This window comes from Neptunicoccus sediminis, assembly GCF_001719615.1.
Classification (GTDB): Bacteria; Pseudomonadota; Alphaproteobacteria; order Rhodobacterales; family Rhodobacteraceae; genus Amylibacter; species Amylibacter sediminis.
In genome coordinates, this window is sequence record NZ_MDVX01000013.1 from 57,672 (window position 1) to 165,277 (window position 107,606).

At 58.4% G+C, this 107,606-nt stretch carries 97 protein-coding genes and 1 tRNA gene (1 of these 98 only partly in view); 45 read left to right on the forward strand and 53 right to left on the reverse strand.

Going from position 1 to position 107,606, the window contains the following annotated elements:
* The 8 genes from BFV97_RS13695 to BFV97_RS13730 all read left to right on the forward strand — a co-directional run.
* Positions 1-1,429: the 3' portion of an AMP-binding protein gene (locus BFV97_RS13695; protein WP_069300957.1), read on the forward strand. It extends 194 nt beyond the left edge of the window; only the last 1,429 of its 1,623 coding nucleotides appear in the window; its start codon lies off the left edge, out of view; it ends in the stop codon at positions 1,427-1,429.
* A 46-nt stretch (positions 1,430-1,475) separates the two neighbouring features.
* Positions 1,476-2,612, forward strand: a complete 1,137-nt coding sequence (locus tag BFV97_RS13700) for an ABC transporter substrate-binding protein (protein WP_069300958.1) — start codon at positions 1,476-1,478, stop codon at positions 2,610-2,612.
* A 57-nt stretch (positions 2,613-2,669) separates the two neighbouring features.
* Positions 2,670-3,590, forward strand: coding sequence for a branched-chain amino acid ABC transporter permease (locus BFV97_RS13705; RefSeq protein WP_069300959.1), 921 nt, complete (start codon positions 2,670-2,672; stop codon positions 3,588-3,590).
* On the forward strand, positions 3,587-4,570 hold the full coding sequence (locus BFV97_RS13710) for a branched-chain amino acid ABC transporter permease (protein WP_069300960.1): 984 nt from the start codon (positions 3,587-3,589) through the stop codon (positions 4,568-4,570). The genes BFV97_RS13705 and BFV97_RS13710 overlap by 4 nt, the downstream gene beginning before the upstream one ends.
* Positions 4,563-5,321 (forward strand): ABC transporter ATP-binding protein, encoded by a 759-nt coding sequence (locus tag BFV97_RS13715; RefSeq protein ID WP_069300961.1) that lies wholly within the window; start codon positions 4,563-4,565, stop codon positions 5,319-5,321. The genes BFV97_RS13710 and BFV97_RS13715 overlap by 8 nt, the downstream gene beginning before the upstream one ends.
* Positions 5,318-6,007 carry an ABC transporter ATP-binding protein gene (locus tag BFV97_RS13720; protein WP_069300962.1) on the forward strand — a complete coding sequence of 230 codons (690 nt, stop codon included), beginning with the start codon at positions 5,318-5,320 and terminating at the stop codon, positions 6,005-6,007. Before BFV97_RS13715 ends, BFV97_RS13720 begins: the two co-directional genes overlap by 4 nt.
* Before the next feature lie 26 nt (positions 6,008-6,033).
* The gene (locus tag BFV97_RS13725) at positions 6,034-6,435 is read left to right on the forward strand and encodes a RidA family protein (RefSeq protein ID WP_069300963.1); all 402 of its coding nucleotides are present in this window, start codon (positions 6,034-6,036) and stop codon (positions 6,433-6,435) included.
* Positions 6,436-6,602: 167 nt separating this feature from the next.
* Complete coding sequence (locus tag BFV97_RS13730; RefSeq protein WP_069301050.1) at positions 6,603-7,037, forward strand: universal stress protein; 435 nt, start codon at positions 6,603-6,605, stop codon at positions 7,035-7,037.
* Between the two features lie 209 nt (positions 7,038-7,246).
* On the opposite strand, the gene BFV97_RS13735 is transcribed toward BFV97_RS13730, so the two are convergent.
* From BFV97_RS13735 to BFV97_RS13755, 5 genes are all read right to left on the reverse strand, one after another.
* The gene (locus BFV97_RS13735) at positions 7,247-7,987 is read right to left on the reverse strand and encodes an ABC transporter ATP-binding protein (RefSeq protein WP_069300964.1); all 741 of its coding nucleotides are present in this window, start codon (positions 7,985-7,987) and stop codon (positions 7,247-7,249) included.
* A 12-nt stretch (positions 7,988-7,999) separates the two neighbouring features.
* Positions 8,000-8,755: an ABC transporter ATP-binding protein gene (locus BFV97_RS13740; RefSeq protein WP_069300965.1), complete on the reverse strand. Its 756-nt coding sequence runs from the start codon at positions 8,753-8,755 to the stop codon at positions 8,000-8,002.
* Positions 8,756-8,769: 14 nt separating this feature from the next.
* The gene (locus BFV97_RS13745) at positions 8,770-9,957 is read right to left on the reverse strand and encodes a branched-chain amino acid ABC transporter permease (RefSeq protein WP_069300966.1); all 1,188 of its coding nucleotides are present in this window, start codon (positions 9,955-9,957) and stop codon (positions 8,770-8,772) included.
* 4 nt (positions 9,958-9,961) lie between these two features.
* A complete protein-coding gene (locus tag BFV97_RS13750; protein ID WP_069300967.1) occupies positions 9,962-11,008 on the reverse strand; it encodes a branched-chain amino acid ABC transporter permease in 1,047 nt (348 codons plus the stop codon).
* 88 nt (positions 11,009-11,096) lie between these two features.
* Positions 11,097-12,455 carry a substrate-binding protein gene (locus BFV97_RS13755; protein WP_069300968.1) on the reverse strand — a complete coding sequence of 453 codons (1,359 nt, stop codon included), beginning with the start codon at positions 12,453-12,455 and terminating at the stop codon, positions 11,097-11,099.
* A gap of 262 nt (positions 12,456-12,717) precedes the next feature.
* Here BFV97_RS13755 and BFV97_RS13760 point away from each other — a divergent pair, with 262 nt between their 5' ends.
* The 4 genes from BFV97_RS13760 to BFV97_RS13775 all read left to right on the forward strand — a co-directional run bounded on the left by BFV97_RS13760 (position 12,718) and on the right by BFV97_RS13775 (position 17,329).
* Complete coding sequence (locus BFV97_RS13760; protein ID WP_281200957.1) at positions 12,718-13,947, forward strand: short-chain fatty acyl-CoA regulator family protein; 1,230 nt, start codon at positions 12,718-12,720, stop codon at positions 13,945-13,947.
* Positions 13,948-14,018: 71 nt separating this feature from the next.
* Positions 14,019-14,384, forward strand: coding sequence for a response regulator (locus BFV97_RS13765; RefSeq protein ID WP_069300970.1), 366 nt, complete (start codon positions 14,019-14,021; stop codon positions 14,382-14,384).
* A gap of 9 nt (positions 14,385-14,393) precedes the next feature.
* Complete coding sequence (locus BFV97_RS13770; protein WP_216635966.1) at positions 14,394-14,642, forward strand: hypothetical protein; 249 nt, start codon at positions 14,394-14,396, stop codon at positions 14,640-14,642.
* On the forward strand, positions 14,639-17,329 hold the full coding sequence (locus BFV97_RS13775; protein ID WP_069300971.1) for a sensor histidine kinase: 2,691 nt from the start codon (positions 14,639-14,641) through the stop codon (positions 17,327-17,329). The genes BFV97_RS13770 and BFV97_RS13775 overlap by 4 nt, the downstream gene beginning before the upstream one ends.
* A 20-nt stretch (positions 17,330-17,349) precedes the next feature.
* On the opposite strand, the gene BFV97_RS13780 is transcribed toward BFV97_RS13775, so the two are convergent.
* Positions 17,350-18,354, reverse strand: a complete 1,005-nt coding sequence (locus tag BFV97_RS13780) for a hypothetical protein (protein ID WP_069300972.1) — start codon at positions 18,352-18,354, stop codon at positions 17,350-17,352.
* A 501-nt stretch (positions 18,355-18,855) separates the two neighbouring features.
* On the opposite strand from BFV97_RS13780, the gene BFV97_RS18875 reads away from it, so the two are divergent.
* Both BFV97_RS18875 and BFV97_RS13790 read left to right on the forward strand, forming a co-directional pair.
* Positions 18,856-19,455 carry a hypothetical protein gene (locus BFV97_RS18875; protein ID WP_069300973.1) on the forward strand — a complete coding sequence of 200 codons (600 nt, stop codon included), beginning with the start codon at positions 18,856-18,858 and terminating at the stop codon, positions 19,453-19,455.
* Positions 19,389-21,998, forward strand: coding sequence for a Hint domain-containing protein (locus BFV97_RS13790; protein ID WP_083225648.1), 2,610 nt, complete (start codon positions 19,389-19,391; stop codon positions 21,996-21,998). Before BFV97_RS18875 ends, BFV97_RS13790 begins: the two co-directional genes overlap by 67 nt.
* 153 nt (positions 21,999-22,151) lie before the next feature.
* Here BFV97_RS13790 and BFV97_RS13795 read toward each other — a convergent pair whose 3' ends face one another.
* A complete protein-coding gene (locus tag BFV97_RS13795) occupies positions 22,152-22,910 on the reverse strand; it encodes an enoyl-CoA hydratase (protein WP_069300974.1) in 759 nt (252 codons plus the stop codon).
* Between the two features lie 268 nt (positions 22,911-23,178).
* Here BFV97_RS13795 and BFV97_RS13800 point away from each other — a divergent pair, with 268 nt between their 5' ends.
* From BFV97_RS13800 to BFV97_RS13810, 3 genes are all read left to right on the forward strand, one after another.
* Positions 23,179-24,057 carry a TIGR01459 family HAD-type hydrolase gene (locus BFV97_RS13800; protein WP_069300975.1) on the forward strand — a complete coding sequence of 293 codons (879 nt, stop codon included), beginning with the start codon at positions 23,179-23,181 and terminating at the stop codon, positions 24,055-24,057.
* Between the two features lie 107 nt (positions 24,058-24,164).
* The gene (locus BFV97_RS13805; RefSeq protein ID WP_069300976.1) at positions 24,165-24,620 is read left to right on the forward strand and encodes a MaoC family dehydratase; all 456 of its coding nucleotides are present in this window, start codon (positions 24,165-24,167) and stop codon (positions 24,618-24,620) included.
* Positions 24,621-24,645: 25 nt separating this feature from the next.
* Positions 24,646-25,590: a bifunctional riboflavin kinase/FAD synthetase gene (locus tag BFV97_RS13810; RefSeq protein WP_069300977.1), complete on the forward strand. Its 945-nt coding sequence runs from the start codon at positions 24,646-24,648 to the stop codon at positions 25,588-25,590.
* A gap of 32 nt (positions 25,591-25,622) precedes the next feature.
* Here the strand turns inward: BFV97_RS13810 and BFV97_RS13815 are convergent, their stop codons facing one another.
* Complete coding sequence (locus BFV97_RS13815; RefSeq protein ID WP_069300978.1) at positions 25,623-26,294, reverse strand: DUF2161 domain-containing phosphodiesterase; 672 nt, start codon at positions 26,292-26,294, stop codon at positions 25,623-25,625.
* Positions 26,295-26,356: 62 nt separating this feature from the next.
* Here BFV97_RS13815 and BFV97_RS13820 point away from each other — a divergent pair, with 62 nt between their 5' ends.
* The gene (locus BFV97_RS13820) at positions 26,357-26,827 is read left to right on the forward strand and encodes a YcgN family cysteine cluster protein (RefSeq protein WP_069300979.1); all 471 of its coding nucleotides are present in this window, start codon (positions 26,357-26,359) and stop codon (positions 26,825-26,827) included.
* On the forward strand, positions 26,827-27,879 hold the full coding sequence (locus BFV97_RS13825; protein ID WP_069300980.1) for a threonine aldolase family protein: 1,053 nt from the start codon (positions 26,827-26,829) through the stop codon (positions 27,877-27,879). Before BFV97_RS13820 ends, BFV97_RS13825 begins: the two co-directional genes overlap by 1 nt.
* 73 nt (positions 27,880-27,952) lie before the next feature.
* Here BFV97_RS13825 and BFV97_RS13830 read toward each other — a convergent pair whose 3' ends face one another.
* Together BFV97_RS13830 and BFV97_RS13835 are read right to left on the reverse strand one after the other, a co-directional pair.
* Positions 27,953-28,744, reverse strand: a complete 792-nt coding sequence (locus BFV97_RS13830) for an alpha/beta fold hydrolase (RefSeq protein WP_157888329.1) — start codon at positions 28,742-28,744, stop codon at positions 27,953-27,955.
* 2 nt (positions 28,745-28,746) lie between these two features.
* Entirely contained in the window at positions 28,747-29,346 is a 600-nt protein-coding gene (locus BFV97_RS13835) for a 2-hydroxychromene-2-carboxylate isomerase (RefSeq protein WP_069300982.1), read from the reverse strand.
* Positions 29,347-29,493: 147 nt separating this feature from the next.
* Between BFV97_RS13835 and BFV97_RS13840 the strand changes: the two genes are divergently transcribed.
* The gene (locus BFV97_RS13840; protein WP_069300983.1) at positions 29,494-30,504 is read left to right on the forward strand and encodes a ribose-phosphate pyrophosphokinase; all 1,011 of its coding nucleotides are present in this window, start codon (positions 29,494-29,496) and stop codon (positions 30,502-30,504) included.
* A 76-nt stretch (positions 30,505-30,580) separates the two neighbouring features.
* Here BFV97_RS13840 and BFV97_RS13845 read toward each other — a convergent pair whose 3' ends face one another.
* The gene (locus BFV97_RS13845; RefSeq protein ID WP_069300984.1) at positions 30,581-30,814 is read right to left on the reverse strand and encodes a DUF1127 domain-containing protein; all 234 of its coding nucleotides are present in this window, start codon (positions 30,812-30,814) and stop codon (positions 30,581-30,583) included.
* A 93-nt stretch (positions 30,815-30,907) separates the two neighbouring features.
* On the opposite strand from BFV97_RS13845, the gene BFV97_RS13850 reads away from it, so the two are divergent.
* Positions 30,908-32,299 (forward strand): aminotransferase-like domain-containing protein, encoded by a 1,392-nt coding sequence (locus tag BFV97_RS13850; protein ID WP_069300985.1) that lies wholly within the window; start codon positions 30,908-30,910, stop codon positions 32,297-32,299.
* Between the two features lie 19 nt (positions 32,300-32,318).
* Here the strand turns inward: BFV97_RS13850 and BFV97_RS13855 are convergent, their stop codons facing one another.
* The 8 genes from BFV97_RS13855 to BFV97_RS13890 all read right to left on the reverse strand — a co-directional run bounded on the left by BFV97_RS13855 (position 32,319) and on the right by BFV97_RS13890 (position 40,176).
* Positions 32,319-32,678, reverse strand: coding sequence for an H-type lectin domain-containing protein (locus tag BFV97_RS13855; RefSeq protein ID WP_069300986.1), 360 nt, complete (start codon positions 32,676-32,678; stop codon positions 32,319-32,321).
* A gap of 99 nt (positions 32,679-32,777) precedes the next feature.
* Positions 32,778-33,167 carry a F0F1 ATP synthase subunit epsilon gene (locus BFV97_RS13860; RefSeq protein ID WP_069300987.1) on the reverse strand — a complete coding sequence of 130 codons (390 nt, stop codon included), beginning with the start codon at positions 33,165-33,167 and terminating at the stop codon, positions 32,778-32,780.
* A 67-nt stretch (positions 33,168-33,234) separates the two neighbouring features.
* Positions 33,235-34,659 (reverse strand): F0F1 ATP synthase subunit beta, encoded by a 1,425-nt coding sequence (gene atpD / locus BFV97_RS13865; protein ID WP_069300988.1) that lies wholly within the window; start codon positions 34,657-34,659, stop codon positions 33,235-33,237.
* A 17-nt stretch (positions 34,660-34,676) separates the two neighbouring features.
* Positions 34,677-35,549 carry a F0F1 ATP synthase subunit gamma gene (locus tag BFV97_RS13870; RefSeq protein ID WP_069300989.1) on the reverse strand — a complete coding sequence of 291 codons (873 nt, stop codon included), beginning with the start codon at positions 35,547-35,549 and terminating at the stop codon, positions 34,677-34,679.
* 32 nt (positions 35,550-35,581) lie between these two features.
* Complete coding sequence (atpA, locus tag BFV97_RS13875) at positions 35,582-37,117, reverse strand: F0F1 ATP synthase subunit alpha (protein ID WP_069300990.1); 1,536 nt, start codon at positions 37,115-37,117, stop codon at positions 35,582-35,584.
* Positions 37,117-37,677 (reverse strand): F0F1 ATP synthase subunit delta, encoded by a 561-nt coding sequence (locus BFV97_RS13880; protein WP_069301053.1) that lies wholly within the window; start codon positions 37,675-37,677, stop codon positions 37,117-37,119. The genes atpA and BFV97_RS13880 overlap by 1 nt, the downstream gene beginning before the upstream one ends.
* 430 nt (positions 37,678-38,107) lie before the next feature.
* Positions 38,108-39,292, reverse strand: a complete 1,185-nt coding sequence (locus BFV97_RS13885; protein ID WP_069300991.1) for a multidrug effflux MFS transporter — start codon at positions 39,290-39,292, stop codon at positions 38,108-38,110.
* 116 nt (positions 39,293-39,408) lie between these two features.
* Positions 39,409-40,176: a class I SAM-dependent methyltransferase gene (locus BFV97_RS13890; protein ID WP_069300992.1), complete on the reverse strand. Its 768-nt coding sequence runs from the start codon at positions 40,174-40,176 to the stop codon at positions 39,409-39,411.
* Positions 40,177-40,241: 65 nt separating this feature from the next.
* Here BFV97_RS13890 and gloB point away from each other — a divergent pair, with 65 nt between their 5' ends.
* From gloB to BFV97_RS13910, 4 genes are all read left to right on the forward strand, one after another.
* Positions 40,242-41,009 carry a hydroxyacylglutathione hydrolase gene (gloB, locus tag BFV97_RS13895; RefSeq protein ID WP_069300993.1) on the forward strand — a complete coding sequence of 256 codons (768 nt, stop codon included), beginning with the start codon at positions 40,242-40,244 and terminating at the stop codon, positions 41,007-41,009.
* A 28-nt stretch (positions 41,010-41,037) separates the two neighbouring features.
* Positions 41,038-41,814: a hypothetical protein gene (locus BFV97_RS13900; protein WP_069300994.1), complete on the forward strand. Its 777-nt coding sequence runs from the start codon at positions 41,038-41,040 to the stop codon at positions 41,812-41,814.
* Between the two features lie 260 nt (positions 41,815-42,074).
* A complete protein-coding gene (gene clpA, locus BFV97_RS13905) occupies positions 42,075-44,396 on the forward strand; it encodes an ATP-dependent Clp protease ATP-binding subunit ClpA (RefSeq protein WP_069300995.1) in 2,322 nt (773 codons plus the stop codon).
* Positions 44,397-44,534: 138 nt separating this feature from the next.
* Positions 44,535-45,770: an adenylate/guanylate cyclase domain-containing protein gene (locus BFV97_RS13910; protein ID WP_083225651.1), complete on the forward strand. Its 1,236-nt coding sequence runs from the start codon at positions 44,535-44,537 to the stop codon at positions 45,768-45,770.
* 15 nt (positions 45,771-45,785) lie between these two features.
* Here BFV97_RS13910 and BFV97_RS13915 read toward each other — a convergent pair whose 3' ends face one another.
* Positions 45,786-46,646, reverse strand: a complete 861-nt coding sequence (locus BFV97_RS13915) for an N-formylglutamate amidohydrolase (RefSeq protein WP_069300997.1) — start codon at positions 46,644-46,646, stop codon at positions 45,786-45,788.
* Positions 46,647-46,775: 129 nt separating this feature from the next.
* Here BFV97_RS13915 and BFV97_RS13920 point away from each other — a divergent pair.
* Positions 46,776-46,850 (forward strand) — tRNA-Val (locus tag BFV97_RS13920).
* 72 nt (positions 46,851-46,922) lie between these two features.
* Positions 46,923-47,048 carry a type B 50S ribosomal protein L36 gene (gene ykgO / locus BFV97_RS18455; protein WP_072746485.1) on the forward strand — a complete coding sequence of 42 codons (126 nt, stop codon included), beginning with the start codon at positions 46,923-46,925 and terminating at the stop codon, positions 47,046-47,048.
* A 92-nt stretch (positions 47,049-47,140) separates the two neighbouring features.
* On the opposite strand, the gene BFV97_RS13930 is transcribed toward ykgO, so the two are convergent.
* From BFV97_RS13930 to BFV97_RS13965, 8 genes are all read right to left on the reverse strand, one after another.
* A complete protein-coding gene (locus tag BFV97_RS13930; RefSeq protein ID WP_157888330.1) occupies positions 47,141-47,956 on the reverse strand; it encodes an acyl-CoA thioesterase in 816 nt (271 codons plus the stop codon).
* 121 nt (positions 47,957-48,077) lie between these two features.
* Positions 48,078-49,304: a phenylacetate--CoA ligase family protein gene (locus tag BFV97_RS13935; protein WP_069301000.1), complete on the reverse strand. Its 1,227-nt coding sequence runs from the start codon at positions 49,302-49,304 to the stop codon at positions 48,078-48,080.
* A 90-nt stretch (positions 49,305-49,394) separates the two neighbouring features.
* Positions 49,395-50,216 carry an ABC transporter ATP-binding protein gene (locus BFV97_RS13940; RefSeq protein WP_069301001.1) on the reverse strand — a complete coding sequence of 274 codons (822 nt, stop codon included), beginning with the start codon at positions 50,214-50,216 and terminating at the stop codon, positions 49,395-49,397.
* Positions 50,217-50,290: 74 nt separating this feature from the next.
* Positions 50,291-51,577, reverse strand: coding sequence for an ABC transporter substrate-binding protein (locus BFV97_RS13945; RefSeq protein WP_069301002.1), 1,287 nt, complete (start codon positions 51,575-51,577; stop codon positions 50,291-50,293).
* Between the two features lie 64 nt (positions 51,578-51,641).
* The gene (locus tag BFV97_RS13950; RefSeq protein ID WP_069301003.1) at positions 51,642-52,718 is read right to left on the reverse strand and encodes a branched-chain amino acid ABC transporter permease; all 1,077 of its coding nucleotides are present in this window, start codon (positions 52,716-52,718) and stop codon (positions 51,642-51,644) included.
* Between the two features lie 94 nt (positions 52,719-52,812).
* Complete coding sequence (locus BFV97_RS13955; protein ID WP_069301004.1) at positions 52,813-53,811, reverse strand: branched-chain amino acid ABC transporter permease; 999 nt, start codon at positions 53,809-53,811, stop codon at positions 52,813-52,815.
* A gap of 36 nt (positions 53,812-53,847) precedes the next feature.
* Positions 53,848-54,657 carry an ABC transporter ATP-binding protein gene (locus tag BFV97_RS13960; RefSeq protein WP_172827920.1) on the reverse strand — a complete coding sequence of 270 codons (810 nt, stop codon included), beginning with the start codon at positions 54,655-54,657 and terminating at the stop codon, positions 53,848-53,850.
* Positions 54,658-54,659: 2 nt separating this feature from the next.
* Complete coding sequence (locus BFV97_RS13965; protein ID WP_083225652.1) at positions 54,660-56,693, reverse strand: AMP-binding protein; 2,034 nt, start codon at positions 56,691-56,693, stop codon at positions 54,660-54,662.
* Positions 56,694-56,827: 134 nt separating this feature from the next.
* Here BFV97_RS13965 and BFV97_RS13970 point away from each other — a divergent pair, with 134 nt between their 5' ends.
* Both BFV97_RS13970 and BFV97_RS13975 read left to right on the forward strand, forming a co-directional pair.
* Complete coding sequence (locus BFV97_RS13970) at positions 56,828-58,759, forward strand: PAS-domain containing protein (protein WP_069301006.1); 1,932 nt, start codon at positions 56,828-56,830, stop codon at positions 58,757-58,759.
* Positions 58,756-59,472 (forward strand): response regulator transcription factor, encoded by a 717-nt coding sequence (locus BFV97_RS13975; protein ID WP_069301007.1) that lies wholly within the window; start codon positions 58,756-58,758, stop codon positions 59,470-59,472. Before BFV97_RS13970 ends, BFV97_RS13975 begins: the two co-directional genes overlap by 4 nt.
* On the opposite strand, the gene BFV97_RS13980 is transcribed toward BFV97_RS13975, so the two are convergent.
* Positions 59,473-60,369: a LysR family transcriptional regulator gene (locus BFV97_RS13980; protein WP_069301008.1), complete on the reverse strand. Its 897-nt coding sequence runs from the start codon at positions 60,367-60,369 to the stop codon at positions 59,473-59,475. It lies immediately after the preceding gene.
* 101 nt (positions 60,370-60,470) lie between these two features.
* Between BFV97_RS13980 and BFV97_RS13985 the strand changes: the two genes are divergently transcribed.
* Positions 60,471-61,796, forward strand: coding sequence for a serine hydroxymethyltransferase (locus BFV97_RS13985; protein ID WP_069301009.1), 1,326 nt, complete (start codon positions 60,471-60,473; stop codon positions 61,794-61,796).
* Between the two features lie 63 nt (positions 61,797-61,859).
* On the opposite strand, the gene BFV97_RS13990 is transcribed toward BFV97_RS13985, so the two are convergent.
* Both BFV97_RS13990 and fdhF read right to left on the reverse strand, forming a co-directional pair.
* Entirely contained in the window at positions 61,860-62,279 is a 420-nt protein-coding gene (locus BFV97_RS13990; protein ID WP_069301010.1) for a hypothetical protein, read from the reverse strand.
* A gap of 132 nt (positions 62,280-62,411) precedes the next feature.
* On the reverse strand, positions 62,412-65,192 hold the full coding sequence (gene fdhF / locus BFV97_RS13995) for a formate dehydrogenase subunit alpha (protein WP_069301011.1): 2,781 nt from the start codon (positions 65,190-65,192) through the stop codon (positions 62,412-62,414).
* A 184-nt stretch (positions 65,193-65,376) separates the two neighbouring features.
* On the opposite strand from fdhF, the gene BFV97_RS14000 reads away from it, so the two are divergent.
* Complete coding sequence (locus BFV97_RS14000; RefSeq protein ID WP_069301012.1) at positions 65,377-66,450, forward strand: saccharopine dehydrogenase; 1,074 nt, start codon at positions 65,377-65,379, stop codon at positions 66,448-66,450.
* On the opposite strand, the gene BFV97_RS14005 is transcribed toward BFV97_RS14000, so the two are convergent.
* Genes BFV97_RS14005 through BFV97_RS14030 form a run of 6 tightly spaced genes read right to left on the reverse strand, consistent with a single transcriptional unit; the run spans position 66,447 to position 71,565 of the window.
* A complete protein-coding gene (locus BFV97_RS14005; RefSeq protein ID WP_069301013.1) occupies positions 66,447-67,178 on the reverse strand; it encodes an SDR family NAD(P)-dependent oxidoreductase in 732 nt (243 codons plus the stop codon). The two genes, BFV97_RS14000 and BFV97_RS14005, sit on opposite strands and share 4 nt — an antisense overlap.
* On the reverse strand, positions 67,178-67,738 hold the full coding sequence (locus tag BFV97_RS14010) for a DUF3833 domain-containing protein (protein ID WP_069301014.1): 561 nt from the start codon (positions 67,736-67,738) through the stop codon (positions 67,178-67,180). Before BFV97_RS14010 ends, BFV97_RS14005 begins: the two co-directional genes overlap by 1 nt.
* Positions 67,731-68,978: an MFS transporter gene (locus BFV97_RS14015; RefSeq protein ID WP_069301015.1), complete on the reverse strand. Its 1,248-nt coding sequence runs from the start codon at positions 68,976-68,978 to the stop codon at positions 67,731-67,733. The genes BFV97_RS14010 and BFV97_RS14015 overlap by 8 nt, the downstream gene beginning before the upstream one ends.
* Complete coding sequence (locus BFV97_RS14020) at positions 68,979-69,527, reverse strand: hypothetical protein (protein ID WP_069301016.1); 549 nt, start codon at positions 69,525-69,527, stop codon at positions 68,979-68,981. It abuts the gene before it with no gap.
* Positions 69,524-70,288, reverse strand: a complete 765-nt coding sequence (locus tag BFV97_RS14025) for a DUF1365 domain-containing protein (protein ID WP_069301017.1) — start codon at positions 70,286-70,288, stop codon at positions 69,524-69,526. The genes BFV97_RS14020 and BFV97_RS14025 overlap by 4 nt, the downstream gene beginning before the upstream one ends.
* Positions 70,279-71,565 (reverse strand): NAD(P)/FAD-dependent oxidoreductase, encoded by a 1,287-nt coding sequence (locus BFV97_RS14030; RefSeq protein ID WP_069301018.1) that lies wholly within the window; start codon positions 71,563-71,565, stop codon positions 70,279-70,281. The genes BFV97_RS14025 and BFV97_RS14030 overlap by 10 nt, the downstream gene beginning before the upstream one ends.
* Before the next feature lie 219 nt (positions 71,566-71,784).
* Here BFV97_RS14030 and BFV97_RS14035 point away from each other — a divergent pair, with 219 nt between their 5' ends.
* Positions 71,785-72,354, forward strand: coding sequence for a sigma-70 family RNA polymerase sigma factor (locus BFV97_RS14035; protein ID WP_069301019.1), 570 nt, complete (start codon positions 71,785-71,787; stop codon positions 72,352-72,354).
* Positions 72,351-73,001, forward strand: a complete 651-nt coding sequence (locus BFV97_RS14040; RefSeq protein ID WP_069301020.1) for a ChrR family anti-sigma-E factor — start codon at positions 72,351-72,353, stop codon at positions 72,999-73,001. Before BFV97_RS14035 ends, BFV97_RS14040 begins: the two co-directional genes overlap by 4 nt.
* On the opposite strand, the gene BFV97_RS14045 is transcribed toward BFV97_RS14040, so the two are convergent.
* From BFV97_RS14045 to BFV97_RS14090, 10 genes are all read right to left on the reverse strand, one after another.
* Positions 72,998-74,314 (reverse strand): DUF3422 family protein, encoded by a 1,317-nt coding sequence (locus BFV97_RS14045; RefSeq protein ID WP_069301021.1) that lies wholly within the window; start codon positions 74,312-74,314, stop codon positions 72,998-73,000. The genes BFV97_RS14040 and BFV97_RS14045 overlap by 4 nt on opposite strands.
* Before the next feature lie 79 nt (positions 74,315-74,393).
* Positions 74,394-75,611: a DNA recombination protein RmuC gene (locus tag BFV97_RS14050; protein ID WP_069301022.1), complete on the reverse strand. Its 1,218-nt coding sequence runs from the start codon at positions 75,609-75,611 to the stop codon at positions 74,394-74,396.
* Positions 75,608-77,491: a DNA mismatch repair endonuclease MutL gene (mutL, locus tag BFV97_RS14055; protein ID WP_069301023.1), complete on the reverse strand. Its 1,884-nt coding sequence runs from the start codon at positions 77,489-77,491 to the stop codon at positions 75,608-75,610. The genes BFV97_RS14050 and mutL overlap by 4 nt, the downstream gene beginning before the upstream one ends.
* 98 nt (positions 77,492-77,589) lie before the next feature.
* Positions 77,590-78,906, reverse strand: a complete 1,317-nt coding sequence (locus BFV97_RS14060; RefSeq protein ID WP_172827921.1) for a M16 family metallopeptidase — start codon at positions 78,904-78,906, stop codon at positions 77,590-77,592.
* Positions 78,903-80,249: a M16 family metallopeptidase gene (locus BFV97_RS14065; RefSeq protein WP_069301024.1), complete on the reverse strand. Its 1,347-nt coding sequence runs from the start codon at positions 80,247-80,249 to the stop codon at positions 78,903-78,905. The genes BFV97_RS14060 and BFV97_RS14065 overlap by 4 nt, the downstream gene beginning before the upstream one ends.
* Positions 80,250-80,354: 105 nt before the next feature.
* Complete coding sequence (locus tag BFV97_RS14070; protein WP_083225654.1) at positions 80,355-80,912, reverse strand: DUF3035 domain-containing protein; 558 nt, start codon at positions 80,910-80,912, stop codon at positions 80,355-80,357.
* A 37-nt stretch (positions 80,913-80,949) separates the two neighbouring features.
* Positions 80,950-81,423: a signal peptidase II gene (gene lspA / locus BFV97_RS14075; protein ID WP_069301025.1), complete on the reverse strand. Its 474-nt coding sequence runs from the start codon at positions 81,421-81,423 to the stop codon at positions 80,950-80,952.
* 15 nt (positions 81,424-81,438) lie between these two features.
* Positions 81,439-83,031 carry a bifunctional phosphoribosylaminoimidazolecarboxamide formyltransferase/IMP cyclohydrolase gene (gene purH, locus BFV97_RS14080; RefSeq protein WP_069301026.1) on the reverse strand — a complete coding sequence of 531 codons (1,593 nt, stop codon included), beginning with the start codon at positions 83,029-83,031 and terminating at the stop codon, positions 81,439-81,441.
* A gap of 70 nt (positions 83,032-83,101) precedes the next feature.
* On the reverse strand, positions 83,102-84,829 hold the full coding sequence (locus BFV97_RS14085; protein WP_083225655.1) for a heparinase II/III family protein: 1,728 nt from the start codon (positions 84,827-84,829) through the stop codon (positions 83,102-83,104).
* Positions 84,830-84,885: 56 nt separating this feature from the next.
* Positions 84,886-86,172, reverse strand: a complete 1,287-nt coding sequence (locus BFV97_RS14090) for an RsmB/NOP family class I SAM-dependent RNA methyltransferase (protein ID WP_069301028.1) — start codon at positions 86,170-86,172, stop codon at positions 84,886-84,888.
* Between the two features lie 133 nt (positions 86,173-86,305).
* Between BFV97_RS14090 and BFV97_RS14095 the strand changes: the two genes are divergently transcribed.
* The gene (locus BFV97_RS14095) at positions 86,306-86,488 is read left to right on the forward strand and encodes a DUF1674 domain-containing protein (protein ID WP_069301029.1); all 183 of its coding nucleotides are present in this window, start codon (positions 86,306-86,308) and stop codon (positions 86,486-86,488) included.
* 28 nt (positions 86,489-86,516) lie between these two features.
* Here the strand turns inward: BFV97_RS14095 and dapB are convergent, their stop codons facing one another.
* A complete protein-coding gene (gene dapB, locus BFV97_RS14100; RefSeq protein ID WP_069301030.1) occupies positions 86,517-87,326 on the reverse strand; it encodes a 4-hydroxy-tetrahydrodipicolinate reductase in 810 nt (269 codons plus the stop codon).
* Positions 87,327-87,454: 128 nt separating this feature from the next.
* On the opposite strand from dapB, the gene rbfA reads away from it, so the two are divergent.
* From rbfA to BFV97_RS14120, 4 genes are read left to right on the forward strand one after another with little or no spacing between them, the layout of a single operon-like run.
* On the forward strand, positions 87,455-87,853 hold the full coding sequence (rbfA, locus tag BFV97_RS14105) for a 30S ribosome-binding factor RbfA (protein WP_069301031.1): 399 nt from the start codon (positions 87,455-87,457) through the stop codon (positions 87,851-87,853).
* 47 nt (positions 87,854-87,900) lie between these two features.
* Positions 87,901-88,656: a phosphodiester glycosidase family protein gene (locus BFV97_RS14110; protein ID WP_069301032.1), complete on the forward strand. Its 756-nt coding sequence runs from the start codon at positions 87,901-87,903 to the stop codon at positions 88,654-88,656.
* Between the two features lie 12 nt (positions 88,657-88,668).
* Positions 88,669-89,586: a tRNA pseudouridine(55) synthase TruB gene (gene truB / locus BFV97_RS14115; RefSeq protein ID WP_069301033.1), complete on the forward strand. Its 918-nt coding sequence runs from the start codon at positions 88,669-88,671 to the stop codon at positions 89,584-89,586.
* On the forward strand, positions 89,576-90,085 hold the full coding sequence (locus BFV97_RS14120; protein ID WP_069301034.1) for a DUF1643 domain-containing protein: 510 nt from the start codon (positions 89,576-89,578) through the stop codon (positions 90,083-90,085). Before truB ends, BFV97_RS14120 begins: the two co-directional genes overlap by 11 nt.
* An 84-nt stretch (positions 90,086-90,169) precedes the next feature.
* Here the strand turns inward: BFV97_RS14120 and ileS are convergent, their stop codons facing one another.
* Entirely contained in the window at positions 90,170-93,073 is a 2,904-nt protein-coding gene (gene ileS, locus BFV97_RS14125) for an isoleucine--tRNA ligase (RefSeq protein WP_069301035.1), read from the reverse strand.
* Positions 93,074-93,333: 260 nt separating this feature from the next.
* Positions 93,334-93,756: an RrF2 family transcriptional regulator gene (locus BFV97_RS14130; RefSeq protein WP_245667750.1), complete on the reverse strand. Its 423-nt coding sequence runs from the start codon at positions 93,754-93,756 to the stop codon at positions 93,334-93,336.
* Between the two features lie 86 nt (positions 93,757-93,842).
* Between BFV97_RS14130 and BFV97_RS18785 the strand changes: the two genes are divergently transcribed.
* Both BFV97_RS18785 and BFV97_RS14135 read left to right on the forward strand, forming a co-directional pair.
* Positions 93,843-93,998: a hypothetical protein gene (locus tag BFV97_RS18785; RefSeq protein ID WP_157888331.1), complete on the forward strand. Its 156-nt coding sequence runs from the start codon at positions 93,843-93,845 to the stop codon at positions 93,996-93,998.
* 5 nt (positions 93,999-94,003) lie between these two features.
* Complete coding sequence (locus tag BFV97_RS14135; protein WP_069301037.1) at positions 94,004-94,417, forward strand: group III truncated hemoglobin; 414 nt, start codon at positions 94,004-94,006, stop codon at positions 94,415-94,417.
* On the opposite strand, the gene BFV97_RS14140 is transcribed toward BFV97_RS14135, so the two are convergent.
* Together BFV97_RS14140 and BFV97_RS14145 are read right to left on the reverse strand one after the other, a co-directional pair.
* The gene (locus tag BFV97_RS14140; protein WP_069301038.1) at positions 94,418-95,419 is read right to left on the reverse strand and encodes a YcjF family protein; all 1,002 of its coding nucleotides are present in this window, start codon (positions 95,417-95,419) and stop codon (positions 94,418-94,420) included.
* Positions 95,416-96,837, reverse strand: coding sequence for a YcjX family GTP-binding protein (locus BFV97_RS14145; protein WP_069301039.1), 1,422 nt, complete (start codon positions 96,835-96,837; stop codon positions 95,416-95,418). Before BFV97_RS14145 ends, BFV97_RS14140 begins: the two co-directional genes overlap by 4 nt.
* 114 nt (positions 96,838-96,951) lie before the next feature.
* Between BFV97_RS14145 and truA the strand changes: the two genes are divergently transcribed.
* The 3 genes from truA (at position 96,952) to BFV97_RS14160 (ending at position 102,105) form a co-directional block, all read left to right on the forward strand.
* Complete coding sequence (gene truA, locus BFV97_RS14150; protein ID WP_069301040.1) at positions 96,952-97,728, forward strand: tRNA pseudouridine(38-40) synthase TruA; 777 nt, start codon at positions 96,952-96,954, stop codon at positions 97,726-97,728.
* 2 nt (positions 97,729-97,730) lie between these two features.
* Complete coding sequence (locus tag BFV97_RS14155) at positions 97,731-100,727, forward strand: aminotransferase class III-fold pyridoxal phosphate-dependent enzyme (protein ID WP_069301041.1); 2,997 nt, start codon at positions 97,731-97,733, stop codon at positions 100,725-100,727.
* 208 nt (positions 100,728-100,935) lie between these two features.
* Positions 100,936-102,105 carry a tyrosine-type recombinase/integrase gene (locus tag BFV97_RS14160; protein WP_069301042.1) on the forward strand — a complete coding sequence of 390 codons (1,170 nt, stop codon included), beginning with the start codon at positions 100,936-100,938 and terminating at the stop codon, positions 102,103-102,105.
* Positions 102,106-102,423: 318 nt separating this feature from the next.
* On the opposite strand, the gene BFV97_RS14165 is transcribed toward BFV97_RS14160, so the two are convergent.
* The gene (locus tag BFV97_RS14165) at positions 102,424-104,520 is read right to left on the reverse strand and encodes a YecA family protein (protein WP_069301043.1); all 2,097 of its coding nucleotides are present in this window, start codon (positions 104,518-104,520) and stop codon (positions 102,424-102,426) included.
* Positions 104,521-104,805: 285 nt separating this feature from the next.
* Between BFV97_RS14165 and BFV97_RS14170 the strand changes: the two genes are divergently transcribed.
* Both BFV97_RS14170 and BFV97_RS14175 read left to right on the forward strand, forming a co-directional pair.
* Positions 104,806-106,194, forward strand: a complete 1,389-nt coding sequence (locus BFV97_RS14170; protein WP_069301044.1) for an IS1182 family transposase — start codon at positions 104,806-104,808, stop codon at positions 106,192-106,194.
* Positions 106,195-106,449: 255 nt separating this feature from the next.
* Positions 106,450-107,532: an IS110 family RNA-guided transposase gene (locus BFV97_RS14175; protein WP_069301045.1), complete on the forward strand. Its 1,083-nt coding sequence runs from the start codon at positions 106,450-106,452 to the stop codon at positions 107,530-107,532.
* The last annotated feature ends 74 nt before the right edge of the window (positions 107,533-107,606 follow it).

The following is a 107,606-nucleotide window of genomic DNA, read 5'->3' on the forward strand; positions in this document are numbered from 1 at the left end:
CTACAAGGAACTGGCCGACTGGACCAACCGTCTGGCCCATGTGCTGGTGGAAGATTTCGGCGTGGAACCGGGCAACCGCGTGCTGATCCGCTCTGCCAACAACCCCGCGATGGTGGCCTGCTGGCTGGCAGCGACCAAGGCGGGGGCGGTGGTGGTCAACACCATGCCGATGCTGCGCAGCGCGGAACTGGCCAAAATCGTGGATAAGGCAGAGATCACCCATGCGCTGTGTGACACGCGGTTGATGGATGAAATGGTGGCCTGCGCCAAGGGCAACGCCACGCTGACCCATGTGATCGGCTTTGATGGAACATCCAACCACGATGCAGAACTGGACCGGCTCGCCCTGGAAAAATCCGTGCAGTTTGAAGCGGTGAAAACCGGACGAGACGATGTGGCGCTGCTCGGGTTTACATCGGGCACAACGGGCGCTCCTAAGGCGACGATGCATTTCCACCGCGACCTGCTGATCATCGCGGACGGCTACGCAAAGGAAGTCCTGAACGTCACGCCCGAGGATGTGTTCATCGGCTCGCCACCGCTGGCCTTTACCTTCGGGCTGGGCGGTCTGGCGATCTTTCCCTTGCGGTTCGGGGCGGCCGCAACCCTGCTGGAAACAGCCTCACCGCCCAATATGATCGAGATTATCGAGAAATACCGCGCCACCGTCTGTTTCACCGCGCCGACAGCATACCGCGCCATGCTGGCCGCGATGGAGGAAGGTGCTGACCTGACGAGCCTGCGCGCCGCCGTATCCGCAGGGGAAACCCTGCCCGCGCCGGTCTATCAGGCGTGGATCGAGAAAACCGGCAAACCCATGCTTGACGGAATCGGCGCAACAGAGATGCTGCATATCTTTGTCACCAACCGCTTTGACGATCACGCCCCCGCCTGCACCGGCAAGCCTGTCACCGGCTATGAGGCCAAGATCATCGACGAAACCGGTGCCGAAGTGCCGCGCGGCACCGTGGGCCGGTTGGCCGTGCGCGGCCCGACGGGCTGTCGCTATCTTGCGGATGACCGGCAGGCCAAATATGTACAGGACGGCTGGAACATCACGGGTGACGCTTTCTCTATGGATGAAAACGGCGCATTGCATTTTGCCGCCCGCAACGATGATATGATCGTATCTTCGGGCTATAACATTGCCGGCCCCGAGGTGGAGGCCGCACTTCTTGCCCATGAACTGGTTGCGGAATGCGCCGTGATCGGCGCACCGGACGAGGACCGCGGGTGCATCGTAGAGGCCCATGTGGTTCTGCAATCCGGCACACCGGACGCCGCCACCGCCAAACTGTTGCAGGATTTCGTCAAAGCACAGATCGCGCCGTACAAATATCCCAGACGGATCATTTTCACAGAAGGTTTGCCAAAAACCCAGACAGGGAAAATTCAGCGTTTCCTTTTGAAGCAGGATGTGGATTCATAACCCATCGACAATCTGCAAATAAAACAGACAACAAGGGAGAACTATAATGAAAATCAAGACACTGGCACTTGCCTCCGCGCTGGCGGCACTTGGCACGGCAGGACTGGCCGAACCTGTAAAAGTCGGCATGATCACCACGCTTTCGGGCGGCGGTGCAGGGCTTGGCATTGATGCACGCGACGGTTTTATGCTGGCGGTAAAACAATCCGGCAACACCGACATCGAAGTGGTGATCGAGGACGACCAACGCAAACCGGACATTGCTGTGCAACTGGCTGACAAGATGATCCAGTCGGAAAAAGTGGACGTTCTGACCGGCATCATCTGGTCCAACCTCGCGATGGCCGTGATCCCGAGCGCGACCGCACAGGGCAAGTTCTACCTGTCGCCAAATGCCGGACCTTCCGCGCTGGCTGGTAAGGGCTGTCACGAAAATTACTTCAACGTGGCATGGCAGAACGACAACCTGCACGAAGCCGCAGGCGCCCATGCAACCGCTGAAGGGTACAAAAGCACCTTCATCCTTGCCCCGAACTATCCCGCTGGTGTTGACGCGCTGACCGGTTTCAAAAGCCAGTACAAAGGCGAACTGTCGGGTGAGCTGCTGACCAAGCTCGGCCAGACAGATTACGCTTCTGAAATCGCACAGATCCGCGCCTCCGGTGCTGATAGCGTGTTTTTCTTCCTGCCGGGCGGCATGGGGATTTCCTTTCTGAAGCAATATGCCGACAGCGGTATCGACCTGCCGGTCGTTGGCCCTGCCTTCAGCTTTGATCAGGGCATCCTGCAAGCGGTGGGCGATGCGGCCCTTGGGGTGCGCAATACCTCCCAGTGGAGCAAGGACATCGACAACGCCACAAACAAGGCGTTTGTGGAGAGCTTTCAGGCCGAATACGGCCGCCTGCCGTCACTCTACGCCAGTCAGGGGTTCGACACCGCCAACCTGCTGCTGAGCGCGATGGGCAAGGCCAGCGTCAAGGATGCAGACGCCTTCCGCGCCGCGCTGAAAGAGGCGGATTTCTCCAGCACGCGGGGAGATTTCAAGTTTAATAACAACAACCACCCGATTCAGGACATCTATGTGCGCGAAGTCATCAAGGAAGGCGATGTGTACACCAACAAGATCGTTGGCGTTGCCCTTGAAGATCACGGTGACGTCTACGCCGCTGACTGTAAGATGTAAGCAAATCCGGCGGGCGCGGCCATTGCTGCGCCCGCCCCTTCGCGCAAGGCGTTTTTCATGTCCCTCCTTCTCTTGGCTGAACAGGTTCTGAACGGATTGCAGTTCGGGATCATGCTGTTCCTTATGGCTGCCGGTCTGACACTTGTGTTCGGGGTGATGGGGTTGATCAACCTCGCCCACGGCTCTTTGTTCATGATCGGTGCATTTGCCGCCGCTGCCGTTGCCGGTGCCACCGGATCTTTCCTGCTGGCCCTGATCGCTGCGCTGGCCGCCGCTGCTGCTGCCGGTGCGCTGGTAGAAGTGCTTGTGATCCGCAGGCTTTACGCCCGCGAACATCTGGATCAGGTTCTCGCCACTTTTGCGCTGATCCTGATCTTTTCGGAAAGCACGCGCTGGCTGTTCGGGTCTTTCCCGCTGTTTTTGAACATCCCCGAGGCCCTTTCCGGCCCTGTCACCCTGCCCGGTGGCATCCAGTATTCGCTCTACCGTCTGACCCTGATCGCCATCGGGCTGGTCGTGGCATTCGGCCTGTTCCTGCTGATTTCACGCACACGGCTTGGCATCCAGATCCGCGCCGGTGAAAGCGACCGCGAGATGATTGCCGCCCTTGGCGTCGATATTTCCAAACTCTACACCATCGTCTTCGCCCTTGGCGCCGCCCTTGCCGGGCTGGCCGGGGCACTGGTCGGCGCGATCCAGTCGGTGCAGGTGGGCATGGGCGAACCCGTTCTGATCCTTGCTTTCGTCGTCATCGTGATCGGCGGTATCGGGTCGATCAAAGGCGCATTGGTCGGGGCGATCCTTGTGGGGCTGACGGACACGCTGGGCGGGCTGCTGCTGCCCCTGTTCTTCGGCCTGTTCATGGACAATGCCTCTGCCACTTCCACCGGATCGGCGCTGGCCTCTATGTCGATTTACATCCTGATGGCCATCGTTCTGGTGGTGAAACCCTCCGGCCTGTACGGAGCCCGCGCATGACCCGTGAGACCCTGATAAATTCCGCGCTGGCGCTGGCACTGCTACTGGTGCCGCTTTGGGCTTATGCGATGGACGAACCGTTTATCATCACGCTGGCCACCAAGGTCGCAATCCTTGCGCTGGCGGGCGTGGGCCTGAACATTGCCCTTGGCCTTGGCGGGTTGGTCAGCCTTGGTCATGCCGCCTTCTTCGGGATCGGCGGCTATGCGATGGGTATCCTTGCCAGCCACGCCCAGAGCTATACCGCCATCACAGACTGGCCGGTCCTGATCGAAGGCACGAAATCCATGCCGGTGATCTGGCTTGTGGCGCTGCTCGCCTCCGGTTTGGCGGCGCTGCTGATCGGTGCGCTTAGCCTGCGCACCTCCGGTGTTTATTTCATCATGATCACCCTCGCCTTCGGGCAGATGTTCTATTACTTCGCCATAAGCTGGGCCGCCTACGGGGGCGAGGACGGTCTGTCCATCTACGTGCGAAACAGCTTTCCGGGGTTGAACACGCTCGACCCGATCCAGTTCTTCGCCATAACCTTTGTTTTGCTGCTGGCCGCCCTGCTTTTCTCGGCACGACTTGCGAAATCTCCCTTCGGACTGGCCCTGAATGCGGCGCGGCAATCCCCGCAACGGGTGGAAACCATCGGCCTGTCCCCCTACCGCTTGCGCCTTGTGGCCTTTGTGATCTCGGGCATGATCACCGGACTGGCAGGCGCGCTGTTTGCCGATCTTAACCGCTTTGTCAGCCCGACCATGTTCAGCTGGCAGACCAGCGGCGAAATCATGGTGTTCATCATCCTTGGCGGCACGGCGCGTCTGTTCGGCCCTGTCGCGGGTGCGGCGCTGTTTATCATCCTTGAACATATCCTCGGCGGGCTGAGCGAGTTCTGGCATATCTACCTCGGCCTGTTGCTGTTGCTGGTGGTACTGTTTGCAAAAGGCGGCGTGATCGGAACCCTTGCCGGACGGGAGAAAGCCCATGACTGACCCGCAGACCCCGATCCTTGAAACCCGCAACATCTGCAAAGCCTTTGGCGCGCTCAAAGCCAGTCAGGACATCTCGCTTGACCTGCGGGCGGGCGAAATCCACGCGCTGATCGGGCCGAACGGGGCGGGAAAATCCACCCTGATCGCCCAGATTGCAGGCGGTTTGAAACCCGATAGCGGCTCGGTCCATCTGAACGGGCGGGATGTCACTGCCCTGCCCACGGCAAAACGGGCGCAGCGGGGGCTTGGACGCACGTTTCAGGTCTCGGCCCTTGCGATGGAAGACACGGTTCTGCAGAACGCCGTGCTCGGTGCGCTTGGCGCACAGGGCCGCCCCTTTCGCCTGTTCCAATCCGCCCTAGGCAATGCCGGCCTGCGACAGGTGGCAGAACAGGCGCTGGAGCGTGTCGGCCTGCAGGATCACGCCCGCAGCCGCACCGCGGAGCTGTCCCACGGGCAGCGCCGCCAGCTAGAGGTCGCAGTGGCCCTGACCCTCAACCCCAAAGCCTTTGTGATGGATGAGCCAATGGCCGGACTGGGCGCAAGCGGCTCCAAAGCCCTGACAGGGTTTCTCGACAGCCTGCGTGAACAGGCCCCGATCCTGATGGTGGAACACGACATGGATGCAGTGTTTGCGCTGGCTGACCGGATCAGCGTGCTGGTCTACGGCCAGATCATCGCCACGGGCAGTGTCGCGGAAATCCGCGCCCATCCCGAAGTCCGCCGCGCCTATCTGGGAGAAGACGCATGAGCCTGCTTTCGATCCAGAATGTTGCGGCCTCCTACGGCGCCACCCAAGCCCTGTTCGATGTCTCGCTAGAGATTGCAGAGGGCGAGGTTCTTGCCCTCATGGGGCGCAACGGCATGGGCAAATCCACCACCGTCAAAACCATCTGCCGCCTGCTGCCAGCCAGCGCGGGGCAAATCACCTTTGACAAAACAGACCTGACCCGCCTGCCCGCCTTCAAAGCGGCGCGGCTCGGGCTGGGTCTGGTGCCTGAAGGCCGGCGCTGTTTTCCAAACCTCAGCGTTGAGGAGAACCTTACCGCTGCGGCCCGCGCGGGCCATTGGGATCTGACCCGCGTGGCAACCCTGTTTCCGCGCCTTAAAGAACGCCGCGACCAGTCTGCAGCCTCCCTGTCCGGGGGTGAGCAACAGATGCTCGCGATCGGGCGCGCCCTGATGACCAACCCGCGCCTGTTGATCCTTGATGAAGCCACCGAAGGGCTCGCGCCGCTGGTCAGACAGGAAATCTGGACCGCCATCGCCACGTTGAAACGGGATACAGGCCTGTCGATTCTGGTGGTGGATAAATCCCTTAAGGAACTGTCACAGGTGGCCGACCGCGCGACCATCCTTGAACGGGGCAGAACCGTCTGGACCGGTTCGATGGCAACGCTCAACGAAGACGTAACACAACAATTCCTCGGCGTCTGAACACGCCCTTTGCACGGAGAGAGACCATGACACAGACAACAATCCAACCCGATGGATGGGCCCCCGCCAAAGGCTATGCCAACGGCGTTCTCGGGGCGGACGGCACGCTGTATATCGGCGGTCAGATCGGCTGGACTGCCGAGCAAAAGTTTGAGACCAACGATTTCATCGGCCAGATGGAACAGGCGCTGCGCAACATTGTCGATGTGATAGAGGCCGCCGGCGGCAAGACATCGGACATCACCCGCCTGACGTGGTTCATTCTGGACAAGACGGAATATCTCGCCCGTCAGTCCGAAGTCGGCGCGGTCTATCGCAAGGTGCTGGGCCGGCATTTCCCCGCCATGTCCATGCTGGTGGTCGCGGGGCTGATCGAAGACGAAGCGCTGCTGGAAATCGAAGCCACCGCCTATCTCGGTCCGCGCTAACAGGCGCTGTCAATAGAACCGGTGGCACCGACTGTCACCGGTTAATTTGACATCCGGTCAATTCGCCCCAGTGAAATTCCGGCAAAACCGGCTTAAATTGATCCCTATCAAAGAAACCTTTGCGCGTTCATGCTATCATGGACACGTCGCAAAAACGGGAGAAAATCATGTTCACCACAATTGTCGCTGCTGTTGATGGGTCGGAACCATCCAAACACGCATTGAAAGCGGCTTGTGATATTGCCGGTCACTACGGCGCAGAACTGCATCTGGTCCACACCCCGCAAGTGGACACCACAGCCGTTGCTGTCGGGGCGGGAACCTATGTGCTCGAAGCCTCATTCGAGCAGATCGCAGAAGCGGGCCGCGCCGTCATGACCGAGGCAAAAAATGCCTGCACAGGCTATGGCATCGAACCCAAAAGCACCTATATCGGCAGCGGAATCCCTGCCGACGAAGTCCTGTCTGTCGCCACCGCCAAAGACGCCGACCTGATTGTCTGCGGCCGTCGCGGTCTTGGCAATCTCGCCGCCATTTTCCTTGGCAGCACCTCGTCCAAGATCACCCATGACGCCACCTGCGCGGTTCTGACGGTCAAATAACGGTTCTACCGCAGTAACACTGCCGGAAACCTGCTGACGCAGGGCAGGTTTCCGACACTGTTAGGGCGCCAAATGACCATGCCTCCAGCCCCTGCGCGGACCGGCCGGATCACCACAGCCTCGCGCCTTGCTTCAATGTTCCAAAAATACTCATAATGAAAGGGCGGCCCCGAAGACCGCCCTGACAGTAAAAATGACCGCCGTTCCGCCTAGATCGCCAGATATTCGTGGCGCAGTTGTTCGTTATCCAGAACCTCTTTGGCAGTGCCGTCAAACACCACCTGCCCCGTATCAAGGATCACCGCCCGATCCGCGAGGTTCAGCGCGGCGACCGCGTTCTGTTCTACGATGATCGTCGTCATCCCCTGTTCGCGAATGTGGTGCAGGGTCTTCTCGATCTCTTGCACAATCACCGGCGCCAGCCCCTCGTAGGGTTCATCCAGTAGCAACAGTTTTATGTCCCGCGCCAGCGCGCGTCCGATAGCCAGCATCTGCTGCTCACCGCCCGACAGGGTTGTACCCTCTTGCTTGCGCCGCTCCCCGAGACGGGGGAACAGGTCATAGATGCGGTCGATCGACCAGCCAATCGGCTTTTCGATCTGGGCCAACTGGATATTTTCCTCCACCGTCAGCCCCTGAATAATCCGCCGGTCCTCGGGCACCAGACCGATACCCGCCTGCGCCGCCTGCCATGCTTTCATCTGGTGCAGGGGTTGGCGGTCCAGCCAGACTTCGCCGTGGGTCAGCATCGGATCATCCAGACGTGCCAGCGCCCGCAGGGTAGAGGTTTTCCCCGCCCCGTTGCGCCCCAGCAGCGCGAGGATTTCGCCTTCGTGGATATTCAGCGACACGCCCTGCACGATATAACTCTCACCGTAATAGGCGTGAATATCATAGGCCGAGAAATAGGCCGGCGCGGTGGCAGCGTGATTTGCGTTCTTTTCCATCATGTCATGCACCCCTTAATGCGCCGTACCAAGATAGGCTTCCTGAACTTTCGGATGGCCTTTGATGTTTTCGGGCAGGTCTTCGACGATCACCGTCCCCTGTGCGAGCACCGAAATCTTCTGCGCCAGCGAGAAGACCACATGCATATCATGCTCGATAACAGCCATCGTAATATGTCGTTTGTCCTGTATCTGGGCCAGCAGTTCGATGGTGTTGTTGGTATCCGCCCGCGCCATCCCCGCTGTGGGTTCATCAAGCAGCAGCAGCTTGGGGTCTTGCGCCAGACACATGGCCATTTCCAACCGCCGTTTGTCACCGCGCGACATGGATGAGGCGATCATGTCCCGCTTGTCGATCATATTCACGTCGATCAGCATCTGTTCGGCCTTGTCACGAATATCGCTCTGCCCCTGCACCCGCGCCAGTGCATTCAATTCAAACGCACCGTCCCGTTTGGCAAAACAGGGGATCATCACGTTCTCAAACACGCTGAGATCGGCAAATATCTCCGGTGTCTGGAACACACGGCTAACGCCGATCTGGTTTATTTCATGGGGTTTCTTCCCCAACAGCGAATGCCCGTCGAAGGTCACAGCGCCGGTATCAGGCAGCAGTTTTCCAACAAAGCAGTTCAGCAGCGTGGATTTCCCCGCCCCGTTCGGGCCGATAATTGCGTGAATGGTGCCTTCTTCCACGTTCAGGTTGACGTTTTGCAACGCTTTCAACCCGCCAAAAGACTTGTTCACATTCTGGACTTCAAGGATTCCCATTAATCCACCCTTCCCTATTCACCGGCCGGGGCATATTTGCCCTCGGTGTCTTTTTTGTTCTTGTCGCCACTGAACCGGTCGCGAATGCGGGTCGCCCCTTCCATCAGGCCACCGGGCAGGAAGATCACAATCAGCATGAACAAAAGGCCCAGTGTCAGGTGCCAGCCGGAGCCGACGAAATGCTCTGCCACCCAGATCAGACCGTTCTCGATCCCGTCCGGCAGAAAACCGAACCACCCGTGCAACACGCTTTCGTTGATCTTGGAAAAGATGTTCTCAAAGTATTTGATGAAACCCGCGCCCAGCAGCGGCCCCAGCAAGGTGCCCGCACCGCCAAGGATGGTCATCAGAACCACCTCGCCCGAAGCGGTCCACTGCATCCGCTCTGCCCCGGCCAGCGGGTCCATAGAGGCCATAAGACCACCCGCAAGCCCTGCATACATCCCCGAGATCACAAAAGCGGCGAGCGTATAGGGGCGCGAGTTGAGACCTGTATAGTTCAGCCGTGTCTGGTTGGTCTTGATCGCCCGCAGCATCAGCCCGAACGGAGAGCGGAAAATCCGCATGGACAGGTAGAACGCCACCAGCATCAGCACCGCGCAGAAATAGTAGCCGACGTTAAAGGAAAACGACCAAGCGCCAAGGTCCAGCTCAAAGGTCGAACGCATCTCCAGCCCGAAGAAATGGGTGGCATCCGGCCCGTCCCCCTTGAGCCATTGCGGATCGTCGTTATAGACCTGCAAACCGGTTTCCCCGTTTGTCAGCGGTGTCAGGACCGAATAGGCCATCGCAAAGGACATCTGCGCAAAGGCCAGTGTCAGGATCGAAAAGTAGATCCCCGACCGACGTAGGGAGATAAATCCGATAATCACCGAAAACAGCCCCGCCACAATCACCGACAGGATGATCGCCGGCACGATGTTATAGCTAAGCAGTTTGAACATCCAAACCGCCGCATAAGACCCTGCCCCCAAAAAGGCCGCATGACCAAAGGACAGGTATCCGGTCAGGCCGAACAGGATGTTAAAACCGATGGCAAAGATTCCGAAGATCACAAACCGCTGCATCAGGTCGGGATACCCCGCATTGAACTGCGCCATCGCACTGTCTGCGGGAAACGGGTTCATGATGAACGGGGCGAGTGCCGTAACACAGATCACGAAGATGAATAGGCCGGTGTCTTTTTTGTTCAGTCCAAGCATGGGATTATTCCTCCATCACGCCTCTGCGTCCCATCAGACCGCGCGGTCGGGTCAACAGAACGATAATTGCAACTAGGTAGATGATGATCTGGTCAATGGAGGGCAGGTAGATCGCCTCAAAGAAGCTTTTGACCTCGTTCATTGCGGCAAAGCTTTCAAGGATACCCAGAAGGAACCCTGCCAGCACCGCACCAGGCAGGCTGCCCATGCCACCAACCACAACAACCACAAAGCTCAGCACCAGAAAATCCATACCCATGTGATAGTTCGGGCTGTTGATCGGCGTATACATCACCCCGGCCAGACCGGCCACGGCTGCCGCAATTCCGAATGTCAGTGTAAAGCGGCGGTCGATGTTGATACCAAGCAGACCGACAGTCTCGCGGTCGGCCATGCCAGCGCGCACCACCATGCCGAAGGTCGTGAATTGCAGGAAGGCAAAGACCCCGCCGATGACCAATGCGGAAAATGCAAAATAAACCAGACGCCACAGCGGATAGATCACCGCGTTTGGATCAAAACCAAGCAGCACGCCGAAATCGAAAGAGCCGCGCAGCGCATCGGGTGCCGGTGTCGGGATCGGGTTCGCACCATAATAGTGTTTTACGATCTCTTGAATCACAATCGCCAGACCGAATGTCACAAGGATCTGATCCGCGTGGGGACGCTTGTAGAAGTGTTTGATCAACCCGCGTTCCATGATGTAGCCAACCGCCAGCATCACCGGAATCGCAAACAGGATGGCCAGCGGGACGGACCAGTTGATAATCAACTGTCCGGTGGCCTCTCCGAACCAGGATTCCACATAAGGGGTCTTTACCTCCATCGGGTTGCCCAGAAAATCCTTCTTTTCCGGATCAATACTGACGGAGCTGATCGTGAGAATTTTTTGCAAGGTGACGGCGCAGAAGGCACCGATCATGAACAGCGCACCGTGGGCGAAGTTCACCACGCCCAGTGTGCCGAAAATCAACGTCAGGCCAAGGGCGATCAACGCATAGGCGGAGCCTTTGTCCAGTCCGTTCAGAATTTGCAGGAGGATTGCGTCCATAGTCCCGCCCTTCTTTTATGTCGAGGGATGTATTGTAAAAGACCACGGCAAGCGGCTTGCCGTGGTCCTGTTTTGCGTCAGGCTACACTTACGCGCCCGGATTGCATTGACCCAGATCGCCACCGGCAAACATCGGGTGATCGGGGGCGTATTCCACCTGCGCACGCGGGGTGACTTCGACCACTTCCAGAAGGTCGAACTCCGATGTGGGGTTGTCTTTCCCTTTCACAACCAGAACATCCTTAAAGCACTGGTGATCATCGGCGCGATATTCGGTCGGGCCGTTGCCCATGCCGTCAAACTGCAAGCCCTCGAGCACTTCAGCGATCCCACAAGGATTGAACGTACCTGCGGTTTCTGCTGCGTTGGCATAAAGCAGGGTCTGCACGTAACATGTGTGCGCAGCCTGGCTTGGCGGGAAGCCGTATTTGGTGCCAAAGGATTTAACAAACGCTTTGGAGGCTTCGTCCTGCAAGGACCAGTGCCAGTTGGTAGAGCCGAAGATGCCTTTCACGTTTTCACCCGCACCCCGGGCCATAAGACGGGAATACAGCGGCACAACGATTTCAAAGTTCTTGCCGTTCACCTGCTTGTCGCGCAGACCGAACTGCACAGCAGACGTCAGCGAGTTCACCATGTTGCCGCCGTAGTGGTTCAGAACCAGCACATCCGCGCCAGAGTTCAGAACAGGTGCCACATAGGAAGAGAAATCCGTCGTCGCCAGCGGTGTCAGAACGTTCTTGACGGTCTCCCAGCCTTTGGCTTCGGTTGCAGCAGCGATGGATTCCTGTTGCGTCCAACCCCAAGTGTAATCGGCTGTCAGGTGATATGCCTTACGGTCCTTGCCGTACATTTTCTCAAGCACAGGTGCCAGCGCAGCGGCGGACATATAGCCGTTGAAGAAGTGACGGAAACCGTTGGCTTTCTTGTCTTTGCCAGTCGTATCGTTGGAGTGGGTCAGACCGGCCATAAAGATCACGCCGGCTTCCTGACACAGCCCCTGAACCGCAACAGCCACGCCCGAGGACGAACCGCCGGTGATCATGATTGCGCCGTCTTTTTCGATCATGGACTTGGCAGACGCCCGCGCCGCATCGGATTTGGTCTGTGTATCGCCGGTGACAAATTCCACCTTTTTACCCAGAATACCGTTGCCCTTCAGCGCAGCCTTGCTGCCGTTTGCCATGAAGGTATTCATCATGCCACCGTCGCCTTCACCGTTCAGGTGCTCGACCGCCAGCTCGTAGGCGCGCAATTCGTCCGCGCCTTCATCCGCGTAAGGACCGGACTGGGGCACGTTAAAGCCCAGCGTTACCGAACTGCCTTGCGGTGCGTTACGATACCCGGCATGGCTCTCGGCGGTCAGGATCGTCGGCATCGCAATACCGGCCCCGGCCAAAGCGCCGGCCTGAATGACACCACGCCGTGTTGGTTTAATCAGAGTCATAGATTTCCTCCCAATGAACTCAATTTTTTGACCGACCCGTGCATCCTCCCATGGACACGCGCCCGGACACGAAGTCAAATAATTGACATTGGCATCTTCCTGCCGATCCGTTAAAAAAACAATAAACAGTTGCTTTGGCTTGATTTTTTTGTAAACTTTTTCTCAATGCAGCGCAGCAATCTGTAAATTAAATTACCAGACTTCCCGCAACGTAAAGCAAACAAAGGAAAAACATCTGCCCCGAACTCTCATTGGAACCCGCATTCGGGAACGGCGCCAGACCCGCAAGCTGACCCAGACGGCACTGGCCCGTGCTGTCGGAATTTCCGCAAGCTATCTCAACCTGATCGAACACAACCGGCGGGGAATCGCGGGACGCACCTTGTTGTCCATTGCACGAGAGCTGGATTTACAGCCCTCCGAATTGACCGAAGGCGCGGATGCCTCGCTGATTAATGCGCTGACAGAAACCGCCAAGTCCCACAGCACCGCACGGCCCGAAGTGGACCGGATCGAAGAATTTGTCGGGCGCTATCCCGGTTGGGCAAAACTGCTGGGTGAACTGTCCCGCATCACCCGCGAACAGCGCGAGACGCTGACGGCGATGACCGACCAGATGGCCCATGATCCGTTCATCTCGGAGACCATGCACCAGATCCTGTCCAACATCACCGCGATCCGCTCCACCGCCAGCATTCTGGCCACGGCGGGCGATATTCCGGCGGATATGCAGGCGCGGTTTCTGGCCAACCTGCACAGCGACAGCCAACGCCTGTCCGAAACCGCGCAGAAGATGGTGGATTTCTTTGACCATGACAATGAAACCGACACCAGCGGTCCGGCCACCGCTGCCGCCCATGAATTCTGGGCCAGCCACGACCATGTGCCGCCCCCCGATGCGCAACCGGCCCTCAAAAGCGGCCCCCATGATGCGCCGGTTCTTCACAGCACGCTGGAACGGTATCAATCCATCCAAAGCGCCCTTCCCGCCGAGACCTTTGCAGGCACCGCTGCCAGCCACGGGTTCGATCCCCTCAGTCTTGCGCGGCATTACGACACCAGCGTCATGGCGATTCTGTTTCGCATGGCACAGATGCCCGCTGATATGGGGTTTCCGGTCTTTGGTTTGATCGAAGTGGATATGTCCGGCGCGGTTCTGATGCGTAAACCTACCCCCGAACTGGCGCTGCCGCTGTATTCTTCGGCCTGTCCGCTCTGGCCGATCTACCGCGCCTTTGCCCAGCCGGGGCAGGTTTTGCGGGCCACGCTGGAAATGCCTTCGGGCGACCGTGTCCTGACCTATGCGCTTTCCGAACCCACCGGCGCGGGCAGTTACGATCTGCCTGCCCTGCTGCGGTCCACGATGATATTCAGTGCCGACAACAGGGTCATGTCACAGGCTTTGGCAACGCCGGTACTGGCGGGGCTACACTGTAGCGTTTGCCCGCGAAAACACTGTGAGGCACGGCGGGTCGATTACATCCTTGCCTAAAACCGCAGGCTTGCCGTAGTTTCTCCAAGCTGGCGGCCGGGAGGCAGCCTGCAATCAGTTGGGAGGCTGGAATGCACGAACGGGTGTTATTGATCGAGGACGAACCCCATATAGTAGAGGCGCTGAGCTTTCTTCTTACGCGGGAAGGTTTGTCTGTCAGCACCCATTCCGATGGCAGCAATGCTGCGGAAACCGCCGCGCGGCTGACGCCGGATCTGGTGATCCTTGATGTCATGCTGCCGGGCAAAAGCGGCTTTGACATCCTGAGCGAAATTCGCGGCACCGAGGGCATGGCCGAAACGCCGGTGCTGATGCTGACCGCCAAGGGGCAATCCCGCGACCGTGCGGCCGCACAGGCTGCGGGTGCGTCCATGTTTATGACCAAACCTTTTTCCAACCGCGAAATTGTCGCCAATATCAAGGCTTTGCTGGCATGATCCCGACCGATGCCTGACCGGACCAAACGCCCCACCCTGCCCAGCCGTCCGGGTCGGCGGTTCCGAGATGCAGCCACCTTGCTGCCCGTTACGGGATTGTTGCTGCTGCTAACGCCATTGATGTCGATCTTTACCCGCGCCCAAAGCCTGTTCGGTCTGCCGGTTTCCTTCTTTTACGTGTTCAGCGTCTGGGCCGGACTGATCCTGCTGGCGTTTTTTCTGGCCCGCCGTGCGCTGCGCATCAACGTTTCAAAATGATCAGCTTCAATATTCTTGTCTCCATCTGCCTGCTGTATGTGCTGGGGCTGTTTGCGGTGGCCTATGCCGCCGAACGCTGGGCGGAAACGGGGCGGTTTGCGATCCTGCGCTCTCCGCTGGTCTATACGCTGTCGATTTCGGTCTATTGCACCGCATGGACGTTTTATGGCGCTGTCGGCTCGGCGGCGCGGAACGGGCTGGAGTTTGTGGCGATCTACCTTGGCCCCACCCTTGTTTTTGTCGGCTGGTGGTGGCTGCTGCATAAACTGGTGCGGATCGGGCGGGTGCAGCGCATTACCTCCATCGCGGATCTTCTGTCCTCGCGCTATGGTAAAAGCGGCGGTCTGGCGGTGCTGGTCACGGTGCTGGCGGTGGTGGGCACCACGCCCTATATCGCGCTGCAACTGCAATCCATGACGCTCAGCTTTGCGGTGTTTACCACGGCCACAGGTGCGCCTGCGCCGTCCCCGACTGTAACCGCCTTTTATGTAGCGGCGGGACTGGCGGTGTTCACTATCATTTTTGGCACCCGAAATCTGGATGCGAACGAGCGTCACCACGGCGTTGTCACAGCCATCGCGGTTGAGGCGGTGGTAAAGCTGGCCGCCCTGCTGTCGGTGGGGATTTTTGTTGTCTGGGGCGTGGCGAGCGGACCGGCAGATATATTCGCGCGGATGGACCCCGAGCTGCTGCAAAGCAGTCAGGTGTTCAATACCCGCTGGGTCATGCTCAACTTTCTGTCGGCCTGTGCCATCATCTGTCTGCCCCGCATGTTTCAGGTGATCGTGGTGGAGAACTCCAACGAACGACATCTGGCCACGGCAAGCTGGGCTTTCCCGCTCTACCTGTTTTTGATGAGCCTGTTCGTCTTGCCCATCGCCATAGCCGGACAGTCCATTCTGGCACCCGACGCCAATCCCGACCTTTTCGTTCTGACGGTGCCGCTGGATCAGGGCCAGCAAACGCTGGCTACTCTGGCGTTTCTGGGCGGGTTTTCCTCGGCCACTTCGATGGTCATCGTTGCCTCGATCGCGCTGTCTACGATGATGTCAAACCACATCGTCCTGCCGCTCTGGCTGCGTATGAATGCCAGTCGCAACCCTGCAAGCGACGATGTGCGCGATCTATTGCTGCGCTCCCGCAGGGCAAGCATCGCGGTGGTTGTGGCCCTTGGCTATGTGTATTTCCAGTTTAACGGCGGCACGGGGGCGCTGGCCTCTATCGGCTTGATCGCCTTTCTTGGCGTCGCGCAGGTGCTGCCCGCGCTCTTGGGCGGATTGTTCTGGCACAGCGCCACCCGCCCTGCCGCCATCGCCAGCATCTGCACCGGCTTTTTCATCTGGGCCTACACCCTGTTTGTCCCAAGCTTTAGTGGCGCGGCGCTGATGGGGCCGGAAGCACTGGCATCCGGTCCGTTTGGCATTTCGTGGCTGGCACCGCAAAACCTGCTCGGGGTCGGCATCACCGACCCGCTGGTCCATGCGGTGTTTTGGTCCTTGGGGCTGAACACGGTGGTGTTCGTCGTCGTATCCCTGCTGACAACGCCCAGCGCCATCGAACGCCTGCAATCGGTCCAGTTCATCAATGTTTTCGGTCAGGTCTCCCCCCGTCGCGGCATCACCCGCAGCACCGCAATCGAAGACCTGCTGGTTCTGGCACAGCGCATTCTGGGGCGCGAAGAGGCAATGGCCCTGTTCCGCGCACAGGCCCGGCATCAGGGCAAGGATTCCCCTCTGCCGGACGCCACAAACGAACTGATCGCCACATTAGAGCGCGAGATCGCCGGTTCGGTGGGGGCTGCCGCCGCCCATGCGATGATGGCACAGGTGACAGGCGGTTCGGAGATTTCCTTTGAAGACATGATCGCCGTGGCCGATGAAACGGCCCAGATTATGGAGTATTCCGCACGGCTTGAAACCCAGTCAAAAGAGCTGGAACAGGCCGCCGCACAACTACGTGATGCCAATGCGAAACTGACAGAGCTCGGGGCGCAGAAGGATACGTTTCTCAGTCAGGTCAGCCACGAGTTGCGCACGCCGATGACCTCTATCCGCACATTTTCGGAAATCCTGCAGGACGGCGACACGCTTGCGCCGGAACAGCTGAACCATTTTGCTACGATCATTCACAGCGAAAGCATCCGGTTGACGCGGCTGCTCGACGATATTCTGGATCTCAGCTTTATGGAAAACGGGCGGGTGCAGTTGAACCTTGAAACCGTGCCGGTCCAAAGCATCATCGACCGCGCCCTTGCCACCACGCAAGCACAAGCCAACGAGTTAGGCGCTGTGATCCGGCGCGACACCACCGCCGAACAGATCACGCTTTATACCGATGCGGACAGGCTGTCCCAAGTGCTGATCAATCTCGTGACAAACGCGCTGAAACATTGCGGCACCACCCCGCCCGAGGTCAGCGTTCTCAGCGGACTGCATGATGGCAAGCTGCTTATAACGGTGGCAGATAACGGCAGGGGTATCAGCGAGGATGACATCGACCTGATCTTTGAGAAATTCTCTAAACTGTCAAAGAAATTCACCTCCGGCAGTGCCGGACTGGGCCTGCCGATCAGCCGCGAAATTGTGAAAAACCTTGGCGGAACGCTGGTTTATGCGGGCAGCAGCATGGGGGCGGTGTTTCGGATCACCCTGCCGCTGCGTACCACTGAAACGCCTGAAAGCGCCTGACACACCCTGCCACGGGCGCCCTAGTTCATCGTTTCTGCAAAGGCTTTGCGCGCCGCCTCGAACACAGGTACAATCGGTCGGGTCACGGCGTTGCGATCCGCCAGTATCCGTCCGTTGTCACACAGATGGATGGCAAGGCGCGGGTTGATCCCTACGTCATCGTAATGCAGCGCACGTTGCTCGCTGATCCAGCCCTTGCGCTTTACGCCGCGAAACACCTGCAAAATGCGGTTGATGGCCTGAAGCGTTGCGAAAACCTCCAGATAGCTGCGATAGGACTCCCAGCTTCGGGACTCGCCACGGCCGTATTCCTGTTCGATCACCGACAACATTGTATCTGCGGGCAGCGGCCAGTTTTCATCCGCCACAAGCCATGCGAAATCCTCGGCTCCATGGCGCAATCCGGCATATTCAAAGTCGAACCAGCGGATTTTTCCAGCCTCATCCGTTGCTGCGTTGCCAGCCCTGCAATCCCACTTGATAAAGCGCCGCTCGGGGGTTTTCACGATCTCGGCCAGTGCGTTCTTGTCATATTCCGGCACCGGTTGGCCCAGCTTTTTAGCCACCCGGCCGGGGTCATTCACAAACATCTTGATCCACGCCGAGCGCATAAAACAGGATTTAAGATCTTGCGGCAGGCTTGACGCATTGCCTGCTACATGCACGTCAAACAGGGACCGCACGGTATTAACGGCCACATCTTCCCAGTCAGAAGGATCTTGCAGGCGGATGTATTGCCCCAAACGGTGCTGCCCCACATCAGTCTGGAACATGACATCGCCGTCCATTGCCAGAAAACCCGCGCAAGACCCGGTATGTTGTGTCAGCTGTTCAAGGATATGCGCCTCTGCCTTGGTTTCCTCAAGACTGTCCCGCCGCGTGGCAATAATCGTTCTATCGGCAAAAACGATCCGGATGCTGCCGCGTTTGCGCCCGCCCGGTGCAATGACTTTCAGGACACGTTGGTCAAACAGGCGTTCCGCCCGCTGCGCAATGTCTACCCCGTTCCAAATTTGCTCTACCATGATGACTCTGTCGAATAAGTTTGTCCCGCGCTATATGCGCATGGTTTAAGTCGAAATTGTGGCAAATACCGCCATAATTCGATGCAAAACGAGTCGGAAAAGGCGAATCGCACCATGCTTTTACGTTTTGCAATACCCTTATGCCCTTGGCTTTCCGCATTATTGTGCACGATTTAGGAACAAAGAACCGCCTTCCGGTCCAATGTCGCCAAAAAAGGCAAAAAATATCGAAATATGGCAAAATTTGTTCAAAATTGGGCAAAATTGGACGGTTTTCCTTGAATTTTGATCCCAGTGCTGTGTAACTACGAATGAGAATTTGCGTCACTTTGAGAGTCCATCGGTTCGGAATCGCTGCCGCAAATAGTTTAGTTTCAGTTTTCGCCGGGTTTGATCCGGTCGAACCAGCATGATGAGTGGAGTTTGTAATGAGTGATGTAACGGGCGCAACCAGAGACGACACAGCATATTCGGCTGCTGGCACGGGCGGCACTGGAACTGGTGGAACCGGAACTGGTGGAACCGGAACTGGCGGAACAGGAACAGGTGGAACCGGAACTGGCGGCACTGGTACAGGTGGAACCGGAACTGGTGGCACTGGTACAGGCGGCACAGGAACAGGTGGAACCGGAACTGGTGGCACTGGTACAGGCGGCACAGGAACCGGTGGCACTGGAACTGGTGGAACCGGTACAGGTGGCACTGGCACAGGCGGCACTGGAACTGGTGGAACCGGAACTGGTGGCACTGGTACAGGCGGCACTGGAACTGGTGGAACCGGAACTGGCGGCACTGGTACAGGCGGAACAGGAACTGGTGGCACTGGTACAGGCGGCACTGGTACTGGCGGAACAGGAACAGGTGGCACTGGCACAGGCGGAACAGGAACTGGCGGAACCGGAACTGGCGGCACTGGCACAGGTACAGGTGGTACAGGCACTGGCGGTACTGGCACAGGCGCTGGCACTGGCGGTACTGGCACGGGTGGAACGAAAACGGCGGCTCCGGTTGATGGCACCAGCGGTGATGACATCATGCTGCCCGGCTATGTTGACGAACAATGCGACACAATTGACGGTGCGGATGGGGACAACGATGTAATCTACGCCTACGCAGGCGACGATTTCGTTGATGCCGGCAAAGGTGACGACACTGTTTTTGGCGGTCACGGCAATGACATTCTGGCGGGTGGCACCGGAACCAACCTGCTCTACGGTGGCAAGGGCGACGATGTTTTTGTTGGCGGCTCCGGCAAGGATATTTTCGACGGCGGCCAGGGTCAGGACAACCTCGATTATTCCAGCAGCGGTTCGGCGGTTACGGTCGATCTGTCTACGAAATCCCTCTCTGGCGGTGACGCAGATAACGATTGCATCATCGGCGGTATCGACGGTGCGATCGGCTCTGACTTTGACGACACGCTGATCGGCTTTGACCATGAGGGCAATTCTGCCGCGGATACTTTCACCAACGAGTTCTTTGGCGGCAAGGGTGACGACTACATCGAAGGCAAAGGCGGCGACGACCGTCTGTTTGGCGGCGATGACAACGACGAAATCCTCGGCGGCAGCGGTGCGGACATCATTGATGGCGGCGCAGGCAAGGACGAGATTTACGGCGGCGCGGATGCGGACCGCATCAACGTGATGAGCGCGGCTGACGGCATTGGTGACATCGTGGACGGTGGCACTGACGGCGACGACAATGACGTTCTGGACCTGACAAATGCAGGCCCGTTCCGTGTCACAAACGAAACGGTTGATGCGGACGGAAATTCCACCTCCGGCACGATCGAATTCCTTGACCCATCGGATATGTCGGTTCTCGGCACGATGGAATTCTCGGAAATCGAGACCATTCTGGGTGATCGGATGACACCGGATGGCACAGTCCACGGCACAGCCGGTGACGATGTGATGAACCCGGGGTATGTGGATGCGCAGGGCGATACCATTGACGGCGCAGATGGCGACGACGACATCATCGAAGCCGGTGACGGTGACGACGAAGTGCGCGCGGGCGAAGGCGACGATCTGGTCTATGCCGGTGCAGGCGACGACAGTGTTGACGGCGGCAACGGCGACGACACGCTTCACGGCGAAGACGGCGACGACATCCTGCGCGGCCGCGCTGGTAACGACACTCTCTTTGGTGGCGACGGCGACGACCAACTGTTTGGCGGCGGCGACGGCGACACGCTGTACGGTGGTGACGGTTCTGACACGGCAACCGGCAGTGCGGGCGATGACTACATCGACACGTCCGGTCCGGTTGACGTTGCAAACGACATCGGCACACCGGATCGCGGTTATCCCGGACTCTATGATAGTGACGCCGATCCCACCAACGACATGGACACCGTCTATGGCGGTGGCGGTAACGACATCATCTACACCGGCGACGATGCGGACAGCATTTCGGGCGGCGATGGCGATGACTCCATCTACTCCGGCATTGACGATGACACTGTAGATGGCGGCAGAGGCGACGATCTGATCGTCGGCGGCGAAGGCAATGACATCATCGAAGCCGGCGCAGGCGACGATGTGGTCTACGGCGGTCTGGAAACAACCGACATCCTTGATATTCCGGATGACATCGACCGGCGTCCCGACAACGGCATGGACACGATCTATGGCGGAGATGGCAATGACATCCTCTACGGTCGCGACGATGACGACCTGATTTACGGCGGCGCAGATGACGACGAAATCTACGGCGGTATCGACGACGACATCATGCACGGTGACAGAGGCAACGACATCTTTGGCGGTGGCCACGGTAACGACACAGCATATGGCGGCGCGGATCGGGACACCTTCACCTATGACTCTGCCGAGGATGCGATTGGCGACCACGTAGACGGTGGCAGCGGCGGCGATGATTACGACACGCTCGACCTGTCGAACGTGGGTCACTACAAGATCATCAACGAAACTGTTGATCCGGATGGCGACTCCACCTCGGGGACCGTCCAGTTCATCGACCGTCCGGGCGGCTCTGTCACCGGTGAGATGACCTTCACCGAGATCGAGAATATTCTCGACACGACACCTCCGCCCTGCTTCACACCGGGCACGCTGATTGCAACCATGCAAGGCGAAAAGCCGGTTGAGATGCTTAAGGTCGGGGATCGGGTGATCACGCGGGACAACGGCGCACAGGAAATCCGCTGGATCGGTGCCAAGCCGATGACTGGGATGGAACTGCAAGCCAACCCACACCTGCAACCGGTTCTGATCCGCAAAGGCGCGCTTGGAAACGGTCTGCCGGAACGGGACATGCTGGTCAGCCAGAACCACCGCCTGCTGGTAAACAACGCCGAAGTCGGCCTGCTGTTCAACGAACCGGAAGTACTGGTCGCCGCCAAGCATATGGTGAATGACGACAAGAGCATTTCGCTGGTCAGTGCATCGCAAGCCACTTATGTGCACTTCATGTTCGACCACCACGAGGTCGTTCTGTCCGATGGCGCATGGACCGAAAGCTTCCAGCCGGGTGATCAGGCTATGGCCAGCGTAACCGCAGAGCAACGCGACGAGATCACGGAACTTTTCCCTGAACTCGCCTGCGCACAGGGCCGCGAAGCCTATACCTCTTCGCGCCTGTCGCTAAAGGCTTTTGAAGCCAAGATGTTCAAATAATCAGAGATCGCCCACCCTGCATGAAAATGCGGGGCGGGTTTTAAGTGACAAGCCGTTCCGGCCCACCGGAGCGGCTTATTTGACTCACTTACGCGTAGGCCCGCCCGGTTGATCCGTGCGGGCCGTCGGCATTGTCAGAGACCGTCTGGGCGATCAGGAATAATTGGGCGCACGCTTTTGCATGATCGCGGCCACCGTTTCGGCAAACTCGGGCGAGCGGAGCTGTTCGACAAAAACCTTGCCCTCTGCCGCCATCTGCGCCGCGACCTGTTCCCGCTGGTTGCGGATCAGGGCTTTGGACCGTTTCAGCGCCACAGGTGCGCTTGCCGCGATGTGTTGCGCAATCTTGCGGGTTTCCGCCATCAGATCACCGTCAGCAAACACACGGGATACCAGCCCGTAGTCATGGGCTTCCTGCGCGTCCAGCTTGCGCCCTGCCAGCAGGATGTCATTGGCCACCGCCATCCCGACCGAAGCCGACAGCAACATCGAAGACGCCGCCTCCGGCACCAGCCCGAGTTTGACAAAGGGCGCATCGAAAGTGGCTGATTGCGCCGCGTAGACCAGATCACAGTGCAACAGCATCGTGAGACCAACCCCGATGGCCGGCCCGTTCACTGCGGCGATCACCGGCTTGGGGCAGGTGGATATCCCGTTGAGGAACCGTCCAACCGGCGGAATGTCATCGGCGCGATCCGACATGGAGAAATCCTTAAGATCGTTTCCGGCGGTGAAATAATCCTCCGCGCCGGTCAGGATCAACGCCCGCGCCGTGTCCTGCGTGGCGTATTCTTCCAGCGCATCTGCAATTGCGCCGTACATGGCCTGCGTAATGGCATTGCGCTTGTCCGGCCGCGCGATGGTCACGGTGGTCACACGGTCCTCGGTGTGAACGGTGATATGGTCTGTCATGGCGTTATCCTGTCTTTACGCGCCCTGAATAGGGCGGGAATGGCAACCGGCCACACCAGCGGGACAACCCCGCTGCTCTGGGCGCTGAAACCCTAGTCCGGTTCATTTTTTCCCACAACCCGCCTGACTGCACGTCAATCCACGCTTCGGTGCAGTTTTTCTGCGAATTACTGGTCAATTTCTTGCGCAGCCCCCACATCTAGGGGGAATTGACCTTGCCAAGACTGACAATCTCGCAATGATCGCGCCAAACAGTGAAGAGGCTAACATGACACGTATCATCGAAAATCTTTCGGAAATCTCCGCCAACTACGACGCGGTGTTTTGCGACCTTTGGGGGTGTCTGCACAACGGCCACCGCCCCTTTGCCGAGGCCGTACGTGCCCTTGAAACCTTTCGCGACGGCGGCGGCATAGTCTTGCTGCTCACCAATTCCCCCCGTCCCGCACCTGCGGTCGAAGTCCAGCTTGACGGGATCGGCGTGGCCCGCGATCTCTATCAGTCGGTCGCCACCAGCGGTGACAGCGCCCGCGCCGCGCTTGCCTCCGGGTATTACGGAACCAATGTGTTTCACATCGGACCGGAACGGGACCTGCCCTTCTTTGCCCCAGACCCGTCAATTCCCGGTCTTGAAAACATAAACCGCGTGCCGCTCGATCAGGCCGAGGCCATCGTCTGCACCGGATTGTTCGACGACCAGACCGAAACACCGGACGATTACGCCGCCATTTTTCTGGAAGCCAAAAACAACGGTCTGGACCTGCTCTGCGCCAACCCTGACATTGTGGTAGATCACGGCGACAAGCGGATCTACTGCGCAGGTGCGCTGGCGGCAGAATACACGGCACGGGGTGGCACCTCGCACTATTTCGGTAAACCCCACCCGCCGATCTATGATCTGGCCCGCCGCCGCCTGTCCGAAGTCGCAGGCCGCGAAATCGAAAACCGCCGCATTCTGTGCATCGGGGACGGTATCCACACGGATATTCTGGGTGCGATCAATGAAGATATGGACAGCCTGTTCATCTCCGGTGGGTTGGCCGCTGAAGAAACCGCGACCGCGCCCCAGCCTGACCCGCAAAAGCTTGAGGCATTCCTGTCTACCCACAGCCTGAGCCCGACTGCAAACATCGGCCACTTACGGTAATTAAATTACAAGAACAGACCGCTTGCGGAACATATATTGCGCAAGCGGCTTGCCTGTCGCTATAATCCGATCTAGTCAGACGAAACAGCGCGACAGGACAGGACGCCATGCCAGACAGTATCCCCGTTGAACCCCAAATCGGAACCATCTTTTTGGAAGATATGGAGGTGGGCATGTCCCGCGCCATCTCTAAAACCATCGGCGACCGCGAGATTGAGATGTTTGCCGAACTCAGCACCGACCACAATCCGGTGCATCTGGATGACGCCTATGCCAAGGACACGATGTTTAAGGGACGCATCGCACACGGCATGCTCTCGGCCTCGCTGATTTCTGCGGTGATCGGGGAACAACTGCCCGGACATGGCACGATCTACATGAAGCAGGATCTGAAATTCACCGCCCCCGTGCGCCCGGATGCCAATGTGACCGCCACTGTTACTGTCGCGGCAATTGACGCTGCAAAACGGCGTGTGACCCTTGAATGTGTCTGCACAGTGGGCGATACGGTTGTCCTGAAAGGTGAAGCGCTGGTTCTCGCGCCGAGCCGTCACCAGACGTAACGGGCAGAGGCCCGACACAGGGCCCATGCAAAGACACCAAAGCTATCACAACCTGCCCGAAACCGCCAAAGGGGCCTCTGTTGCCATGGGCAATTTCGACGGGGTCCACCTTGGCCACCAGTCGGTGCTGGCACTCGCCCGTGCCGCCGCTGCCGAACTTGGCGCGCCTTTGGGGGTTGTAACCTTTGAACCCCACCCCCGCCGCCTGTTTCAACCCGATGCTCCGGCCTTTCGCCTGATGTCCGCAGAAACCCGCGCCAACCGGTTTGAAAAACTGGGACTCGATCACCTGTATGAGATTCCGTTCAACAAGGAACTGGCCGCCCTCTCCGCCGAAGTCTTCGTGAAAGACGTGCTGGTAAAGGGTCTCGGAATAAAACATCTGGTGGTTGGTGCCGACTTCCGTTTTGGAAAAGGGCGCAGCGGCGATGTGGACCTGCTGGCCGAAATGGGCAAAACCTATGGCTTTGGCACCACAATCGCACCACTGGTGAATGATGCGCAGGGGGATTATTCCTCTACTGCCATCCGTGCCGCCCTCTCCGAAGGTCGCCCACAGGATGCCACGCGCATGCTGGGACACTGGCACCGCATCGAAGGCGTGGTGGAAAAAGGCTTCCAGCGGGGCCGCGACCTTGGCTTCCCGACAGCCAACATCCCGCTCACAGACCTGCATCTGCCCAAATACGGCGTCTATGCGGTGCTGGTGGATGTGCTCGACGGGCCGCACAAGGGCCACTACCACGGGGCGGCCTCGCTGGGCGACCGACCCACATTTGCCGACAATGACATCCCCAACCTCGAAGTCTACCTGTTCGACTTCAAAGGCGACCTATATGGCGCGACCCTCTCCACCGCACTGGTGGACTTCCTGCGCCCCGAGCTCAAATTCGACAGCCTGGACGAACTGATCACCGCAATGCAGGCCGATTGTACCAAAGCCCGCGAAATTCTGGCTGCCCACAGCTGAACGGTTTCAATGTTCCCAAAATACTCAAATCCCTAGGCTTTCAGCAAAGCAACCACATCCGCATAAGTCTCCAGAGCCTCCACTCCATTTGGCCGCAGTGAATAGACCCCACGTTCTACCCGCTCAAACCAGCCGTAGTGATCCGATTGCAGGATCGCCGCAGCCTTGACCACGCCCAATTCCTTACGCGCCACCGCCGGTTTGACTGTTCCTGCCACAGACAGATGCAGCGCCAGACGCAGGGCATCCTGCCGGTATGCGGTGATAATCTTGCGCTTGCTCTGCCCGCCGGTGTTGGGATCCCCCACACGGTTCTGAAATTCTTTGAGCAGCAACTCCCGCCGCCGCTTCATTTTGCGCGGGGCATATGGTCCCGGGTCCACATGCACCAGAACCGCCCCGTTGCGAATGCTCATCAGCCCCAGCCCCAAACGCTGGCACAACCGCACCGCATCTTTCACCTGCCCCCGCCAGCGGGCGGTTTTCCCCGCAGGCACTGCCACATATACCGCATCGGTGATCGCCTGCCGGTCCACCCCTTGCATTAACAGGGCAAGGGACAACTGCAATTTCAACTCTACCACCACAGGGTCTTCATCGCCGCGGACCGCCACTACATCGCAGTCCCGCACCTCGGCTTTCACCACATAGCCCTGCCCTTCCAGAAAGGCTTTAACTGGTTCGTAGAGATCGGTCTCCCGCATCAACTGCTCCGTTTTTTCTGTTTACCCTAGACAATCCGGCGCAACGGCTCAAGAACAGGGCTATGAGCGAACACATCAAACGGGGCCAACTGGCCAAGAATTTCTGGCGCACCACCGATCTTGCCGACATGAGCAAGGCAGAGTGGGAAGCGCTGTGCGACGGCTGCGGCAAATGCTGCCTGCTGAAACTGGAAGACGAGGACAGCGGCGCACTGGCCTATACCAATATCGCCTGCCGCCTGTTCGACGACAAAACCTGTTCCTGCGGCAACTATCCCTTGCGGAAACAAATGGTGGCAGGCTGCGTTGTGCTGACCCCTGAAAACATCGAACGCAACGCCCACTGGATGCCAAGCACCTGCGCTTACCGCCTGCTGCATGAAGGCAAGCGCCTGCCCGCGTGGCACCCACTGCTGACAGGTGATCCGGACAGCACGGCCCAAAGCGGCAATTCGGTTGCAGGCCAAACAGTGCCCGAATATGACGTAGAGGAAGAGGATTACGAAGACTATATCGTGGAAGGGTTCCAATAATGTATTTCGCATCAGACAACGCCGCCCCCGCCGCCCCCGAAGTGATGGAAGCGCTGGCACAGGCCAACGAAGGCTATGCCAGTTCCTATGGCAATGACGAAATCATGGACCGCGTTACCGCCCGCATCCGCGACATCTTCGAAGCACCGGAGGCCGCGGTTTATCTGGTCTCTACCGGCACCACTGCCAACGCCCTGTCCCTCTCGGTGCTGACCCAACCGTGGCAAACCGTCTTCTGCCACCGCCATTCCCATATCGAAGAGGACGAATGCGGCGCACCGGAGTTTTTCACCGGCGGCGCGAAACTGACACTGCTTGAAGGGGCTGACGCGAAAATTGACGCCGCCCAGTTCCGCAGCCGCGCCGAAAGCACCGGCGTTTTAGGCGTGCACAATATCCAGCGCGGCGCCCTGTCGATCACCAATGTCACCGAAATGGGCACGGTCTATACTGTAGATGAAATCACCCGCCTGTGCAGCACGGCAAAGGAACTGGGGATCGGCACCCATCTTGATGGCGCGCGCTTTACCAACGCCTTGGTTGCACTGGGCTGCACCCCTGCGGAAATGACATGGAAGGCCGGCATTGATGTGGTCTCCTTCGGGGGTACGAAAAACGGATTGATGGGCGTGGAGGCGGTGATCATTTTTGACCCTGCCAAGGCCTGGGAATTTGAGCTGCGTCGCAAACGGGGCGGCCACCTGTTTTCCAAGCACCGCTACCTGTCCGCCCAGATGGAGGCTTATCTGACAGATGACCTCTGGCTGAAACTCGCCAGACAAGCCAACGCTGCCGCTGCCCGGCTGGAGTCCGGTTTGACCCGCATCAACAGCTTTGAACTGCTTCACCCCCGTCAGGCCAACATGCTGTTCTGCGGCATGACCCGCGCCGCCCACGAACGGGCACAAGCCGGCGGCGCCATCTACCACCCATGGCCCGGCAACCACCCCGCAACCGGCCCGTCAGACGAAATCCTGACCTGCCGCCTTGTCTGTAGCTGGTCCACAACGGACGCCGAAATCGACAAATTCATCTCGCTGGTACAGGGCTAGACCGACCCCAAGCTCTTTTTGGGGGAAATATCCGCGCCGCAGGCATTCCTCCCGTCAGGGAGGGACCGGTGCGTCACAAATCCCAGAACCCGCGCAGCCGCTTGGCACATTGCGCAGCATGGGTGATGGGCAGCATATGTCCTGCCCCCTCCAGCACGTCGAGTTCGCAGTCCGGCATCGTGTCAGAGATCACTTTGGTCACGGCTGTCATCACCTCGGGGCTGTCACCACCGCGTATCACCAGCGTGGGGCAGGCAACCTCTTCCAGTTCGTGCAACCGCATCCGTATATCGCTGTCGTCGATGATCGCCAGATGCTGCGCGGGTATCACCCACATGCGTTCGGACATCACCTTGCGGGCGGCTTCGGGCAGGCGCTCCCATTCTCCGGGCAGGCCCCAGCGGGACAGGAACAGCTCTGCGGCTTTCATCATATCGCCCTGTGCAATCGCGGTGTTGAAAGCGCCTTCATCCGATTGCATGGAGTCATACACCGGATGGCCTGCATCCCGCAGCAGACCAAAATAGACCGGCTCGAACAACACCAGAGAGCGCACCAGATCAGGGCGCAGCGCCGCCAGCCGCAGGGCCACCGTCGCGCCAAAGGAATGCCCCACCAGATCCTGTGGCCCGCCGGATTGTTCGACCAGCGCGATACAGGCCTCTACGCATTGGGTCTGGTAGTCCCGCGCAGGATCGGGCATCGGGGATTTCCCCTGCCCGGGCAGGTCTACCGCCACCATCGTCATTTCGTCACTGAAATGCCCCATCAGGGGAAGCAAGCTTTTGCCTGAAGACAGCGAACAGTGAATGAACAGGGCCTTGCGCGGCCCCTGCCCTGCGGTTCTGGTGTAACAGTCCAACACGATTATTTTCCTAATTCTGACAGGTAATCGTCGAGATAGCTCAGACGATCTTGGCCCCAGAACACTTGATCGCCCACAACGTAGCTGGGTGCACCAAAGACGTTGCGTTGCAAAGCCTCTTCGGTGTTCTTTTCAAAGGTCTGCGCCCCGGCCAGCAGGCCGCTGTCGGCCAGTTTCGGATCGAACCCGTGTTGCGCCAGACAGTCACGCACGACCGCATCTTCTGCCACGTCCTTATCTTCGGCCCAGCACGCCCGCAGGAAGCTGTGGCATAGCGCCCCCAGATCACCGCCGCCTGCATCCTGTGCCGCAATCAGCGCATAGCAGCTTGGCGCGGGGTTGGTGGGGAAATGGGCAGGCTTGAGGTTGATCGGCAGGTTGTTGCGCTTGGCGATTCGGGCCAGTTCCTGCATGCGGTAGGCCTGCCGTGCGGGATGGCGCTGCGCGGGCGGGGTGCCGCCGGTCTGTTCAAACACCTGCATCAGATTGAACGGCTTGTAGCTGATCGTGGCCCCGTGTTTGTGCGCGACCTCTTCCAGTCCGGTCCCCGCGAGATAGGCAAAGGGGGAAAGCGTGATTGTAAAATAGTCGATATGGGCCATTTTAATGCGTCCTTTATGTGATTTAACCCTGATTAGCCTGCCGTAATCCCTATGCAAACCCCTGATGCTTTGCTATGGGCACGCCTAACAGAACTGTTACGCAACGCCTGTCTGTAACGTCCAATCCGCTGCTAGGGACCCTCTGCCATGAAATCCATTATCGAGCCGAAACTGATCGCCGGCAATTCCAACAAAACTCTCTCGGAGTCGATTGCACGGCGTATGTCCATGCATCGCGGCAAGGCGGTCAAGCCGGTGGATGCCCGTATCGAGCGGTTCAACGATCAGGAAATCTTTGTCGAAGTGTACGAAAACGTGCGCGGCGAGGACATGTTTATCATCCAGTCCACCTCTAATCCGGCCAATGACAACCTGATGGAGCTGTTGATCATCTCTGACGCGCTGCGCCGGTCTTCGGCGGATCGCATCACCGCGGTTATTCCCTATTTCGGCTATGCCCGTCAGGACCGCCGCACCAAGGCGCGCACACCGATTTCGGCCAAACTGGTGGCCAACCTGATTGCAGAGGCGGGGATCGAGCGGGTTTTGACGATGGATCTTCACGCGACGCAGATTCAGGGCTTCTTTGATATTCCTGTAGACAACCTCTACGCAGCGCCGGTTTTTGCGCTGGATGTGAAACACAATTTCGGTGATCTGTCCGATGTGATGGTGATTTCACCGGATGTGGGCGGTGTGGCTCGCGCCCGAGAACTGGCCAAACGGATCGGCGCGCCACTGGCGATCGTGGACAAACGCCGCAATGCACCGGGCGAGATAGCCGAAATGACCGTGATCGGGGATGTGACCGGCAAGAAATGTATCATCGTGGATGACATCTGCGACACGGCGGGAACCTTGTGCAAAGCCGCCGATACATTGATCGAAATGGGCGCCAAGGAAGTCCACTCCTACATCACCCACGGCGTTCTCTCCGGTCCGGCGGTAGAGCGGATCACCAATTCGTCTATGGAGCGTCTGGTGATTACGGACAGCATCGAAGCAACCCCCGCCGTTGCCGCCTGTGAGAAAATCCGCATCGTGCCCACCGCACCGATGCTGGCACAGGCCATCATGAACATCTCCAATGGCACCAGTGTTTCCTCTTTGTTTGACGAAGACACGCTCGGCCCGATTTACGACGGCCACTATAAGTAAGCTCGGTTCGAGCAAAACCAAAAGGGCCGGATTGCGGAGGTAAACGCAATCCGGCCCTTTTTCGTTCATAGGTGCCCTAACTGCGCCAGAACGGTTTATTTGCTTCGAGGTAGACCTGTTCGAAATTCAGCCCAATATCATCCAGCCGGTGGCTTTCCATCGTTCGCAGAATCGCCCGCGCCTGCTTTCGCTCCTTCCAGACCAGCACCAGATGCGCCAGCTTCAGGGCGAGCGTGGCTGTGACGGGGATGGTTGCGCGCGAACAGAGATCCTCTGCCAGCGCGATGTGACTTGCGTGTGCTTGTGGCATATCGCGCTCCATAATTTGTGTTGATACAATTTGTACGTATGGTACAATATACCGATACAATCATGCGACAAGTAACGCTAGGGAAACATTGTAATGGGTACAATTTGGCCACCAGACCTTGATAACGCCAGCGGTCCCAAATACCTTGCAGTGGTTCATGCCCTGCGCGAAGCCATTGCCGCCGGAGAACTCGAACCCGGCTGCAAGTTACCCACGGTTCGGGATCTCGCTTGGGATCTGAAAATCACACCGGGCACTGTTGCTCGTGCTTATCGACGGGCCACAGATGACGGGCTGCTGGATGCTGCCGTCGGTCGGGGCACTTATGTTGCACAAGCCCGCAACGCGGGACGTACCGCGCCACGGGATTCGCTACATCTCGGCACCCCGGCGGAAACGATGGACCTGCGGGGCACCAAATCCCCCGAACTCGGGCAGGACGGGATCATCCGCGCGGCCTTGAAAAAGATTGCCATAAAGGGTGTTCACGATCTGGCCGATTACCCTGACCCGGAACGTGCAGTCGGCGCTGCACAGGCTGTAACGGGTTGGCTGGCCCATGCCGGTGTTCACCCTGATGCCGCAGATGTCACGATCACCTATGGCGCACAAAACGCGATGCTGATCGCGCTGCAAACCGTACTCTCCGGTCCCTCCCCCGTGATCGTCTGCGACGAACTGGTCTTTCCCGGCCTGCGGCACGCGGCTTATATGCTGCGCGCGGGCATTGTATCGGTCGAACGGGACGCAGAGGGCATCATACCAGAGGATTTGGAACAGACCTGCCGAAAACACGGGCCGCAGGTGCTGGTCAGTTCGTTTAACGTTCACAGTCCGACAACCCAGACCACAAGCTTAAAACGCCGCGTGGCCCTGTCCCGCATCGCTGCAAAATACGATATGAAGATCATCGACGACGATGCCTTCGGCATTGCCACCACGGATATTCCAAGCATGTACAGCATCGCCCCCGAACGGGTCTGGCATATCGGTGCTTTGTCCAAATCCGTCGCGACGGGACTGCGAATCGGTTATCTGGTGTCTCCCCCCGGTCAGGGAGAGGCCGCACGCGCCACGGTGCTGTCCAATTGTTACGGGGTATCGCAAATTATCTGCGACCTTGCGGAAGAGCTGATCACCAGCGGACAGGCCGCCCTGATCCGAACGCGGATGCTGCAATTTATTGAACGCCGCGCCCGAATGGCCGCGAATATTCTGGGCCACTGGCATCTGGACTGGAGCCCCATCGTCCCTTTCGTCTGGTTGAACATGCCTTCGGGCTGGCGGGCTTCATCCTTGCAACGGGCCTGCGAAATGAAGAATATCCTGATCCGCCCTGCGGATGAGTTTGCCCTGTTCGACGGCAAAGCCCCGAATGCGGCGCGTATTACCTTCGGTGCGAAACTGACGGATAGGGAATTTCAAACTGCACTGGAAACCATCGATTCCATTCTGGAAACGCCACCTTCAATGAATATGGCCTGAAGACCGCCAACCTGCCGCCCTAACTGCCATAGTCGATGTCCCAGTCCTCATCGCCTTTGACCTCTCCGATGGCCATCCAGGCGGCTGTGGCCCGCGCTATGCGGGTGTCGCCCCATGTGCGCAGCACTGCGTCAAAGCCGGTCTGGGTGATGTTCTCGGCCACTGTGACGGTGCGATGGTTGGTCCCTGTGTGCAGGTCCAGCAGTTGCAAGGATATGAACACTGCGGGAACGGTTTTGAACGGTTCGGAAAATTCGACAGGCATCCAGCGTTCCCGATCGCCCTGCCCGGACCACATCTCTCCACCGTCTTCAAAATCCGAGAAGAGCTGCACCGCCCCCTGATCTATACCTGTTACCGATGAATACAGTTTCTTCATATCGCACTTTGCATCATTTTCATCGCAAAGCCTAAAACAACAAAACCCCGCGTCAAGGGCGGGGTTTAGCTATTGTTTTAGGCGAGAGTTTGTCAGGATTTAGATCAAATCCAGCAAAGCCCGTGTATCAGAGATACGCTTGTTCGCCACATCCAGATCAGAGCCGGACACGTTTTTCGCAGCAGCTTCGGCATCTGCGATCAGACCGTTTACAAACTCGGCAGACGCTTCGGCCTTGGGCACAGCCTGTTCCGCCAGCACGGACGTCGCTGTCGGAGACACTTCGACGAAACCACCTGTGACGATGTATTCGCTGACGTCCGAACCCGCTTTGACCTTCAATACGCCGGGGCGCAATGTGGTCAGCACAGGAGAGTGATCGGCCATGGCGGTGAAGTCACCTTCGGAACCAGGGATTTGAACCTCGGATGCTTCAAGCGAGGCCAGCTTGCGTTCTGGGGAAACCAGATCGAATTGCATGGTAGCCATTTGGAACCAATCCTTTGTTTAAAGCGTCTGACCGGAGCTGTTCCGGTCAGACGGGTTTCGCATAGCCTTAGGCAGCAGCGGCTGCCAGCTTCTCGGCTTTGGCTTTCACTTCGTCGATGCCGCCAACCATGTAGAAGGCTGCTTCCGGAAGGTGGTCGTATTCACCTGCAACAACCGCTTTGAAGGATGCGATTGTGTCTTCCAGAGGCACCTGAACACCGTCGGAACCCGTGAACACTTTGGCCACGTCAAACGGTTGGGACAGGAAGCGCTCGATTTTACGGGCACGGGCCACAGCCAGTTTGTCGTCTTCGGACAGTTCGTCCATCCCGAGGATGGCGATGATGTCTTGCAGCGACTTGTAGCGTTGCAGAACCTGCTGAACGTCGGTTGCTACCTTGTAGTGCTCTTCCCCGATGATCAGCGGATCCAGCAGACGGGAGGTGGAGCCAAGCGGGTCCACAGCAGGGTAGATACCTTTTTCCGAAATCGAGCGGTCCAGAACGGTTGTCGCATCGAGGTGGGCAAAGGATGTCGCAGGCGCAGGGTCGGTAAGGTCATCCGCAGGCACGTAAACCGCTTGCACAGATGTAATCGAACCGGACTTGGTGGAAGTAATCCGTTCCTGCATCGCACCCATGTCGGTCGCCAGTGTCGGTTGGTAGCCCACAGCGGAAGGAATACGACCCAGAAGCGCGGACACCTCGGAACCGGCCTGTGTGAAGCGGAAGATGTTGTCCACGAAGAACAGAACGTCTGCGCCTGTTTCGTCACGGAACTGCTCGGCCAGTGTCAGACCGGACAGGGCAACACGCATACGGGCCCCTGGAGGCTCGTTCATCTGGCCGTAAACCAGCGCAATTTTGGATTTCTCCATATCATCAGGAACGATAACGCCGGATTCGATCATCTCGTGGTAAAGGTCGTTCCCTTCACGGGTCCGCTCCCCAACACCGGCAAACACGGACAGACCGGAGTGCACTTTCGCGATGTTGTTGATCAGTTCCATAATCAGAACGGTTTTACCAACACCCGCACCACCGAACAGACCGATCTTACCACCTTTTGTGTAAGGTGCCAGAAGGTCCACAACCTTAATACCTGTTACGAGGATTTCGGATTCTGTGGACTGCTCGTTGAATTCAGGAGCAGGCTGGTGGATCGCGCGGGTCGCTTCTGCTTCAACCGGACCTTTTTCGTCCACTGGCTCACCCACAACGTTCAGGATGCGGCCCAGTGTTTTTGTTCCAACCGGAACCATGATCGGACCATCGGTGTCGGTGACGGCCTGACCGCGCACCAGACCTTCGGTCGCGTCCATCGCAACAGTCCGTACAGTGTTTTCACCCAGATGCTGCGCAACTTCCAGCACCAGTTTGTTGCCGTTGTTGTCAACAGTCAGAGCGTTCAGGATCTCTGGCAGGTTGTCATCGAACTGAACGTCAACAACCGCCCCGATCACCTGCGTAATTTTACCTACAGCATTTGCCATAATGTGTTTCTCCGTTCTTAGAGCGCTTCAGCGCCCGAGATAATCTCGATCAGTTCGTTCGTAATCGCGGCTTGGCGGCTACGGTTGTACTGAATTGTCAGTTTGTCGATCATTTCACCTGCGTTGCGCGTGGCGTTGTCCATAGCGGACATCCGCGCGCCCTGCTCTGATGCGGCGTTTTCCAACAATGCGGCAAATACCGAGGTTGTCAGGGCACGGGGCAACAGGTCAGCAAGGATTTCCTCCTTGCCGGGTTCGTAATCGTAAAACGGTGCTTCAGCTTGCTCGTCGGCTTCGAACTTGGCGGGGATCAACTGCAAGGCGGTCGGGATTTGGGAAATCACCGACCGGAACTCGCTGAAGTAGATCGTCGCCACGTCGAATTCACCGGCGTTGAAACGGGCCATGACATCGTTGGCAATATCCTGGGCGTTGTTGTAGCCCAGACGTTTCACCTCGGACATATCGACGTGGTCGATCATGTGTTCCGCAAACTCCCGTTTCATCTGCTCGCGGCCTTTTTTGCCCACGGTCAGAATTTTAACGGTTTTACCGGCAGCCAGCAGCCGTTCGGCATCAACGCGGGCCGATTTTGCAATCGACGAGTTAAACCCACCGCACAACCCCCGCTCGGAGGTTGCAACGATCAGCAAATGCACATCGTCTTTACCAGTGCCTGCCAGCAGCTTCGGTGCGCTCTCAGAGCCTGCTGAAGCGCCAGCCAGATTACCCATCACTACGTTCATGCGATCCGCAAAAGGGCGGGCCGCTTCGGCAGCTTCCTGGGCGCGTCGCAGCTTTGCAGCTGCGACCATCTGCATGGCCTTGGTGATCTTCCGAGTGCCTTTGACACTCTCGATCCGCATTTTTAGGTCTTTAAGGCTTGCCATCAAGCAAACTCCTTGTTCCTAAGGGCCAATGTTTAAGCGAAGTCTTTTGCAAAGGCTTCGACGGCGGCTTTTACTTTTTCTTCGGCTTCGCCTTTGATCTTCGGGTCTTCTTTCGCAATGAAGTCCAGAACATCTTTGGCAGTACCGCGCATGTGCGCCAGCAGACCGTCTTCAAAGCGGCTAACGTCGCTTACCGCAATATTGTCCAGATAGCCGTTTGTACCGGCATAAAGAACAACAACGGTTTCCGCGTTTGTCAGCGGCGAGTACTGAGGCTGTTTCAGCAGCTCGGTCAGACGGGCGCCACGGTTCAGCAGGGCCTGTGTGGATGCGTCCAGATCAGAGCCGAACTGCGCAAAGGCAGCCATTTCACGATACTGGGCCAGTTCCAGTTTGATCGAACCCGCAACAGATTTCATCGCGTTTGTTTGTGCGGAGGAACCAACACGGGAAACGGACAGACCTGTGTTCAGCGCAGGACGGATACCTTGGTAGAACAGTTCGGTTTCAAGGAAGATCTGACCGTCTGTGATGGAGATCACGTTGGTCGGAATAAACGCAGAAACGTCGCCGCCCTGGGTTTCGATAACAGGCAGGGCTGTCAGGGAGCCGGAACCGTTTTCTTCGTTCATCTTCGCAGAGCGCTCCAGCAGACGGGAGTGCAGGTAGAAAACGTCACCCGGGTAAGCTTCACGCCCTGGTGGACGACGCAGAAGCAGGGACATCTGACGATAGGCCACAGCTTGCTTTGTAAGGTCATCATAGATCATCAGACCGTGCATGCCGTTTTCACGGAAGTATTCACCCATGGACGTCGCGGCATAAGGCGCGAGGAACTGCATAGGCGCAGGGTCGGATGCAGTCGCTGCAACAACGATGGAGTATTCAATCGCGCCTGTCTCTTCCAGCTTTTTCACCAGCTGGGCAACAGTGGAACGCTTTTGACCGATCGCAACGTAGATACAGAACAGTTTTTCTGAATCGTCTTTTGCAGCGTCGTTATAGGACTTCTGGTTCAGCATGGTATCAAGCGCGATGGCTGTCTTACCTGTCTGACGGTCCCCGATGATCAGCTCGCGCTGGCCACGGCCAACAGGGATCAGAGCGTCAACGGATTTCATACCTGTAAGCATCGGCTCGTGAACCGATTTACGCGGGATAATGCCCGGCGCTTTTACTTCGGCTTGTGCACGACGGGTCGCATTGATCGGACCCTTGCCGTCGATCGGGTTGCCCAGACCGTCTACAACGCGGCCCAGCAGCTCGGGACCAACAGGAACGTCCACGATAGAGTTCGTCCGCTTAACAACGTCGCCCTCTTTAATGTCGCGGTCGGAACCGAAGATAACAACACCAACGTTGTCACTTTCCAGGTTCAGCGCCATCCCGCGGATACCGCCGGGGAATTCAACCATCTCACCAGCCTGAACATTGTCCAGCCCGTGTACACGCGCGATACCATCACCCACGGACAGAACACGGCCAACTTCGGCCACTTCGGCTTCTTCGCCAAAGCTCTTGATCTGGTCCTTGAGGATCGCAGAGATTTCTGCAGCTTGGATACCCATTATCCGACCTCTTTCATTGCATTTTGAAGATTGGAGAGCTTGGATTTGATCGACGAATCAATCATCTTCGAGCCCACTTTAACGATCAAACCGCCGATGAGACTCTCATCAACGGTCACATTTACATTCACATCCTTGCCCACAGACGCCTTCAGCGTCTTGGTCAGTTTTTCTTCCTGTGCTTTGGTCAGCTTTCTGGCAGCTGTTACCTCTGCGCTGACTTCGCCTTTTTCGTCAGCGATCATACCTTTCACGGTATCAATCAACGCGGGCAGCACGAACAGGCGGCGCTTTTGCGCCATCAAGCCGAGCGTGTTCGCTACAGTTGAAGTCAGTTCCATTTTCTTGCCAATGGCGGCAACCGCAGCGGCCATCTCGTCACGTGTATAGACTGGGTTGGAGATCAGCTCGACAAAATCGGTGCTTTCCTCCAACGCTGCTGTCAACGCATCAAGATCTTTTTCCAAAGCGGGGAGTTCATTGGCCTCTTTGGCCAGCTCAAAGACAGCAGTGGCATAGCGCACGGCGATCCCTGACGATATCGAACCTTTGTCAGACACGAAAACCCTTCCGATTTTGTCTTGCCACCGCTCATCGGCGACATCAGATTTGCACAAGTCAGAGGCAAGCGAATGCCTGCCTCTTCAAATCAGCGCGGTGATAGCAAAGGTATCCCCGTCGCGCAACTAAGCATTACGCGGCGGCCCGCAGGGAATATGTAATAAGTTCAGCAACTTACCAAAAAACGCGACAATCTGCGCCCGTTTCGGCACTTTTTTTTGGTCGGGAAATGTCGATTCCGGACGAAATCCGTCTCAAATTTGTCGAATCCCGACGCGGTTTTCCCGTTTCAGGGCGATCCCCTGTCTCTAGCAGGGAAGCGATCCGCAGGATATGGGGCGTATTGAGGCGCTGTCAAACCGGCAAAAACACGCGGGGGCGGCCCGTTTCCGGTGCCGCCCCCGCAAGGTCACAGACCGCCCGCCCCTGTCAGGACGGTGCAGGCATCCGTTGCGGGCGGATCATAGATACACTCACACCCAGCGCCAGCACACCGCAAAGCGCAATTGCCGCCACCATCGGCAGGGCGGTTCCGTCAAAGAACGGCCCGACAAGTGTAACCATCAATCCGCCGGTCAGCATCTGCAACATGCCGCCAAGACTGGAAGCAAGGCCGGCAATCTCTCCGTGTTCTTCAAGCGCGAGCACCATCGTGGTCGGAATCACCAGCCCGAGAAAGGCGTTGGCGCAGAACAGCAACCCGACGAGAACATAAAGGTTCACCAGTCCGGCCAGCCCGAGCGCGAGCAGGAACAGCGTCGTTCCGGCAAAACCCAGCACCGCCAGACGCACCACCCGCACCATGCCCAAACGCTCTCCAATCGGGGCGGCCATTTGCGAGGCACCGAAAAAGCCGACCGCGTTGATGGCAAAGGCGATGCTAAAGCCGATGGGCGACAGTCCGAACTGGCCGGTGTAGACGAAGGATCCGCTGGCAATAAAGACAAAGAAAGACGCCATGCCAAAAGCTCCGACCAGTGTCAGCGCCATGAAACCGCGATCTGTCAGCAGCGTCTTGCAACCACGCAACAGATTCGCTCCGTTGACCTTGACCCGCTGATCCTGTGGCAAAGTCTCGGGCAGCGCAAACCGCGCCATCGCAAGGCTTGCACCGGCGGCCACTACAAAGACTGCGAACAGGGCGCGCCACTCTGTCACCAGCAGCAGCAGGCTACCCGCGAGGGGTGCCAGCATCGGGGACACGCTGATCACCAGCATGATCATCGCCATCAGCCGCGTACCATCATTGCCAGTGTAAAGGTCGCGCACAATGGCGCGGGGCAGCACCATGACGACCGCAGCACCCAGCCCCTGCACAAAGCGGAAGGCAGTCAGCCAGCCGATGGTCGGCGCCCAAAGACACCCGAGCGAGCCAAACACGAAAATAGCCAGCCCCGCATAGATCGGCAGCTTGCGCCCAACCTGATCGGACCACGGCCCGTAAATCAACTGGGACAGGCCAAAGGCCAGAAAGAAGGCGGTGATCGTGCCCTGAACCGCCGCAACAGAGGCGTTCAGGTCCTGCGCAATGCGCGGCAGGGCAGGCAGATACATATCAATTGCAAAAGGGCCGACAGCCGACATCAGGCCGAGAATAAGTGCGACGCGAAACATTGTTTCAATCCGTAACTGTTTGAATGCCCCCACCTACAGGGGCGGGGCGGGTCTTGCCAAGTCGTCGTCGCGGTCGATCGCCTGCCTGCTGACCAGTCCTGTCAGCAGCCGCGCCCCTAGCCGGCTGTCTCGCGGCCGCGCACCGGCTTGCCCACGGGTTTGGCGATCCCTTCCAATGCCTCAAGCGGGCGGCGCACAGCCTCGCCCAGCCCCGGACGGGTGGGGGCATGCACCTGTTTGGTCACTTCGATCATGACGGCACCGGCGGGCAGAATCCATGACAGCCTACTTCCGAAACGTTCAAACACCTGCGCCGAGCGCACCAGTGATGCACGGTGGCTGGGCGGCGGGAACAGGGCCGAAATCTGCCGCCCCGGAACAAACCCGTGCTTGCGCAACTGCGCTTCAAGCTGGCTAAAACTGTATGGCCGCCCGAAACCGAACGGCGTTTTGTCCCGCCGCGCCCAAAGACCCGAGCGGTTCGGCACCACAAACAGCGCCCGCCCGCCGGGACCAAGCACGCGCCAGATCTCGTCCAGCAGGTCCGCCTGACGTTCGCAGGTTTCCAACCCGTGCAGCACGATCAGCCGGTCAATGACCCCCGTTCCCATCGGCCACTGGGTTTCCTCGATCATCACGGAATGGTTGGGCAATCCGTCCGGCCAGGGCATCACCCCCTGTTGTCCGGGCATCAGGTTTAAGACACGGCGGCTGTCCGCCAGAAACGGGCGCAGCATCGGCCCTGCGAAACCAAAGCCCGCCACCGTCTGCCCTTGGGTATTGGGCCAGAGCGCAACAATCCTTTCGCGCAGCGCACGTTGGGCAATCCGCCCCAATTTGGTGCGGTAGTAGAAGGAATGGAGATCGACCACATCCAAGTGCATTGCATCACCCTGCAAGTTCGGCCAGACTAAACCGAAAGTTAAACCATATAGAGGAACACAAAACTATGCCCCTTGAGATCATTACAGTTCCTTGTTTGTCAGACAACTATGCCTTTGTCCTGCGCGAAACCGAAAGCGATCAGGTTGCGGTTGTAGATGTTCCCGAAGCGCAACCTATTCTCGATGTACTGAAGGAAAAGGGCTGGTCGCTGGACCACATCCTGCTGACCCACCACCACGACGATCATATCATGGGTGTAGAGGAACTGCGCAAGGAAACCGGTGCCTCTGTTTCGGGGGGCGCGCCGGATGCCTACCGCCTGCCCCCTCTGGATACGCAACTGTCGGACGGGGATGTGTTCCAGCTTGGCGCGGAATCCTGTCGTGTGATGGATGTGTCGGGCCACACGCTCGGCCATATCGCGTTTATCTTTGACGAAGCTCTGGCCGCATTCACCGCTGACAGTCTGATGGCATGGGGCTGCGGGCGGGTGTTTGAGGGCACGATGGAGCAGCAGTGGAATACCTTGCACAAGTTCCACACCCTGCCCCGCGCCATGACGATCTATTCCGGGCATGAATACACCACCAGTAACGGCAAATTCGCACTCACCATCGAGCCGGAGAACGAAAGCTACCACGCCCGTATGAAAGCGACCGAGGATGCCCGCGCCAAGGGGGAACCGACAGTGCCCTCCAATCTGGGGCTGGAACTGGCCACGAATCCCTTTTTGCGCGCCAATCACCCCAAGGTGAAGGCTGCCCTTGGCATGGAAAATGCCAGCGACGCAGAGGTTTTCGCGGAAATCCGCAGTCGTAAAGACAATTTTTGACATCTGATTTAGCAAAGAGACGAGAGACTTGGCCCTCAAAGACTGGTTTGAACCTAAAGACACCCACCCTGCCCCGCGCTCCGGTCCGGTGCGTGTGGGCTGGCTGCTGAACGAAACACGTTCCGGTGTGGTCTACTACCCGCCCGAGCGCATCCGCTCTGCCGAGGTGAACCGCAAACATGCGAAATCCGCCTCGCGCTGCCCGGCCATCATCAATATGGAGAGCCGCTACTTTATGATCCGCGTGCCCTATGACCTGCACCTGCGGTTTGTACGGGACGACAAGGGCAAGCCGGGTCTGCGCAACATGAACGGCGATGCCAGTCCGGTACGGGGCAACATCCTGTCCAAAAAACTGCATCTGACAGCGGAACATGAATGGCGTTATGCGGACAGGCCGACGGTGCAGATTTCCCTGCCCTATACCTTCATCGCGGATGAGCCGGTCTATATGACCCAGCTTTCCGCCTTCATGCATTATACCAAGACGCCACTGCCCGGCACGATCTTTGGCGGGCGTTTTGCGATCAACAACTGGCCGCGTCCCTTGATGTGGGCGTTTGAATGGCATGACATCGCGCAGGACTTGATCCTGAAACGGGGACAGCCGTGGTTCTATGTGCAGTTTGAAACCAACCCGCAGGACCGATCGGTGTCTATGGTAGAGGCACAACTGACGCCGGAACTTGAAGGTTTTATTGACCATACCTCCGCGGCAGTGAATTATGTAAATCAGTCGTTCTCCCTGTTCAAAGACGCTGAACGGGTGCGACCGGAGACTTTGCTGGTGCCGGTCAAACGCTAGGGCGGCACCAAAGACAAGGGCGCTCACAGCAGCGTGTAGCCGCTTTGCCCTTGAAACCGGACCGGATCGGAACCATTTTCGTCTGGTCCCGTAAAGATGCCCAAGGCCAAGCCGGAACGCGGCGCAAATGACTCTCTTGGCGCATTTTTACGGTTAATTTATGAAAAAAACCCTTGAAGGTTTCTTAAACTCACCGAAGTCTAAGTTATGGGGTTAACCAGCGTTTTCGGGGAACGCTGCAAAAATGAAAGTCGAGATCTATGCCATCTTTTTCGAGCAGCTTGGAAAATGCAATTCACGCAGCCTTAGGGCACGCCAATGACCGCAAGCATGAACTTGCCACGTTGGAACACCTTTTGCTGTCTCTGATCGACGAGACCGATGCCGCGCAGGTGATGCGCGCCTGCGAAGTCGATCTGGAAGGATTGCGCAGCACCCTTATCCAGTTCCTGGACACCGAACTTGACAGTCTGGTGTCTGAAATCGACGGGTCCGAAGCCGCGCCGACAACCGCCTTCCAGCGGGTGATCCAGCGTGCCGCGATCCATGTGCAGTCTTCGGGCCGCAACGAAGTCACCGGCGCCAATGTGCTGGTGGCGATCTTTGCGGAACGAGAAAGCCATGCGGCCTATTTCCTGCAGGAACAGGATATGACCCGCTATGATGCGGTGAATTACATCTCCCACGGCGTTGCCAAAGACCCGAGCTTTACCGACACCCGCTCTGTCACCGGATCGGAAGACATCGAAGACCTGAACTTTGAGGCGGATGAAGGCAGCAAGGAAGAAACCGCGCTGCAAAAATACTGCGTTGATCTGAACGCCAAAGCCGCCGCAGGGGATATTGACCCACTGATCGGGCGCGATCACGAAGTGGAACGCTGCATTCAGGTGCTCTGTCGCCGCCGCAAGAACAACCCGATTCTGGTGGGCGATCCCGGTGTGGGCAAAACCGCCATCGCGGAAGGTCTGGCCAATAAGATCATCAAGGGTGAAACCCCCGAAATTCTGTCCGGCGCCACAATCTATTCCCTTGATATGGGCGCATTGCTGGCAGGCACCCGCTATCGCGGTGACTTTGAGGAACGCCTCAAAGCGGTGATGACCGAAATGGAGGAACATAAAGATGCGGTTCTATTCATCGACGAAATCCACACCGTGATCGGTGCCGGTGCCACTTCGGGTGGCGCGATGGATGCTTCCAATCTGCTGAAGCCTGCGCTGCAAGGCGGAAAGCTGCGCTGCATGGGATCCACAACCTATAAGGAATACCGCCAGCACTTTGAAAAGGACCGCGCCCTGTCGCGCCGGTTCCAGAAGATCGACGTGAACGAGCCTTCGGTAGAAGATGCGGTGAAAATCCTGCAAGGGTTGAAACCCCATTTTGAGGACCATCACCAAATCACATATACCCCCGAAGCGATCCGCACCGCGGTAGAACTGTCCGCCCGCTACATCCACGACCGCAAGCTGCCCGACAAGGCAATCGACGTGATCGACGAGGCGGGTGCGCATCAGCACATCATCCCCGAGGATAAGCGGACCAGTCAGATCGACGTGGCCGAGATTGAGGAAGTCGTGGCAAAAATCGCCCGCATCCCGCCGAAAACCGTCTCCAAGGACGATGCCGAAGTGCTGCGGGATCTGGAATCGAGCCTCAAGCGTGTGGTCTTTGGACAAGACCCTGCAATCGAGGCGCTGACCTCTGCGATCAAACTGTCCCGTGCCGGTCTGCGCGAACCCGAAAAGCCAATCGGCAACTATCTGTTCGCCGGCCCGACAGGTGTAGGTAAAACCGAAGTGGCCAAGCAACTTGCCGATACGCTGGGTGTAGAATTGCTGCGCTTTGACATGTCGGAATACATGGAGAAACACGCGATCTCCCGTCTGATCGGTGCGCCTCCGGGTTATGTCGGTTTTGATCAGGGCGGTCTGCTGACGGACGGTGTGGACAAGACCCCGCATTGTGTCCTGCTGCTGGACGAGGTGGAGAAAGCCCACCCCGATGTGTTCAACATTCTGTTGCAGGTGATGGATCACGGCAAGCTGACAGACCATAACGGTCGGACAACCGACTTCCGCAATGTGGTGTTGATCATGACGTCCAACGCCGGTGCGGCTGATGCGGCGCGTGCGCCCATCGGCTTTGGTCGGGACCGCCGCGAAGGGGAAGACACTGCCGCGATTGAAAAGCTGTTCACGCCGGAATTCCGCAACCGTCTGGATGCGATCATTTCCTTCGCACCGCTCGGCAAAAAGACCATCTCCAAAGTTGTGGACAAATTTATCCTGCAACTGGAAGCTCAGCTTATGGACCGCAACGTGGTGTTCGAACTGACACCGGCGGCCTCTGCATGGCTTGGTGAGAAAGGCTATGACGATAAAATGGGGGCGCGGCCTCTGGCCCGTGTCATTCAGGAACACGTCAAAAAGCCGCTGGCCGAGGAACTGTTGTTTGGCAAACTGACCAAGGGTGGACTGGTGAAGGTCTCGGTCAAGGATGGCAAGCTGGAACTGAAGATGGAGCCACCGGAAAAGCGGCGCATCCCCAAATCCAAACCGCCTTTGCTAACGGCAGATTGATCGCGCGGGAAAATTCCGTGAAAACACTGTGAAATCCGCCGTGTTTCCAGCTTTTTAGCAAAAGTTGCTTGTACACTAACTACCCTTACGTCAACATGACGTGAGGGTATTTTTTTTTCATGTATTAATGGTGACAAAGTGGGCGATGCACTGAAATCGTTCCTGCTTGGCTGGATCTCTTTTGGCACGGAGAAATTCGAAGGACCGGCAAAGCGGCGGATTATTATGACCAACATTCTTGTAATGTTGATCACAGCGCTTGCCATACCTCATGCCCTGCTCTTTGCGCTCTATGACGCAGAGGCTTTGTGGATACCGATCTGCCTGACCCTGTTCTGCGCCATCGCCTTTCAACTGACACCCTTGCTGCACGCCTCCAACCCTTATGCGGGGGGGCTTTACAATCTGTCGCTCTGGCTGGCCTTCGCCACTACGATTGCATGGATGTTCTCTGCCCGCTCCGGTGTGCATTTTTACCTGCTGGCGGGCGCGACCACAGCGATCGCCATTTTCGGAATCCGGCAGAACCCGCTGTCGATCCTCTCGATCCTGCTGGGGCTGGCCTGTTTCATCATTGCAGACCGCAACTTTGTCCAGCCCGCCCCCTTTATTGTCGTCTCTGACGGGTTTCTCGATGTATTCTACTACCTTTCCATTCCCACGGCGATGCTGTTCATCTTTTGTATGGTCTTTTACGGCTTCAAACAGGCCAGTCTGGCCGAGGAAGCCTTGCAGAAGGAATATGAATACTCCGAGGCCCTGCTCGCCAATATGCTGCCCGGCCCGATTGCCGCGCAGCTAAAGCGCAATCCCGGCCGCACCATCGCGGACAGCCACGAAGAGGCGACGATCCTTTTTGCCGATATTGTCGGCTTCACCCCCCGCGCCTGCCACCAGAGCCCCGACCTGCTGGTAAAGTTCCTCAACCAGTTGTTCACCCGCTTTGACGAGTTGGCCAACCGCCACGGACTGGAAAAGATCAAAACCCTTGGCGATGCCTTTATGGTCGCAGGCGGCATGCCCGAACCCCAGCCCGACCACGCCGAACGGGTGGCCCGTATGGCGCTCGACATGATCGAAGAAACCCACAAGTTTTCCGTCGAGATGGGAGAGCAGATCGAACTGCGGATCGGCATTCACACAGGGCCGGTGGTGGCCGGTGTAATCGGCACGAAAAAGCCGTTTTACGATGTCTGGGGCGACACGGTGAACACCGCTGCGCGGCTGGAAACCTTCGGAACCAATGGCAAAATCCAGGTGACAGCAGAGACCAAGGCGATTCTGGAATCGCAATTCAATTTTGCCGAACGGGGCAAGGTCAGCATCAAGGGCAAGGGCGATCTGGATCTGTGGTATCTGGAGGGCCTGCGCTAGTCCTCCTCCGACGTGCTATTCGGCGGCCATCTGCATCGGCCAGCTGGTCATCTCGCAAATCTGCGCCGCGACTTTACTCAGGCTTTTGCGCACATCATCAAACTGGTCGCTTTTCGTGACAGTCTTTTCGTTCAGGTACAACGAACGGTCGATCTCGATCTGTAGACAATGCTGCCCCGAACTCGGCCGCCCGTAAGCCTGCGCGATATAGGCCCCCGCAAAAGGCGTGTTCCGCGCCACCCGAAAGCCTTCCTGTTTCAAAAAGCTTTCGATCTCTTCCACAAAGAGATTGTCACAGGAGGAGCCGAACCGATCTCCGAGCACAATATCCGGCGAGCGTCCGAACACCCCCGAGACATTGGCCACGGCCTCATGGGGCATCGAATGGCAATCCACCAGCAGAACCTGTCCAAAGGCCGCACGGGCGGTGCGCAGCAGATCTGCAAGCTGGGCATGATAAGGGGTGTAGTACCGCTCCAGCCGCGTCTGAGCCTGCGCCATAGTGATCTTGCCGCTGATCAGGGCACGCCCTTCTGACACCACACGGGGAATCACCCCCAGCCCCGAGGCAACACGGGGATTACCCTTAGAGGCGCGGACGCCCTCAATCGCCGCAGCGTCCAGTTCTTCGATACCTCGATTTAGATCCACATAGGCCCGCGGCGCAGAGGCACAGAGCAGGGGCGCCCCGAAATCCGTCGCCGCCCTGAAAAGATCATCCACGAAAGCATCTTCCGAACTGCGAATCGCGACCGGATCCAGAACTGATTCTTCCAAAAACGCCGCCGGATAGTCCCGCCCGCTGTGCGGAGAGGAAAAAACCGTCCCGCAGGTAATGGTTTCGGGCAGATGCAGGTGGTATTCTACAGGGGTCATGGCGGTCTCTCTTGTTAACAACTGATACCATTACGCGAATTGAGATGCAAAACCTCTTGAACCCGTCCGCGAACCCGCCTATAGACCGCGAACACGAATTTCTGTCAGCTTCGACAGATGCTTGGATTCGGGCGTATAGCTCAGCGGGAGAGCACTTCGTTGACATCGAAGGGGTCACTGGTTCAATCCCAGTTACGCCCACCATTCCCCCCTCGGGGTCTGGTATAACCGAAACAAAATGGCGCCTCCCCGCGCGCCGCGAAAAAGGAGAAGGCCATGAAGGTCAAAAACTCGCTCCGCTCGCTCAAAGCGCGCCACCGGGATTGCCGTGTGGTTCGTCGTAAGGGCCGCGTATATGTGATCAACAAAACCCAGCGTCGCTTTAAAGCACGTCAGGGTTAAGTTTCTGACACACGTCATTCAAAAGGCCGCAGCACTCGCTGCGGCCTTTTGCTTTTGTGAAGATGGTCAGGCGTATCGCAGCCCCCTAGGGCCTACTGGCGATACCATACAAGCTGCGTACCGGTCGCCAGCACCTTACCGTCCGTAGACCAGAGCTGCATCTGCTGGTCGTGGAAATTCCCCTGAAACCGCATCGCATCCGCGACCCCCAGAACCGGCGCTGCGCCTTGCGCTTTTATATCCGCCTGATTCGCCAGAAAATGCGTGGTGATGGACACCGATCCCATCGGCTGCATGGTGCCGCGCACGTGCAAAAGACGCAGGAAGAAACTGTCCGCAAGGGCCGCCAGCGACAGATAGTCAAGCGGGCGTGGCGGGTTGTCTCCGACCCAAACCTCGGTGCGGGTCTGGCCAAATTCCTCTTTCGGCTTGCCCGTCCAGTCCGGCAGGCCCTTCACAAAACCAAAGCGGTAGCGCTCCAGCCACTTCAAAGGCCCGCGCCCGTCGCTCATCCCGACAGACTCGGCTGTGGGAACATCCGGCATGGTCACAGGTTGATAGGCAAAGGTCTCTGCGCGCTGGCCGCAGACAACAGTTGCGGTGGCACAGATCCGCCCCTCCTGCAGCAGCTCAAGGCTCCAGTGCTGGGTGTATTTTCCGGTACGACAAAGCTTTGAAACGATCTCAAAACCGCCTGTCCCCATCGCGGACAGCAGGTTGATGGTCATAGACACAGGATCACCCTGACAGCGGGTATCGCTTAGCACGGCGTTCAAGACCGTCGCCGTAGTTGCGCCGCCGAAAGAGCCGACCATATTGGCATAATCCGGCGCAGGCGCACCATTCCAGACGCCAGTGTCTGTGGCAGTCAAAGCGGTGGCGCGGTCAAAAGGGTGGGTATCCGGCATGGCAGTGTCCATCTGTTGGGCAAGCGGAACCCCCCGCCTGCAACGTTTCTCCCTTCGCTATAACAACGGTCGGGACATCGGACAATTCGGACACCACGTCACCCTGAAGGGCGGTCAGGCGTCAGTCATAGCTGCGCTGGTCGTCGATCACCTTGCCATCGTTTGGCAGGCTGCCGGGCGCTTGTAACGCCACTCGCCCCCGCAGTTTGAGCACATCGCGCACCGAAGCCTCTATCTGTGCCGCATCCGCGCCGCTCTCCGCCTCGCAGAGCACCGTCATACTGTCGGACTCCCCGTCACGGCCCACAACCACACGAACCTTGGAGACTTCGTCATGCCGTGCAACCAGATCGGCCACCTGTTCGGGGCGCACAAACATCCCCTTGATCTTGGCCGTCTGGTCGGCACGGCCCATCCAGCCCTTGATGCGCCTATTGGTGCGCCCGCAGGGGGATTGCCCCGCCAGCACCGCGCTCATGTCGCCGGTGGCAAACCGGATCAGCGGGTAATCGGGGTTGAGCGTGGTCACAACCACCTCGCCCACCTCCCCTTCCGCCACAGGGTTGCCAGTGCCCGGCGTGACGATCTCTACGATCACGCCTTCGTCCACAATCATCCCTTCCATCGCCGGCGTCTCATAGGCGATAGACCCCAGATCCGCCGTGCCGTAGCCCTGCAAACAGGCGATGCCACGATCCGCATATTCGGCCCGCAGGCTCGGGAACAGGGCACCGCCACCGACCACGGCCTTTTTCAAACGGCTCAGGTCCACGCCCGTCTCAGCCGCTTTGTCGAGGATCACCTTCAAATAATCAGGTGTGCCGGTATAAGCCGTCACCCCCAGCGCCGCCGCAGCTTGTACCTGCAATTCGGTCTGGCCGGTGCCTGCGGGCAAAACAGTTGCGCCCACCGCCGCAGCCCCGTTTTCAAACATCATCCCCGCAGGGGTCAGATGGTAAGAAAAGCAGTTCTGCACCACATCCCCTTTGCCCACACCCGCCGCAAACAATCCGCGCCCCATGCGCCACCAGTCACGCCCGCGCATACCCGGTTCATAGATCGGACCGGGGGATTGAAATACATGGTCAAACCCCGCAACGCCGTGCGCGGCATAGCCACCAAACGGCGGCCGCGATTTCTGCGCTGCCACCAGATCGGATTTGCGCAGAACTGGCAGTTTGGCCAGTGCAGCCATATCCACCACCTGCGCCGCATCCACATCCGCCAGCGCCGCGCCGTAGCCTTTGGCATTGGCCTGCGCCTGTGCGATCTGGCTCGGAAGGGCCTTGGCCAGATCCGATGCCCGCTGGTCTGCGCTGCGTGTTTCCAACTCGTCATAAAATGCCATCAGGCTGCCCTCTTCCACCCCGCGACCCGAAAGGTGCGGCTTCAATGTTCCTAAAATACTCAATCCCCCGTCACGCCGCAGCGCGTCCGATCAGCTGAGCCAGCGTTTGCGGCGGCGGTAGCTGCGTACATCGCGAAAGGATTTGCGTCCGTCATCCGACATACCGAGATAGAATTCCTTCACGTCCGGATTTTCCCGCAACTCGGCAGCAGGACCGTCCATCACCACGCGACCGCTTTCCAGAATATACCCGTAATGGGCAAATCGCAGCGCGACGTTGGTATTCTGCTCTGCCAGCAGGAAGGACACGCCCTCTTGCTCGTTAAGGCTCTTCACAATACCGAAAATCTCTTCCACCAGTTGCGGCGCCAGCCCCATTGACGGCTCGTCCAGCAACACAGTTTCAGGCTTTGACATCAGGGCGCGGCCAATGGCCACCATTTGTTGCTCCCCGCCCGAAGTGTACCCCGCCTGCGACTTGCGCCGCTCTTTCAGACGCGGGAAATAGGTGTAGACCAGATCCAGATCCTGCGCGAGCTGTGCGCGCGAAATATTACGGGTATAGCTGCCGGTCAGAAGGTTTTCCTCAACGGTCAGATGCTCGAAACAATGCCGCCCTTCCATCACCTGAATAACACCACGCCGCACCAGTTCGGCAGGGGACAGATCAGCGACAGGGTCATCACGGTAGAGAATCGACCCTTTGGTCACTTCACCCCGCTCCGAATGCAGAAGGTTGGAAATCGCCTTGAGCGTCGTGGTCTTGCCCGCGCCATTCCCGCCAAGCAGCGCTGTGATCCCGCCTTTTGGTACGGACAGGCTCACCCCTTTCAGGACAAGGATGACGTGATTGTAGATCACTTCGATGTTGTTGACCTCTAACAGGGTCTCGGTTTTGCCAGCGTCCAGCATCGTTCACTTCCAAGCTTTTGCATTTGGGTCCACCGGGCGGGACACTCCGCCCGGTGATTGTTCTTCGTCCGGCCTTAGTTGCAGCGGGACTCGATGTTGTTTTCCTTGGCGTAGGCTTCGGAATCTTCCTTGATCAGCGCATCAATCACTTCGCCGTCTGTCGGTTTGAAGTCCGAAATCAGCGACCATGTTTTTGCTGTGGCATCCCACTGGGCAACACCCACAAGACCGTCACCGCCGTGGTTTTCACAGGTCACTTTGAACTCGGGGCCAAAACCGCCCAGACCAAGGCTTTCCATCCGCGCTTCGGTGATTTCCAGACCTTCCATCGCATCGCGCAGATCGCCCGCTGTGATGTCGGATTTGCCAGTGGCCGCCTGTGCATCCTTGATCGCCTCTACAGCCAGCATCGCGGCATAAAGACCACGGTTATAGAGAACCGAACCAACTGTATCGCCAGACCCCGCAGCCTTGCCTGCATCAACAACATATTTCTGAATGTCGTCATAAACAGGGAAGTCGCTGCCAACACCGTGGAAGGTTACAGCTTTGTAGCCATCCGCAGCCGCACCGGCAGGCAGAACGTCATGATCCGCACCGGACCACCAGATGCCAATGAAGTTTTCCATCGGAAAGCGCACGTTGGCTGCTTCCTGAACCGCAACCTGATTCATCACGCCCCAGCCCCACATCAGAACATAGTCGGGCTTTTCGCGGCGAATTTGCAGCCACTGGGATTTCTGTTCCTGACCGGGGTGGTCAACAGGCAGAAGAGTCAGTTTGAAGCCGTGCTTCTTGCCCAGTTCTTCCAACGTGCGAATCGGCTCCTTGCCGAAGGCAGAGTTGTGATAGACCAGCGCAATGGTTTTGCCGTTGATGTCATTGTTGTTGGTTTCCAGCAGATAGTTGATCATGCCGGAAGCGCCATCCCAGTAGTTCGCAGGATAGTTGAACACATGGCTGAACACATCGCCGTTCTTGGCCGATGTACGACCGTACCCTAGCGTGTGAACCGGAATGTCATCCGCAGTCGCTTTCGGGATCAGCTGGTAGGTGATACCTGTAGACAGCGGTTCATACACCAGCGCACCTTCGCCTTTTGTGGCCTCATAGCACTCGACACCTTTTTCGGTGTTATAGCCGGTTTCACATTCCGGCATGGTGATCTTCTCGCCACCGACACCGCCGTCACGCTCGTTGATCAGCGTCAGATAATCCGCATATCCGTCTGCAAACGGAATGCCACCGGCAGCGTAAGGCCCGGTGCGGTAGCTCAGCGACGGGACCACCAGATCCGCCATCACCGGCGCCGCAGTAATGACAGCCGCCACGGCTGCTGCTGCAAGTTTCGTAAACTTCATGTGTTCTATCCTCCCAAGGTTTTGACACAGTGAACACCCCCTGAAGGGCGCATTAAAATTGGCCTTAGTGCGGGAAAGGCCAAAGTCTCAGTTTCTCTTTGGCCAGACGCCACAATTGCGCCAGACCATGCGGTTCCAAAATAAGGAACACGATGATCAGCCCGCCCACGATCACAAATTCGAAATGGGCCGCCAGATCGGTCGCCCAGCCAAGCTGTCCGACCATAACGTTTTTCAGCAGAACCGGCATCAGCACCATAAAGGCAGCGCCTGCGAAGGATCCGAAGATGGACCCGAGCCCGCCGATGATCACCATAAACAGGATGATAAAGGATTTACCGATCCCGAAAGCCTCACCCACTTCCACAGCGCCAAGGTAAAGCACGAAGAACATCGCCCCGCTGACCCCGACATAAAAGGAACTGATGGCAAAGGCGGACAGTTTTGCAGTCATCGGGTTCACCCCGATGATCTCGGCGGCGATGTCCATATCGCGGATCGCCATCCATTTGCGCCCCAATGACCCGCGGGTCAGGTTGCGCGCAATCACCGCCAGCACCACAACAAAGATCAGCGCCACCAGATAAACCGCCCAAGCATGGGTTTCAGCGCCCGTCACCGCATAGCCAAAGACCGTCCGTTCCGGCGCGTTGATCTGGCCGGAGGCGGAATAGTTGTAGAACCACGGCACCTTGTTAAACAGCCAGACCAGAAAGAACTGCGCCGCCAGTGTCGCCACCGCCAGATAAAAGCCTTTGATCCGCAAGCTTGGCAGGCCGAACAGAATGCCGACCGCCGCCGTCACAAACCCTGACAGCAGGATAACAGAGAATATATCCATCCCCGGAAAAGAGGTCATGAACTTGTAGCAGGCATAGGCCCCCACCGCCATAAACCCGCCGCTGCCAAGGCTCACCTGTCCGCAGTACCCCGTCAGTATGTTCAGCCCGATGGCCGCAACCGAATAGATCAGGAAGGGCAACACCACCGCATTCAGCCAGTAGTCGTTGATGATGAAGGGCACCACCAGAAAGGCAAAGGCCAGAACAGCCCAGTAGCGGTAGCGGTCGAACTTGATCGGGAACGTCTGGCTGTCGTCCGCATACGTCGTCTTGAAATCACCAGCTTCACGATAAAACATCAGCGCTGCCCCTTTTGTATTCTGCGACCACCGGTCTTCTTCTGTCTAAAAATATCCCCGCCGGAGGCTCCGGCATTTGCGAAAAGCTGCATCGTCAAACCCTTTCGATGATCTTGTCGCCGAACAGACCCTGTGGCCGGAAGACGAGAAAGACGAGGGCGAGCATATAGGCGAACCAGTTCTCGGTGGCGCCGCCAAGGAAAGGCGCACCGATCAGGAATTCGAACATCTTTTCCCCCACACCGATGATCAGACCACCGACAATCGCTCCGGGGATGGATGTGAACCCGCCCAGCATCAGCACCGGCAACGCTTTGAGCGCGATCAGCGACAAAGAGAACTGCACCCCTGATTTGGAACCCCACATGATCCCCGCGACCAGCGCGATGAAACCAGCGATGGACCAGACCACGACCCAGATGAACCGCAGGGAAATCCCGACCGAAAGTGCCGCCTGATGGTCATCCGCCACAGCCCGCAACGCGCGGCCGGTTTTGGTGTACTGAGAGAACAACACCAGCGACAGAACCAGAAGCCCCGCAAAGACCGCAGCCACAATATCCAGACTGTCCAGATAGAAGCCGTAGAAATCATCGCCCCCCAGGAAGGCGGTGTTTTCCTCGATCCACAGGTTGCCGCCCTGCGGGATACCCACGTCCAGTTTCTTGATCTCGGAGCCCCACATCAGGTCCCCGAAACCTTCCATGAAATAGGCCAGCCCGATGGTCGCCATGAACAGGATAATATCGGGCTGGTTCACAAGATGGCGCAGGATATATCGTTCCACCACAATGGCCAGGATCACCATCACACCCGCTGTCAGGAGGATTGCCAGCAGAGCCGGCAAATGCCAGCCGAAATGGTGGACCTGTGTGCCAAAGATCGAGTTGATCAGATGGGCGAAAGGCACCTGTCCATCTTGCAAGCCCACAAGGGTCAGCGCGGCGAACAGTGCCATAACCCCTTGGGCATAATTGAAAATTCCGGATGACTTGAAGATCAGCACAAACCCGAGCGCCACCAGCGAATAGAGCACGCCCGTCATCAACCCGTTGAGGAAAACCTCTGTCCCGTAATAAAAACCGGCGCTCATTGGATCGTCTCCGCTTTGTCTTTGCTTGTCGTATAATCAGTCATGGGCCACCCCCAGATAGGCATCAATCACGTCCTGATTGTTGCGCACTTCATCAGGTGAACCGTCACCGATCTTCTTGCCGTAATCCATCACCACCACACGGTCAGCGATGTCCATCACCACGCCCATATCGTGTTCGATCAAGGCGATTGTGGTGCCAAATTCGTCGTTCACGTCCAGAATAAAGCGGCTCATGTCCTCTTTTTCCTCGACGTTCATCCCTGCCATCGGTTCATCCAGCAGCAGCAGTTTGGGCTCGGCGGCCAGCGCACGGCCCAGTTCCACCCGCTTTTGCAAACCATAGGGCAACCGGCCCACCGGCGTTTTGCGGATCGACTGGATTTCCAGAAAGTCGATCACCTTCTCCACCACTTCGCGGTTTTCGGTTTCTTCCTTCTCCGCCGGTCCCCACCACATCGCCTGTTTCAGAATGCCGGTTTTCATATGGGTCAGACGTCCGGTCATGATATTGTCGAGCGTGGACATGCCGCTGAACAGCGCGATGTTCTGGAAAGTTCGCGCGATGCCTTGCTTGGCAATCTGGTGCGGCTTCATCGGGCCGCGCTTCTTGCCATGGAACCAGACCTCGCCTTCTTGCGGGTGATAAAATCCGTTCATCACGTTCAGCATGGAAGATTTCCCCGCCCCGTTCGGGCCGATAATCGCGCGGATTTCACCTTCGCGAATATCAAAAGAAATATCGGTGATCGCCTTCACGCCGCCAAACCGCAGGGTGATGTTCTTCATTTCCATGACCTGCCCGCCAATGGTGCGGCCGTCGGGTGTTTGGTATGTCTCTGCCATAGTCATTCCGCTGCTATCCTTTGCGCAGCCGTCGGGAACACTTTTGCATCCCGCAGTTCCAGCGTTGCCTTGATGGAGCCTTTGCGCCCGTCTTCATATGTCACTTCGGTCTCGGTGGAGATTTTCTCCGACCCGTCATAAAGCGCGTCGATGATGTCCTTGAACTTGTCCTCGATGATGCGGCGGCGCACTTTCTGGGTGCGGGTCAGCTCTCCGTCATCCGCATCCAGTTGCTTGTGCAGAATACAGAAGCGGTGGACCTGACAGCCCGACAGCATTTCGTCTTCCGCAACCGATTTATTCACCGCCTCAACGTGTTCCTGCACCGTGGCCAGCACCTGCGGATGCCCTGCCAGTTCCTGATAGGAGGAATAGGCAATGTTGTTCCGCTCGGCCCAGTTGCCGACCGATGACAGGTCGATATTGATGAAAGCACAGCACTTTTCGCGGTTGTTGCCAAAGACCACCGCTTCGAGAATATTGGGATAGAACTTCAGCTTGTTCTCAACATATTTCGGCGCGAACATGCTGCCGTCTGCCATTTTGCCCACGTCTTTGGCGCGGTCGATAATGCGCAGATGGCCGCTGTCTTTCTCAATAAAGCCCGCGTCCCCTGTGGCTACCCAGCCTTCGGGGTCTTTGGTGTCAGCGGTGCTTTCAGGATTCTTGTAATATTCCACAAAGGCACCGGGAGAGCGGTAGAACACCTCTCCGGTTTCGGAAATCTTCAGTTCTACACCCGGTGCAGGCACACCTACCGTATCGGCACGCACCTCTCCGTCCGGCTGTACGGTCACAAAGACCGAAGCCTCTGTCTGGCCGTAAAGCTGTTTGAGGTTAATCCCGAGCGAGCGGTAAAAGTCGAAAATCTCCGGCCCGATAGCCTCCCCCGCGGTATAGCCCACCCGCGTGCGGCTGAGCCCGAGTGTGTTTTTCAGCGGGCCATAGACCAGAATATTGCCCAGCGCGTATTTCATCCGCTCGCCAAAAGTCACGGGCTTGCCGTCCAGAAGTTTCGGACCGACCTCGCGGGCGAAATCCATGTATTTCTTGAACATGCGCTGCTTCATCGGTGACGCATCTTCCATACGGATCATCACATTGGTCAGCAGACCTTCGAAATAGCGCGGCGGCGCAAAGAAATAGGTCGGGCCGATTTCCCGCAGGTCCGCCTGCATTGTCTCGGGGCTTTCTGGACAGGCTACGCAAAAGCCGGTCCAATAGCCCTGCCCCACGGTAAAGATAAAATCCCCGACCCATGCCATCGGCAGATAGGCCAGCACACGGTCATCCACGTTCAGATTGTCGAACTCCGACGCGGCCTGACCGGATTTCACGATATTGCGGTTGGACAGAACCACCCCTTTGGGGCGTCCGGTCGTTCCGGACGTATACAGCATCACGCAGGTGGTATCGAAATCCTGCGTCGCCAGACGGGCGTCCAGCTCTGCCTGCAGACCGCTTGCGCGGCCCTTGGCCTGTACTTCCTTGTAGTCGTGCAGCTTGGTGCGGTCGTATTTCCGCATCCCGCGCGGATCAAGATAGATGACCTGCTCCAGCATGTTCAGGCTTTCCTGCACTTCCAGAACCTTGTCCACCTGCTCCTGATCTTCCGCGATGACAAAGCGGGCGGAACAATGATCAAGCACATAAGCCATCTCTTCGGCCACGGCATCCCGATACAGCGGCACAGGCACCGCACCGCAGGACTGAACCGCAACCATCGCCCAATAGAAATAGGGACGGTTGCGCCCGATAATGGCCACGTGATCCCCCTCGGCCAGCCCCATATCCAGCAGGCCCAGCGCCAGAGCGTTGATTTCGTCGGCAACCTGTTTCCAGTTCCAGCTTTGCCAGATGCCAAATTCTTTTTCGCGGTAGGCGGGTTTGTCGCCGTAGACAGACGCATTTCGCGCCAGAAGGCGCGGAATCGTATTGAGCTCACCTGTCGGTGTCGGTCCAGATGTCACAGAATGTCCTCCCAGTTGCCCGTTCCACGGTTTCCCGAATGTGGCGAGCGTGTGCGCAGGGTCCATGATTCCCCGCACCTCATCATTGATTGCTCTATGCTTGCGGTCAAAATTATTCTCAAATTTTGCTAGATTGTATCAAATTGTAACAAGCCCATTCTTCGCTGGATTTCCGCGCTACGGCTCTGCTAGCGATAGGCATGACGGATCAAACCACCACACAGATGATGCGCTCGGGGCTGAACCTGATCGGACAGGCCCTGACAATCTACGACGCGGATCTGAAACTCGCGGTGTCAAACCGCCGCTTTCAAGAGATGTTCGGCCTGCCCGACCATCTGGTAGAAACCGGCGCCCGCTTTCGCGAAACCATCGAATATCTCGCCTCCCGCGGGGAATATGGTCAGGTGGATAACGTGGCCGAATTTGTCCAGTTGCGGGTGGATCAGGCGCGGGATTTTGAACCCCATTATATGGAGCGCCAGCGGGCCAACGGGGACTGGATTTCGGTAGAGGGCAGTCCCTTGCGTACCGGCGGCTGGGTGACGGTCTATACCGATATTACCCAGATCAAGCGACAAGAGGCGATGTTGCGCTCTGAGGGCGAGAAGCTTTCGGCGGATCTGATCACGCGCTCCGAGGAACTGACCGAAACCAACCGCAGGCTGGCCGCAACCAACAGCGCACTGGAAGAGGCCAAGCGCGACCTGATGGACGCCGAGGCCCGCGCCCGCGTCACAGCGGAAATGACCCCCGCCCATATCGCCCACGTGGATCGCAACAAGATTTACACCTATTCCAACCGCAAATTGTTCGAAGTGATCGGCGCCTCCCCCCGTGACATTATTGGGCTTAGCACCAAAGAAGCGTTGGGACCGGATGCCCACCGCCTGATCGACCCGATGTTTGACAAAGCCCTGAGCGGCGAAGCCAATGTCAGTGAATTCGATCTTTTTGAAGGCACCCGCCGCGTGCGCGCTGCCTTTACCCCCGACATTGATCCAGACGGCCATATCGTTGGCGCTTATGTGCTGTCTATGGACATCACCGCCGAGGCACAGGCCCGTGCCGCGCTGCAACAAACCCGCAAACGGGAACTGGCCGCGCAACTGACCAGCGGGCTGGCCCATGATTTCGCCAATCTGCTGACCGTGATCCTCGGGCTTCAGGGACAGTTGGAACGTATGGGGAATTTGCCCCCCGCAGCCGCCGAAGCCATTGCCACCACCAAGGCGGCAGCCTTGCGGGGCGGGGCATTGCTGGACAAGCTTTCGGATGTGTCGGGCCGTCGTGCGCTGTCTGTTTCGGCTGTGCGGCTTGATGCGCTGTTTGACGATCTGTTCGCGCTTGCCAAGGCTGCGCTGCCGGAAACTATCACGCTAAGTTTGCAAAATGAGGGCATCGACCGCCCTGTCATGCTGGATCGGGGGTTTATGCAGGACGGGTTGCTGAACCTTGTCCTGAATGCACGGGATGCAATTCTGGGCAGCGGTCGGAACAGCGGCGCGATCTCTATCGCCGCCCGGTTGCGCGGCACCACATGGATCGAATTTCAGGTCCGTGATACCGGACCCGGCTTTTCCGACGAAGGGTTAAACAATGCGCTCGATCCGTTCTTTACCTCCAAAGCCTCTGAAGGTTCCGGCCTGGGGCTGACAATGGTCTATGATTTCGCCCAGCTTTCCGGCGGGCGCGTGCGGATCAGCAACCGCAGCCGCGGCGGTGCTGAAGTGACCGTGCAACTGCCGCTGCGCTTTGGTTCGCTGACCTCGGGTCTTGGCATGGTGCTACTGGTGGAAGACAAGGAAGACTTGCGCATCCAGACCCGCGAAATGCTGCGCTCTATGGGGCATGTGGTGCTGGAAACCGACAATGCCGAAGAGGCCCTGTCGCTGTCTCAGGTGCAGGGCATCAGTCACGTTCTCTCGGACATCATGCTCGGAGCGGGGATGACAGGGCTCGACATGGCGCGGGCGCTGCTGGATACAGGGGTTAATGTTCCGGTTATCATGATGACGGGCCTTCCCGCCGACGATCCCGTCCGCCAACAGGCCGAAGCCCAGTTTCCGCTGGTCAACAAACCTTTTACTGCGGCGCAACTGGCCGAAAAATTTGACGAGGTTCAGGCATGAGCACCCCCCCATCCGCCCCGCTGGTCACAATTCTGGACGATGAACCGCAAATCCGCCTGATGCTGGCCGACGCCCTTGAAGCCGCCGGATTTCGCACCGCCGGTTTCGGACGGGCTACGGAATTTGAAGCGGCAATGGCCGGAATGAACCCGGACATCTGTCTGGTGGATCTTGGCCTGCCGGATAAGGACGGGCTGGCGCTGGTGCATCGGTTGGCCACCAATCTGGGCGCCGCCATTATCATCATTTCGGGGCGCAACCAGGTGCAAGACAAGATCACGGGGCTGGAGCTGGGGGCAGATGATTATATCATCAAACCCTTTGATCCCGCCGAGGTGGTCGCCCGCGCCCGCGCCCTAATGCGCCGCGGCCGCACAGCGCCCGCCGCCAAGTCCCGCATTGCCCGCTTTGCCGGCTGGTCCGCGGATTTCGACCAGTTTCTGCTCCAATCCGAAGACGGCGCGCCGACCCCTTTCAGCCATGCAGAAGGCGAAGTCCTGCGCCTGTTTCTTGAATCTCCGAACCGTCTGATCACCCGTGCGCAAATGCAGGAACTGCTGGGCGGCGAGGCCGGCGACAGCTTTGACCGCGCAATGGATGTGCGCGTCTCGCGCCTGCGCACCAAACTGCGGGACGATCCGAAAAATCCCAAGCTGATCAAGACGATCTATGGCGCCGGATATATCTTTCTGGGCGATGTGCAGTGGCAGTAATTAGCCCCGCATCGCCAGCTCTCTGATCCGGGCCACCAGTTGATCAAGCAGGCAAGACTGCGCCAGAACCGGACTGCGCCACAGGGTCAGGTTCAACGCAAGCGGCACCTTTACCGGCAGAACCGGTACCAGTTCGCCCCGCGCCAGCAAAGGCGCCACCAGCGTCTGATGCCCCATCAAGACCCCGCCCCCGTTCACCGCTTCGCGCACAGCCACACTATAGAGCGAATAACTTGGCCCCGTACCGCTGTAGCTCTGATCCGGAAACGCTGCCTGCGCCCAGCGTGTCCAGTCATCCGGCCAGAACTGGTCCGAAATATGGGGCAGCGCCATCAGGTCATCAAATCCGGTCACATCCTGCGCCAGCGCCGGCGCACACACCGGCAGCAGATGATCCGGCCCCGCCAGCAGGATCGCGCCCTCGTCTTCTGCGGCCGCGCCGAAGAATATGCTCAGATCAAACGGCTCTCGCGCCAGATTGGGCGGCGTCTCCATTGCAGTGACGGAAATCCGCGCATCAGGAATAGCGCGGCGCAGTTCCGGCATCCATTCCGCCAGCAACAGTTGCGCGACACTGGGCAGGGTCGCAATATTCAGGCTCTTGGGCGCTGCCAGACTGCGCAACCGCTGGCTTGCCGCACTGATCCCGTCAAAGGCGGCGGTAAACTCCGGCAGCACCTGCTGCCCCAGAGACGACAGGCTGACCCCTTTGGCATGCCGCACAAACAGCGCCCCGCCGCACCATCCTTCCAAAGCCTTAACATGCTGTGCCACCGCCCCCGCCGAGACATTCAACTCTGCCGCGGCCTGTTTGAATCCCCCAAGACGCGCGGCGGATTCAAACGCCCGCAATGCGTTCAACGAGGGCAGTGAAGGTCGGGGAGGATTGACAGCCATGATGCAGACCCAGTTTTTCTAGGCCTATCCCATAGCAATTCTGATTTGTAAAGGAAAGCAACGGATCCCATTCTGGCGAAAATACGAAACAGGATAGCGCCATGACCGCATTGACCAACAGGCACTGGGTGCCCGACCACTCTGACACGCTGGTACAAAAGATCGCCACCCGCACCGCCACGAGCACTTCGGGCGATATAGCTGCGCGACTGAACACGCTGGCGACGGACAACCGGACGATCCACGAAACCGACTGCTTTAACCTTAACCCCGCAACCAATGTGATCAACCCCCGCGCCGCCGCCCTGCTTGGCAGCGGCATTGGCGAACGTCCTTCGCTTGGCTATCCGGGCGACAAATACGAAATGGGGCTAGAGGCGATAGAGGAGATCGAAGTGATCTGCGCCGAACTCGCCGCCGAGATTTTTCGCGCGAAATTCGCTGAAATCCGCGTGCCGTCGGGGGCCATCGCCAATCTTTACGCCTTCATGGCCACCTGCAAACCCGGCGATACTATCATCGCCCCGCCTGCCAGTATCGGCGGCCATGTCACCCACCACGCGGCGGGCTGTGCCGGGCTTTACGGATTGAACGTGCGCCACGCGCCGGTAGATGCGGATGGCTACACCGTGGATCTTGACGGGTTGCGCAAACTGGCGCAGGACTGCCGCCCCAAGCTGATCACCATCGGCTGTTCGTTGAACCTCTTTCCCCATCCGGTCGCAGAAATCCGCGCCATCGCGGATGAGGTCGGGGCTAAACTGCTGTTCGATGCGGCCCATCAGTGCGGCATCATCGCGGGGCAGGCCTGGCCCGATCCGCTGGAAGAGGGCGCACATCTGATGACCATGAGCACCTATAAATCCTTGGGCGGACCAGCGGGCGGCCTGATCGTCAGCAACGATCCCGAACTGGCGGAAAAACTCGATGCCATCGCCTTTCCCGGTATGACAGCCAACTTCGATGCGTCAAAATCCGCCGCGCTCGCCATGTCGCTGCTGGACTGGCGCGACCACGGCAAAGCCTATGCCGCCCAGATGATCGCAGTGGCGCAAGCGCTGGCAAAGGCCCTGTCTGATCGGGACATTCCGGTGTTTCAGGCAAACAAGGGCGCTACCCGATCCCATCAATTCGCCATAGAAGCCGCAACCTTTGGCGGAGGCCAGACCGCCGCCAAAAAACTCCGCAAGGCCGGATTTCTGACCTGCGGCATCGGCCTGCCGATCGCGGAACTGGAAGGCGACCTTAACGGCCTGCGCATCGGCACCCCCGAGATCGTCCGCTGGGGCGTCACGCCACAAGACACGCCCGAACTGGCCGACCTGCTCGCCCGTGCGCTTCACTCAAACGCACCGGATACACTCGCCCCCGAAACCAGAGCCTTACGCGCCCGCTTCACAAAACTCCATTTCGTGAACGTATCGTAACGCTGTTTCGCATCACACAGATGCCCTTGCAGATGTCTGCAAGGGCATCCGATCTGTCAGTCATCAACAATTTGAATAACCATCACCATCCGCCGGATCAATCCGCAGATGGGTCACTCGACCGGGCGTGCCGCAAATCTGGATAAGCCAGACCTGATCGTAACCCTGCCACCCGCGTCCAAGCAATTGTTTGAGGTATCGGTCCACGCCACCCGCACGCACCAGTTCGGGAATACGGGCCCGCATCGCACGATCACCGAAATAGGGATCGTACTCATCCCCGGACTGCCGCACGCCAAAGCGGTGAAAATTGGCGCGATCCTGCTGGACGACCGCCCCGACATCCCTAAGCGGGACACCACGCGAGTTATAGAAATCCACCCTCGCGATATTGGCATAATAAGCGGCAAGGAAGGGTTCAGCGGCAGCGACCTGCGGCATCGCCAAAGCCAGCGCCAGTAGGACATATCTAAACTTAATCATGATTAAACGCTCCTGTATAAAATACACAGAGCATAACCTATTTTCAGTTTTTAAGGAAATGCGCGGGGGACACTGGCCCGCCCCCCTGCTTCAATGTTCCAAAAATACTCAATCCAGCCGCCGCGCAGCAGATCACTCCGCTGCGATGGCGTCTTCCGCTTTCTCCACCCGCACGGCCGAGAATTTGAACTCGGGAATTTTGCCATAGGGATCAAGCGCGGAGTTTGTCAGGATATTCGCCGCCGCCTCTACATAGGCAAAGGGCAGGAACACCATATCCTCGGCCACAGCGCGGTCGGCGCGGGCCATTGTGACGATCGTGCCCCTTTTGGTGGTCAGACGGATCATGCCACCCGGCTCTACCCCCATTTTGCGCAGGGTTTTGGGATGCAGAGAGCAGTTCGCTTCCGGCTCCACCGCATCCAGAACCGATGCACGGCGGGTCATGGAACCGGTGTGCCAGTGTTCCAACTGCCGGCCGGTGGTCAGGATCATCGGGTATTCCGCATCTGGCACATCATCGGGCGGAATGATGCTGGCAGGGGTAAATTTCGCGCGACCTTCGGGGCGCGGGAAACCGTCGCCAAAAACAATCGCCTGCCCCGGATCGGTGGGGGACAGGGACGGATAGGTCACCGCCTCGTTCTCGAGACGCTCCCATGTGATGTTGTCGAGCGAGGCCATGCCCATCTTCATCTCGGCAAAAATCTCGCGCGGGTGGGTGTAGGTCCAGTCCAGCCCCAGCCGTTGCGCCAGTTCTGTGGTGATGGCCCAATCCTCGCGTGCTTCCCCGGGAAGCGGCAAAGCAGGCCGGCCCATCTGCACCTGACGATTGGTATTGGTTACTGTGCCGGTCTTTTCCGCAAAAGCACTGGCGGGCAGGATCACATCTGCATAGTTCGCGGTTTCGGTCAGGAAAATATCCTGCACCACCAGATGCTCCAGCTTGGCGAGCGCGTCGCGGGCATGTTCCACATCCGGATCGGACATGGCGGGGTTTTCCCCCAGAATATACATGCCGTGAATGTCACCGGCGTGGATCGCATCCATGATTTCCACCACGGTCAGGCCCTTTTCAGCGCCGAAATCAACGTCAGAATTCCAGATTTCGTTAAAAGCAGAGCGCACGCCGTCCTCGCCAACGGGCTGGTAATCCGGCAGGAACATCGGAATCATCCCCGCGTCGGAGGCCCCTTGCACGTTGTTTTGCCCGCGCAGGGGATGCAGGCCGGAACCCGGCCGTCCCACCTGCCCTGTCATCAGCGCAAGCGAGATCAGGCAGCGGGAATTGTCCGTACCGTGTATATGCTGGGAAATCCCCATGCCCCAGAAAATCATCCCCGCTTTGGCACCGGCAAACAGCCGCGCCACTTCTTTCAGTTCCTCGGCCTCTACGCCGCAGAGTTCTGCCATTTTCTCTGGTGGAAAGTCCTTGAGATGGGCCTTTTGCGCCTCCCAGTTCTCGGTATAGGCGGCGATATACTGTTTGTCGTAAAGCTCTTCCTCTACGATGGTGTGCATGATCGCGTTCAGCATGGCCACATCGGTGCCCGGACGGAATTTAAGCCGATGGGTCGCGTATTTGCCAAGCCCCACACCGCGCGGGTCCATCACGATCAGCTTGCCGCCCCGTTTGGTGAACTGTTTGAAATAAGTGGCCGCTACGGGATGGTTTTCAATCGGGTTGGCCCCGATCACAATCGCCACATCTGCGTTCTCGATCTCGTTAAAGGTGGCCGATACCGCGCCAGACCCAACGTTTTCCATCAGCGCGGCCACACTGGAGGCATGACACAGCCGCGTACAGTGATCGACGTTGTTGTGGCCAAAGCCCTGACGGATCAGTTTCTGGAACAGATAGGCTTCCTCGTTTGAACATTTCGCAGAACCGAAACCGGCAATGGATTTGCCGCCTTTTTCGTCCCGCAGCTTTGCCAGCCCGCCCGCAGCGACGGTCATGGCTTCTTCCCATGTGGCCTCGCGGAAGAAATCGAACATGGAATCGGGATGCACGTTCAACCCCTTCGGCGGCGCATCCTCGCGCCGGATCAGGGGTTTGGTCAGACGGTGTTCGTGATGGATGTAATCAAACCCGAAACGCCCCTTCACACATAGCCGCCCTTCATTGGCAGGGCCGTCAATCCCGTCCACCCAAGCGACCTTGTCGTCCTTGATTTTCAGACTGATCTGGCAGCCGACACCACAGAAGGGGCAGACCGATTTCACTTCACGATCAAAATCCTGACTGTCCCCGACCTGCTGCGCATCCACCGCCGTGGCGGGCATCAGCGCACCTGTCGGACAGGCTTGCACGCATTCCCCGCAGGCGACACAAGTGCTGTCCCCCATCGGATCGTTCATATCAAAAACGATCTGGCTGTCGTGACCGCGCCCCGCCATGCCGATCACATCGTTTACCTGCACTTCACGGCAGGCCCGCACACACAGGTTGCACTGGATGCAGGCGTCCAGATTGACCCGCATCGCAACATGGCTGTCGTCCAGCAGCGGAATCCGGTCCGGTTCAAGCGCGGGAAAGCGGCTCTCGCTGACGTTCTGAAGATCGGCCATATCCCAGAAATGGGAGGATTTGTCATGGGCTATCTCGCGCTCCGGCTGATCCGCCATCAGCATCTCGATCACCATTTTGCGGGCGGAACTGGCCCGCGCGGATTGGGATTTGACCACCATGCCTTCAGCGGGTTTGCGGATACAAGAGGCCACAAGCGTGCGTTCGCCATCCACTTCCACCATACAGGCGCGGCAGTTGCCATCCGCGCGATAGCCTTTTTCACCGGAGTGACAGAGATGGGGGATCGTGGTCCCTTCCCGCTTTGCCACCTCCCAGATTGTTTCATCCGGCGCAGCCAGAACCACCTGACCGTCAAGGGTGAATTCAATTGCATCTGCCATGACAAAGACTCCGGGATATTATTCGTTTGACGCAGTTAGACCATAAGCCGCGAGAGTCGCAAAGTGTAGAACCGACCAATATTCTTCGGTTTACGCGCAAAATCCCGTTGCGGTTTGTGCTGGATGCCCTTGCGCAAATGGGCCAGTCTCTGAAGATTGCATCAAAACAGGAAAGGCGCGTTTTATGGTACATCTCTGGGTCCGCGCGGAACAACGCCCCGCCGAACAGCGGGTGGGCATCACCCCTGAAGGCGTCAGCGCCCTGTTGAATGCAGGTTTCAAAGTCACGGTCGAAGACTCCGCCGCCCGCGCCATCCCGATCAGCGCATACCAAACCACCGGCTGTGACATTGCCGCCGCCGGAAGCTGGCAAACTGCGCCCGACGATGTAATCGTGTTCGGGCTGAAGGAACTGGACCCGAACGGGCCGGACCTGCGCCACCGGCATATCATGTTCGGCCATGCCTATAAGGGGCAGGCAGACGGGCCGGACCTGCTGCGCCGGTTCAAAAACGGTGGTGGGGCGCTTTATGATCTGGAGTATCTGACCGAGCCTTCGGGCCGGCGTGTTGCGGCCTTTGGCTATTGGGCCGGATTTGCAGGCGCTGCGGTCGGATTGAAGGTCTGGGCGGCGCAACAGGCAGGCGCTGCCCCCGGACCTGATCGTATCGGGGTTTATGCGGGCCGCGATGCCCTGCTTGCGGAATTGCAACGGGAACTGGATCACGCAATGTCCGGCGGGGCCAGCCAGCCTGATATGATTGTTATTGGCGCGCTCGGACGGGTGGGCAGCGGTGCCTGTGATCTGGCGGCAGCCCTTGGCCTGCCTGTGACGAAATGGGATATGGCGGAAACCGCCTCTGGCGGCCCTTTCCCCGAAATCCTTAACCATAGCCTGTTTGTAAACTGCATTCTTGCCAGTCCGGATGTTCCGGTATTCGTCCCGAAAACCGCCCCTGATGAGCCGCGCAAGCTGAGTGTGATTGCCGATGTCAGTTGCGATCCGAGCTCGCCATACAATCCGATCCCGGTTTACAGTGAATCCTCTACGTTTGACGCGCCGGTTACACGGGTGACACAAGGCCCGCCGCCGCTGGATGTGACCGCAATCGACAACCTGCCGTCCATGCTGCCAGTGGAAAGCTCAACAGATTACGCCGCCCAGCTCTTGCCGTCGCTTCTAAGCCTTAACAGCACAGACAACGGCGTCTGGGCCCGCGCGAGGCAGCTGTTCGACACCCATGTCGCGCAGGTCTAACCCTTGCCAAACAGCCGGTAATAAAGCGTTGCAGGCAGAAAGTTTGCGCCGCGAAACAGCCATGAAAACACCCTTGGAAAGTTGGTCTGGAACCGGCGCGACTGCATGGCCGCGACCACATGATCAGCGGCCTGTTCCGGTCCCATCACGAAGGGCATCTTAAAGTCGTTCTTGTCAGTCAGGCGCGTCTTGATAAAGCCCGGATTAACCAGTTGCACATGCACATTCGTCCTGACGGTCTCGGCGTGAATATCCTCTGCCAGATGCATCACAGCAGCCTTGCTTGCCCCGTAGCCGATGGCACCGGGAAGGCCGCGAAACCCCGACAGGCTGCCGATCAAGACCACATGGCCGCGATCCTGCGCGATCATCTGTGGCACCACCGCCCCCATCACCCGCGCAGCCCCCGTGAAATTTATGTCACACATGGCCTCAACCGCTTCACTGTCCCACTCCGACGCCTCCATCGGCCAGTACACGCCAGCCAGAAACACCACCCCGTCGAGCGGACCGATTTCACCTGCAACCCTGCGCACTTCGTCCAGATTGCGCACATCGAGCGGATGAACCGTAGACGGGGACGGCAAGCTGTCAGACAGGTCTCTCAGACGATCCTCGCTGCGGGCGCTCAGGGCCAGTTCAACGCCCAGCGCCGAGAGTTTCTGCGCCACAGCGCGGCCCAGACCTTCCGAAGCGCCAACCAGCCAGTACCGTTTTCCCGCCTCCATCACACAGGCTCCGGCCGGATGGTGGCCACCAGCTCGGCCACCTTGATGCCAAACTTGCGCATCTGGCTGCGGTTCACCAGTGATCCATTGTCCAGCAGATAGATCCAGTCAGTCACATCCAGCACATGGCCACCGGCGCTCTCGGTCAGTTTTATGCGGTATTTCAACCGGATAGCAGAGCCCATCTGCACGCCCTCTCCGGTGCCGATCACGTCCGGTGCTGTCGCCTTGAAAGTGCCGTCATTGCCACTGGTCAAAGTCCATTCCCGCCGCTGTTTCATGCCGCTGTCATAACAGAAATCCTCAACCAACGTACCGCTATGACCCTCCCAACTTCCGTGCATCCGCGCGGTGAAACGGGACGACACGCGCCCCAGTGGACCGTATAGCACCCCGTCACAGTGCATAGGGCCGTTCAGATGGCGGCGGATGTCAAATTCCGGCCCCCCTTCCGCGTAATCCTGTGGCCGCTGCGCTGTAAATCCGGCAAAGCGCTGTTTCAGCCAGAACAGCCCCAGCACAGAGGCAGCGCCGAGGGCGAAAAGGACCAGATCAGACATGACAATTCTCCTCTATCGGGGTCCAGTAGAGGACCACCAGAGCGATGGTTTTCAGAACAGACGGGACCACCGCATAGGTCAGGGTCAACATCCAGAGCACCTGTGGCGGGTTCGGCTGGATGGTGGAAAAACCGGAATGGTCCAAGAGTGGCAGCACGGTGGCGGCCGCAATCGCGAGGGTCAGTTTGGCGCAGAAATTCCACAGACCAAAGGCTTGGCCTCCGGCGCCGTGGACCCGCTCTACCCGCGCGGAAAACAGGGCCGGCAGCAGCGTCATATCGGCGCCAAGCGCCGCGCCGGATGCCAGACACACCAGCGCAAACGGCCAGACATCCCCCTGCCCGAGCATGATGGCAAAGCTGAAAGCAACAATCGACAGACCCATACCCGCCAACAGCGTCCAACGCACCCCGCGCAGCGCAGCAATCCGCGCCCAAACGGGAACGGAAACAGCGGCAGCGAGAAAGAACACCAATAGCAGCGGTCCGGCAGCGGTTTCATGGCCAAGGCGGTATTCCACAAAGAACAGGAACAGGCTGGCGCTGACCGCAGCGGGTGCGGCATTCAACAGGCCCACCAGCAGCAACCGCCGCAGGATGGGATCACCCAGCAGCGCGGCGATGCTACTATGGTCCGGTCGCTCTGTTTTGGCCTGCCATTCCCTGCGCATCAGCGCCGCGCCTGCCAACGCTGCGATGGAGAACATCAGCGCAAACAGGGCGAGCGGAGCGCTAAAACCGGCATAGAGGAACACTGTCGGCAGGATCGCTGCAAGGCAGATCCCCGCCAGACTGCCGCTCTCCCGCCATCCGGCCAGCCGCAAATGCCCCTCCGGCCCGAGCGCATTTCCCTTTGCGATGCCACGGGCGTAAAACAGGATCGACAGGGCGCTAAAAGCGGTGAAGAGCACTGCCAGACAGAGGGTGAACCAGATTAGCGGGTTGATCGGTGCGCTTACAGCGAACAAGCCGACCATCGCCAACGCCAGCACTGCGGTCATCCCTCCGGCAAACACGCCCCGCCATGGGCCCAGATGATCTACCACCCATCCCAGCACCGGATCCTGCGCGAAATCCAGCACCCGCAGGCCCAGAAGCGCAACACCGATGGCCGACAGGCTCAGGTCGTAGCGGTCCACATAGAATTTCGGCGCATGAATATAGAGCGGCAGGCCCGCCGCAGCGAGAACACCCGCAAAGGCAGTGTAGCGGTGCAGACCAAGGCGGATGCCACGCTCCATTCAGCTTTGCCCCTTTAACCGAGAGGCCGACCGCGCATCCCGCGAGGTCGGCGCGAGCCAGATGCCAAAGAACCGGTCGCGCAGACGCGGATACGTCAGCGTACAGGTCTTACGACCGTTCACAAACAGGCTGGCATGGTCCGCACCGTGAGAGACACCCGTGACCCGTGTGCCCCTGTCCACATCCACAAGGCAGCTGCGTAGCCGCTGTTCCAATGCGCCATGATCCATCACACGGCCGCCTTCCACCCGCACGATTTCCTTGACAGATGTTCGTGCCAGCAGATCGGCGCTAAAGGCATAGGCGTAGCGCAGGGTCAGCGCGAAAGGGTCACGCTGGTTGAATGGCCCGTCAGATGCAGTCCACAGCTCTGCATCGTAGAGTTTTTTGCCCCACAACCGCGCCGTGGCCGTTCCTTTCAGCGATGCAGCGCCAAGCGATCGGGCAACCTCTGCCGGTGCGGTTTGCGCCATTGTCCGACCCGTGGCGAGCAGACCGGACACAACCGCGCACACAAAGACTATGGCGGCAAGGAATGAATATTTCATGAAGAAACCTCCTGTTCGGGCGGATCGGGCCGGTTGCGAAACCCTGCCCCTTTCCACCAAAGCCGCAGCGCCTGCCAGTAAATCAGCCCGAGCACCCGCAAGGAGCCAAAGGGACGCGCCACCGCCATGCCAAGGATAGAGCGGTTGGACAGCGGCCGCCGCTTGCCGTGGAATGTGGCGATCACCCCGCTTTCCTTGCTGCGGAAATCAATCACGATACCGATATGCCGGTCTGTCACGTCAAAGCGGAAACTGTAATCACCGCTGACCGGCTGGAACGGCGACACATGGAATATCTTGCGTGCCTTCAGACGGTCGGTTGGCAGGATCGGCGCCAGATCGGGGTGATGGCACAGATAGGAATGACGGTCCCCGTAGGTATTGTTCACCTCGGCTATCACGGCCCGCAGGGTTTCTTGTGGGTCAAACACCAGCCAGAAGCTCACCGGATTGAACACATGACCGAACACACGAGGTTGGGCCAGTAACAGGATATTCCCGCTGCACAGGGCGTCCATCCCCTGTTCGAGCATTACCCCGCGCACCCATTCCACACCCTGCCCCGCACCACGGACACCGCCGTGGTCTTTGTCGTGGATCGCGGTCAGGTTGGCACGGTTGCGCGAGAATAAAAGCGGCTTGCGGGCATCACTGGACAGATCGGACAACACATAATCCACACGGTAGCGGAAGGCGTTTTTTACCGCCCCGTGCCGCCCGTGATAGGTGGTTGCGCAGATATGTTCAGGGGTTACGCCCATTGCGGGATCAGTTTCATATGGTCGGCCACATCGACCGCGCTGGAGTAGCCGTCTTCGTGAAAACCGTTGCGCAGATACGCCCCGCAGAACCACGTGTTGTTCAAACCTTGCAGCGATTTGATCCGGTTTTGCGCGTTGAGCGCAGCACGGTCGAACACCGGATGCATAAAGCTGGTTTCCTCGTATATCAGTTCATCGCGGATAGTGCTCGTCGGATTCAGAGAGCTCAGCAGCAGATCGTCCTGGGGAATGGATTGCAAGCGGTTCATCCAATAGGTGATGCCCACGGGATCGGAGGCGTTCTGCTGCGCAGTGGTATAGGTCCAACTGGCCCAGCACGATTTGCGCTTTGGCATGATGGACGGATCGGCGTGCAGCACAGCACGGTTCAACTGATAGCCGATAACACCCAGCGTGGCGCGTTCCTCCGGTGTGGGGTCAGATAACATCGCCAGCGCCTGATCGGAGTGACAGGCAAACACCACACGGTCGAATTTCTCCCAAGCGCCGCCCTCAAGCCGGATTTCAACCCCGGTGGGATTGCGCCGCACCCCGACCACTTTGGCGCCGGTGCGGATTTCACAACCCTGCCGCCGCATCGCAAGTTCCAGTCTGCGAACATATTCGACCGAGCCGCCCTCAACCGTGTACCACTGATGCTGGCCATAGATGTTCAGCAGGTTGTGGTTCTGGAAAAACCGCGTCAGCGCCTGTGCCGGAAAGGACAGCATCTGCTCCAGCGGGGTGGACCAGATCGCGCCCGAAAACGGCAGCAAATAATACTTCTGAAACCATTCCCCCATGCGCAAACGGCGCATCAGCTCTCCGAGTGTGAGGTCAGGATCGGCAGCCATATCAACCGCTTTGGCATTGAACCGCAGGATATCCACCAGCATACCCAGAAACAGCGGATTCACGATATTGCGCTTTTGCGCAAACAGCGCGGCAAGGTCGTTCAGCGCGTATTCGATCCGCCCGTCGTCCGCTGACACCCCAAAGCTCATGTCGCTTTTGATCACGGGCACATCCAGCGCATCAAACAATCCGGTCAGACGGGGATAATTGGCGTAATTAAAGACGATGAATCCGGTGTCCACCGGCTGGTCGCCATTCTTGCCCGCTGTCACCGTGCGGGCATGACCGCCCAACCGCGTTTCTGTTTCCAGCAGGGTCACGTTATGGGATTTTGACAGCAGATGTGCCGCCCCCATTCCCGACACACCGGCACCGATAACAGCAATATTGACCGGAGCAGCAGGGGCGAATTCAAATGGCATTGGACTTCCTTAATGATGGTGTGCAAACCATACGTAGCGCGATTTCGTTTGGATCACTTTCACAACGCCCCAATTTATTTTTGCCGCAATGATCCAACTGCATTTGGCGCGCGTATAGACTTCATGTTACACGCTTTATCATTGATGGAAAAAAACGATGCCTCTCGAAAGGATAGCACAACCGCTATTCCGCATAGGGTATCGCAGCGAAGGTTAAAGATGGACCCTACTGAGCAGAAGCGCAGTCAAGGTGACGATTGGAATGCGCATATCCTGCGTGTGCGCAATCACCGTGACGAGGCCGCTTTTGCCGCGCTGTTCGGCCATTTCGCGCCACGGATCAAAGGCTTTCTGATCAAATCGGGGGCCAGTGGAACAATGGCCGAGGAATGCGCACAGGAGACAATGATCACCCTGTGGCACAAGGCCCATCTGTTTGATCCGTCCCGCGCCTCGGCTGCCACGTGGATTTTTACCATCGCGCGTAACAAGAAGATCGACGCTTTTCGCCGTGCGGCACGGCCCGAACCCGAGGATCTACCTTGGGGACCGGAACCCGCACCCGAAGCAGCGGATGCGCTGGCGCTCAGTCAGGAAACCGAACATCTGGCATCAGCCTTGAATGCCTTGCCCGAGAAACAAAGAGAGATTGTGAAACGCGCATATTACGGTGATTTGACCCATTCCGAACTGGCCGAAGAAACCGGACTGCCCCTCGGTACAATCAAATCCCGCATTAGGCTGGCGCTGGACCGCCTGCGCCAGACACTGAACGAGCCTGTGAAATGACTGTAAAGCACCTTTTGAACGAACAACTGCTGATGGGCTATGCCGCTGGCATCCTGCCCGAAGCCTTTGATCTTGTTGTCGCCTCCCATCTGAGCCTGTCAGACGAGAGCCGCGCCATGCTCGGCAGCTATGAGGCCGTGGGCGGTGTGGTAATGGAGGAAACGGAGTCCGTGGAGATGACTGCGGATGCGCTTGGCTCTGTGATGGCGCGGATTAAATCCGGCAAGGCGATCCCGCAAAAGCCCACCCTGCGCCCCACTAAGCCCGGTGTATTGCCGGAACCGCTGCAGGATTATGTCGGCGGCGATGTGGAAAAGATCAAATGGCGTTCCTTGGGTGGCGGCGTGAAACAGGCGATCCTGCCGACCTCTGGCAAGGCGCAGGCGCGGTTGTTGCTGATCCCTGCAGGCGCGGCTGTGCCGGATCACGGGCATCGCGGCACTGAACTGACGCTGGTGTTGCAAGGGTCTTTTTCGGACAAAGTGGATCATTTTACCCGCGGCGACATTGAAATCGCGAATGAGGACCTGAACCACCAGCCGATCGCGGGACCGGAAGAAGATTGCATCTGCCTTGCTGCCACCGATGCGCCGTTGCGATTTAACAGCCTGATTCCGCGCCTGCTCCAGCCGATCTTTCGTATTTAGGGATCGGTCGGCGCGCTCGCTGCACGCTTTTCAGCCTGTTTGCGGATTTTGCGCACGCCCAGCCACACCAATAGCACCACCGGCAGCACCAGTCCGGCGCCCAACCACTTTTGCGACACCCCAAGCTGGTCCGCAATCGGTGCCAGCAGTTTGGCCAGCAGGTTCACCCCGTAGTAGCTGATCGCCACCACCGACAGCCCCTCAACCGTTTCCTGCAACCGCAATTGCAAGGCCGCGCGGGTGTCCATCTGCTTCAAAATCTGCCGGTTGCGTTCATCCGCATCAACGCTGACCCTTGTGGCCAGCAGGTCCGATGCCCGCGCAGCACGGCCCGAAATATCCGCCAGCCTGCGGGATGCGGAACGGCAGGTCCGCATGGCCGGTTCAAACCGGCGCATCATGAATTCGGAAAACAACTGATAGCCTGCCAGCCGTTCTTCGCGCAGGACATTGACCCGTTCATGCACCAGTGCGGAATAGGCTTCAGCGGCGGTGAAGCGAAAGGCCGTATCGGCGGAAAAGTTTTCCACCCGACCGGAAATATGCAGCAAACGGTCCAGTTCATCCTGCGCATTTTCGTGGGCGTCTGTCATCTCCCGCACCACCTGCGCCAGATCCCGGTCCAGATCGGAAAGGCGCGAAAACACATCCCGTGCAATCGGCAGGGTCAGCATGGCCATCGTCTTGTAGGTCTCGATCTCGATCAACCGCTGCACAATCCGCCCCATCCGGTTCGCGCCAGTTTCGCCCACTTGAAACACCGCAAAGCGGATGTGTTCATGGGCGTCGAGCCGGAAATCCCCCACAATCGCCGCATCCCGCTCCAGCACAAAAGATGCTGCGACGGCTTCGGTGTGAAACCATTCGCTGCCCACTTCGGAGACCCGCGCGATCACCGCCTCTTGCGACGGGGCATGTTCGATCCGCACCAAAATTGACGACAGCAACTGCCCCGGTGCATCAGCCAGCCAACTGTCGGGGAAATAGTCAAACAAGCCGCCGTCAAAAGGCACCTCGGACACGCCTTCGGCAAACAGGGTGAAGGTACAGAATTCCGAATGCCGTTCCCATTTCAGATGCACCATGCCGAGATCGGCACTGTGGTGGGCCGCATCGGGCGCCGGGTGGGCCGCGCCGTAGCGATCAAGCAAGGTCAGCAGATGATCCCAATGGGCTTTTGACCCGTTTGTAGTCCTCTCTATCGCGATAGAGGCCGCGCGGCTTGGGGCGCGTAGCACGGGAAACGGGCGGGCGTGCAACTCATTGCTAAGGGCAACGCGGTCGGGGTGGTGGACAATGGCAGAAAGCGACATGGAAATCCTGACTTCGGGAATAGCGTTTTGCCATGAAACCGCGGATCGCCGTTCGTGCAAGACGCAAACTGACGCAGCGTCACGGCCCGCCATCCGTCAGAGAGGTTAACGGATCGTCCCGTTCCTGTTCTACCGGATCGAAATCAAAGGCTTCCAGCCGCCGCGCCCGTCCTCCGGCCTTGGTCGCGGAAATCTTGATTTCCTCAATGTCCTTGCTCGCCTGACCGAAGTGTCGGTCCAGATTGCCCACTCGGGTTTCGAGCCGCTCTACATCCTTGTGCAACAAGCCCAGTTCCGCACGGATCGCCCCCGCCTGTTCCTTCATCCGCGCGTCTTTCAGCACCGCCCGCATGGTGTTGAGCGTGGCCATACAGGTGGTCGGGGACACGATCCAGACGCGGGCGGCAAACCCTTCGCGCACCACTTCGGGGAAATTCGCGTGCAATTCTGCATAAACGGCCTCGGAGGGCAAAAACAGTAACGCACCCTCGGCGGTTTCGCCTTCGATGATGTATTTCTCTGCGATGGCTTTGATATGGGCCCGCAGCGCCGTGCGCATGTTTCGCGCCGCCACCTGCGCCGTCGCAGGATTATCCGCCGCGCGGATTGCTTCATAGGCTTCCAGCGGGAACTTGCTGTCGATCACAATCGGTCCGGGCGGTTTGGGCAGATGGATCAGGCAATCCGCCCGCTTTCCGTTGCTCAGTGTTTGCTGAAAGGAAAACGCATCCGGCGGCATCGCCTTGCGCACGATGTCATTGAGCTGGATTTCCCCGAAGGCGCCGCGTGTCTGCTTGTTGGACAGAATATCCTGCAAGGACAGCACGTCACCGGAGAGTTTTTCGATATTGGTCTGCGCTTTGTCAATCGTGGCCAGACGTTCCTGCAACTGGGTCAGAGATTTGGTGGTCTTTTCCGAATTGCCCTGAAGCGTGTCCCGCATCTGCCCCTGCAACTCTGCCATTGTCCGGGCCGAGCGCAGGGCGTTTTCGTGCAATTTTTCCTGCATCTGCTGCTGAACCTGCGCCAGCCGCGCCTCGACTGTTTGCATGGTCTGTGCTTGGGATTGGGACAGGCTATCAAGCCCGCCTTTCAGAACATGCTGGCTCTCGTTCAGGATGCGCAGCCCCTCCCCCATAGCCAGCATCTGACTGGCGAGCGGTTCTGTCGCCCGCGCCGCACGCCCTGCTGCACGCATGGCCACAAACAGCAGGATAACAACAAGGAACAGGGCGATGCCGCCAGCCACAAGGAATAACAGCAGGGGATTACCCGTCAGACTCTGCAAATCAATCATCGCCGCCCGAAGAGTTTTTCAATGTCGGTAAGTTTCAGCTCCACATAGGTGGGCCGCCCGTGGTTGCACTGGCCGGAATGGGGCGTCGCCTCCATCTCGCGCAGGAGGGCGTTCATTTCTTCCGCCCGCATCATCCGCCCCGACCGGATTGATCCGTGACAGGCCACACGGGAAAGGATCGCCTCTATCCGGTCCTTCACCGTTTGCGTCTGGTCCAGATCGGCCAGTTCATCGGCAATATCGCGGATCATCGCCTGCGCGTTCACCTCGCCCAGCAGGGCCGGTGTTTCGCGCACACACACCGCATTGCCGCCGAAATCCTCAACCACCAGACCGAATTGCGCCAGTTCATCGGCTGCGGCCAGCACGCTGGCTTGGGCACCAGCCTCCAGTTCGACGATCTCGGGGATCAGCAGCGCCTGCGCCGCGACACCATTCTGCGCCATCTGCTTCTTTAGCCGTTCATAAACCAGCCGTTCGTGGGCGGCGTGTTGATCGACAATCACAATGCCGTCCGGTGTCTGGGCAATCACATAGTTTTCATGCACCTGTGCGCGCGCCGCACCAAGCGGTTGATCCGCCGGAACAGGCGTATCGGACACGGGTTCCATCCGCGCGGAATAGGCTGGCGCGGTTTCCGCAAATCCACCCTGCACGGGTTCCTTGGGCGCATAGTTTTGCGGCGGGGCGTAGCTTTGCGGCGTGGCCTGCGGGATGAAACCACCGCGCGGTTGCATCTGGTAGACCGGCGCTTCAGCGCGGTTTTCGGGACGAAACGCGCCCAGCGTTGCATCCGCCACAGTGGTGGACGCCCGATGCCCTGCCTCTGCCAGCCCGTGACGCAGGGCGCTGACAATCAGACCTCGGGCCAGACCGGGGTCGCGAAAGCGCACTTCGGATTTGGCAGGATGCACGTTCACGTCCACTAGCGTCGGATCACACTCCAGAAACAGCGCCAGTGCGGGATGGCGTTCGCGATGCAGGAAGTCGGAATAGGCGCCACGGATCGCGCCATAAAACACCTTATCGCGCACGGGGCGTCCGTTCACGAACATATACTGCGCCGTGGCAGAGCCGCGCGAATAGGTCGGCAGACTGGCAAATCCGGTAATGGCGATGCCTTCCCGTTCCGCGTCGATCCGCAGCGCATTGGCCGCGAAATCAGAGCCGAGAATCTTGGCCAGCCGCGCGTGCAGCGCGTCAAACAGATCACCGCTCTGGGCTTCGGCCTGAAACACCACGCGGCCTTCCCCACCACCGGAAACATCGCGCAGAGTAAAACCCACCAGCGGTTCGGCCATAGCCAGCCGCTTGATCACATCAATGATTGCGCCACTTTCGGCGCGGTCTGTGCGTAGGAATTTCAACCGCGCAGGTGTGGCGTGGAACAGGTCACGTAATTCCACCACAGTCCCCCGCGACAGGGCCGCCGGACGCACGGCAGACATATCCCCGCCATGCACCGTGATCTGCGCCGCAGACTCCGCGCCGTCAGCCCGCGAGGTGATCGACAACCGCCCCACCGCGCCAAGCGATGGCAGCGCTTCGCCACGAAAGCCGAAGGTGTGGATGTTCAACAGGTCCGAACCGTCGATTTTCGAAGTGGCATGACGGGACAGCGCCAGCGGCAACTGGTCCTCGGGAATGCCATGACCGTCGTCGCTGACCCGCAGCAAAGTCTTGCCGCCATCGCCGTAGGCAACTTCGATCCGGCGGGCGTTCGCATCAATTGCATTCTCCACCAGCTCTTTCACCGCACTTGCAGGCCGTTCGACCACCTCACCGGCGGCAATACGGTTAGCGGCGGCGTCATCCAACTGGCGGATGGGACGGCGGATCGGGGCTGTTTCAGCCTGTATTTTGGGGTCAGCTACACTCATACCACTACAAATAGCAGCAATCCCCGCGATTCGCACACGGGGATTTGGTTAAAAAGGCGGGTGATTTTGCGGTCCGGCGCCCAAGCGCCGAGACCGTTTTACTGGGTGCTTTCCACGCCCTCGGGCTGCCCCACAACGACGAAATGCAGCGCATCGGGGTTCAGGTTTTCCTTGGCAACACGGGCGATGTCATCCACCGTCACCGCGTTCACCCTGTCGTTACGGGTGTTGGCGTAATCAATCGGGAAATGGTCAAGCTGGCTGCTGACCAAAATCCGCGCGATCCGGCTGTTGCCATCAAAACGCAGCGCGTAACTGCCCGTAAGGTACTTTTTCGCCTTCTCAAGCTCTTCCTCGGTGACACCCTCTTGCGCCATCCGCGCCCATTCGGTGCGGATCACGTCTATCGCCTCCCCCACAGTGCCATTGGCCGAAGCCACAGACCCGCCGTAATATTGCGTCGCTTCCATCCAGTTCAGGTAGGAATAAACCCCATAGGTCAAGCCGCGCTTTTCCCGCACTTCCTCTGTCAGACGAGAGCCAAACCCGCCACCGCCAAGGATATGGTTCATCACATAGACCGGCATGAAATCGGGGTGCTGCATGTTGATGTCAGACTCCTGCGCCCAGATCGCCACCGATTGCGGCGTCGGGAAATCCACCACGGTCACACCGCCGGGGGCGGCAAATTCGACCTTTTCGGGCAGTGGCGCACCGGTGGCAGGCAGGTCGCCCAGCAACCTGTCCAACATCGGGCCAAGTTCTTCGGCGGTGACATCCCCGACCACACCGATCACCAGATGATCCTTGCTCAGTGCCGCTTTGTGGGCCGCAACCAGATCATCCCGTGTCAGGGCAGCAACGGATTCAATCGTCCCGTCAGACGGGCGCCCGTACGGGTGATCCCCGAAGGCAATTTCGGCCATGGTCTTTTCGGCAATCGCTTCGGGATCCTGCAGGGCGCTTTGCAATCCGGTGATCACCTGCCCGCGCACCCGTTCGATGGCTACAGGATTGAAAGCCGGCTCCACAATCGCCTTGCGCAGCAGATCAAGCGCTGCGTCCGCATTGGATTTCAGCACCTGCGCGCTGATCCGAACTGAATCCCGCCCCGTGTCAAAACCGAAATTCGCCGCCAGCGATTCCGTGGCCCGACGATAGGCCGCCGCATCCATCTCTCCCGTGCCTTCTTCCAGCAGCCCGACCATCAGGTTCGTGGCCCCCAGATTATCCGGTGTATCCAGCGATGTTCCGCCGCGAAAGGCGATTTGCAGCGCGATAAAAGGGATCGAGGGTTCGTTTATCAGCCAGGCTTTGATTCCGCCTGCGCTTGTGACTTCTTCTATCTTGATCTGCGCCACAGCGGGCAGCGCGATCACGACCATACATAAAACGGCAGCTAATTTGCGGATCATTGGGACTGCTCCTCTGTCGGGGCCAGCATCAGACCCGTTACCGATTTTCGCATATCAAGCACTTTGGCCGCAGCCTCCATCACCTGTTCAGGCGTGACCGATTGCAGGGTTTTCGACCAGCTTTGCACGTCTTCAACCGTCAACCCCGCCGTGATTGCCCGACCATAGGTGCGGGCCACTTCGGACTGGTTGTCCAGCTTGTAAATGTCTTCGGCAGCGATCTGGGTTTTCAAACGCTCCAGATGTTCCAGATCCACCCCGTCCTTAAGGAAATCCGCCAGAACCGTGTCCATAGCTGCTTCCAATTGCTCCAGAGAGACACCGGGGCGGGGCATGGCGTAGATGCCAAAGGTTTCGGGGTCATAGGAGGTCGAGTCGTACCACGCATCGGTATAGACCGCGATCTGCTGGTCCAGTTGCAGCTTTTGCCCCAGAACCGACGAAATACCCGAACCACCGAGGAGATAGGACAGGATCGTCAGCGCCGCCGCTTCGTCCTGATTGCCGGACTGGCGTTTGGGGGCAAGGTAACTGCGCACCAGATAGGGTTGTGACTGACGCGGGTCACTAAAGCTGAGCCGCACCGCCGCCAGATGTGGCGGTTCTTGCGGGCGCACCCGTGGCGGGATGTTGTCGGACGGTTCCAATGGGCCGAAATATTCCTCTGCCAGCGCCTGAACCTCTGCGGGGGTGACATCACCGGCCACCACCAGCGTGGCGTTGTTCGGCGCATAATAGGTGCGGTAAAAGGCTAGCGCATCATCCAGATTAAGGGCTGCAATCTCGTGCCGCCATCCGATCACCGGATTGCGATAGGGATGATTCATAAAGGTCATGGCGCGGCGCTGTTCCTGAAACAGACTGCGTGGATCACTTTCAATACGAGAGTTCCGCTCTTCCAGCACAACATTCCGCTCTGTGATCACTTCGTCCTCGGTCAGCACCAGATTGCGCATCCGGTCGGCCTCAAGCTGCATCATCAGGGGCAGGCGATCCACCGCAACCCGCTGGAAATAGCCGGTATAATCATAAGAGGTAAACGCATTATCCACGCCGCCGTTTTCCTTGACGGTCTTGCTGAACTCCCCCGGTTTGAGGGTTTTTGTGCCCTTGAACATCAAATGTTCCAGAAAATGCGCCACGCCGGTCATGCCGGGCGGTTCATCGGCGGACCCGACGTTGTACCAGACCATATTTGTGACAACCGGGGCACGGTGATCCTCGATCACAATGCCTTTTAGCCCGTTCTCCAGTTCAAAAGTCGTGACCTTGCCGGTTTCGGCGAGTGCTGCAAATGGCGTGACGGCCACGGAACACACGATAGCTAAAGCCCTGAAAATCATGGGGCCCCCGTTCTAAATGAAAGTTAACGTAATCTTAGGAGTTTAGCGGCCATATTCAACGGCAAGGCCGCGGATTAATGGCGCTGCGCCCTGCCCGCGCAGGGTTTAGCGTTCACTTTGCGGTGAGACAGAGGGCGTCTTTACGTTACTGCGGCGCATCAGGTCATTTGCGCTGCGCGCTTTGAGGGTCTGATCCTCATAGTCTTGCAGATAGGTGTCGACTTTGAACAGGCGTTGCAGGAACAACGGGCCGTTTTCTTCACGGTATTGCGCGTCTTCTCTGGCCAGAACCTCGCGGATTTCGGGCGCGGCACCATTACGGGTCGCCGCTGCCAGAAGCGCGCCTTCGCCGCTGTAAATCGTGGTGCTGTCCAGACGCGCAGGTTGCCCGCCAAGCGCCGCCACCGCATCATGTTCGGGCAGCAGGTCCGTGCGGTTACGCGCCCCCGGCGTGGGTTCGGGCAGCGCGGCCAGATCATCCGGCAGGGTCAGCGGTTTGTTGGGGACGATACCGAATTCATCCGGTCCGGCACCCGTTGCAGGTCCGGCAAAGAACCGCCCGATGCCTTTGGAGGTGTCACATCCGGCCACGGCTGTCACCAAGGCAAGCATGCCTACCCATTTCAAACCGGACTTCTTCATGGCCATCATATCGTCACCCAAGGAATTTTCGTCGTTTTATCGCAGATTTCATCCGCCGTCACGCCCTTCTGTTGAGACGCTCTGAAAACAGTACCAGACCGAAGGCCCCGATGAAAATAGCGATGTCGGCCACATTGAAGGAAAACGGGTTTCTAAAGCCGCAACAGGACATGTTCAGAAAATCCGCAACAGCCCCGTAAACGTAGCGGTCCACCGAATTGCCCAGCGCCCCGCCAACGATACAACCGATCAGGAAAGCCGCAAACCAGCCGGTAAAATTGCGGCCCCACCAAAGCACCCAGCCAGAGATCACGACCGAAACCGCGATCAATATCCAGCGCATGGCGTCCACCTGCAAGCCGGACATCAGACCAAAGTTGATGCCCTCATTCCACGCCATGCGGAAATTGATCAGGGGCGGCAGCACATCAATCGCAAGCCTTGTTTTCAGATCCAGCATTTCGACCACAAAATATTTCGTGATCTGGTCCAGAGCAAAAATCCCAAGGCTCATTGCCAATATGCGCCGCATGTCCTGATCCTTTGCTTAGTGGCGGAAGTGGCGCATGCCGGTAAAGACCATCGCCAGTCCGGCTTCGTCCGCAGCGGCGATCACTTCGTCATCGCGCATGGAGCCTCCGGGCTGGATAACCGCCGTCGCGCCTGCTTCGGCAGCGGTCAACAGACCGTCTGAGAAGGGAAAGAAAGCGTCCGATGCCACAACCGACCCTTTGGTCAGCGGCTCTGTCAGACCCAGCACTTCGGCCATGTCCTGTGACTTGCGCGCGGCAATCCGTGTACTGTCAACGCGGCTCATCTGGCCGGCGCCCACACCGACAGTCGCCCCGTCTTTCACATAGACAATCGCGTTGGATTTGACGTGTTTGGCGATTTTCCACGCCAGCAACAGATCGGCCATTTCCTGCGCACCCGGTGCGCGTTTGGTGACAACCTTCAGATCGGATTGCGTGATAAACCCGTTGTCGCGATCCTGAATGAGATAGCCGCCGGAGACTTGTTTCCACATCTGCCCCGCACTGCGCACATCCGGCAAGCCGCCGGTTGTCAGCAGTCGCAGGTTCTTTTTCGCGGCAAAAACCTCTTTGGCCTCATCCGTCACATCAGGGGCGATGACCACTTCGGTGAAGATCTCCACGATCTGTTTCGCAGTCGCGCCGTCCAGCGTCTGGTTCAGCGCGATAATCCCGCCGAATGCCGATGTGCGATCGCAGTCAAATGCGGATTGATAGGCCTCGGCCAGTGTTGCGCCACGGGCCACACCGCACGGGTTGGCGTGTTTGATGATGGCACAGGCCGGACCGTCTGCGGGATCGAACTCTGCCACCAGTTCAAACGCGGCATCCGTGTCGTTGATGTTGTTATAGGACAGTTCCTTGCCCTGATGCTGCTGTGCTGTGGCCACACCGGGACGGGTGCTGCCATCGGGGTAGAAAGCAGCTGACTGATGCGGGTTTTCACCGTAGCGCAGGGTTTGGGCCAGAGTGCCGGCAATCGCCTTGCGCCGTGGCGCGTCCTGTTTGATCGCACCTGCCATCCAGGTGGACACCGCCGCATCATAGGCCGCAGTGCGGGCATAGGCGGTTTGGGCCAGTGTCTGGCGGAAGGCGATGCCGGTTTGCCCGTCATTCGCGTCAAGCTCTGCCAGCAGGGCATCGTAATCTTGAACATCCACCACTACGGACACAAATCCGTGGTTCTTGGCGGCTGCGCGGATCATGGCAGGACCGCCGATGTCGATGTTTTCGATGCAGGTGTCATAGTCGCCACCCGCCGCAACGGTTTGTTCAAACGGATAGAGATTGACCACCAGCAGGTCGATCGCCGCTATACCGTGCTCCTCCATTGCCGCTTTGTGATCGGCGTTGTCCCGCAAAGCCAGCAACCCGCCATGCACCATCGGGTGCAGGGTTTTCACGCGACCGTCCATCATCTCGGGGAAATTCGTTACTTCGGACACATCCTTGACCGGAAGACCCGCTTCGCGGATCGCATTGGCCGTGCCACCGGTGGACAAAAGTTCCACACCTCTGGCATCCAGAGCCGTAGCCAGTTCAATCAATCCGGTCTTATCGGAAACAGACAGGAGCGCACGGCGCAGCGGTTGCAGGTTTTGTGACATGAGAGCAGATCATTCCTTGTGTCAAAGGCCGCCGCCCTTTTGAAATCACCCCCCGAAACAGGGTTTTCAATCAAGCCGGGCGCGACAGGGTCCAGCGTATGACGCCCTCATACTCAACAACGGCGGAAGTGACCACAACCTCTTTTGTCGCGCGTGGCACCAATCGCCCCTGCTCAAAATAGATCGTATCATGCAGCGTCAGCTTCAGCCCGTCTGCGCGCAACAGCCAGACCTCGGCGTTGGGCAGCGTGACCGAGGCCACCGTATCCCCCATATCAAGCGTGACACGGGCATCGGGGTGCAGCCGGAAATGCGCCGCAAAGGGCATTTCGCGGTTTTGCCCCATCTCTGCCGCCGCAGCCGCAAAGCGGGTTTTCTCTGCGGCAGTCTGCGCAAAAATGCGGTCATAGCCCTGCACCTCGTCGCCGGTGTAAAGCACCGCAATCTCGCGGCTGTGGGTCAGTCCAAAGGCGGGGGTGTAACCGTCATGGCTGCATAAAACCGCCTGTCCATATTGGTTGTGATCCCGTTGCAGCGTGATTTTGCGCGGCGCATCAATCAGTTGCTGCCCGTAAATCCGGCGCACAAATCCCGAACCGGCAAACCGCGCAAGCGACGCCCCCGCCACTGTCACAGCACTATGGGCGGCGGTGGCGCGGGCCGCGCTGTGCAGATTGGCAGAAAAACCGCGGGCTGATCCCATGCTGACCAGAACCGGCAGTTTGCCCGAATACATCTCAACCGCAAGGGTAGAGGCATGGGCCCGCTCCGGTGCGCCGATCACCGGCAACCGCGCCGCATCCATCAGCACAACCGTGCCCGATGCTGACAGCCGCGCAAAGCCCATGGCGCCGCCTTCCCGCGCCGGTGATCCGATCCCCGCATCCGCCAGCGCCTGATCAATCCGGTCCGCCTGTCCCGCGTCCCCGCCGTGGAACCGTGCCATTGTACCATCCCCGAAGCGCAGCGCCCGAATCGCAGGGGCCATACGCTGCAAGGCACGGATGATCTCGGGGTTGATATAATCGCCATCCGAACTGACCGCCTGATTGACCGAGGACAACAGGGTGAAAATCTCCATCAGTTCTTCGGGGTTGCGGCTGGCAATGCCGCCGTCCTCTGCGATTTCGCGCTGGCATTCCCGCCCGAGCGCACGCAGCGCCGGTTTGAGAACATGATCCTGCCCTTCCAGCGCCAGCCCGCAATGGACCAGCCCCGTTAAGGCTTCGAAGCGGGGCAAACCCGCATGGGCGGACTTCCAGCGTTTCATCAAAAAGCGGGACTGGTGGCCAAGGGCCGCGAAATAAGCGCGGGACTGGTCCGGTTCAACCTGATGCAGGATCAGGATTGCGTGGTTGATCCAGCGCACCACCCGCCGCCCCGTCACATCGGGCGCCCAGCCGTTGCCGTGACCGCCGCCGAACCGTTCGATCCAGTCAAACAGCCAGACCTGTGCCTGTTTGCGGGCCTCGGGCGTGTCCACAGCCACCACATCGTCAAACCAATTAAACCCGTGCAGCGCTGCGGCTGTGTCCGGATCCTCCAGTGCCGCGCCCCACAAGACACCTTTGCCCTGCTCGATCACATCGCCATGAACCAGATGATTGCCCGCCAGCACCTGCAAACCACGGGTCGCCAGACCATAGGAGCGCGGGTCGGGCTGGGATTTGAAGGCTTTGGCAGGGGCAGCGAAACGGGCAATGCGCAGGGCAAGGAAATCCCGCCACCGCATCCAGCGACGGCGGAAAGCCTCGGCCATCGCCATTGGATACCAGTGCAATCGCGCACCTTCTGTCATGTCAGCCCCACGCCCGTATTTTCCACAAGATATAGGGGGTTAGCGCCATGCTGTCATCACTGCTTGTGCAATCGGGCCATATAAAAGCCGTCCATACCGCCCCGCTTTGGCCAATAGTCGGGCCGCAGCCGGACAGCGCCGGTTGAAACCTGCCACGCCGGATCAAGGCCCAGCGCCGCTGCATCGACAGGCGCTTCAACCAGATCGGTCTGTTCCAGCGCACGGGCAATCTGGCGTTCCCCTTCGGCGGGGATCAGGCTGCAGGTGGCATAGACCATCTGTCCACCCGGTTTCAGCCAGCCTGCCGCCCGTTGCAGCATGTTCTGCTGCAAATCCAGCAGCGGCTTCAGATCCAGCGAGGGGCGCACATAAGGCAGATCGGGATGACGGCGAATGGTGCCGGTGGCCGAGCAGGGCGCATCCAGCAAAATTGCGTCAAACGGCGCGTCCGGCGTCCAGTGCATCGCATTGGCCACCTCCATGCGCGGGCGGAACCCCATGCGGCGGGTATTTTCCATCACGCGGTGCATCCGTTCGGGCGAAAGGTCGAGCGCGGTCACATCCGCCCCTGCTGCGCAAAGCTGCATGGTCTTACCGCCTGGCGCGGCACAAAGGTCCAGCACCCGTTTGCCCGACAGATCACCCATCAGGCGCACCGGCATGGCCGCGGCGGCATCCTGCACCCACCACGCGCCGTCCTCAAACCCGTCGAGCGCGGAAATCTGTCCGGGCTGGTGCAGGCGCAAACTACCCGTCGGCAACAACTCGGCGCCCAGTTTCTCGGCCCATTCCGCCCCTTTTGCAGATTCGCGCAGGCTCAGGTCTACCGGAGGACGTTCCAGATAGGCCCGCTCCATCGCTTCCGCTGCCTCTGGCCCGAAGGCTTTGACAATCGCGCCGCGCAGGGCCTTGGGCAATTGCGGAACCGGCATATCCTGTAGCGCGGACACGTCCAGCTCTCCCAGTTTACGCCCTACCGCGTTTACCATTCCGGCGAGGTGTTTTGTCTTCTGGCTCGCCCGCGCGATTTCCACGGCTGCGTTCACGGCACCATGGGCGGGAATACCGTCCAGCACGATTTCGGCCGCACAAACCCGCAGCGCATTGAGCGCACGCAAGGGCGGCTTGTGATCCATGAACTCTGCCAGAACCGCATCAATCCGGGGTATGTGGCGCAAGGTCAGCGCCGCCAGCGACTGCGCACGCGCCCGATCAGCGGGCACCAGTTTGGCCAGCGGACCGTCTTCCCGCTGAACCGAATCGCCCAGCATCTGGTGGTCCATCAGAACCCCGTGTATCAGCGCGACTGCACCGAAACGGGCCGAGGTAGAGGATTTTGCCATCCGGTATCCCTTTGTTGTGTCCCGCGCCTGCCCGCCACTGGCGGATCATCGGCGCGGATCGGGTGTTTTTACATTCAATCCGGATCGGATAAAGTGTTAAGACAGCTTTAGACCAGTCATCAGGCAGACACAAATGAGCGACGATCAAAAACAGAAAAAACTGCAAGCAGCGGCGAAACGGGCTTTGGCCGAAGCCGCCGCCCGCAAGGCCGAAGCCGAACCGCTGGACCTGCCGTCCGAACTTGGCGGACGGGAAGGACCGGAACCCACCCGCTTTGGCGATTGGGAAAAGAAGGGCATCGTGTCGGACTTCTGAACAGCACCCGACACCCCAACCGCGTCTGTTACAGCCCCAGCACGTCCATCATATCGTATTCGCCCGGATTCTTGCCCTGCCCCCAAAGGGCAGCTTTAACCGCACCGCGCGCAAAAATGCGCCGGTCGGTGGCGAGGTGGCGCAGCACAATGCGTTCCCCGTCAGCGGCAAAGATCACATCGTGTTCCCCGACCACATCGCCACCGCGAATGGCGCTGAACCCGATGTCGCCCCGCTTGCGCGCGCCGGTGATCCCGTCACGCCCGCGATCCGATACCTCGCCCAGTGCAACGCCGCGCCCTTCGGCAGCCGCCTCGCCCAGCATCAGGGCCGTACCGCTTGGCGCATCGACCTTGTGACGGTGATGAGCCTCCACCACTTCGATGTCAAAATCCGCATCCAGCGCCTGCGCGACCTTTTTAGTCAGTTGCACCAGCAGATTCACCCCAAGGCTCATGTTGCCGGCGCGAATGATCGGCGCATGCCGCGCCGCCGCAGACAGTTTGGCGAGATGGCTTTCGTCCATGCCCGTCGTGCCGATCACATGGACCGCGCGGGCCTGCGCCGCCAGTGCGGCATGTTCTACGGTGGCATCGGGGCTGGTGAAATCAATTACCGCCTGTGCCTTGGCAAACACTTCAAGCGGATCATCCGACACTGTGATCCCCAGATCGGCCCCGCCCATGCAGGCGCCCAGATCCTTGCCGATCCAATCGTGACCCGCCCGTTCCGTCACGCCGGCAAGGGTCGCCTGATCGCTGTCCAGAACCGTCTGGATCAACATCTGCCCCATACGGCCCGAGGCGCCCACAATCGCGATAGCTGGTTGGTCTGACATGAACTCGCTCCTTTGCTGTGCTTGGCTCGGCTTTACCCCGCCTATGGGCAAAGTCAAAGCCCCCGTGACGCAAAGCCATGTTGTAAGCTGCGGAATTCTGCCATAAATGGGCTGAAAAAGAGGATACCATGGCCAAACGCACACAAGATTCATCCGCAGGCCCGAGCCAGCGCCAACTGCGCGTCGGGGAACTGATCCGCCGCAGCCTTGCGGAAACCCTGTCCCGTGGCGACATCCACGATCCCGATCTGGCCCATGTCTCCATCACTGTCGGAGAGGTGCGCCCTACCCCCGACCTGCGCAAAGCCGTCGTGCATGTGCTGCCCCTTGGCGGGGTGAATGCCGATCTGGTGGTTGAGGCGCTGAACAAGAACACCTATGAACTGCGGCGTTCGATCAACAAGAACCTCGACCTGAAATACTCGCCCGAGCTAAAGTTCGTCTACGACCGCACGTTTGACCAAATGGACGAGACCCGCCGCCTGCTGGAACAATCCAGCGTAAAGCAGGATCTGGACAAAGACTGATCGCAAAACACCGCAGCAGGACACGACAAGACCAAAGGCAAAACGGCATGATTAGAACACTCGCCCTTCTGTTTTTCTGTGCTGTCGGCCTGTCCGGACCCGCACTGGCCCAAACTGACGAGTCCCCCTGCCGCGATGTCAACTATCAATCCGCCAGCTTTACGGTCTGTACGGTGGATATGACGGGCGACCGGCTCGACCTGTTTTTATACGACGCGGCAGGCAAACCCTATGGCCATTTTACCAGCCTCGACCGGATGCTGCTGGCCAAGGACAAGAAGCTGGCGTTTGCGATGAACGCGGGGATGTATCACGAAAACCGCGCACCGGTGGGTCATTACATCGAAAACGGCACCGAGCTGAAAAGAGTGATCCCGAATGCGGGTCCGGGCAATTTTGGCCTGCTGCCCAACGGGGTGCTCTGCATCCGTAAGGGGCGCGCCGATGTGATCGAAACCCTGCGTTATCTGGACGATCAACCCGCCTGCACCCATGCCACCCAATCCGGCCCGATGCTGGTGATTGATGGCGAACTCCACCCCCGTTTCCTGCCCGACAGTGACAGCCGCTATATCCGCAACGGCGTCGGCACCAGCCGCGATGGAAAGACCGCAGACTTCGTGATTTCCAACGTTCCGGTGACGTTTCACGCTTTTGCCAGCTTTTTTCGCGATTATCTGAAGCTGCCACAGGCACTTTACTTTGACGGCAACATTTCCCGCCTGTATGCCCCCAACCTTAACCGTTCGGATTTCGGCTTCACCACGCTCGGTCCGATCATCGGTGTTGTGACAGACAAATAGCAAGGCAACGACATGGGACGCAAACGCAAGGGCCGCGATATTTCGGGCTGGCTGGTGGTGGACAAACCCGCCGGCATCACCTCCACCGCTGTGGTGAACAAGGTGAAATGGGCGATGAACGCCAATAAAGCAGGCCATGCCGGCACGCTCGATCCCGAAGCCACCGGCGTTCTGGCCGTGGCGCTGGGCGAGGCGACCAAGACCGTGCCCTACATCACCGACGCGCTCAAAGCCTATACATTTACCATCCGGCTCGGTCAGGCGACCAACACCGATGACACGGAGGGAGAGGTCGTCTCCAGCAGTGATGACCGTCCCACAGACGCGCAGATTAAAGCCGCCCTGGGCGCCTTTATCGGAGACATCGAACAGATTCCGCCGAAATTCTCCGCCGTGAAGGTGGACGGGCAGCGGGCTTATAAAATGGCCCGTGGCGGCGATGATGATTTCGAACTCGCGCCGCGCCCGCTCTGGGTGGAAGACCTGTCCTTTCTGTCGCGCCCCGATGCGGATCATGTGGAACTGGAACTGGTCTGTGGCAAAGGCGGCTATGTGCGCTCTATTGCCCGCGATCTGGGGGAAAAGCTGGGCTGTTACGGCCATGTGCTGACCCTGCGCCGGATTTGGTCCGGCCCGTTTGAAACATCAGACGGGATCAGCCTAGAGACCATCGACGCACTGGCAAAGACACCGGAGCTTGATCAATACCTGCTGCCGCTGGAAACCGGTCTCAGCGAGCTGCCTGCCCTCTCCTGCCGCCCTGAGGACGCCGCCCGCCTGCGCAATGGCAATCCGGGCATGGTGATCGCCTCCGATCTCGAATACGGCGAAGAGGCATGGGTGGCCTGCAACGGCGATCCTGTCGCCATCGGCGTTTACAAAGCCGGCGAACTACACCCCACCCGCGTCTTTGTGCGCCATGACAGTTGAACGGCGCCACACCAAAGGCGATGCCGAATCAGTTGCGGTCTATTCCGACTGCGAAGCCTTCCGCTACACGCTGACCCGCCAATGGTCTGATGCGGGCGGGCATGTGTTGTTTGTGATGCTCAATCCCTCCACCGCGACCGAAGTGCAGAACGATCCCACGGTAGAGCGCTGCGAACGCCGCGCCCGCGCCTTGGGCTTTGGCGGCTTCACGGTCTGCAACATCTTTGCCTACCGCGCCACGGACCCGCGCGATATGCGCGCCGCCCCCGATCCGGTCGGCCCTGAAAACGATGCAGCGATCCTTGCCGCTGCCAAAACCGCCGACCGTATCGTCTGCGCATGGGGCACGCACGGCGCCCATCTGGGCCGTGGTCCCCTGATGGAACAGCTGTTGCGGGCGCAGGACAAACCGCTTTACCACCTCGGCCTGTCCAAAGCCGGCCACCCCAAACATCCCCTGTATATCGCCTACACCACACAACCGGAGCTTTGGGACTAGGCCGCCAAAGGCTTCAATGTTCCCGAAATACTCAAAAGGGGCACCGAAGGGCCCCAATCAAACTTTTCAAAAACTGTAACGGCCTTACAACGCAGCCGAACACCGCCCGCAGGTGCCGGGGTGTTCATGAGTGCCCACATCCGGCAGGATTTTCCAGCAACGCTGGCATTTCTCCCCTTCAGCGGTTTCAAACACCACGCCGACACCTTCGACTTCCGGCATCCGGAAGGCTTCGGCTGGGATCGGATCATCCGTCAGGGTCACAGCAGAGGTGATGCAGACATCCGCAAACGGCGTGGTCTTCAGCGCCTCCAGCACATCCGCATCCCGCACATGCACAACCGGAGCCGCTTCTAGCGATGCACCGATCACCTTGTCGCGGCGCTGCACCTCGATCGCGCCTGTCACAACACGGCGCACGCGGCGGATTTTTTCCCATTTCTCGGCCAGAACCTCGTCCCGCCATTCGCCCGGAGTGTTGGGGAAATCCTGCAAGTGAACAGAGCTTTCGTCGCCGGGGAAACGTTCCAGCCAGACATCTTCCATCGTGAACACCAGCATCGGTGCCAGCCAGGTTGTCAGTCGTTCGAACAGCAGGTTCAGAACCGTGCGGGCCGAACGCCGCTCCAGACTGTCCACCCCGTCACAATACAGAACATCCTTGCGAATGTCGAAATAGACCGAAGACAGATCGACCGTGCAGAACTGGAACAGCTGTTGCAGGACGTTCTGGAAGTTATAGGCGGAATAGCCGTTGCGCACCACGTGATCCAGCTCGGCCAGACGATGTAGCACCCAGCGCTCCAGTTCCGGCATGTCCGCCGGTTCCACTTTTTCGGCATCGCTGAACCCGTCCAGATTGCCCAGCAGGAACCGCATGGTATTGCGCAGGCGGCGATAGCTGTCAGCCACACCTTTCAGGATTTCCGGCCCGATCCGCTGGTCAGCGGTAAAGTCGGTTTGCGCCACCCACAGGCGCAGAATATCCGCGCCGTATTGCTTGACGATGGTTTCCGGCACGATGGTATTGCCGATGGACTTGGACATTTTCATGCCCTTTTCATCCAGCGTGAACCCGTGGGTCACAACCGCCTTGTAAGGCGCGCGCCCCTTGGTGCCACAGGCTTGCAACATGGAGGAATGGAACCAGCCGCGATGCTGGTCGGTGCCTTCAAGGTAGACATCCGCAATCCCGTCCGGCGAGCCATCTTCACGATCCCGCACCACGAAAGAGTGGGTCGAGCCGGAGTCAAACCAAACATCAAGGATGTCAAACACCTGATCCCAGTCCTCGTGGGGGTAATCATCCCCAAGGAACCGCGCCTTGGCGCCCTCTTCGTACCAGCAATCTGCACCCTCAGCGCGGAAAGCCTCGGCAATGCGGGCGTTCACGGCATCATCCCGCAGGATGTAATCCGCATCTGTCGGCAGCGAGCCTTTTCGGGTGAAACAGGTCAGCGGCACGCCCCATGCACGCTGGCGCGACAGAACCCAATCGGGACGGGATTCGATCATGGAATACAGACGGTTGCGCCCTGTGACAGGGGTCCATTTCACCAGTTGGTCAATGGAATTCAACGCCCGCTCGCGGATGGTTTCACCATAGGTGTCATCCCCCCCGATAGGTTTGTCGATGGCGGCAAACCACTGGGGCGTGTTGCGATAGATCACAGGGGCTTTGGACCGCCACGAATGGGGGTAGCTGTGCTTGATCTTGCCGCGGGCGAGCAAGCCGCCCACTTCGACCAGCTTGTCAATCACGGCCTTGTTAGCATCCCCCTCACCGCCTTTGCGGTTCAGGATGTATTTGCCACCAAAGAACGGCAGATCAGCGCGGAAGGAACCGTCATCCATCACGTTATAGGTGATGACCTGCTCCAGCATGTTAAGATCGCGGAACAGTTCATATTCCTCCATCCCGTGGGAGGGTGCACAATGCACAAACCCCGTGCCTTCCGTGTCGGTAACGAAATCCGCCGCACGGAAATCGCGCAGGTCATCCCATTCGCCATTTGAACCTTCAGCACCAGCCAGCGGGTGCAGCAGGCCCAAACCTTCCAGATCGGACGCAGGCACATCGCGCAGACGGGTGTATTGCCCGTCTTCCAGACGCGCCTTGGTCATCACATCAGCGGCCAGATTATCCGCCAGCAGGAAACGGTCGCCCACATTGGCCCATGATTCCTCAGGTGTGCCTGTGACCTCGTACAATCCGTAGGAAATGTCCTTGCCGTAAACCACAGCCTTGTTTGACGGCATGGTCCAAGGGGTCGTTGTCCAGATCACGACGAAAGCATCGGCCAGATCGCTGTCGCCCTGCACCTTGAACTTCACCCAGACGGTAAAGCTCTCCTTGTCGTGATATTCCACCTCGGCCTCGGCCAGCGCGGTTTTCTCGATGGGGGACCACATCACGGGTTTGGACCCCTGATAGAGCGCGCCGTTCATCACGAACTTCATAAATTCCTCTGCGATCACCGCTTCGGAGCTGTAGTTCATCGTCAGATAAGGGTCTTCCCAGTTGCCCTGCACGCCAAGACGTTTGAACTCCTCGCGCTGGATGTCGATCCAGCCCTCGGCAAACTTGCGGCATTCCTGACGCAACTCGATGATCGGCACATCGTCCTTGTTCTTGCCCTTTTTGCGGTATTGCTCTTCGATCTTCCATTCGATCGGAAGACCGTGGCAATCCCAGCCCGGCACATAGCGGGCGTCCTTGCCCATCATCTGCTGGCTGCGCACGATAAAATCCTTCAAGATCTTGTTCAGCGCGTGACCGATGTGCAAGTGGCCGTTGGCATAGGGCGGGCCGTCATGCAGGATGAACGGCGTGCGGTCGCCCGCTTCGGCCCGTTGTTTGTGGTACACATCCAGCTTGGCCCATTTTTCCAGCCATTCCGGTTCACGTTTCGGCAATCCGGCCCGCATCGGAAAATCGGTTTTCGGCAGGCGCAGGGTGTCTTTGTAGTCAGGGGTTTCGGCACACATGAGTTGTGGCTCCGTCTTTATCTTGATGTCAATTTACAAGGGCGGCGCGGGGTTCCATACGCCTTTTCCCGGCGACTCTTCCAGATCAGAGCGCCGGGCCGGTAATTCGTATGGTGATGCCGAATATATGTTTCATGGGCGCGTTATAGCCCCGTAAAACCGCCCCGTCCAGCCGAACAAACGCAGGCTTTGACTGCGCGGCTCTGAACGGCTTTGAACGGCTGTGGACCGCGCTTTACCGCGGGAACCGGACGTTCCGGCTAGACGGCCAGCAACTCGCGCAGGGCATCGCCCCGCGCCACGGTGTCGGCCAGCGTGTATCCGTCAAGTACGGCAAAAAACGCCTCTTGCGCCTCTTGCAAGGGGGTGCGCAATCCGCAGGCGGGCAGGATGCAGCAGGTTGACCCCTGCCCCATACATTCCACCAGCGCGGAAGATTTGGACAGGTGCCGCACCACAGCGCCAAGCCGGATGTCTTTTGCAGGTCGCGCCAGTCTCAACCCGCCGCCGCGCCCTCGTTCGGACAGTATAAATCCCCCGGCAACAAGGGCCGTGGCGATCTTGGCAACATGGTGTTGGGAAATGCCGTATTGCGCGGCGATCTGCCCGCCACCAAGGGCAGTTTCCCGCGTCACCGCCAGCGCCATCAACACCCGCAATCCGTAATCTGTAAACTTGGTCATTTGCATGTGACATAATTAGCATTTGATTTGCGCATTTGGAAGGATTATTAAATAGGTATCTAAAATACCTATTAAGGAATCATCCGATGGAACGTATGGCAGAACTGTTCCTGTGGCCCGGCACCAAAATGTGCGAGCATCTGGACATTGATCCGAAGGGCGATCTTGGCCTGTTGCGGTCCTTTTTCAATATGCTGTTCTGGTTGCCTCTGGGGCTTCTTATGGTGTGGATCTTCAATTGACTGTAATGCCCCTGCCGCCCCGCATTCCGCTGCGCCGTGCGCAAATTGAACAGGTCGTGACTGCTTTTTATGCCCGTGTCCGGCGCGATCCGGTGATCGGTCCGGTGTTTCTGGAACGTCTGTCGGATGACGCTGGAGTCTGGCGCTCTCATGAGGCGAAAATCGCGGATTTCTGGGCCAATGCGATCCTGCATGAACGCAGCTACAACGGCAATCCGATGATGGTGCATTCTGGCATTTCCACTATCAAACCGCAGATGTTTGCCCGCTGGCTTGATCTGTTCGATGATACGCTCGCACAGGAGCTGCCCGACGGGATTGCCGCGCAGTGGTCGGCCCTGGCCCACCGGATCGGACGCGGGCTGCGGATGGGTGTCGAGATGAACACTGCGAACAGCGGCCCCCCGATCCTGAGCTGATCAATTGCTGAACAGCCCCGTCAGACTGCGCTTGATGATGTTTGTCACGCGGGGTTTGGGTTCCACCTGAAACGGCATCGGGCGGCAGACCTCTATGGCGGCGACCCCTACACGGGCGGTCAGCGCGCCGTTGATGACGCCCTCTCCGGAGCGGCGGGAGACTTTGGCCAGAACCCCGCCCCCTGCCACAGAACCGATCAGATCATCCCCGATCGCCACAGCCCCTGTTGCAACCAGATGGGCGGCCACCGCCTTGGTCAGCCGCCAGCTGCCCAGCGTGCCCGACCGTCCGCCGTATATCTGCGCAATCTGGCGGATCATCCGCAGATTAGCGCCCAGCGCCACAACCACATCCGCAAGCGCCAGTGGCACCACGGCGGTCACAGTCGCCACCTGCCGCGCTGCGGATTCGATCTGCCTGCGGGCGAGATCATCAAGCGGTCGCAGCAACAGGGTCTCGCTTTGGGCAAGGGCACTGTCTGCATCGAGAATCTCGTTTCGCTGCTCGGCCAGTTGCGCCAGCCCCCAGCGCAGCTCTACCCGTCCGCGATAAAGGCTTTCGAGTTTGTCCTGATAGCTGTGCACCTCTGCCAGTGTGCCTTCCTGCACCAGATGCTCTGCCTCGGCCCGCAATCCGTCAATCCGGCGCAGTCGCGACAGGGTGGCCAGTTCCCGCCCCGCCATAACCAGAAGCGCACCGATCACCAGCGTCAGCAGGCCCAGCGCCACACGGCCCAGCCAGACATTGCGCGACACAAGCGTTTCAACGAAATCCCAGACAAAGACGCCAATCATAAAGGTCAAAAGCGCCCCGAGCGCCCACCAGAACACCCGCGACACGGTTGAACGGCGACTTGCGGCAAAGCGCAGACCGACTTCGGCGGCGGGGGTGTGGAGGGGCCGGTCAAGATCCGGCACTGGCGGCGCGCTGGCCGGCGTGTGATCCTGCACAGGGTCGGTATCCAGATCAATGACGACAGGTTTAACGTGTTTGCGGCTCATATCAAACGATCCCCGATCAGAAATTCAGCAGCGCGGTCCAGCCGGATATGAGGCGGACCATCCCCCGCCTTTAACGACACTTCGGCAGGCGCAAATCCCATGATGGCGTAATCCCCGTCAAGCCAGCGCTCCGCCCCCTGTTCAGCGGGTTTTAACAGCACCGCCGGGTCTTCGGGCAGACGTCCGGGATACATCGCTGCCTGTTTTCCAGTGGACAGCAATCGCCCCCGCACCAGATCCAGCGTTTCCCCGTCATGGCTGCGGGTCTCTTCCACAGTTGCCCGCAAACTGGCCAGCGCCATCGCGTCCGTCTGCGCCCCCTGATAGGTCGCCTTGTCCCGCGCACTGCGCACCAGCGCCCCCATGATCGTGGTTAAAGCGGGATGCTGGTGATGGTGCAAATGATCCGCTTTAGTGGCCGCAAACAGGATACGTTCGACCGATTTACCGCGCAGGGCAGACAAAAACCCGTTCCGCCCCGTCTTGAAACAGGACAGGATGTCGGCCAGCGCATCGCGCAAATCCCCGACCGCCTGCGGCCCGGCATGGATCGCGCCCAGCGCGTCCACCAGCACCACCTGCCGGTCGATGCGCGAAAAATGATCCCGAAAGAAAGGCCGCACAATGCCGGATTTATAGGTCTCATAGCGCCGCGCAAAGGCCCGCCCGAGCGAATTTCGCGGGTATTTCCCCGTAGGCAACGGCGCAAATGTCAGCGCAGGCGATCCCGCCAGATCCCCCGGCATCAAAAAACGCCCCGGCGCACAGGCGGACAGACCGGATTCCCGTGCCGCCTGCAAATAGGCGGTAAAGGCCGCTGCCAGTTTCTGCGCCTGAGGTTCGTCCAGTTCCACTTCGGGGTCAACCTGTTCCAGCAGTGCCAGCCACTCTGCCGCGAACGGCGCACGAGAGGGCTTTTGCGCAAGGGCAATCGCACCCTGCGACCACTGCTCAAAGCTCTGCTCCATCAGGGGCAGGTCCAACAACCATTCGCCGGGATAATCCACAATATCGATATGAATGGTCCGCGCCGATTTGATCGTTGAAAGCACGCCGGCTGGGGCCACCCGCAGGGACAGGCGCAACTGGGAAATCGCCCGCGTGCTTTCGGGCCAGTGCGGATTGGGGCCGGTCATGGCCGACAGATGTTTTTCATATTCAAAACGGGGCACCAGATCATCGGGTTGGGGTTGCAGAAACGCCGCCTCGATCCGCCCCTGACTGGCCGCCTGCAATGCAGGCATCCGGCCACGATCCAGCAGATTCGCCACCAGAGAGGTGATGAACACGGTTTTTCCGGCACGGGACAACCCCGTCACCCCCAGCCGGATCACCGGCTCGAACAGGGTTTCGCTTAGGCCGTCGCTGATCAGTTCCACCTGCCGCGTCACGCCGTCAATTAATGTTCCGATGCCCAGAATGCTCTGTCCTTCCGCCGTTTTCTACCTGCTATGGCCCTGATCCTAAATAAGCACGGTTGTCGCCCATTCATAGACCTTGGCAAAGTGATTTTCCCAAGGTATCGCAATGCTATGCCACGTTACGCGCTTAAAATCGAATATCACGGCAAGCCCTTCGTCGGCTGGCAGCGCCAGAACGGGTTACGCTCGGTTCAGGGCGCGGTTGAAGATGCCTTGCGCAAATTGCAAAAAGACCATGAGGGCATTCAGGGCGCAGGGCGCACCGATGCCGGAGTCCACGCCTATGGTCAGGTGGCCCATGTAGATCTCGCGCGGGACTGGGAGGCGTTTCGCCTGTCCGAAGCGTTGAACTACCACTTGAAACCCGATCCTGTCGCCATTGTGGATGCCGCCTGTGTGGATGAAGACTTCCACGCCCGGTTTTCCGCGCTGGAGCGCAAATACATCTTCCGTCTGGTGTCCCGCCGCGCCCCTGTCACCCATGATGCAGGCAACGTCTGGCAGGTGCGCCATGATCTGGATGCCGACGCCATGCAAGAGGGTGCAAACCGTTTGCTCGGCCGGCATGATTTCACCACCTTCCGTTCCACCATCTGTCAGGCCAACAGCCCTGTGCGCACATTGGACGAGCTGACCGTGACACAGCACCCCTACCCCGATGGCACCGAATACCGCTTTTTCGTGCGCGCCCGCAGCTTTTTGCACAATCAGGTGCGCAGCTTTGTTGGCACGCTTGAACGGGTCGGAGCCGGATCATGGACGCCCGACGATGTGTCCGACGCCCTCAACGCTACGGACCGTGCCGCCTGTGGTCCGGTCTGCCCGCCCCACGGGCTTTATCTTGCAGATGTAACCTATCCCCAAAATCCGTTTCAGAAAGAACCCTGACGATGTCCCAGCACTGGCAAGCCGCCCTTCAGAGCCATTTCAACCTCGCCGCCGATCTGAAAAGACTGGATGGCGAATACGATCTGAACTTTGCGGCCAGTGCAGATGGGAAAGACTATATCTTCAAGGTGATGCGCGCAGGCTGCCCCGTTGATCTGGTGGATATGCAATGCGCAGCGATCCGTCATCTTTCAACGCAGTTTCCAGACCTGCCCCTGCCCGAACTGGTGCCGACCGTTGACGGTGCGCTCTACACCACTTTACCTGATGAAGAAGGTGCAGAACGGCTGGTCTGGCTGCAAACCCGCCTGACAGGTGCGTGCTATGCGGATTATATGCCCAAACGACCAGAAATGATCGAACAGTTGGGAACATACCTCGGGCAGATGGATGCGGGCTTGCAGGATTTCACCCACCCCCAACACGCGGTCCCCTTCAAGTGGCACCTGCCCACCGGCGACTGGATTGCGGCCCATACGGATATTATCACCGATTCCGCCCGTCGCGGTATCATCGAACAGATCCTTCAGCAGTTCGCCGCACTGAAACCGGAACTGGAGGCGCTGCCGGTTCAGGCGATCCATAATGACCTGAACGATTATAATATTCTGGTGACACGGGACGGCGCGGTGTCCGGCCTGATCGACTTTGGCGATATGACGGCCAGCCCTCGCATCTGCGATCTGGCCATTGCGGGCGCTTATGTCGTGCTTGACCACGACACACCGGAACGCGCCCTTGCAGCACTGGTGCGTGGGTATCACAAGGCCAATCCACTTACCGCCGCAGAGTTGGACCTGCTCTACCCGCTGCTGCGGATGCGTCTTGCGGTGAGCGTGGTCAACTCCACCATTGAGGCCACAGAAAACCCCGATGATCCTTATGTCACGATCTCTCAGGCCCCTGCGTGGCGCTTTCTTGAGCGGGACGATATTGATGCCGGACTGATGCAGGCGCGTCTGCGGGCTGCCTGCGGGCTGCCTGTTGTGGAGGGCGCAGACCGGGTGCTGGCCTATCTGAACAGCACCAATGGCAATTTTGCACCACTGATGGGCAAACCGCTGGATGATACCCCCACCGGAGCCCTGTCTGTGGCCGCCGTGGCCGCCCCGCGCAATCCGTTCGACATGCCACTGTCAGAGGCCGCAATCTTGGGGGCGGAATATGACACCGGCGATATGTGGATCGGTCTGTGGGGCGAACCCCGCCTGATCTATACCGCACCGGCCTTCCGTCAGGGACCGTGGAAATCCTCCGACCGGCGCACCGTGCATCTGGCCGTCGATGTTTTCGCCCCAGCCAAAACACCCCTGCATGCCCCGCTGGATGGTGTGGTCGAAGTGATCGAGAACCGCACGACCCATCTCGACTACGGCGGCGTTATCATCCTGCGCCACGAGACACCGGATGGCACGCCGTTCTTCACCCTCTACGGTCATCTCGCGCCCGATAGCCTTTCCTCCCTCAAGACAGGGGACACAATCGCCAAAGGAACAGCCTTCTGCGCCCTTGGCGACGCCAGCGAAAACGGCGGTTGGGCACCCCACGTGCATTTCCAGCTTGCCCTGACCACCGAGGGCATGGGGCACGACTGGCCCGGTGTCGCCAATCCCGACGAAATGGAACTCTGGGGCGGCGTCTGCCCCAACCCTGCCGCGCTGTTGAACCTGCCCGATGACGCGGTCGCCTATCAACCGATGCCAAAGGCAGAAACGCTCGGCAAGCGGCGCAAGCATTTCGGTGAGAACGTCAAGCTCAGCTATTCCGATCCGGCCATGTTCCTGCGCGGCTGGAAACACCACCTGTTTGACGAATGGGGTCGCCCCCATCTGGACGCCTATAACAACGTCCCCCATGTGGGCCACGCCCACCCGCGGATTCAGGCCATTGCTGCGGACCAGTTGATGCGGATGAACTCCAACACCCGCTACCTGCACCCCGCACAAACCGATTTTGCTGATACGGTACTGGCGAAGATGCCCGATCCGCTGTCCGTGTGTTTCTTCGTCAATTCAGGGACCGAGGCAAACGAACTCGCCCTGCGCCTTGCCGCAGCCCATTCCGGTGGCAAGGACATCATCACCGCCAATCACGGCTATCATGGCAACACCACCGGCGCGATTGCGATCTCGGCCTATAAATTCAACGCCAAAGGCGGGGTCGGTCAGGCGGACTGGGTGCAACTGGTGGACGTGGCAGATGATTTCGCCGGCCCCTTCCGGCGCGAAGACCCGGACTGCGCCGACAAATACGCCGCCCAGATCGACGAGGCCATCGCCGCCGTCACCGCACGCGGCAGCAAGGTGTCCGGCTGGATCAGCGAAGTCTTTCCCTCTGTCGGTGGCCAGATCATCCCGCCCCAAGGCTACCTGCCACAAGTCTACGCCAAAATACGCGCCGCCGGCGGCGTCTGTATCGCGGATGAGGTGCAAACCGGACTCGGGCGACTGGGCGAGCACTATTTCGCCTTTGAACAACAAGGCGTCACACCTGACATCGTGGTGCTCGGCAAACCCATCGGCAACGGCCACCCCATCGGCGTTGTCGTGACCACACCGGAAATCGCCGCCAGCTTTGCCCAAGGACCGGAGTATTTCTCAACCTTCGGCGGCTCGACCCTGTCCTGCCGGATCGGGGCAGAGGTGCTGAAAATCGTAGACGACGAAGGCTTGCAGGAAAACGCCCGCCAGCGCGGAAATGAACTGCTCGACGGTTTGCGCAAACTACAGGAAAGACACGCCGTCATCGGGGACATTCGCGGCATGGGCCTGTTTGTTGGCGTTGACCTTGTGACGGACCGCGAAACCCGCGCTCCTGCCACAGAAATCGCAGACCGCGTGATCAACCGCATGAAGGAAAACCGCATCCTGATCGGCTCGGAAGGGGCGCATCACAACGTGCTGAAAATCCGCCCGCCCCTGACCATCGACGCCGAAGACATAGAACGTATCCTACACCAGCTCGACCGAATTTTCAGCGAAACCGCCTGCCAACCCTGAGCATATCAAAGCGAGTAAAACCAACCACTCCCCGTTTCAATGTTCCCTAAATACTCCTGCCGGAGGGGTATATCCTTCGTATCAAGCGCTGTCACGAACGCTCTGAGATTTAAATCGTGCTTTGATAAGAGTGCGGTAGCGTCTCAGCGCGGTCCGGAAATTCCCGGGCAGTGCCATCTGCGTTTGTAGATATTTCGGAGGTGCACATATGGCAAAATCCAATTTTTTTACAGTCGCACAGTTAAAGTCCCTGCCGCCTGGCAAACATTGCGACGGACAGGGGTTATGGTTGTTTAAAAGGAAAGACGGCGGGGCACAATGGACCTTCCGGTTTTCCCTGTTCGGTCGTCAACGCGAGATGGGACTTGGCTCCTATCCTCTCCTGTCTCTCGCAGACGCCCGGAAAGCGGCCCATGATGTGCGGCGGATTGTGGCGAACGGCGATGATCCAATCAAGATCAAGCAACGGCAGAGAAACCATGCAAGCGCACAGGAAGGTCGGTTCCATGTTCTGGCCTATGCTGCTTTTGAAGCCCATCGCTCCACGCTGAAGCATGAGGGGTCGGACGGGATGTGGTTCAGCCCGATCAAGAACCATCTTCTGCCCCATCTGGGAATGATGCCGATCGTCAAGATCGACCAGCATGACATTAAACAGGCACTTTCCCGTGGCTGGGAGACTTCTCCCGTCACAGCAAAGAAGGCTCTTTCCCGACTAAAGGTGATCCTGAGCTATGCAATCGCAGAAGGCTTTGACGTGAACCTCGGCATCATTGACCAAGCACGCATCCTGCTTGGAGCACCAAGACACACGGTTACCCATATCGCAGCGCTCGACTGGGCTGAGGCGCCTGCCTTTTACCAATCGCTTGGAGAGCTAGCACCCGCAGAACTGGCGCTTCGCATGCTGATGCTGACAGGTGTGCGTTCGGATGCGGTCAACAATATGCGGCTTGAGCAGATCACTGGGGACATCTGGACGGTGCCTGTAGAGCATGTCAAAGGCCGCAAGGGCTTTACCAAACCTTTCAGGGTACCTCTGTCCGGTGAAGCCTTGCGGGTGGTCGATCTCGCCCGAGCGATTGAGCAAAACGGCTATCTCTTTCCCAACAGCCGTGGCGGCCCGCTCAATAAGATGTCAATGCGCAACTACATGGTCGAGGGCGGCCTAGAAGCCCGCCCTCACGGGTTTCGCTCTACATTGCGCACATGGCTGTCCGAACGCACAGAATGCGCACGGGAGGTGGCTGAGGCCTGCCTTGGGCACTTCGCCGTCAACGATGTGGAGGATGCCTATAACCGTGCGGATTATCTGGAACGCCGCAAGCCATTCTTGGCGGAATGGGCCGGTTATTTGATTGGTGGGGACTCATGCTAAACGTCGGTTCTCAGGAAATCCATATAAGCCTTTGTATGACTGGTATGTGTCAACGGTGGACATTCACTTCTGACACCGTGCTCAAATCATTTCTAGATGCAGACATCCATCGGCTTCGCAGGCAGGGGGAAAATTCTGACCTTAGTTTTAATGAACATGAACGGCCCTTAACTGACAGTCAGGCCGAGGAAGGCAAATGGCCGCTTTCTAAACATCTGCCGTCCGCGCTCCCAAAAACGGCATCGCCCTACGCTCAGGGCGTGAAGGCAACAGCAGCTGCGCTTCGTCGCGCACCTTGTTGCAATACAGAGCTTAGCACTAGCCACAGCAATGCTTGTACTTCTTGCCGCTGCCGCAAGGACACTTCTCGTTACGCCCAACTTTTCGTCCTGCGGCCCGCCGCAAGAAATCCTCAATTTTGACCATGGGTGGCGCTGAAGCCATCTGTGCTTCAAGCTTATAGTCAAAAACATGTTTCTGCCGAACATATGCGCCGAAACGGACCAACTCGGTCGAAGGGTCAACGTTAAGACCCAACCATTTGTCAGCCTTTTGAAAATACTTGCGACGTACCATGTGCTGTCGCAACGACGGCTCCGCCACGAACTGGGGATCAGAGTTGCAGTGGATTGTCAGACCGGAAGAGCGATTTTCTAAAGGTAGCGTGGCGTCACCTCTTCCTTTCGCCGCCATTCGTGAGACCAACGCCTCAATCTGATTGATTCCGTCTTCTCCCATTTCCAAAAAAGACAGCCCTAATTCAACGCAGAGAGCGTTGGGATTTCGATCAACATCGTCAATCACACGACCGACGAACGTACCTTTAAAACGCGTCAGTAATCCTTCCGGAGTATCCTTTCCCGGAAGACCTTCCCTACGCACAATCATGGCGGCATCGATATCGCTCGCCAGACTGTCATCAAGGCTTAAGAAATCATTTTCGGTTTCAAGCCAGAGGTTTGCCTTCAGGAAAAAGCCGAGAACACCCAATTCGTTTGTCGTCATGATCCTATCATAATAAAGAGCGCGGCGTTCTAGGTAGGCTAGAACCCGAATGGGAGAGGTAACCAGCTCTGAGAGGACATCTAAAGTGAATAGATCGACGCAAAGCGGGTTTTCAAATCCTTCAGCGGAATCGGTCTGCAGGAATTGTCGAACTTGAATGCTAAGTGCTGGATAGTGATCCGATACGACCGTAATTGGAAACACTCGCTCTGGCTTTTTCAGCTCTACCACATTTCCGGCTGCGTCCTTTGCAACTATACTCTCAGTTTTCAGCCCGTTGAAACAAGCTCGGCACTGACCGTAAGCCTCTTGAATTGCGAGCTGAAAGTCTTTCTGAATTTTTACTAAGTTGCCGCTCCGCGAAGCTGCAGTCAGCTTTTGTGACTTGCACTGAAAAACGATCCCGATTTCACCGAAAGAAACGTAGACATCAATTTCACCGACCTTCTTTGCGCCATCAAAAAGATCCAAATTTTCGAATACGTGTTCGTCACCGAAGACCCTTTTTAGGAAATGAAAGGTCATTGCCTCTGTGAAGTGGCCTTTATTTGCGGATGCCGTCGCTCGGTATGCCGCGTCTTGGTACATCCAATGAGCCGGAGACTCATAAATAGCTTCCATCAGGCTGACGTATTGAAACAAGAAGTACCGCCCCTCCAAGAGGACGATGGGCCTTGCGGCGGTAATGTTGAAGTCCGTCACCGATTTAAAAGACGCATTCTCGGAACTGACATTACAGGAGAAAGCATCGAAAAAAGCCTCGACTGTTTTCTTTGGCAAGCCTGAAATACTGACTATGTCTCCTTGCTCTAGCTCGAATGCTGGAAGCATGGTCCAAAGTGTCGGGTCAGTCTTCCTAAGACTTTCGAGGTGTTGCATCGCCTTTTGGGACTGAATATCAACAATCACGTTGGCAATGATTTTGGCATCCTTGAGAGTAAACCCTACGGTGTCTGCAAGCCATTGCTCATCCTGCAGGTAACGCTCTTCCGCAAATTCAATGTACTGAAATGCGTACGCGCTTTCGGTCGCGTAAAATGCTGCTTCTCTGATCGCCTCTCCCGTAGAAAGGGGTGAGATGTCCACCTCCCAGTCGCGGAAGGCGTCTTTGATCATGCATTGATGAATTTCTTCAAGAAGGCGCTCTGATCTCTCTAAGTACTCCGCGGCTACTCCTTGATCGGGAAACTCAATTGAACCGCTGCCTCCAAGCAGCCCACCGATCAACGCTGCAATCTCGGTACGTATAAGACGTTGCGGTGTTTTCTTGTCCGCAATTAGCTTGCCAGTCATTTGATCTTCGAAGCCGATCCAATTGTCTCGGAAACAGAACATCGAGATTGCGTGCACAAAACCCGGGCTTTGGCACAGTTCGATAAGTTCCTGAAAGCATTTCTCCTCAGTTCGCATTCGCGACAACTCCTTGAAGACAAATCATAAACAATAAAGTTACGATGGATGACGATAACGTTGTTAAGGTGCGATATTTTGTAACTGTCATCCAGCGTTTTGTTTGATAACACAACTGCAAGGTTACCGCTCGGCGGGATCAGTATAGCGCAGCGACCGATAGCTGACGTTCGCGTTCAGCGCTGCGAAGGTCCGCTTCCCGCCTATTTTGTTGAAAAAGTCTTTGTTGCTTTGCAGCAAGTCCTTTGATTCACTTGTTATTGTAGGATGGGGGAGGATTTTGCGATGATGGGCACCCAGGAAGCTTCGGCGCTGCTGTTTTACGACTTTGACATGGAGGCGCATGTCCCGTCAGATCATATGCTGCGCGAGATTGACCGGTTTCTGGACGTCGGCACAATCCGCCAGCAGTTGAGGCAGTATTACAGCCACCTCGGACGCCCCTCGATTGATCCTGAGCTGATCATACGGATGTTGGTGGTCGGATATGTTATGGGCATCCGGTCAGAACGGCGGCTTTGCGACGAAGTTCATTTGAACCTGGCCTATCGCTGGTTCTGTCGCCTGGGCTTGGATCAAAAGGTGCCCGATCACAGCACGTTCTCTAAATATCGTCATGGCAAATTCCGCGACAGCGATTTGCTGCGTTCTGTGTTCGAAGCCACCGTCGCACGCTGTATCTCAGAAGGTCTGGTCGGTGGTCATGGATTTGCCGTTGATGCCAGCCTGATCGAAGCCGATGTCGATCGAATGAACTCAACTGCGCAGGCGGAATGGGACGTTTCTGCTATCGACCCGGACGATGCGCCACGGGCTGTCAGAGAATATCTTGACGTTCTCGATGACAAAGCGTTTGGGGCATCAACACCGGTCAAACCCAAATTCACATCCCATTCCGATCCGGCAAGCAAATGGACTGCGGCGCGCAAAGGCCCGGCAATCTTCACCTATTCGAATAACTATCTGATCGACACGGACCATTCCGTCATCGTGGATATCGAGGCGACACGCTCAATCAGGCAGGCCGAAGTGGGCGCGGCGCAAACCATGATTGATCGAACAGAAAGGCGCTTCGGTATCAAACCGGACTGGCTCGTTGCAGATACTGCCTATGGATCGGCAGAGAACCTGGCGTGGCTGACAAAGAAGCGCAGCATCATTCCCTTCATACCATTGATCGACAAATCCGAGCGTAAAGATGGCACATTTTCCCGTTCCGACTTCGAATGGGACGAAGACAACGACCGTTATACCTGCCCTGAAGGCCAGCACCTGTTGCAGTCCCGCCGGAATTATTCTGACCCGCGCAGGAAAGAACCCAAAACCGGCCGTCGCAGATACAGAGCCACCAAAGCCATCTGTGATGCGTGCCCGTCGAAACAAAAGTGCTGCCCGAACACCAACACCCGCTTCATCGGTCGCGAAGAACATGAAGACGCCCGTGACTTCGCCCGAATGGCTGCCAAATCGCCCTTCAACCCAAAGGCTCAGGCCAAACGCAAAAAGGTCGAGATGCTCTTCGCCCACCTCAAACGCATTCTCGGCCTGGGACGGCTCCGGCTTCGAGGGCCCTGCGGTGTGAGGGACGAATTTACGCTCGCTGCAATCGCCCAGAACCTTCGAAAACTTGCAAAACTAAGACCCAAGACCGCCGAAACAAGGATTACGATATGATCTGAACCAACAAAACGACAGCCCAACCAGCCGCCCAGTACAACGGGCGGAACGATAAGCCCGCGACGAACGCCGCGAGGCGGCCAACCCCTCAGATCACAGCGACTTTTTCAACAAAATACGCCCAAGATGTTGAAACGCTGCATCGCAGAAACCGAAACTTAGGGCGGAAAGCATGCGTAATTGGGCTGACCCTGCACTTTGGTCGAGCTCCCGATAAGATCGCAGCATAGCTGTGAACAAGGGAGACAGAAAATGGAATACTATGTTGGATTAGATGTGTCGCTTCGGTCGTGTGCGATGTGCATCGTCGATAACAGAGGCAAGGTTTACCACGAGCGAGAGTTGCCCTGCGAAGTTGAGGACATTGCCGACTGTCTCGCAGCTTTTGAGCACCCAATAGAACGCGTTGGCTTTGAAGCTGGAGCAATGAGCCAACATCTGTTCTTTGGTTTGCAATCAAAAGGTTTTGAAGTTGTATGCATGGAAGCTCGGCAAGTAAGTGCCGCCTTATCTGCGATGCGGAACAAAACCGACAAAACAGATGCAAAGGGCATTGCTCAAATCCTACGAACAGGCTGGTTCAATCCGGTTCATATGAAGAGCCGAGAAGCCCACGGGCAGAGGGCGCTATTGAGCACGCGTAAAGCGTTGATCAAGAAGACAATGGATTTGGCCAACGAGGTGCGTGGGCTGTTGAAAATCTTCGGCGTGCGATTGCCACGAACAGTGAAACACGGGTCTTTTGATGGCTTGGTAAGGCCGTTGATCGAGATGGATGACGTCCTGGCGCATGCAATCATTCCATTACTCGACGCGCGGAAGGTTTTGTTCCAACACTACCTCGAGCTGGATCGGCGCGTGAAACGAGCGGCGTCTCAAGACGAGGTTTGTATGCGCATGATGACCGTTCCAGGTGTTGGGGCGATTGCAGCGCTGACATTCAAGGCGGCAGTTGATGATCCGAGTCGCTTTAAGCGGTCGCGCACAGTTGCTGCGCACTTTGGTCTGACGCCAAGGCGATTTCAGTCAGGGGAGCACGACAATCCTGGCCGAATATCGAAGGCGGGAGATCGAGATGTTCGTGCAACTCTTTATGCTGCTGCCAACGCATTGTTGATGCGAACGATGGCAGGGTCACAGATCAAATCATGGGGCATGCGATTGATGCGCACCAAAGGTCGCCGACACGCTGTTGTTGCCGTCGCCCGCAAACTTGCCGTTCTGCTCCACCGTATGTGGATTGACGGCAGTGAATTCCGTCAGGAACAAGTTGGAGGCACGGCATGGAGAGTGTCCGATCTTCTGTGTAACTGCGATCTGGTCCATGCTTCCTGAGAGGAGCAAGGACGATGACCATATCCAAGGAACTGCTGGACGAACTACTGAAGGGCTGCGAGCGGCCTGAAGAC

Excerpts from the sequence above, each read along its gene's own strand:
- BFV97_RS14095 (WP_069301029.1), top strand. The coding sequence starts at position 86,306 with ATGAGCGACGATCAAAAACAGAAAAAACTGCAAGCAGCGGCGAAACGG.
- BFV97_RS14160 (WP_069301042.1), top strand. The coding sequence starts at position 100,936 with ATGGCAAAATCCAATTTTTTTACAGTCGCACAGTTAAAGTCCCTGCCG.
- dapB (WP_069301030.1), bottom strand. The coding sequence starts at position 87,326 with ATGTCAGACCAACCAGCTATCGCGATTGTGGGCGCCTCGGGCCGTATG.
- BFV97_RS14120 (WP_069301034.1), top strand. The coding sequence starts at position 89,576 with ATGACAGTTGAACGGCGCCACACCAAAGGCGATGCCGAATCAGTTGCG.
- BFV97_RS13775 (WP_069300971.1), top strand. The coding sequence starts at position 14,639 with ATGATCAGCTTCAATATTCTTGTCTCCATCTGCCTGCTGTATGTGCTG.
- BFV97_RS13780 (WP_069300972.1), bottom strand. The coding sequence starts at position 18,354 with ATGGTAGAGCAAATTTGGAACGGGGTAGACATTGCGCAGCGGGCGGAA.
- atpD (WP_069300988.1), bottom strand. The coding sequence starts at position 34,659 with ATGGCAAATGCTGTAGGTAAAATTACGCAGGTGATCGGGGCGGTTGTT.
- BFV97_RS13795 (WP_069300974.1), bottom strand. The coding sequence starts at position 22,910 with ATGACAGACCATATCACCGTTCACACCGAGGACCGTGTGACCACCGTG.
- BFV97_RS14065 (WP_069301024.1), bottom strand. The coding sequence starts at position 80,249 with ATGATTTTCAGGGCTTTAGCTATCGTGTGTTCCGTGGCCGTCACGCCA.
- BFV97_RS13800 (WP_069300975.1), top strand. The coding sequence starts at position 23,179 with ATGACACGTATCATCGAAAATCTTTCGGAAATCTCCGCCAACTACGAC.
- BFV97_RS14060 (WP_172827921.1), bottom strand. The coding sequence starts at position 78,906 with ATGATCCGCAAATTAGCTGCCGTTTTATGTATGGTCGTGATCGCGCTG.
- BFV97_RS18785 (WP_157888331.1), top strand. The coding sequence starts at position 93,843 with ATGGAACGTATGGCAGAACTGTTCCTGTGGCCCGGCACCAAAATGTGC.
- BFV97_RS13850 (WP_069300985.1), top strand. The coding sequence starts at position 30,908 with ATGGGTACAATTTGGCCACCAGACCTTGATAACGCCAGCGGTCCCAAA.
- BFV97_RS14085 (WP_083225655.1), bottom strand. The coding sequence starts at position 84,829 with ATGACAGAAGGTGCGCGATTGCACTGGTATCCAATGGCGATGGCCGAG.
- BFV97_RS14165 (WP_069301043.1), bottom strand. The coding sequence starts at position 104,520 with ATGCGAACTGAGGAGAAATGCTTTCAGGAACTTATCGAACTGTGCCAA.
- BFV97_RS14025 (WP_069301017.1), bottom strand. The coding sequence starts at position 70,288 with ATGGGCGTAACCCCTGAACATATCTGCGCAACCACCTATCACGGGCGG.
- BFV97_RS13710 (WP_069300960.1), top strand. The coding sequence starts at position 3,587 with ATGACCCGTGAGACCCTGATAAATTCCGCGCTGGCGCTGGCACTGCTA.
- BFV97_RS13730 (WP_069301050.1), top strand. The coding sequence starts at position 6,603 with ATGTTCACCACAATTGTCGCTGCTGTTGATGGGTCGGAACCATCCAAA.
- ileS (WP_069301035.1), bottom strand. The coding sequence starts at position 93,073 with ATGTGTGCCGAAACCCCTGACTACAAAGACACCCTGCGCCTGCCGAAA.
- BFV97_RS13860 (WP_069300987.1), bottom strand. The coding sequence starts at position 33,167 with ATGGCTACCATGCAATTCGATCTGGTTTCCCCAGAACGCAAGCTGGCC.
- BFV97_RS13965 (WP_083225652.1), bottom strand. The coding sequence starts at position 56,693 with ATGGACCCTGCGCACACGCTCGCCACATTCGGGAAACCGTGGAACGGG.
- BFV97_RS13885 (WP_069300991.1), bottom strand. The coding sequence starts at position 39,292 with ATGTTTCGCGTCGCACTTATTCTCGGCCTGATGTCGGCTGTCGGCCCT.
- BFV97_RS13790 (WP_083225648.1), top strand. The coding sequence starts at position 19,389 with ATGCTGCCCGGCTATGTTGACGAACAATGCGACACAATTGACGGTGCG.
- BFV97_RS14155 (WP_069301041.1), top strand. The coding sequence starts at position 97,731 with ATGTCCCAGCACTGGCAAGCCGCCCTTCAGAGCCATTTCAACCTCGCC.
- BFV97_RS14045 (WP_069301021.1), bottom strand. The coding sequence starts at position 74,314 with ATGTCGCTTTCTGCCATTGTCCACCACCCCGACCGCGTTGCCCTTAGC.
- BFV97_RS13835 (WP_069300982.1), bottom strand. The coding sequence starts at position 29,346 with ATGGCCCATATCGACTATTTTACAATCACGCTTTCCCCCTTTGCCTAT.
- truA (WP_069301040.1), top strand. The coding sequence starts at position 96,952 with ATGCCACGTTACGCGCTTAAAATCGAATATCACGGCAAGCCCTTCGTC.
- BFV97_RS14135 (WP_069301037.1), top strand. The coding sequence starts at position 94,004 with ATGCCCCTGCCGCCCCGCATTCCGCTGCGCCGTGCGCAAATTGAACAG.
- BFV97_RS13745 (WP_069300966.1), bottom strand. The coding sequence starts at position 9,957 with ATGCTTGGACTGAACAAAAAAGACACCGGCCTATTCATCTTCGTGATC.
- BFV97_RS13890 (WP_069300992.1), bottom strand. The coding sequence starts at position 40,176 with ATGCACTTGGATGTGGTCGATCTCCATTCCTTCTACTACCGCACCAAA.
- BFV97_RS13960 (WP_172827920.1), bottom strand. The coding sequence starts at position 54,657 with ATGGCAGAGACATACCAAACACCCGACGGCCGCACCATTGGCGGGCAG.
- gloB (WP_069300993.1), top strand. The coding sequence starts at position 40,242 with ATGCCCCTTGAGATCATTACAGTTCCTTGTTTGTCAGACAACTATGCC.
- BFV97_RS14050 (WP_069301022.1), bottom strand. The coding sequence starts at position 75,611 with ATGATTGATTTGCAGAGTCTGACGGGTAATCCCCTGCTGTTATTCCTT.
- lspA (WP_069301025.1), bottom strand. The coding sequence starts at position 81,423 with ATGCGGCGCATATTGGCAATGAGCCTTGGGATTTTTGCTCTGGACCAG.
- BFV97_RS13840 (WP_069300983.1), top strand. The coding sequence starts at position 29,494 with ATGAAATCCATTATCGAGCCGAAACTGATCGCCGGCAATTCCAACAAA.
- BFV97_RS13705 (WP_069300959.1), top strand. The coding sequence starts at position 2,670 with ATGTCCCTCCTTCTCTTGGCTGAACAGGTTCTGAACGGATTGCAGTTC.
- BFV97_RS14030 (WP_069301018.1), bottom strand. The coding sequence starts at position 71,565 with ATGCCATTTGAATTCGCCCCTGCTGCTCCGGTCAATATTGCTGTTATC.
- BFV97_RS14140 (WP_069301038.1), bottom strand. The coding sequence starts at position 95,419 with ATGAGCCGCAAACACGTTAAACCTGTCGTCATTGATCTGGATACCGAC.
- BFV97_RS13945 (WP_069301002.1), bottom strand. The coding sequence starts at position 51,577 with ATGAAGTTTACGAAACTTGCAGCAGCAGCCGTGGCGGCTGTCATTACT.
- BFV97_RS13755 (WP_069300968.1), bottom strand. The coding sequence starts at position 12,455 with ATGACTCTGATTAAACCAACACGGCGTGGTGTCATTCAGGCCGGCGCT.
- BFV97_RS13815 (WP_069300978.1), bottom strand. The coding sequence starts at position 26,294 with ATGCGGGAGACCGATCTCTACGAACCAGTTAAAGCCTTTCTGGAAGGG.
- BFV97_RS14170 (WP_069301044.1), top strand. The coding sequence starts at position 104,806 with ATGATGGGCACCCAGGAAGCTTCGGCGCTGCTGTTTTACGACTTTGAC.
- BFV97_RS13985 (WP_069301009.1), top strand. The coding sequence starts at position 60,471 with ATGACCGCATTGACCAACAGGCACTGGGTGCCCGACCACTCTGACACG.
- BFV97_RS14010 (WP_069301014.1), bottom strand. The coding sequence starts at position 67,738 with ATGTCTGATCTGGTCCTTTTCGCCCTCGGCGCTGCCTCTGTGCTGGGG.
- BFV97_RS13715 (WP_069300961.1), top strand. The coding sequence starts at position 4,563 with ATGACTGACCCGCAGACCCCGATCCTTGAAACCCGCAACATCTGCAAA.
- mutL (WP_069301023.1), bottom strand. The coding sequence starts at position 77,491 with ATGAGTGTAGCTGACCCCAAAATACAGGCTGAAACAGCCCCGATCCGC.
- BFV97_RS13970 (WP_069301006.1), top strand. The coding sequence starts at position 56,828 with ATGACGGATCAAACCACCACACAGATGATGCGCTCGGGGCTGAACCTG.
- BFV97_RS13700 (WP_069300958.1), top strand. The coding sequence starts at position 1,476 with ATGAAAATCAAGACACTGGCACTTGCCTCCGCGCTGGCGGCACTTGGC.
- BFV97_RS13980 (WP_069301008.1), bottom strand. The coding sequence starts at position 60,369 with ATGGCTGTCAATCCTCCCCGACCTTCACTGCCCTCGTTGAACGCATTG.
- BFV97_RS13940 (WP_069301001.1), bottom strand. The coding sequence starts at position 50,216 with ATGCTGGACGCTGGCAAAACCGAGACCCTGTTAGAGGTCAACAACATC.
- BFV97_RS13915 (WP_069300997.1), bottom strand. The coding sequence starts at position 46,646 with ATGACCCCTGTAGAATACCACCTGCATCTGCCCGAAACCATTACCTGC.
- BFV97_RS13935 (WP_069301000.1), bottom strand. The coding sequence starts at position 49,304 with ATGGCATTTTATGACGAGTTGGAAACACGCAGCGCAGACCAGCGGGCA.
- BFV97_RS13820 (WP_069300979.1), top strand. The coding sequence starts at position 26,357 with ATGAGCGAACACATCAAACGGGGCCAACTGGCCAAGAATTTCTGGCGC.
- BFV97_RS14015 (WP_069301015.1), bottom strand. The coding sequence starts at position 68,978 with ATGGAGCGTGGCATCCGCCTTGGTCTGCACCGCTACACTGCCTTTGCG.
- BFV97_RS14000 (WP_069301012.1), top strand. The coding sequence starts at position 65,377 with ATGGTACATCTCTGGGTCCGCGCGGAACAACGCCCCGCCGAACAGCGG.
- BFV97_RS14035 (WP_069301019.1), top strand. The coding sequence starts at position 71,785 with ATGGACCCTACTGAGCAGAAGCGCAGTCAAGGTGACGATTGGAATGCG.
- purH (WP_069301026.1), bottom strand. The coding sequence starts at position 83,031 with ATGTCACAAAACCTGCAACCGCTGCGCCGTGCGCTCCTGTCTGTTTCC.
- BFV97_RS13870 (WP_069300989.1), bottom strand. The coding sequence starts at position 35,549 with ATGGCAAGCCTTAAAGACCTAAAAATGCGGATCGAGAGTGTCAAAGGC.
- BFV97_RS13845 (WP_069300984.1), bottom strand. The coding sequence starts at position 30,814 with ATGCCACAAGCACACGCAAGTCACATCGCGCTGGCAGAGGATCTCTGT.
- BFV97_RS14175 (WP_069301045.1), top strand. The coding sequence starts at position 106,450 with ATGGAATACTATGTTGGATTAGATGTGTCGCTTCGGTCGTGTGCGATG.
- BFV97_RS13740 (WP_069300965.1), bottom strand. The coding sequence starts at position 8,755 with ATGGGAATCCTTGAAGTCCAGAATGTGAACAAGTCTTTTGGCGGGTTG.
- BFV97_RS14090 (WP_069301028.1), bottom strand. The coding sequence starts at position 86,172 with ATGGCAAAATCCTCTACCTCGGCCCGTTTCGGTGCAGTCGCGCTGATA.
- BFV97_RS13930 (WP_157888330.1), bottom strand. The coding sequence starts at position 47,956 with ATGCCGGATACCCACCCTTTTGACCGCGCCACCGCTTTGACTGCCACA.
- BFV97_RS13770 (WP_216635966.1), top strand. The coding sequence starts at position 14,394 with ATGCCTGACCGGACCAAACGCCCCACCCTGCCCAGCCGTCCGGGTCGG.
- BFV97_RS13990 (WP_069301010.1), bottom strand. The coding sequence starts at position 62,279 with ATGATTAAGTTTAGATATGTCCTACTGGCGCTGGCTTTGGCGATGCCG.
- BFV97_RS13825 (WP_069300980.1), top strand. The coding sequence starts at position 26,827 with ATGTATTTCGCATCAGACAACGCCGCCCCCGCCGCCCCCGAAGTGATG.
- BFV97_RS13810 (WP_069300977.1), top strand. The coding sequence starts at position 24,646 with ATGCAAAGACACCAAAGCTATCACAACCTGCCCGAAACCGCCAAAGGG.
- BFV97_RS14005 (WP_069301013.1), bottom strand. The coding sequence starts at position 67,178 with ATGGAGGCGGGAAAACGGTACTGGCTGGTTGGCGCTTCGGAAGGTCTG.
- BFV97_RS13720 (WP_069300962.1), top strand. The coding sequence starts at position 5,318 with ATGAGCCTGCTTTCGATCCAGAATGTTGCGGCCTCCTACGGCGCCACC.
- truB (WP_069301033.1), top strand. The coding sequence starts at position 88,669 with ATGGGACGCAAACGCAAGGGCCGCGATATTTCGGGCTGGCTGGTGGTG.
- BFV97_RS13750 (WP_069300967.1), bottom strand. The coding sequence starts at position 11,008 with ATGGACGCAATCCTCCTGCAAATTCTGAACGGACTGGACAAAGGCTCC.
- atpA (WP_069300990.1), bottom strand. The coding sequence starts at position 37,117 with ATGGGTATCCAAGCTGCAGAAATCTCTGCGATCCTCAAGGACCAGATC.
- rbfA (WP_069301031.1), top strand. The coding sequence starts at position 87,455 with ATGGCCAAACGCACACAAGATTCATCCGCAGGCCCGAGCCAGCGCCAA.
- BFV97_RS13725 (WP_069300963.1), top strand. The coding sequence starts at position 6,034 with ATGACACAGACAACAATCCAACCCGATGGATGGGCCCCCGCCAAAGGC.
- BFV97_RS13975 (WP_069301007.1), top strand. The coding sequence starts at position 58,756 with ATGAGCACCCCCCCATCCGCCCCGCTGGTCACAATTCTGGACGATGAA.
- BFV97_RS13735 (WP_069300964.1), bottom strand. The coding sequence starts at position 7,987 with ATGATGGAAAAGAACGCAAATCACGCTGCCACCGCGCCGGCCTATTTC.
- BFV97_RS14020 (WP_069301016.1), bottom strand. The coding sequence starts at position 69,527 with ATGAAATATTCATTCCTTGCCGCCATAGTCTTTGTGTGCGCGGTTGTG.
- BFV97_RS14040 (WP_069301020.1), top strand. The coding sequence starts at position 72,351 with ATGACTGTAAAGCACCTTTTGAACGAACAACTGCTGATGGGCTATGCC.
- ykgO (WP_072746485.1), top strand. The coding sequence starts at position 46,923 with ATGAAGGTCAAAAACTCGCTCCGCTCGCTCAAAGCGCGCCACCGGGAT.
- BFV97_RS13765 (WP_069300970.1), top strand. The coding sequence starts at position 14,019 with ATGCACGAACGGGTGTTATTGATCGAGGACGAACCCCATATAGTAGAG.
- BFV97_RS13805 (WP_069300976.1), top strand. The coding sequence starts at position 24,165 with ATGCCAGACAGTATCCCCGTTGAACCCCAAATCGGAACCATCTTTTTG.
- BFV97_RS14110 (WP_069301032.1), top strand. The coding sequence starts at position 87,901 with ATGATTAGAACACTCGCCCTTCTGTTTTTCTGTGCTGTCGGCCTGTCC.
- BFV97_RS14130 (WP_245667750.1), bottom strand. The coding sequence starts at position 93,756 with ATGACCAAGTTTACAGATTACGGATTGCGGGTGTTGATGGCGCTGGCG.
- fdhF (WP_069301011.1), bottom strand. The coding sequence starts at position 65,192 with ATGGCAGATGCAATTGAATTCACCCTTGACGGTCAGGTGGTTCTGGCT.
- clpA (WP_069300995.1), top strand. The coding sequence starts at position 42,075 with ATGCCATCTTTTTCGAGCAGCTTGGAAAATGCAATTCACGCAGCCTTA.
- BFV97_RS13855 (WP_069300986.1), bottom strand. The coding sequence starts at position 32,678 with ATGAAGAAACTGTATTCATCGGTAACAGGTATAGATCAGGGGGCGGTG.
- BFV97_RS13955 (WP_069301004.1), bottom strand. The coding sequence starts at position 53,811 with ATGAGCGCCGGTTTTTATTACGGGACAGAGGTTTTCCTCAACGGGTTG.
- BFV97_RS13950 (WP_069301003.1), bottom strand. The coding sequence starts at position 52,718 with ATGTTTTATCGTGAAGCTGGTGATTTCAAGACGACGTATGCGGACGAC.